Genomic DNA, 113,779 nt, shown 5'->3' on the forward strand with positions numbered 1-113,779 from the left:
CATCGACGTCGTCCTGAAGGACGTGTCGCTGGAGTCGGCCCTCAAGGGCAAGGACTACTCCGAGAAGCTGTGTGCCAAGGCCGTGGCCAAGGGCCGTACGTCGCAGGAGAAGGCGGACGCGCTGCTCGCCCGCATCACGCCGACCGCCGAGGCGGCCGACCTGGCGGGCTGTGACGCGGTCATCGAGGCGGTCTTCGAGGACACCTCCCTCAAGCACAAGGTGTTCCAGGAGATCCAGGACGTCGTCGCCCCGGACGCGCTGCTGTGCTCCAACACCTCCACGCTCCCCATCACCGCGCTGGCCGAGGGTGTCGAGCGGCAGGCCGACTTCATCGGGCTGCACTTCTTCTCGCCGGTCGACAAGATGCCGCTGGTGGAGATCATCAAGGGTGAGCGGACCGGCGACGAGGCGCTGGCCCGCGCCTTCGACCTGGTCCGGCAGATCAGCAAGACGCCGATCGTGGTCAACGACTCGCGGGGCTTCTTCACCTCCCGGGTCATCGGTCACTTCATCAACGAGGGCGTCGCGATGGTCGGCGAGGGCATCGAGCCCGCCTCCGTCGAGCAGGCCGCGGCCCAGGCCGGCTACCCGGCCAAGGTCCTGTCCCTGATGGACGAACTGACCCTCACCCTGCCCCGCAAGATCCGGGGCGAGACGAAGCGGGCCGTGGAGGAGTCCGGCGGCACCTGGACCGCGCACCCCGCCGAGGCCGTCATCGACCGCATGGTCGACGAGTTCGACCGCCCCGGCCGCAGCGGCGGCGCCGGCTTCTACGAGTACGGCGAGGACGGCAAGCGGGCCGGCCTGTGGCCCGGGCTGCGCGAGCACTTCACGAAGCCGGGCCACGAGATCCCCTTCGCGGACATGCAGGAGCGCATGCTCTTCTCGGAGGCGCTCGACACGGTCAAGCTCCTGGAGGAGGGTGTACTGACCTCCGTCGCCGACGCCAACATCGGCTCCATCTTCGGCATCGGCTTCCCGGGCTGGACCGGTGGCATCCTCCAGTACATCAACGGCTACGAGGGCGGCCTGCCCGGCTTCGTAGCCCGCGCCCGTGAGCTCGCCGACCGTTACGGCGAGCGCTTCACGCCGCCCGCGCTGCTGGTGGAGAAGGCGGAGAAGGGGGAGGTCTTCACCGACGGCCGCTGAGCCGCCTGTTCAGCTGAGGAGGCCGGATCATTCACCGGCCTCCTTGTCGAGCCACTCCCGCAGCTCTTCGCGCAGTGACCGCTGGAACGTGGTCAGCAGCGCCTGCACCACGAGCGGGTGCATGTGGGCGGACAGGGACCGCACGTCCCGCGCGTCGCGTTCGGCGACCGCGTCGCGCAGCAGCCGCGACAGGTCCCGCGCGGCGGCGCGGGAGTGCCCGAGGAGGGCGGTGCGGGCGGCGAGGACCGTCTCGGGGGAGAAGGGCACGTCGAGCAGCTCGACGCCGAGCCGGAGCAGCCCGGCGTCGACGCGGTAGCCGTCGCCGTCGGGCGCCACGACGTCCATCGCGCCGAGCCGGTCCACCTCCTCGTCGGTCAGCGGCCGGCCCGCTTGCCTGCCCAGCTCCTCGCGGGTGACCCGCTCCACCGTCTCCGGTGCCCAGGAGGCCACCACCGCGCGGTGCAGCGCCAGGTCGTGGGCGTTCAGGTCCGGCGGCAGCTGCTTCAGGTACCGCTCGATCGCGGCCAGCGTCATGCCCTGGTGCTGCAACTCCTCGATCAGCGCCAGCCGGGCCAGGTGCTCCCCGCCGTAACGCCCCACCCGGCGGGGGCCGATCACCGGCGGCGGCAGCAGCCCCTTGGTGCCGTAGAAACGGACCGTGCGCACCGTGACGCCGGCCCGCGCGGCCAGCTCGTCGATCGTGAGGGTCTGTTCCCCGGTGTCGGCCGCCTCGGTGTCGCTTGTCGTCATGTGCAGCAGTATCGCTGTCTCACCAATGCTGTGACACCACCTGTGCACCACATCTGCGCACCACTCGTGCGGCAGGTGGAGACCGTCGGTGGATCATGTGAGAAGTCACGCTGTGTGACATGAGACACCGCATGTCTACGCAGCGTTGTGGGAAGGTGCTGCGTTGGTCTGTGCCGCGAGGGTGGTGCGGGCCTTGGCACTGTACGGACGACCTGGGCAGATACCGCCCGGGCGCACCAGAGAGTGGAACCACCCGTGAGCAAGGACGCCGTCGCCACGGCACAGGCCGCCGCCCACCCACAGGCGGCCGAACGACCCGCGGACGCGGGCGACGCCGGCTACAGCAAGGACCTCAAGGCCCGCCACGTCAACATGATCGCCATCGGCGGCGCGATCGGCACCGGCCTCTTCCTCGGTGCCGGCGGGCGCCTGCGCGACGCCGGACCGGCGCTCGCGATCGCCTACCTCGTCGCCGGCGTCTTCGCCTTCTTCGTCGTCAAGGCGCTCGGCGAGCTGGTGCTCTACCGGCCCTCGTCCGGGTCCTTCGTGTCGTACGCGCGCGAGTTCCTCGGCGAGAAGGGCGCCTACGTCGCCGGCTGGATGTACTTCCTGAACTGGTCGACGACCGGCATCGCCGACATCACCGCGATCGCGCTCTACACGCACTACTGGAGCATGTTCACGAGCATCCCCCAATGGGTGCTCGCCCTGATCGCCCTCGCGGTGGTCCTGGCGGTGAACCTCATCTCGGTGAAGATCTTCGGCGAGATGGAGTTCTGGTTCGCGATCGTCAAGGTCGCCACCCTCGTCGCCTTCATGCTGATCGGCATCTTCCTGCTCGCCACCCAGCACGAGGTGGCCGGGCAGACCCCGGGTCTGGGCATGATCACCGACCACGGGGGCATCCTCCCGCACGGCGTGATGCCCGTGGTCCTCGTCATGCAGGGCGTGATCTTCTCCTACGCGGCCCTGGAGCTGGTCGGTGTCGCCGCGGGCGAGACCGCCGAGCCGCACAAGATCGTGCCCCGCGCGGTGAACTCGATCATGTGGCGGGTCGCCCTGTTCTACGTCGGCTCGGTCGTCCTCCTGGCCCTGCTGCTGCCCAGCTCGCTCTACTCGGGCGACGAGAGCCCCTTCGTCACGGTGCTGTCGGGGATCGGGGTGCCGGCCGCCGGTGACGTGATGAACCTCGTCGTCCTCACCGCCGCGATGTCGTCCCTGAACTCCGGCCTGTACTCCACCGGCCGCATCCTGCGCTCCATGGCGATGTCGGGCTCGGCGCCCAGGTTCACCGGCGTGATGAGCCGCAGCCAGGTCCCCTACGGCGGCATCCTGCTCACCTGCGCGGTCTGCGTCCTCGGTGTCGGGCTGAACTACCTCGTGCCGAACAAGGCCTTCGAGATCGTCCTGAACGTCGCCTCCCTGGGCATCATCAGCACCTGGGTGATCATCATGATCTGCCACCTGGTGTTCGTGCGCCGGGCGCGTGCGGGCCTGGTCGAACGGCCGCACTTCCGGCTGCCCGGCAGCCCCGTCACGGAGATCGTCACGATCGCCTTCCTGCTGGCGGTCATCGGCCTGATGTGGAACGACGAGGAGGTCGGCCGCAAGACCGTGCTGCTGGTGCCCGTGATCGCCGTGATGCTGGTGGCCGGCTGGTTCGGCGTCCGGCGCCGGGTGGCGCGCAACGCCGAGCAGGAGCTGTCGGCGCTGAAGAAGTAGCGGCCCAGGATCACTGTCAGTGGTGGCCCCTACGGTGGTGTCATGTCGGAGATCAGGTATGTCCGGGGTGACGCCACCGTCCCGTCGGTCAAGGGCGTCAAGGTGATCGCCCACGTCTGCAACGACCTCGGCGGCTGGGGCAAGGGCTTCGTCCTCGCCGTCTCGCGCCGCTGGCCGGAGCCCGAGGCGGCCTACCGAGCCTGGCACCGCGACCGCGCGTCCAACGACTTCGGGCTCGGCGCGGCCCAGTTCGTCCAGGTCGAGCCGTACGTCTGGGTGGCCAACATGATCGGCCAGCGCGGCATCCGGACCGGCAGCAAGGGCACCCCTGTGCGCTACGAGGCGATCGACACCGCACTCGGCCGCCTCGCCGACAAGGCGGCCGAGCTCGACGCGTCCGTGCACATGCCCCGCATAGGCTGCGGCCTGGCCGGCGGCAAGTGGTCCCGGATCGAACCACTGATCACCGACCGCCTCGCCCGGCGCGGCGTCCCCGTGACCGTCTACGACCACGGGGACACCGCCTGAGCCACACCCTGAACCCGCCCGTCAGTGCCGGTGCACGTCGTTCGTCGCGGCGATCTTCCGCCACGACCGGGGCTGCGCGGGCGTGTCCGCCGGCTTCGTGAGGGACGCCGCGCGTGCCGCCGGAGCGCCCGGCTTCGACGGCTGGAACAGCCAGGTGTCGAACAGCGCGGCCAGCGGCTCGCCGGACACCTCCTCGGCGTACCGCTGGAAGTCGGCGACCGACGCGTTGCCGTGGGCGTACTTCGCGGGCCAGCCCTTCAGGATCGCGAAGAAGTCCTCGTCCCCGACCTCGTTGCGCAGCGCGTGGACGGCCAGCGCGCCCCGGTCGTAGACCGCGATGTCGAACTGGTTCTCCGGCCCCGGATCACCGGGCCGTACCGTCCAGAACGGGTCGTCGGCCGGGTGCGAGGCGTATGTGTAGTCGGCCAGTTCCTGGGCCGTGCCCTCGCCCTCGTGCTCGGACCACAGCCACTGGGCGTACCGCGCGAAGCCCTCGTTGATCCAGATGTCCTTCCAGCCGTGCACCGACACCAGGTCGCCGTACCACTGGTGGGCCAGCTCGTGCACGACGACGGACACGTTGGAACCGTTCGCGAACTGCCGGGGGCTGTAGAACGGCCGGGTCTGCGTCTCCAGCGCGTACCCGGTGTCCGTGTTCGGCACGTACCCGCCGAGCGCGTTGAACGGGTAGGGCCCGAAGTACCCGCTCAGCCAGTCGGCGACCTCACCGGTCCGCTCCACGCTGGCCCGTGCCGCGCCGTCGTTCGCGCCCAGGTCCTCGCTGTAGGCGTTGACGACCGGGATGCCGCTCTCGGTGGTGCCGGTGGTGAGGTCGAACCGCCCGACCGCCAGTGTCGCCAGATAGGTGGCCTGCGGCTTGTCGGACCGCCAGTTCCAGCGGGTCCAGCCGAGCCGTGAGCGCTTCGACTGGAGCGTGCCGTTGGAGATGGCCTGGGTGCCGTCCGGCACCTGCACCGACACGTCGAAGGTGGCCTTGTCCAGCGGGTGGTCGTTGCTGGGGAACCACCACCAGGCCGCCTCGGGCTCGTTGGCTGCGACGCCGCCGTCCGGGGTGCGGTGCCAGCTGGTGAAGCCGTACGCCTCCTTCGAGGACGGCACCCCGCTGTAGCGGACGACGACGGTGACCCGGCTGCCCTTCGCCAGCGGGCGCTTCGGGGTGATCTCCAGCTCGTGCTCGCCCGAGGTCGTGAACGACGCCTTCGCGCCGTTCACCCGCACCTCGCCGACGTCCAGCAGGAAGTCCAGATTGAACCGCGACAGGTCCTCGGTGGTCCGGGCCAGGATCGTCGCCGTACCCTCCAGCCGGTCCGAGTCCGGCCGGTACTTCAGGCGCAGGTCGTAGTGCGAGACGTCGTATCCGCCGTTGCCGTAGGCCGGGTAGTAGGGGTCGCCGATGCCCGGCGCGCCGGGGGAGTGGGCCGCCGCCGACGCCGGGATCGCCAGCAGGACGGAGGCGGCGCCCAGTGCGCCCGGCACGATGATTCTGCGGTGCACGAAAGCTCCAAGTCGTAGGGTCACGAAGTCTGTTCGGAGCCTATTCAGCTCCCGTGTGCCCGGTCATGTCCACGGCCACCCCTGTCACACGATCGCCATCCGGCCGACATGCGCCCCCCTGCCGTCACGAGGCCCGCGACCGCCACACGCCCCCGAACGCCCTCTTCTGCACGGGAGTTGACCGATGTACCGTCCGCGCATGCCGATACGCACGCGCTTCACGATCTGGAGACCGCTCGCGACGGCGGCCACGGCCGCACTCATGGCAACCTTCCTCACGCCCGTCGCCACGGCACACCCCGCGACCCCGCGACAGAGCGAACCGGTCCACTCCTACGACGACGCCATCCGCGAGGCCGTCTGGGTGGACACCGGGTACGACGGGGACGGCGACGGCGAGGACGACCGCGTCGCCGTCGACGTCGTCCGCCCCCGCGAACCCGCCGCACAGGGCCGGAAGGTCCCCGTCATCATGGACGCCAGCCCGTACTACTCCTGCTGCGGGCGCGGCAACGAGAGCCAGAAGAAGACCTACGACGCCGACGGGAACGTCGTCGGGATGCCGCTGTACTACGACAACTACTTCGTACCGCGCGGCTACGCCTTCGTCGGCGTGGACCTGGCCGGAACCAACCGCTCCGACGGCTGCGTCGACGTCGGCGGACGCTCCGACATCCAGTCCGCCAAAGCCGTCGTCGACTGGCTCAACGGCCGCGCGAAGGCGTACACCAGCCGCACCGGCGGCGAGCGTGCCGAGGCCGGCTGGACCAACGGAAAAACCGGCATGATCGGCAAGAGCTGGGACGGCACCATCGCCAACGGCGTCGCCGCGACCGGCGTCGAGGGCCTGGAGACCATCGTCCCGATCGCCGCCATCTCCTCCTGGTACGACTACTACTTCAGCCAGGGCGCCCCGCTCTACGACTCCGGCCCCGACTGGCTCTCCGACTACGTCAACAGCCCCGACGCCCGCGCCCACTGCGACGCCGTGCAGCAGAGGCTCGTCGACGGCGCCCCGCGCACCGGCGACTGGACCCGGCTGTGGTCCGAGCGCGACTACGTGAAGGCCGCGAGCAAGGTGAGGGCGAGCGTCTTCCTTGTCCACGGCATGCAGGACCTCAACGTCCGCATGCAGCACGTCGGCCCGTGGTGGAACGCCCTCGCGAAGAACGGCGTCGACCGCAAGATCTGGCTCTCCCAGACCGGCCACGTCGACCCCTTCGACTTCCGCCGCGCCGAGTGGGTCGACACCCTGCACCGCTGGTTCGACCACGAACTCCTCGGCTACGACAACGGCATCGACCGCGAGCCCATGGCCGACATCGAACGCCGCCCCGACCAGTGGGAGACGTCCAGGAGCTGGCCGCCGCGCTCCACCGCCGCCACCACCCTGCGCCTCGCCGACGGTGAGCGGCCGGGCGTCGGCACCCTCGGCCTGCGCCGCGACCGCGGCACCGAGACCTTCACCGACGACCCGGCGCTGAGCGAGACCGACTGGGCCGCGCACATCGACGAGCCGACCCCGGGCAAGGCCGGCTTCGTCACCGGCCCGCTCGCCCGCGACCTGCGCCTGTCCGGCAGCTCCGAGGTCACCGTCACCGCGCGCTCCAGCGCCCCGACGGCCCACCTGTCCGCCGTACTCGTCGATCTCGGCCCCGACACCATCCGCGACTACGCCGACCGCGGCGAGGGCGTCACCACGCTCACCGACCGCACCTGCTGGGGCCCGAGCACCCCGGGCGACAGCTCGTGCTACCTGGAGACGGCGGCGAAGACCACCGACGTGGACTACACGGTCGTCAGCCGCGGCTGGGCCGATCTCGGCAACCACGCCTCCAAGTGGCACGGCCGCCCGCTGACCCCCGGCAAGGCGTACACCGTCACCCTGGACCTCGCGGCCACCGACCATGTCGTCCCCGCCGGCCACCGCCTCGCGCTGATCGTCGCCGGCACCGACAAGGACCTCATCGACCCGCCCGCCGACACGCCGACCCTCACGCTGGACCTCTCCCGCACGTCGGCACGCGTACCGTTCGTCGGCGGCACCGCCGCGTTCGCCCGCGCCACCGCCAAGGCGGCCACCGCGGCCCCGGCACCCGCGCCCCTCGACGGCGTGGACGCCCCGCACACCACGCACCGCGTCCCGAAGGGAGCCCGATGAACCGCCTGCGCACCCTCACCGTGACCGCCGCGGCCACCGCGGCCCTCGCCGCGTCCCTCCTCACCGCCCCGGCCCACGCCACCACCGGCCACGAGCCGCCCCGCACCGGCTTCGAGAAGACGCACGGCGCCCGCTGGACCACCCAGCCCGAGGAGCAGGCGCTGCTGGCCGCCGCCGACCGGGCGAGCGACCGCGTCAGCGTCGACCGCATCGGCACCACGAAACAGAACCGGCCGCTCCAGCTGGTGACGATCGGCAGGCCCACCGCCCCCAACAAGGTGCTCCTCGTGTGCAGCCAGCACGGCGACGAGCCCTCCGGCCGCGAGGCCTGCCTGTCCACCGTCCGCGACCTCGCCTGGGCCGAGGACCGGCGCACCCGGCACTTCCTCGACCGCACCACGGTGCTGGTCCTGCCCACCGCCAACCCCGACGGCCGCGCCGCGAACACCCGGGGCAACGGCGACGGCGTCGACATCAACCGCGACCACCTCGCCCTGAAGACCGCCGAGGCCCGCGCCCTGGCCGCCGTCGTCCGCGACCGGCGCCCCGACGTCCTCTACGACCTGCACGAGTACGGCGCCACACCCCCGTACTACGCCAAGGACCTCTTCGACCTGTGGCCCCGCAACCTCAACACCCACACCCGGGTCCACGACGAGGCGCGGACACTCTCCGGGAAGTACGTCCGTCCCGCCGCCGACCAGGCCGGATACTCGACCGGCACCTACGGCATCTGGACCGACCCCGAGACCGGCGACCCCGTCAAGCAGACCGCCGGCGACGGCCAGGAACGCATCCTGCGGAACATGTCCGGCGTGAAGCACTCGGTCGGCCTGCTCATCGAGAGCCGCGTCGACCCGCTCACCGACGCCGAACGCGAGGACGAGGCGCTGAACAACCGCCGCCGGGTGAACTCGCAGCTCGCGGCCCTGGACGGCCTGTTCCGCCACGCGGACCGGCGGCGCGGACACGTGGAGGCGGCCACCGCGACCGCCCGGTGGTCCGGGCTGACCGACACGGGCCCCGTGTACGTCGGCGGGGCGGACAACGACCCGGCCGAGGCCACCGAGGCCATCCAGGACCCGCCCTGCGGTTACCGGCTGACCGCTGCTCAATACACGGACATCCGGGACGAACTGGCCCTGCACGGTGTACATGCGCGCTCGGCCGGGGAGAAGGGCGCCTACGTACCGCTGCGCCAGCCACTGCGCGCCCTCGTGCCGCTGCTCCTCGACGAGCGGGCGACGTACCGCTTGACGGTGGGTGAACCCGACACCCGCTGCTGAAAGGGTGAGTTCCGCGTCGCAGGTGGTATGGGCATAGCGGAGGAGTATTTTCAGCCTCACCGACTTGAAAGGTGCCGCCTGTGACGCAGGACCGACCAAGCGACAAGGAACACCACGAAAGAGGCACGCTGCCGGGTTCGGAAGCGGGCCTGCCGGGCCAGGAGCACAAGCCGCGGACCGACCGCGTCGTCTTCGGCGTCACCGCGGCCCTGACCCTCGCCTTCGTCCTCTGGGGCGCCATCGGCACCGACTCGCTGGAGGACGCCTCCGGCACCATGCTCGGCGGGCTGATCCACAACGGCGGCTGGGCCTTCGTACTGGCGGCCTCCGGGTTCGTCGTCTTCGCCCTCTGGCTGGCGGCCAGCCGCTACGGCCGCATCCACCTCGGGGCCGAGGGCGAGGAACCCGAGTTCCGCACGGTGTCCTGGGTCGCCATGATGTTCAGCGCCGGCATGGGCATCGGTCTGATGTTCTGGGGCGTGAGCGAGCCGCTGGCGCACTACGACGCCGCCCCGCCCGGCACCTCTCCCGCCGACTCCGGCGACCGCATGGCGACAGCCATGGCCACCACCCTGTTCCACTGGACGCTCCACCCGTGGGCGATCTACGCGGTGGTCGGCCTCGGCATCGCCTACAGCACCTTCCGCAGGCGCCGCCGGCAGACCATCAGCGCCGTGTTCACCCCGCTCATCGGCACCAAGCACGCCAACGGCACCAGCGGCCGGGTCATCGACATCCTCGCCATCATCGCGACGGTCTTCGGTTCCGCGGCCTCACTCGGCCTCGGCGCCCTCCAGATCGGCTCCGGTGTGGAGAAGCTCGACTGGATGGACAAGGTCAGCACCGGGCTGCTGGTCGGCATCATCGCGGTGCTGACCGTGGCGTTCGTGGCCTCGGCGATCTCCGGCGTCGAGAAGGGCATCCAGTGGCTGTCCAACACCAACATGGTGCTGGCCCTGCTCCTGGCCGTCTTCGTGTTCGTCGCCGGTCCGACCATCCTGATCCTCGACCTGCTACCGACCTCGGTCTTCGCCTACCTCGGCGACCTGCCCGAGATGGCCGGCCGCACCGAGATCAGCGGCGGCGAGGGCGTCGCGGACTGGCTGAGCAGCTGGACCGTCTTCTACTGGGCGTGGTGGATCTCCTGGACGCCGTTCGTCGGCATGTTCATCGCCCGCATCAGCCGGGGCCGGACCATCCGCCAGTTCATCGGCGGCGTCATCCTCGTGCCCAGCACGGTCAGCCTGATCTGGTTCGCCGTCTTCGGCGGTTCGGCCATGCGGCTCCAGGAGCAGAACCGGCTCGGGGACGAGACGACCCCCGAGGGCCGGCTCTTCGCCGTCCTCCAGGAGTACCCCATCGCCACCGCCACCAGCCTGCTGGTGATGATCCTCGTCGGCATCTTCTTCGTCTCGGGCGCCGACGCGGCCTCCATCGTGATGGGCACCCTCTCGCAGAAGGGCGCGCTGGAGCCCAGCCGCTGGGTGGTCGTGTTCTGGGGCGTGGTGACCGGCGCGGTCGCCGCCATCATGCTCCTGGTCGGCAGCGGCGAGGGGGACGCCCTGGCCGGACTGCAGAACCTCACGATCCTCGCGGCGGCACCCTTCGTCATCGTGATGATCGGCATGTGCGTCGCCCTCATGCGCGACCTGCGCCGCGACCCGCTCATCGTGCGCGGCGAGATGGCCTCCGAGGCCGTCGAGATGGCCGTCATCGAGGGCCACAAGCAGTACGAGGGCGAATTCGAGATCCGCATCGGCCCGGGCACCGGCCCGGATGTGGAGGGAGACCCGATCGGCAAGCACCACTGACCCGGGGGACGGGGGAAGGGACAGGGGCCGGCACGCACCGCGTGCCGGCCCCTCCCCTTCGGGGCACCTTCCCGTGCCGTCAGCCGGACGCGAGCTCGGCCGCCTCCCGCGCACAGCCCCAGGCCACGGTGACGCCCCCGCCGCCGTGACCGTAGTTGTGCACCAGCACCCGCCCGTCCGGCAGCGACTCGCGCTCCAGCCGCACCGCGTCCCGCGCCGGCCTGAGCCCCACCAGATGACCGAGCACCCGGGCCTCCGCGATCTCCGGCCGCAGCGCCGCGCACCGCCGCACGATCGCCTCCGCGACCGCCGGGTCCGGCTCGTCCGCCCAGACGTCGTCCTCGGCCGTGCCGCCGAGCAGGAGCCGGCCCGGCTGCGGCAGGAAGTACGCCGTCTCCCCGGACACCGGGTCGGTGGAGACCAGCCAGGTGTCGACGCCGGGGTTCTCCACCACGACCAGTTGCCCGCGCACCGGCCGCACCGCCGGGTCCGGCACCAGCTCCCGGGCGCCCAGGCCCGTGCAGTTGACCACCACCGGCGCCTCGGCCTCGTCCAGCCGGTCCACCGCGCGGTTCTCCAGCACCCCGCCCGCCGCCGCGAACCGCTCCCGCAGCCAGGACAGGTGCGCCGGCATGTCGATGAGCGGCAACCGCGCCCACAGCCCCGTCCCGCCGTACTCCTCGGCGGTCGACGCGCGCAGCCCCGGCAGCCGGGCGGTGGCCCAGGCGTCCACCTCGTCCAGGCCGGTCTCGCCCAGCACCCCTTCGACCATGCGTACGCCGGTCACTTCGGGCCGAGCCGCCAGTTCCTCGTACACGTCCAGCGACTGAAGCGCCCACGCCCGCGCCAGCGCCACCGGTTCGACGCGGTACGGCCACCACAGGCCGCCCGCGACCGCCGAGGTGGTCCGCTCGGCCGCCTCCCTCGTCCACAGCCGTACCCGCCTGCCGCGCTCGGCGAGCACGACGGCCGTCGTCAGGCCGACCACCCCGCCACCGACCACGACGACTTCGTCACCCAGTTCGGTTTCCATCCGGGGACGTTAACGGAACATGCCATGCCGTGCGCAGACCGGCCCGCGGTGGGAATACTCACCGCATGGCAGCCGAGTACGCGACCTTCGGCCTGGCACCGGCAACGCGGGCCGGCGGGGTCCTCGCCGACGGTGACTACCAGGTCCACCGCGACTTCATGGACTTCATCGTCGACGGACGCCCCCTGCTGTTCCGCCTGTCCGACCTCGACGCCGTCTCCCCGCTCGCCTCCGACGTGCCACCCGCGATCTTCACCGAGCAGGTCCGCGGCCTGCTCCTGGAGACCGGGGCGCCCCTGCCCGGCGGCCGGTACGTCATCTACGGCTGCCCCGAGTGCGCGGACCTCGCCTGCGGCGCGGTGACCGCCGTGATCGTGCGGGACGGCGACGACTTCGTCTGGCGGGACTTCGCCTGGCAGACCGGCGACCACGCCGACCTCGAGTTCAACGGCTACCACGGCATCGGCCCTTACCGCTTCCCCGGCGCCGAGTACCGGGCCGCCCTCGCCGCCCTGCTCGACGGCGACCGCACCGCGCGTACCCGCCGCCGGGTCCTGCTCATCGGCGCCCGCGTCGCCCTGCTCGCCAGACTCGCCGCCGCGCTGCGCACCATCGGCGTCGGCGCCGACATCACCGAGGACGCCGGGGCCGTACCGGCCGAGGAGCTGCGGACCTACGGAGTGGTCGCCTTCGGCACCGGGGCCGACGAGGAGCAGCGGTCGGCCGTACGCCGTGCCTTCGCGGACGCCGGGATGGACGTGCCCCACGTCGTGGGCCTCGCCCCGATCGTCCCGCTCCTCGTCGCCCAGATCGAACACGCCCTGGACGACGGCCCGGCCGGGCGGCGCCGGCTGACCCGGCTGACGGCGACCGGCACGGCCGCGGACGTCGAGGTCACCTCGCCCTGCCGGGTACGGCTCACGGCGTACCGCGTCGACCGCCTCCACCGCACCCGCGTCCACGAGGTCTTCGACGGCGTCCTCGGACCGGGCACCCACCGCGTCGCCCTCGACGCCGGGACGGTGAAGGGGGAGTCCTACCTGGTGGCCCGCGCCCCGGGAAGCGTGCTGGTGACGGCGGTGACGCCCTCGGGACCCGACTGAGGACCCGGCTGAGCGGGCGGCGGGCCGCCGCTAGGATCGACGGTCTGATGACTGCCACCCTCGTCGCCAAGAACCTCGCCGCCGGCCACGGCGACCGCTCCCTGTTCACCGGACTCGACCTGGTCGTGGCCCCCGGCGACGTGATCGGTCTCGTCGGAGCCAACGGCGCGGGCAAGTCCACCCTGCTGCGGATGCTCGCCGGGCTGACCGCTCCGGAAGAGGGCGAGCTGCGTCTGTCGCCGCCCACCGCCACCGTCGGCCACCTCCCGCAGGAGCCGGAACGCCGGCCCGGCGAGACCGTCCGGGCCTTCCTCGCCCGCCGCACCGGCGTCACCGAGGCCCAGCGGGCCATGGACGAGGCCACGCAGGCCCTGGTCGACGCGGCCCCCGGCGCCGACGACGCGTACGCGACGAGCCTGGAGCGCTGGCTGGCCCTCGGCGGCGCAGACCTCGACGAACGCGCCGAGGAGACCGCCGGCGCGCTGGGCCTCACCGTCGGCCTCGACCAGCCGATGACGTCCCTGTCCGGTGGCCAGGCCGCCCGCGCCGGACTCGCCTCCCTCCTCCTGTCCCGCTACGACGTCTTCCTCCTCGACGAGCCGACCAACGACCTCGACCTGGACGGCCTGGAGCGACTCGAACGCTTCGTCACCGGCCTGCGCGCCGGCACCGTCGTCGTCAGCCACGACCGCGAGTTCCTCACCCGCACCGTCACCAAGGTCCTCGAACTCGACCTCGCCCAGCGCCGGATCAACCTCTACGGCGGCGGCTACCAGGGCTACCTGGAGGAACGCGAGGTCGCCCGCCGCCACGCCCGCGACGAGTACGAGGAGTACGCCGACAAGCGCGCCGCCCTCCAGGACCGGGCGCAGACGCAGCGCACCTGGATGGACAAGGGCGTCAAGAACGCCCGGCGCAAGGCGGGCAACGACAACGACAAGATCGGCCGCAAGTTCCGCAGCGAGGCCAGCGAGAAGCAGGCCGCCAAGGCCCGCCAGACCCAGCGCATGATCGAGCGCCTGGAGGTCGTCGAGGAGCCGCGCAAGGAGTGGGAACTGCGGATGGAGATCGCCTCGGCGCCCCGTTCCGGCGCCGTGGTCGCCACCCTGCGCGACGCCGAGGTCCGCCGGGGCGACTTCGTCCTCGGCCCCGTCTCCCTCCAGATCGACTGGGCGGACCGGGTCGCGGTGACCGGAGCCAACGGCGCGGGCAAGTCCACCCTCCTCGGCGCCCTTCTGGGCCGCGTCCCGCTGGACGCCGGACACGCCGCGCTCGGCTCCGGCGTCCTGCTCGGCGAGGTCGACCAGGCCCGGGAGCTGTTCCACGGGCCCGAGCCCCTGCTGGACGCTTTCCGCGCCGCCGTCCCGGGCACGGAACCGGCGGACGTCCGCACCCTCCTGGCCAAGTTCGGCCTGAAGGCGGACCACGTCATGCGCCCGGCGTCGACCCTGTCACCGGGCGAACGCACGAGGGCCGCCCTCGCGCTCCTCCAGGGCCGGGGCGTCAACCTGCTGGTCCTCGACGAGCCGACCAATCACCTCGACCTCCCGGCCATCGAACAACTGGAGTCGGCCCTGGACGCCTACGAGGGCACCCTCCTCCTGATCACCCACGACCGCCGCATGCTGAACGCGATCAGGGTGACCCGCCGCCTGGAGGTGACGGACGGCAAGGTGGTGGAGCGCTAGCACCAGCCGCGCCCACCCCCCTACCGGGCCCCTACGCCAACCCGGCCCGCCGCAACGCGTCCGCCATCGCCCCATTGGAAGGCGCCGGCGCCGCGGACGCCCTCCCCTTACCGCCGGCGGCCTTCCGCTGCCGAGGCGGCCTCCCTCCACGCTCCTTCTTCTGCTCCCCCTGCGGAGCGGCCTCGTCGTCCAGCCGCAGCGTCAACGAGATCCGCTTCCGCGGGATGTCGACGTCCAGCACCTTCACCTTCACGATGTCCCCGGGCTTCACCACGTCCCGCGGATCCTTCACGAACGTCTTCGACATCGCGGACACGTGCACCAGCCCGTCCTGGTGCACACCGACGTCCACGAACGCCCCGAAGGCCGCCACGTTCGTGACGACCCCCTCCAGCACCATCCCCGAGGACAGGTCGGAGATCTTCTCCACGCCCTCCTTGAAGGTGGCCGTCTTGAAGGCGGGCCGCGGGTCGCGCCCCGGCTTCTCCAGCTCCCGCAGGATGTCGGAGACCGTCGGCAGACCGAACGTCTCGTCCACGAACTGAGCCGGCTTCAGCGACCGCAGCACGGACGTGTTGCCGATCAGCCCGGCCACCTCCTGCCCGGCGGTCTTCACCATCCTGCGCACCACGGGATACGCCTCGGGGTGCACGCTGGAGGCGTCCAGCGGGTCGCTGCCGCCCCGGATCCGCAGGAAGCCCGCGCACTGCTCGTACGCCTTGGGGCCGAGCCGAGACACCTTCTTCAGCTCGGTCCGCGACGAGAACGGACCGTTCGCGTCCCGGTGGGAGACGATGTTCTCGGCGAGTGAGGAGGTGATGCCGGAGACCCGGGCGAGCAGCGGCGCCGACGCCGTGTTGACGTCCACGCCCACGCCGTTCACACAGTCCTCGACGACCGCGTCCAGCGAGCGGGACAGCTTCACCTCGGACAGGTCGTGCTGGTACTGGCCGACGCCGATCGACTTCGGGTCGATCTTCACCAGCTCGGCCAGCGGGTCCTGGAGCCGGCGGGCGATCGACACCGCGCCGCGCAGCGAGACGTCCATGTCCGGCAGCTCCTGCGAGGCGAAGGCGGAGGCCGAGTACACGGAGGCGCCGGCCTCGGACACCATCACCTTGGTGAGCTTCAGCTCCGGGTGCTTGGCGATGAGTTCACCGGCGAGCTTGTCGGTTTCGCGGGACGCCGTGCCGTTGCCGATCGCGACCAGCTCGACGGCGTGCTCCTTCGCGAGCCGCGCCAGCTTGGCGATCGCCTCGTCCCACCGGTTGGCCGGCACGTGCGGGTGGATCACGTCGGTGGCCACGACCTTGCCGGTGGCGTCGACCACGGCGACCTTCACACCCGTGCGGAAGCCCGGGTCCAGGCCGAGCGTCGCGCGGGTGCCCGCCGGGGCGGCCAGCAGCAGGTCACGGAGGTTGGCGGCGAAGACGTTCACCGCCTCGTCCTCGGCGGCCGTGCGCAGCCGCAGCCTGAGGTCGATGCCGAGGTGCACCAGGATGCGGGTGCGCCAGGCCCAGCGGACCGTGTCCGCCAGCCACTTGTCGCCGGGCCGACCGCGGTCGGCGATCCCGAACCGGCCCGCGACGATCCCCTCGTACGACGACGGGCCGTCGGTGGGCTCCTCGGGCTCCAGGACGAGGTCGAGCACGTCCTCCTTCTCGCCGCGCAGCATGGCGAGGATCCGGTGCGAGGGCAGCTCGGTGAACGGCTCGGCGAAGTCGAAGTAGTCGGCGAACTTGGCGCCGGCCTCCTCCTTGCCCTCCTTCACCTTGGCGGCGAGCCGCCCGCGCACCCACATCCGCTCCCGCACCTCGCCGATCAGGTCGGCGTCCTCGGAGAACTTCTCGGTGAGGATCGACCGGGCCCCGTCCAGGGCGGCCTGCGGATCCGCCACGCCCTTGTCGGCGTCCACGAACGCGGCGGCGGCGGCCAGGGGGTCCACCGACGGGTCGCCGAGCAGGCCCTCGGCCAGCGGCTCGAGGCCCGCCTCGCGCGCGATCTGCGCCTTCGTCCGCCGCTTCGGCTTGAACGGCAGGTAGATGTCCTCCAGCCGGGCCTTGGTCCCGGCCGCCCGGATGCGCGCCTCCAGTTCCTCGGTGAGCTTGCCCTGCTCGCGCACCGAGTCGAGGATCGCCGTACGCCGGTCCTCCAGCTCCCGCAGATAACGCAGCCGCTCCTCGAGCGTGCGCAGCTGCGCGTCGTCGAGCATCTCGGTCGCTTCCTTGCGGTAGCGGGCGATGAAGGGCACCGTCGAGCCGCCGTCGAGCAGCTCCACCGCGGCCTTCACCTGCCGCTCCCGTACGCCGAGTTCCTCGGCGATCCTGCCTTCGATGGACCTCACGTCGCTGGACGCGCTGGACCCGGGTGTCGTCACGATCCCGTACCGCCTTCTCACTGAGGTTGCGCGGCAATTGTGGCAGGTGGCACCGACAATCGGGGATCAGGGCGGCACCCGGGCCCGTCGCGACCGGGTCGTACCGCGGCCGGCATCAGACCCTGCGGCCGCGGGTGGCGGACGATGCGCCGCCGAAGAGCCGGGCCAGGGCCCGGAAGGGAAGCGTCACGACGGTGGCGATGGCGCCACCGATCTGGCGCAGTACGTCTGCGATGGCACGGAACACGAAAAGCCCCTCTCGTCTCCCGGCCCCTCCGGCCGGGAGAGTACGGGTACCTCCACATCGGCGCGGCATGCTCGCCCCCGGCCTGTGATCCGCGACTCGCGCCCCCGTCCAGGAGCTCCGGACGCGTGTCCGCGCCCTGGGGCGGGGGCCCGCGACGCGCGATGGGGCGCCCTCGCCCCGGACGCGACGCCGCGCGTCCCGACCCGGGGAGCGGATGGGCGTGCGGTCCGCGATGCGGGGGCCCTTGCCTTGCCGCGACCATGCGGCGCGGCCCCGAATGCGACACCGCGCACCCCGCGACGCGCGATGCGGGTGCCCTCGCCTCGCGGTGACTGCGCGGCGCGACCGCGACGCGTGTCTTCGGACCCGACCCCACGCCGCACGTCCCCGCGCCCGCGAAGCGAGTCCGCGACGCGCGACGTGTGCCGTACGAGTCCCCTCAGCGCTTGCCGAACAGGTCCGCCGGGAAGGCGCCCGCGCCGACCGCCGTGCGGGCGAAGGCCGACGCGAGGTCCGTCAGGCGCGCCACACCCTCCGCCCCCAGGTGGGTGTAGGGGGCCGAGTCGAGCCGGTCCGTCTCCTGCTCGATCCCGTCGCGCAGGGCCACCCCGCGCTCCGTGAGCTCTCCGGCGTCGTCGACGAGGCCGCGCCCGCGTAGCCGGTCCGCCGCCGCGTCCCACTCCTCCCGGGTCCAGCCACGGGTGCTGAGGACCCACTTCGGCGCCATGCCCCTGCCGGTCGCGGTGTGCGTCACCAGCGCCTCCAGACCGTCCAGCTCCGCCGCCGCCAGCGCGACGAGGTGCCCGTCGCCCCGGTGTTCGCGCAGCAGCGTCGCCGCGTGCCACAACGCCAGGTGCGGCGCGTCGGGCACGGGCAGGTCGGCGTGGGCCGAGTACAGCGGGCGCGCACCGCGCGCGCAGGCCTCGGCGGCGCGCAGCCCCAGAGCGGCCGCCTCCGACATCTCCGCCGACGACACGGCCTCCTCGCCGAGCAGCCGGCGCAGCGTCGCGTCGACGGCTCGCTCGCGTGCCGCCAGCGCCTGCTCGGGCGTGACCGTCTCCCACACGGCGGGCACGTGCCGGGCGACGAGGTCGTGCTTGTAGTTGTAGAACACCGCCGTCACCGCGCCGGCGCCGACCGGCCCGAGCGCGGCGGCGCGCACCGCGAAGTTGACCGCCCGTGGGTCGGTGACCCCGAGGGCGCTCAGCTCCCGGCCCGTGTCGGGCGAGAAGTAGTGCGTCGAGTGCAGCGAGTTGAGCGCGTTGTGGCAGCGGCGGCCGGCGCGTGCGTCGATGGCGGCAGTGGTCATGCCCGGCAGGTTACCAACCGCTCAGTACGTCACCCAGGGCTGTCTCGCGCACGCGTGCGGCATGGCAGGAAAGGTGGGGTACGCGTCATTGCGGACGCCCGAGGTGCGGGCGAAGAATCGACGCATGGCGCAGCGAACCGTCCTCGTCGTCCTCTTCGACGACGTCCAGAGCCTCGATGTCACCGGCCCCGTGGAGGTCTTCGCGGGCGCGGAGAAGCACACGCCGGGGACATACCGCATCCGTACGGCCTCGCTGGACGGCGCTGCCGTGCGCACGTCCAGCGGTCTGACCGTCGTACCGGACCAGGCCCTCACCACGGACTCGGAGGACCCGGACACCCTGGTCGTCCCGGGCGGCCAGGGCACCCGGCACCCCGACCGGCACCTGATCGAGTGGCTGCGCGGGCACGGCCCCCGCGCCCGGCGCCTGGTCTCCGTGTGCACGGGAGCGATCCTGCTCGCCCGAGCGGGGCTCCTGGACGGCCGCCGCGCGACCACCCACTGGGCGTACTCGGACCGGCTCGCCCACGACCACCCGGCCGTGGACGTCGACCCCGACCCGATCTACATCCGCGACGGCCACGTCGCCACCTCCGCCGGTGTCACCTCCGGCATCGACCTCGCCCTCGCCCTGGTCGAGGAGGACCTGGGCCGGGACGTCGCCCTGACCGTCGCCCGCCACCTGGTGGTGTTCCTGCGCCGGCCCGGCAACCAGGCCCAGTTCAGTGCCCAGCTGGCCGCCCAGACCGCCCGGCGCGAGCCCCTGCGCGAGGTCCAGCAGTGGATCACCGAGCACCCCGGGGCCGACCTGAGCGTCGAGTCGCTCGCCGCCCGGAGCGGCTTCTCGCCCCGCCACTTCGCCCGGGCCTTCCAGGCGGAGACGGGCACGACACCCGGCCGCTACGTCGACCGGGTCCGGCTGGAACACGCGCGCCGGCTGCTGGAGGACACGGCGGACGGCGTCGAGGAAATCTCCCGCGCCAGCGGGTACGGCACGCCGGAGGCCATGCGGCGGGCCTTCGTCAGGACCCTCGGAACCGCACCGGCCGAGTACCGCCGCCGCTTCCGCCCGGCACCCGTCCGGTGACCCACGTACCTCACATCCCGTATCCCGTATCCCGTACCACCACGACACCGACCGGAAGGAATCCCGTGCAGATCGCGATCGTCCTCTTCGACCGTTTCACCGCCCTCGACGCGGTGGGGCCGTACGAGACCCTCAGCCGCGTCCCGGACGCGGAGACCGTGTTCGTCGCCGAGCGGACCGGTCCCGTCCGCAACGAGACGGGAAGCCTGGCGCTGACCGCCGACCGGACCCTCTCCGACGTGCCGCACCCGGATGTCGTCGTCGTGCCCGGCGGCCCCGGACAGCACGCGCAGATGGACGACACGACCCTCTTGGAGTGGCTCCGCGCGGCCGATGCCACCAGCACCTGGACCACCTCGGTCTGCTCCGGCTCCCTGCTGCTCGCCGCCGCGGGCCTGCTGAAGGGCCGCCGCGCCACCTCGCACTGGCTGGCCCTGGACCTCCTGAAGCGGTTCGGCGTCGAGCCGACCGGGGAACGGGTGGTCACCGACGGCAAGTACGTCACGGCGGCCGGTGTCTCCTCCGGCATCGACATGGGCCTCACGCTGGTCGGCCGGATCGCCGGTGACGAGCACGCCCAGGCCGTTCAGCTGCTGACCGAGTACGACCCCCAGCCGCCGTACGACGCGGGGTCCCCCGAGAAGGCGCCCGCTCATCTCGTCGAGGAGTTCCACACCCGGAACCGGTTCATCCTGACGTAGGCGCGCTTCCGGGGACGCGCCAGCCGAACTCCGGCTGCCTGCGCTCCAGGAAGGCGGCGACCCCCTCCGCGAGGTCGCCGCTGCCGCGTGCCTGCGCCGTCCAGTACGCGTCCCGGTCGGTGCGCCCGTCCGCGAACTCCTTCGCCGCGGCCTGCGTCAGCTGCGAGCGGGACGTGAGGATCCGGGTGAACTCCGCCACCCGCTTGCCGAGTTCGCCCTCCGGCAGCACCTCGTCGACCAGGCCCGTGCGCAGCGCCCGCCCGGCGTCGATCAACTCCCCGGAGAACAGCAGGTACTTCGCGGTGGCCGGCCCGGTCAGCGCGGCCAGCCGCCGGGTCGAGGACGCCGGATAGACGACCCCCAGCTTGGCCGGAGTCACCCCGAACAGCGCCGACTCCTCGGCGAACCGCAGGTCGCAGGCGGCCGCCAGCTGCGTCCCGCCGCCCACGCAGTGACCGCGGACCGCCGCCAGCGTCGGCTTGGGGAAGGCCGCCAGGGCCTCCTCGGCGCGCACGGCGAGCCCCTGCGCCTCCTCCGCGGACTCCCGCAGGGTCGAGATGTCGGCCCCGGCGCAGAACGTGCCGCCCTCACCGGTGAGCACCAGCGCCCGCACCGCCGGGTCGCCGGCCAGGGCGTCGAGCAGCGGCGGCAGCGCCCGCCACATCCGCGCCGTCATGGCGTTGCGCTTGGCCGGGTGGTGGACGACGACGGTCGCGACCGAGTCGGCGACCCGGTACAGCAGCTGGGGCTCCATGCGCCGGATGCTATCCGCCGACCCGCCGGGTTCGTACGGACGGTGTGGGCGGAACAGGAACGGTCCCACAACTGACCGTGTCATACGCCAACGATCAGAACCGTTCGATACCAGCTGACTTGCGTTCAGTCATCCGGAGGGGAGCGACGCGTTCCCAACACTCAGGGGTGTGGTGACAATCGAGCCCAGGGGTGGCGACCGGACCATGGACGAGACCGGGCCCGCCGGGCCGCTGCCGTACGAAGGCGTCTGGCGGTTCACCGCCCCCGCCGTGGAGGCGTCGGTCCCGCAGGCGAGGCACGCCGTGCGGGACCTGCTGGTGCGCCAGGGCGTGCCGGTCTCCGACGACGTGACCCAGGGACTGCTGCTGATCGTCTCGGAGCTGGTCACCAACGCCGTCCGGCACGCCGCGGTGCTGTCGCCCGTGCTCGCCGTGGAGGTCGCCGTCGGGCCCGAGTGGGTGCGGGTGTCCGTGGAGGACAGCCACCCCTACCGCCCGACCGCCCTGGAGGCCGACCACGGGCAGACGGGCGGGCGGGGACTGCTCCTGGTCCGGGAGATCACCCGGGAGGCGGGCGGGGCGTGCGATGTGGCCCACACGGCGAGCGGCGGCAAGGTGATCTGGGCCGCCCTGCCGCTCAAGCACGCCCCGCGGTAGGCGGGGTCACCAGCCGGCGGAGGGGCCCGTCAGCTCCCGGACGGCGGGCCGGGCCGCGTCCAGCACGGTCATGAACCACGCCGAGAAGGTGTCCTTCGCGTGCCGCTCGGCCAGCTCGGCCGGGTCCACGAAGGCCGTCTCGGCCACCTCCTCCGGGTCGGGCCGCAGCGCGGCCTGCACCAGGCCGACGAAGAGGTGGTTGTACTCCTGCTCCACCAGCCCGGAGGCCGGGTCGGGGTGGTTGTAGCGCACGGTGCCCGCCTCGGCGAGCAGCGAGGGGGAGACGCCGAGCTCCTCGTACGTCCGCCGGGCCGCGGCCGCGAAGGGTGCCTCGCCGGGGTAGGGGTGACCGCAGCAGGTGTTGGACCACACACCGGGGGAGTGGTACTTGCCCAGCGCCCGCTGCTGGAGCAGCAGCCGGCCCCGCTCGTCGAAGAGGAACACGGAGAAGGCGCGGTGCAGCCGTCCCGGCGGCTGGTGCGCCGAGAGCTTCTCCGCGGTGCCGATCGTCGCACCGTTCTCGTCGACCAGTTCCAGCAAGATCGCGTCTGCGGTGCCGTTCGACGAACTGTGCGTCTCGGTGGCAGGAGTGATCGGCATACCCATCCTTCAACTCGGTCCTCGCGCCCCAAGTGTGCCGTACGAATCCGGCACTCTCGGCACTTCCCGGCACTCCGCATGTCCCGCGCGGCGGCGCGGACGGCGGTCTGACCGGTCGGACGCCGAGGAGGGGCCCGAAGGTTGATCATTCCCGCTGCGCGGTCCGGGAACCGTCGGGGGCGTGACCGGGAAGGGTGGAGCGGAGGACGGGAGCGCACGTGCGAGAGCGGGACGCGCTCGTGCGGCGGACGGCCGCACTCCACGGCGCGCCCACTCTGTGCGCGCGCCCCCTGGCCCGCTCGCCGGAGGCGGGTGCGTCTCAGTGGCAGAGCCTGGCCTCGTGCTCCGCGTGCCCGCCGGGCTCCAGCTGGAAGGTGCAGTGCTCCACGTCGAAGTGGTCGCCCAGGCAGCCCTGCAGCTCGTGCAGCATCTTCTCGTGGCCGATCGCGCTCAGCACCTCGCCGCTGACCACCACGTGCGCCGACAGCACCGGCATGCCCGAGGTGATCGTCCAGGCGTGCAGGTCGTGCACGTCCTCGACGCCGTCCAGCGCCAGTATGTGGGCGCGGACCTCGGCGATGTCGACGTCCTTGGGCGCGGCCTCCAGCAGCACGTCCAGCGTCTCGCGCAGCAGCCGTACGGTGCGCGGCACGATCATCACGCCGATGACCAGCGAGGCGATCGGGTCGGCCGCCTGCCAGCCGGTGGCGAGGATCACCAGCGCGGAGACGATCACGGTCAGCGAGCCCAGCGCGTCCGCCGCCACCTCCAGGAAGGCGCCCCGCACGTTGAGGCTCTCCTTCTGTCCCCGCATCAGCAGGGTGAGCGACACCATGTTGGCGACCAGGCCGATCACGCCGAAGACGACGGCCAGCCCGCCGTCGGTGCCGGCGGGCGTGATGAACCGCTCGACCGCCTCGAACAGGATGTAGCCCCCGACGCCGAGCAGCAGCAGGCAGTTGGCCAGGGCGGCCAGGATCTCCGCGCGGGCGTACCCGAAGGTCCGCCGGTCGCTCGGCGGCCGGTTCGCGAAGTGGATGGCCAGCAGCGCCATGCCGAGGCCCAGCGCGTCCGTGGCCATGTGCGCCGCGTCGGCGACCAGGGCGAGCGAGTCGGCGAGCAGACCGCCGACGATCTGGACGACCATGACGAAGACGGTGATCGCCAGCGCCACCCGGAGCCTGCCCCGGTACGCGGCGCTCGCCGTCCCGCCGCCGCGCGCCCCGTGCGCATGCCCGTGATCGTGCCCAGCCCCCATGAGAAGCCGCCTCCCTGTGCGTCCGTCGTCCGGCGTCCGGACCACAGTCAACTACGGGTAGGGGGTATCGGGCAACGCGGCACTGAACACCGTTGTCATCTGCCCTGACCTGCGGAAACGTTGTGCAGGTCAGGGCGTTCGAAGTGACTCGGGGAGTCTGTCCGGAGGCGGTCGGCGGACGGCGGCGGGGAGGTCGCCCTGACGCAGGGCGCATGCTCGTCGACCCTGTGCGATGTCCGCGATGTCCGGTCTGGGGGCGCGGTTTGTGGGGCGGGCCCCGCATCCACGATGATGATCGAGGCCAAGGCGGATGCAAGTGGCGTCGACCGACCGTGAAACGGGCGGTGAACACGGCGTTCCCGGCATCCGATAACCTCTGCCGACATGCCGCCCGGGTGCCGCAGGCGCGGGCGCCCCACCATGCACAGGCCCGGCGCCCAGGCGTCGGCACCCAGGGAGTGAGTTCGGTTGTCGACCGCCATCCTCACCGGTCAGCTGGTCCCCGGTTCGTCGATCGAGAGCGAGCTGCGGTCCCTGGGCTTCGACGTCGAGTTCGCCCCGGATGCCGCTGGCGCCGAGACGCTGCTGGCCCGGGTACCGGCCGGAGAGCGGGTCGCCGTGGTCGACGCCCGCTTCGTCGGCCACGTGCACGCCCTGCGCCTCGGTCTCACCGACCCCCGCTTCCCGCTCGCCGCCATCCCGGGCGCCGTGACCGCCCGGCCGGAGGCCCGCCAGACCCTGACCCGCGCCATGGCCCGGGAGCACTCGGCGTGCGGCGCCACCGCGCGCGCCGGCGCCGCGCCGACCAAGCCGGACGCGGGAGGCCTCGCCGACCGGATCACCGCCGCCCTCGACGCCGACGGCGCCGACGTGTACCGCCCCGAGCTCGGCAGCCTCGTCGCCGTCGTCCCCGCCGACCCGCAGGCCCGCAACGAGGCCCGGCAGGCGGTCTCGGTCGTCGACGACGAGGCGGTACGCCTGAAGTCTGCCGTGAAGGCCCGCGACGGCTTCGTCACCACCTTCCTCATCAGCCCCTACTCCCGCTACATCGCCCGCTGGTGCGCACGCCGCGGACTGACCCCCAACCAGGTCACCACCGCCTCGCTGATCACCGCGCTCATAGCGGCGGGCTGCGCGGCCACCGGCACCCGCGGCGGCTTCGTCGCCGCCGGCGTCCTGCTCATCGCCTCCTTCGTCCTCGACTGCACCGACGGTCAGCTCGCCCGCTACTCCCTGCAGTACTCCACGCTCGGCGCCTGGCTGGACGCCACCTTCGACCGGGCCAAGGAGTACGCCTACTACGCGGGCCTCGCCCTCGGCGCCGCCCGCGGCGGCGACGACGTGTGGGCGCTCGCCCTGGGCGCGATGGTCCTCCAGACCTGCCGGCACGTCGTCGACTTCTCCTTCAACGAGGCCAACCACGACGCCGCCGCCAACACCAGCCCCACCGCCGCGCTCTCCGACCGGCTCGACAGCGTCGGCTGGACCGTCTGGGTACGCCGGATGATCGTCCTGCCCATCGGCGAACGCTGGGCCATGATCGCCGTCCTGACCGCCGTCGCCACCCCCCGGATCACCTTCTACGCGCTGCTGATCGGCTGCGCGTTCGCCGCGACGTACACCACGGCCGGCCGGGTGCTGCGCTCGCTGACCCGGAAGGCGACACGGACCGACCGCGCTGCGACGGCCCTCGCCGACCTCGCCGACTCCGGCCCGCTCGCCGAGCCCGTCGCGAAGGGCTTCTCGAAGCCCGCCCGCCGCCTGCCCGGCTTCACCGCCCCCGCCGTCGCCCTCCTCGGCGGCCTCGCCGTCGTCGCCACGGCCGCCCTCACCGACTTCGGCACTCCCTGGCCGGCGGTCGCCGCGCTCGTCTACGTCCTGGCCTCCGCCCTCGCCGTCGCCCGCCCCCTCAAGGGCGCCCTCGACTGGCTGGTCCCGCCCTTCTTCCGCGCCGCCGAGTACGGCACCGTCCTGGTGCTCGCGGCCAACGCGGACGTGAACGGGGCGCTTCCGGCGGCTTTCGGGCTGGTGGCCGCGGTCGCCTACCATCACTACGACACGGTCTACCGCATCCGCGGCGGTGCGGGTGCGCCGCCGCAGTGGCTGGTGCGGACGATCGGGGGGCACGAGGGCCGCACGCTGGTGATCACCGCCTTGGCCGTGCTGCTCACCGCCACACAGTTCACGCTCGCGCTCACGGTGCTCGCCGTGGCCGTGGCACTCGTGGTGCTCGCCGAGAGCATCCGCTTCTGGGTCGCCGCCCACAAGGGCGGCGCACCCGCCGTACACGACGAAGGAGAACCCGCATGATCGGCCTCGTGCTGGCCGCCGGCGCCGGCCGGCGTCTGCGCCCCTACACCGACACCCTGCCCAAGGCACTGGTGCCGGTCGGCCCCGAGGGGGCGGAGGACAGCATCACGGTGCTGGACCTGACGCTGGCCAACTTCGCCGAGGTCGGCCTGACCGAGGTCGGGATCATCGTCGGCTACCGCAAGGAAGCCGTGTACGACCGCAAGGAGGAGCTGGAGCAGAAGTACGGCGTCAAGCTCACCCTCATCGACAACGACAAGGCCGAGGAGTGGAACAACGCCTACTCCCTGTGGTGCGGCCGTGACGCCCTCAAGGACGGCGTGATCCTCGCCAACGGCGACACCGTGCACCCGGTCTCCGTCGAGAAGACCCTGCTCGCCGCCCGCGGCGACGGCAAGAAGATCATCCTCGCGCTCGACACGGTGAAGAACCTCGCCGAGGAGGAGATGAAGGTCGTCGTCGACCCCGACAAGGGCGTCCAGCGCATCACCAAGCTCATGGACCCGGCCGAGGCGACCGGCGAGTACATCGGCGTCACCCTCATCGAGGGCGAGGCCGCCGCCGACCTGGCCGACGCCCTGAAGACCACCTTCGAGCGCGACCCGCAGCTCTACTACGAGGACGGCTACCAGGAGCTCGTCAACCGCGGCTTCAAGATCGACACGGCGTCGATCGGCGAGGTCAAGTGGGTCGAGATCGACAACCACGACGACCTCGCCAAGGGCAGGGAGATCGCGTGCCAGTACTGACGAGGCTCATCCCGTCACCGGTCGTCGTGGACATCCGCGCGGGTGCCCTCGACGACCTGGGATGTGTGCTCGCCGACGAGCGCATCTCCCACTCGGGCAAGCTCGCCGTCGCCGTCAGCGGCGGCTCGGGCGCCCGGCTGCGCGAGCGCGTCGCCCCGTCCCTGCCCGGCGCCGACTGGTTCGAGGTCGGCGGCGGCACCCTGGACGACGCGATCAAGCTGGCCGGCGCCATGAAGGGCGGCCACTACGACGCGGTCGTCGGCCTCGGCGGCGGCAAGATCATCGACTGCGCCAAGTTCGCCGCGGCGCGCGTCGGCCTCCCGCTGGTCGCCGTGCCCACGAACCTCGCGCACGACGGCCTGTGCTCGCCGGTCGCCACCCTCGACAACGACGCGGGCCGCGGCTCCTACGGCGTCCCGAACCCGATCGCCGTCGTGATCGATCTGGACGTCATCCGCGCGGCGCCGGCCCGCTTCGTGCGGGCCGGCATCGGCGACGCGGTCTCCAACGTCTCCGCGATCGCGGACTGGGAGCTGGCCAACCGGGTCAAGGGCGAGCGGATCGACGGCCTGGCCGCCGCGATGGCCCGCCAGGCCGGCGAGGCCGTGCTCCGGCACCCGGGCGGCATCGGGGACAACGAGTTCCTCCAGGTGCTCGCCGAGGCGCTGGTGCTCAGCGGGATCGCCATGTCGGTGTCCGGCGACTCGCGCCCGTCCTCCGGCGCCTGCCACGAGATCAACCACGCCTTCGACCTGCTCTTCCCCCAGCGCGCCGCCGCCCACGGCGAGCAGTGCGGCCTGGGCGCGGCCTTCGCGATGTACCTGCGCGGCGCCCACGAGGAGTCCGCCCACATGGCCGGGGTGCTGCGCCGGCACGGGCTGCCGGTGCTGCCCGAGGAGATCGGGTTCACGCCGGACGAATTCGTCCGGGCCGTGGAGTTCGCCCCGCAGACGCGGCCCGGCCGCTACACGATCCTCGAGCACCTCGACCTCGAAACCGACCAGATCAAGGACCTGTACGCCGACTATGTCAAGGCCATCGGTAGCTGAACTACGTCCGGTCGTCCACCCCGCCGGGGTCAAGGACCGGCGCAGCGGTGAGCACTGGGCGGGACGCCTCTACATGCGTGAGGTCTCGCTGCGGATCGACCGCTACCTGGTGAACACCAGGATCACGCCCAACCAGCTCACGTACCTGATGACCGTCTGCGGCGTGCTCGCCGCCCCGGCCCTCCTGGTGCCGGGGATCTGGGGCGCCGTGCTCGGCGTCGTGGCGGTCCAGCTCTACCTGCTGCTGGACTGCGTCGACGGCGAGGTCGCGCGCTGGAAGAAGCAGTACTCCCTCGGCGGCGTCTACCTCGACCGGGTCGGCGCCTACCTGACCGACGCCGCGGTCCTGGTCGGCCTCGGCCTGCGCGCCGCCGACATCTGGGGCACCGGCCGGATCGACTGGCTGTGGGCCTTCCTCGGCACCCTCGCCGCGCTCGGCGCCATCCTGATCAAGGCCGAGACCGACCTGGTGGGCGTCGCCCGGCACCAGGCCGGGATGGCCCCGGTCAAGGAGTCCGCCTCCGAGATCCGCTCCTCCGGCATGGCGCTGGCCCGCCGGGCCGCCGGGGCGCTCAAGTTCCACCGGCTGATCCTCGGCATCGAGGCGTCGCTGCTCATCCTGGTCCTCGCCATAGTCGACGCGAGCCGCGGTGACCTGTTCTTCACCCGGCTCGGCACGGCCGTACTCGCCGGCATCGCGCTGCTGCAGACCCTGCTGCACCTCGTGTCCGTCCTCGCCTCCAGCAGGCTGAAGTGAGCGCGGCCATGAAGGTCGGGGCGGTCGTCATCACGATGGGCAACCGCCCCGACGAGCTGCGGGCCCTCCTCGACTCGGTGGCCAAGCAGGACGGCGACCCCGTCGAGGTGGTCGTGGTCGGCAACGGCTCACCCGTTCCGGAGGTGCCGGCCGGTGTCCGCACCGTCGAGCTGCCCGAGAACCTGGGCATCCCCGGTGGCCGCAACGTCGGCATCGAGGCCTTCGGACCGGGCGGCCAGGACGTCGACATCCTGCTCTTCCTTGACGACGACGGCCTGCTCGCCCGCACCGACACCGCCGAGCTGTGCCGGCAGGCCTTCGCGGCCGACGACGACCTGGGCATCATCAGCTTCCGCATCGCCGACCCGGACACCGGCGAGACCCAGCGCCGGCACGTGCCGAGGCTGCGCGCCTCCGACCCGATGCGCTCCTCCCGGGTCACCACCTTCCTCGGCGGCGCCAACGCCGTGCGCACCCGCGTCCTCGCGCAGGTCGGCGGCCTGCCCGACGCGTTCTTCTACGCCCACGAGGAGACCGACCTCGCCTGGCGGGCCCTCGACGCCGGCTGGATGATCGACTACCGCTCCGACATGGTGCTGAACCACCCGACGACCGCGCCCTCCCGGCACGCCGTCTACCACCGCATGGTCGCCCGCAACCGCGTCTGGCTGGCCCGCCGCAACCTCCCCGCGCTCCTCGTCCCGGTCTACCTCGGGGTGTGGATGCTGCTCACCCTGCTCCGCCGCCCCTCGCGCCCGGCCCTGAAGGCCTGGTTCGGCGGCTTCCGCGAGGGCTGGGCCACCCCCTGTGGTCCCCGCCGGCCCATGCGGTGGCGTACGGTGTGGCGCCTGACCCGGCTGGGCCGGCCCCCGGTGATCTGACAAGCTCGTACCCGAGGGCTTGTGGCCCCACCCGGGTCCGACCGGACCCTCCGAGGCCGACAGGACCGTGCCGGACCCGTACCGGCCGCGCACGGACGAAGACGAAAGTTATCCACTAGTGAGTGAGACAACGCACGACGGCACGGTCGCCATGACCAAGCCCGTGTCGCCCGACGAGGGACTCACGGCGGCCCAGCTCGCCGCCAGGCACGGGCTGTCCGTGAGCGGTGCCCGGCCGTCCCTCGCGGAGTACGTCCGTCAGCTCTGGGGGCGGCGCCACTTCATCCTCGCCTTCTCCCAGGCGAAGCTGACCGCCCAGTACAGCCAGGCCAAGCTCGGCCAGTTGTGGCAGGTGGCCACACCGCTGCTGAACGCCCTCGTCTACTTCCTGATCTTCGGCCTCATCCTGAACGCGGGCCGGGGCATGGAGAAGGACGTGTACATCCCGTTCCTGGTGACGGGTGTGTTCGTCTTCACCTTCACCCAGTCCTCCGCGATGGCGGGCGTGCGCGCCATCTCCGGCAACCTCGGCCTGGTGCGGGCGCTGCACTTCCCCCGCGCCTCGCTGCCGATCTCGTTCGCGTTCCAGCAGCTCCAGCAGCTGCTGGCGTCGATGATCGTGATGTTCGCGGTGGTCATCGGCTTCGGCAGCTACCCCTCGTTGTCCTGGCTGCTGATTCTTCCGGCACTGGTCCTGCAGTTCCTCTTCAACATGGGGCTGGCGCTGATCGTGGCCCGGATGGGCGCCAAGACGCCGGACCTGGCCCAGCTGATGCCGTTCATCATGCGCACCTGGATGTACGGGTCCGGCGTGATGTTCTCCATTCCGATCATGCTGGAGGACAAGCCGGCCTGGCTGGCCGACGTGCTCCAGTGGAACCCGGCCGCCGTCTACATGGACCTGATCCGCTTCGCGCTGATCGACGGTTACGGCTCCGAGAACCTGCCGCCGCACGTGTGGGCGGTGGCGCTGGGCTGGGCCGTGGCCCTCGCCGTAGGCGGCTTCGTGTACTTCTGGAAGGCTGAGGAGAGGTACGGCCGTGGCTGAGCAGCAGCAGGGTGCGCGGGTCCCGACGGTCATCGCGGACGACCTGCACATCGTCTACCGCGTCAACGGCGCCAAGACCGGCAAGGGCAGCGCGACCGCCGCGCTCAGCCGGATGATCAAGCGCGGCGAGGAGCGGGGCGTGCGCAAGGTGCACGCCGTGCGCGGCGTCTCCTTCACCGCCTACCGGGGCGAGGCCATCGGCCTCATCGGCTCCAACGGGTCCGGCAAGTCGACCCTGCTGCGGGCCATCGCCGGCCTGCTGCCCGCCGAGCGCGGCAAGGTCTACACCGACGGCCAGCCCTCCCTGCTCGGTGTGAACGCGGCGCTGATGAACGACCTGACCGGTGAGCGGAACGTCATCCTCGGCGGCCTCGCCATGGGCATGTCCCGCGAGCAGATCAAGGAGCGCTACCAGGACATCGTCGACTTCTCCGGGATCAACGAGAAGGGCGACTTCATCACCCTCCCGATGCGCACCTACTCCTCCGGCATGGCCGCCCGCCTGCGGTTCTCCATCGCCGCCGCGAAGGACCACGACGTCCTGATGATCGACGAGGCGCTGGCCACCGGTGACCGCAAGTTCCAGACGCGCTCCGAGGAGCGCATCCGGGAGCTGCGCAAGGAGGCCGGCACCGTCTTCCTGGTCAGCCACAACAACAAGTCGATCCGGGACACCTGCAACCGCGTGCTGTGGCTGGAGCGCGGCGAGCTGCGCATGGACGGCCCGACCGACGAGGTGCTCAAGGAGTACGAGAAGTTCACGGGCAAGTAGTCCGACACGCCGGAGCCCCGCCGGAACCGCTCCGGCGGGGCCCGCGTCCGCAAAGGAAACGTCAACTCCTGGTGTTTTCAGGAATCTTGATGTGAATCGGTGTGTTGTCGTGATGCGCGGAGGACCCCGGCGGCCCTCCGTGCGTTGTACAACGTAAGCTGGACCGGTCCCGAAACGCGGCACATGGGGCGATAATGCCCGACACCCTTGAGCGGGCCCGCCGCACGGGCGGCCGGGCGGCGTGTCCGAAATAGTGTGAATTGGGTCGGCAGTGTAGAACGGGAGATGTGACGGCAATGGCGACGGAAACTCCCCACCTCCGCGAAGCGTGCGCCGTCTCCGCACAAGGCAGCCCGCGATGACGGCCACCGACCCGGCACAGGTCACCGACCCGGCACAGGCCACCGACGCGGCACGCGGCACCCTCGCCAAGGCCGCGGACGAGAACTTCCCCGTCGCCCCCTTCTTCCTGCCCCGCGACTGGCGCACCGACCTCATGGCCGTGTACGGCTTCGCCCGCCTCGTCGACGACATCGGCGACGGCGACCTGGCCCCCGGCGGCGCCGACGCCCGCCTCCTCGGCGTCCCCGAGGACCGGGCCGGCGACCGGCTGCTGATGCTGGACGCCTTCGAGGAGGACCTGCGCCGGGTCTTCGACGGCACCCCCCGCCACCCGCTGCTGCTCCGCCTGCTGCCGACCGTGCGCCGCCGCTCGCTCACCCCCGAGCCCTTCCTCGGCCTGATCGCCGCCAACCGCCAGGACCAGCTGGTCGGCCGGTACGAGACCTACGACGACCTCCTCGCCTACTGCGAACTGTCCGCCAACCCGGTGGGCCGGCTCGTCCTCGCCGTCACCGGCACCTCGACACCCGAACGGGTCCGCCGCTCCGACGCGGTCTGCACCGCCCTGCAGATCGTCGAGCACCTCCAGGACGTCGCCGAGGACCTGGCCCGGGACCGGATCTACCTGCCCGCCGAGGACATGAAGCGCTTCCACGTCCAGGAGGCGGACCTCGCCGCGCCCACCGCGAGCGCGTCGGTGCGCGCCCTGGTCGCCTTCGAGGCCCAGCGCGCCCGCGACCTGCTGAGCGAGGGCGCGCCGCTGGTGGGCAGCGTCCGCGGCCGGCTGCGTCTGCTGCTCGCGGGGTTCGTGGCGGGCGGCCGGGCGGCCCTCGGGGCGATCGCCGCCGCCGAGTACGACGTACTTCCCGGCCCGCCCAAGCCCGGCAAGGCCCGCTTGCTGCGCGAGGTGGGCCCGACCCTGCGAGGAGAGGGGTGATCGGGACCGTGGAGTCGTCAGCGAACGCGTCGGCACCGGTACTCGCCGCCTACAGCTACTGCGAGACCGTCACCGGACAGCAGGCCCGCAACTTCGCCTACGGCATCAGGCTGCTGCCGGCGCCCAAGCGCCGGGCGATGTCGGCGCTGTACGCGTTCTCGCGCCGCGTCGACGACATCGGCGACGGCGAGCTGGCCGGGGACGTCAAGGTCGCCCGGCTGGAGGAGACCCGGGCGACCCTCGCCCGGATCCACGCGGGCGAGGTCGACGAGGACGACACCGACCCGGTCGCCGTCGCCCTCGCGCACGCCGCCCGGCAGTTCCCGATCCCGCTCGGCGGGCTCGACGAACTCATCGACGGCGTCCAGATGGACCTGCGCGGCGAGACCTACGAGACCTGGGACGACCTGAAGGTCTACTGCCGCTGCGTGGCCGGCGCCATCGGCCGCCTCTCGCTCGGCGTCTTCGGCACCGAACCGGGGGCGCGCGGAGCCGAGCGCGCGCCCGAGTACGCCGACACGCTCGGCCTCGCGCTCCAGCTCACCAACATCCTGCGGGACGTCCGGGAGGACGCCGAGGGCGGGCGGACCTACCTGCCCGCCGACGACCTCGCCAAGTTCGGCTGCTCGGCCGGGTTCGACGGGCCGAAACCGCCCGAGGGCTCCGACTTCGCGGGTCTCGTGCACTTCGAAGTGCGTCGGGCCCGCGCCCTGTTCGCCGAGGGCTACCGGCTGCTGCCCATGCTCGACCGGCGCAGCGGCGCCTGCGTGGCCGCCATGGCCGGCATCTACCGCCGCCTCCTGGACCGCATCGAGCGCGACCCCGAGGCGGTGCTGCGCGGCCGGGTCTCGCTCCCCGGACGCGAGAAGGCGTACGTTGCGGTGCGCGGCCTGTCGGGTCTCGACACCCGGCACGTCACCCGGCGGGCCGTCAGGAGGCGCGCCTGATGGGCACACCCGGCACACTCGACACTCCGGACCGGCACGAGGCGGCCGGCGAAGAACGGCGGGCAACCCTCCGGTGGCGGGCGGCGTCCCAGACTGAGACGGTCTGCCGTACGCCGTTCAAGCACCACGGCGACCGGACAGGGAAGGGCGCACCATGACGCACGGCAACGGCACGCGCGAGGGCGGGCGGCTCGCGGACGTCTCCGCCGTCCGCCCCGGCGGACACGCCGTCGTGGTCGGCGGTGGACTCGCCGGCGTCACCGCCGCGCTCGCGCTCGCCGACGCCGGTGTGCGCGTCACCCTGCTCGAAGGCCGGCCGCGCCTGGGCGGGCTCGCCTTCTCCTTCCGGCGCGGCGGCCTCACCGTCGACAACGGCCAGCACGTCTACCTGCGCTGCTGCACCGCCTACCGCTGGTTCCTCGACCGCATCGGCGGGACGGCGCTCGCTCCCGTGCAGGAACGTCTCGACGTGCCCGTCGTCGACCTCGACCGGCCCGAGGGGCGGCGGCTCGGCAGGCTGCGCCGCGACGCGCTGCCCGTCCCCCTCCACCTGGGGCGCAGCCTCGCCGCGTACCCGCACCTCTCGCTCGCCGAACGCGCGAGCGTCGGGCGGGCCGCGCTCGCGCTCAAGGGGCTCGACCCCGCCGACCCGGCCCTGGACACCCAGGACTTCGGCAGCTGGCTGGCCGCACACGGCCAGTCGGCGCGCGCCGTCGAGGCCCTGTGGGACCTGGTCGGCGTCGCCACCCTCAACGCGGTCGCGGGCGACGCCTCGCTCGGACTCGCCGCGATGGTGTTCAAGACCGGTCTGCTGTCCGACCCGGGCGCGGCCGACATCGGCTGGGCCCGCGTCCCGCTGGGCGAACTGCACGACCGGCTGGCCCGCAAGGAGCTCGACTCCGCGGGCGTGCGCACCGAGGTCCGTACACGAGTCACCTCCGTCCGTGAGAACGACAACGGCGGCTGGAGCGTTCAGGTCCCCGGCGAGACGCTCCAGGCCGACGCGGTCGTCCTCGCCGTACCCCAGCGCGAGGCGCACGGCCTGCTGCCCGCGGGCGCGCTCGACGCCCCGGAGAACCTCCTGGAGATCGGCACCGCGCCGATCCTCAACGTGCATGTGATCTACGACCGGAAGGTGCTCGCCGCGCCGTTCCTCACGGCGCTCGGCACCCCGGTGCAATGGGTGTTCGACCGTACCGAGGCCTCCGGGCTGAGGGAGGGCCAGTACCTGGCGCTGTCCCAGTCGACGGCGCAGAGCGAGATCGACGAGCCCGTGGCCGCGCTGCGCGAGCGGTACCTGCCCGAGCTGGAGCGACTGCTGCCCCTGGCCCGGGGTGCCGAGGTGAAGGACTTCTTCGTGACCAGGGAGCGCACCGCGACCTTCGCTCCCGCCCCCGGCGTCGGCCGCCTCAGGCCCGGCGCCCGCACCAAGGCACCCGGCCTCTACCTGGCCGGAGCGTGGACCGCCACCGGGTGGCCCGCGACCATGGAGAGCGCGGTTCGCAGCGGTGTCGGGGCGGCGGGCGCCGCCCTCGGCGCCCTCGGCCGGTCCCGCGGCCTCCTCCCCGACTTCTTCGAGGAGGCGGCGTGAAAACCGATCCGCGTGGCACCGACGCCGGCGCTCCCGGCACCGCAACTGGAGGAAAGACTGTGCCCACTGTGCCCCCGGCCACGAAGGCCGACCCACGGACCACGGTGGACGTGACCGCGCTCCTGGAGCGCGGCCGGACCCTGTCCACGCCGGTCCTGCGGGCGGCAGTCGACCGCCTGGCGCCTCCCATGGACACCGTCGCCGCCTACCACTTCGGCTGGATCGACGCCCACGGCAGGCCCGCCGACGGCGACGGCGGCAAGGCCGTGCGTCCCGCCCTCGCGGTGCTCTCCGCCGAGGTCACCGGGGCCGCGCCCGAGGTCGGCGTCCCCGGCGCGGTGGCCGTGGAACTGGTGCACAACTTCTCCCTCCTGCACGACGACCTGATGGACGGCGACGAGCAGCGCCGCCACCGCGACACCGTCTGGAAGGTGCACGGCCCCGCCCAGGCCATCCTGGTCGGCGACGCCCTGTTCGCCCTTGCCAACGAGGTGCTGCTGGAACTCGGCACCGTCGAGGCCGGCCGCGCCACCCGCCGCCTGACCAAGGCCTCCCGCGCCCTGATCGACGGCCAGGCCCAGGACATCTCCTACGAGCACCGCGACCGCGTCAGCGTCGAGGAGTGCCTGGAGATGGAGGGCAACAAGACCGGCGCCCTGCTGGCCTCCGCCAGCTCCATCGGCGCGGTCCTCGGCGGCGCCGACGAGCACACCGCCGACACGCTGGAGAAGTACGGCTACCACCTGGGCCTCGCCTTCCAGGCCGTCGACGACCTCCTCGGCATCTGGGGCGACCCGGACGCCACCGGCAAGCAGACGTGGAGCGACCTGCGCCAGCGCAAGAAGTCCCTGCCGGTCGTCGCCGCCCTCGCCGCGGGCGGCCCCGCCTCCGAACGGCTCGGCGAGATCCTCGCCGCCGACGCCAAGACCAGTGACTTCGCGAACTTCTCCGAGGAGGAGTTCGCGGCCCGCGCCGCCCTCATCGAGGAAGCGGGCGGGCGGGAGTGGACCGCCGACGAGGCGCGTCGCCAGCACACCATCGCCATCGAAGCCCTCGACGCCGTCGACATGCCCGACCGGGTGCGGGACATGTTCACCGCGCTCGCGGACTTCGTCGTCGTACGAAAGAGATGATCACTATCGGTCGAATAGCCCTCGCGTAGTCGCCGGCCGGTGCCGCAGGTACACGAGCACCGGCCGACGGCGGACCCACAGCAGAAGCACCACTTGTTACTGCACGAAGGGGAAGCCATGACAGCGACGACCGACGGAAGCACCGGGGCGACCCTCAAGCCCCTGGCAGCCGCGGCCAGCGAAACCGACATCACGATCCCCGACCCGGCGGCCGGGGTACCTGAAGCCGCCGCCCGCGCCACCCGGCGCGCCACGGACTTCCTGCTCTCCCGGCAGGACGCCCAGGGCTGGTGGAAGGGCGACCTCGAGACGAACGTCACCATGGACGCCGAGGACCTGCTGCTGCGCCAGTTCCTGGGCATCCTGGAGGAGGACACCACCCGGGCCGCCGCCCTCTTCATCCGCGGCGAGCAGCGCGAGGACGGCACCTGGGCCACCTTCTACGACGGCCCCGGCGACCTGTCCGCCACCATCGAGGCCTACGTCGCCCTCCGCCTGGCCGGCGACGCGCCCGACGCCCCGCACATGGCGAGGGCCGCCGAGTGGATCCGCTCCCGGGGCGGCATCGCCGCCGCCCGCGTCTTCACCCGGATCTGGCTCGCCCTCTTCGGCTGGTGGAAGTGGGACGACCTGCCCGAACTCCCGCCCGAGCTGATCTACTTCCCCACCTGGGTACCGCTCAACATCTACGACTTCGGCTGCTGGGCCCGGCAGACGATCGTGCCGCTGACCGTCGTCTCGGCGAAGCGCCCGGTGCGTCCCGCGCCCTTCCCGCTGGACGAACTGCACACCGACCCGCACCGGCCCAACCCGCCGCGGCCCCTGGCCCCGGCAAGGAGCTGGGACGGCGCCTTCCAGCGCATCGACAAGGCCCTGCACGCCTACCGCAGAATCGCCCCGCGCCGACTGCGCCGGGCCGCCATGAACACCGCCGCCCGCTGGATCATCGAGCGCCAGGAGAACGACGGCTGCTGGGGCGGCATCCAGCCCCCGGCCGTGTACTCCGTCATCGCGCTCTACCTGCTCGGCTACGACCTCGAACACCCCGTGATGCGCGCCGGCCTGGAGTCGCTGGACCGCTTCGCCGTGTGGCGCGAGGACGGTGCCCGGATGATCGAGGCCTGCCAGTCCCCGGTGTGGGACACCTGCCTGGCGACCATCGCGCTGGCCGACGCGGGCGTGCCCGCCGACCACCCGCAGCTGGTGAAGGCCGCCGACTGGATGCTCGGCGAGCAGATCGTCCGCCCCGGCGACTGGTCGGTGAAGCGGCCCGGACTCCCGCCCGGCGGCTGGGCGTTCGAGTTCCACAACGACAACTACCCCGACATCGACGACACCGCCGAGGTCGTCCTCGCCCTGCGCCGCGTCAGGCACCACGACCCGGAGCGGGTGGAGCAGGCCATCGGCCGCGGGGTGCGCTGGAACCTCGGCATGCAGTCGAAGAACGGCGCCTGGGGCGCGTTCGACGTCGACAACACCAGCGCCTTCCCCAACCGGCTGCCCTTCTGCGACTTCGGCGAGGTCATCGACCCGCCCTCCGCGGACGTCACCGCGCACGTCGTCGAGATGCTCGCCGTCGAGGGCCTGACCCACGACCCGCGCACCCGGCGCGGCATCCAGTGGCTGCTGGCCGAGCAGGAGGCGGACGGCTCGTGGTTCGGCCGCTGGGGCGTCAACTACGTCTACGGCACCGGCTCCGTCGTGCCCGCCCTGACCGCCGCCGGACTCCCCGCCTCGCACCCGGCGATCCGCCGCGCGGTCTCGTGGCTCCAGTCCGTCCAGAACGACGACGGCGGCTGGGGCGAGGACCTGCGCTCCTACCGGTACGTGAGGGAGTGGAGCGGCCGGGGCGCCTCCACCGCCTCGCAGACCGCCTGGGCGCTGATGGCGCTGCTGGCGGCGGGGGAGCGGGAGTCCAGGACCGTCGAACGGGGCATCGCCTGGCTCGCCGACACCCAACGGGAGGACGGCTCCTGGGACGAGCCCTACTTCACCGGCACCGGCTTCCCCTGGGACTTCTCCATCAACTACCACCTGTACCGGCAGGTCTTCCCGCTCACCGCACTCGGCCGGTACGTGCACGGGGAACCCTTCGCCCAGAAGTCCGGTGCCGGGCAGCCCTCCGCCGACACGTCCGCCGCCGAGGTGAAGGGCAGCTGATGACCCCGCAGACCGGCCCGTCCCCGCTGCTGATCGCCTGCGCGCTCGGCATCGAGCACCTCGCCCTGCGCACCGGCGACCGCGCCGGCGCCGGCGGGCCGGTCACCGTCCTGCGGACGGGCATGGGCCCGAAGGCGGCCGAGCGCTCGGTCACCCGGGTCCTGGCCGACCCGGCGCTGGACGGCGCCGCCGTGCTGGCCACCGGCTTCTGCGCGGGACTCGCCCCCGGCATGCACCCCGGCGACCTGGTCGTCGCCGAGGAGGCCCGGGACCCGCGCGGGACGGTCGCCTGCGCCGGCACCGACCGGCTGGTGAAGGAACTCGCACGCGCCCTGCCCAGGCGCACCGTCCACCGGGGCCCGCTGACCGGCTCCGACCACGTCGTCCGCGGCCCCGAACGCGCCGACCTGCTCGCGACCGGCGCGATCGCCGTCGACATGGAGTCCGCGGCCACGCTCCTGAGCGCCGTCCGCACGGGCGCGCGCCCCGTTGCGGCCGTACGGGTGGTCGTGGACGCTCCGGAACACGAACTCGTCCGGATCGGCACCTTGCGCGGTGGAATATCGGCTTTCCGTGTTCTTCGATCAGTTCTTCCCGCATTCTTCGAATGGCACCGTTCTTTGCTGCTCCCCCGGAGGTGAGCCCAGATGGCCATGCCGCTGCGTCAGTCCGTCAAGGTCGCTACATACCTGGCCGAACAGAAGATCCGCCGACGGGACAAGTTTCCGCTCATCGTGGAGCTGGAGCCGCTCTTCGCCTGCAACCTGAAGTGCGAGGGATGCGGCAAGATCCAGCACCCGGCCGGAGTGCTCAAGCAGCGCATGCCGGTCGCCCAGGCCGTCGGAGCGGTGCTGGAATCGGGCGCGCCGATGGTCTCCATCGCCGGCGGCGAGCCGCTGATGCACCCTCAGATCGACGAGATCGTGCGCCAGTTGGTGGCGAAGAGGAAGTACGTCTTCCTCTGCACCAACGCCCTGCTCATGCGCAAGAAGATGGACAAGTTCAAGCCCTCGCCCTACTTCGCCTTCGCGGTGCACATCGACGGGCTGCGCGAGCGGCACGACGAGTCCGTGGCCAAGGAGGGCGTGTTCGACGAGGCGGTGGAGGCCATCAAGGAGGCCAAGCGGCGCGGCTTCCGCGTGACCACCAACTCGACCTTCTTCAACACCGACACCCCCCAGACCATCGTCGAGGTCCTCAACTTCCTCAACGACGACCTCAAGGTCGACGAGATGATGATCTCGCCCGCCTACGCCTACGAGAAGGCGCCCGACCAGGAGCACTTCCTGGGCGTGGAGCAGACCCGCGAGCTGTTCAAGAAGGCGTTCTCGGGCGGCAACCGGGCCCGCTGGCGGCTCAACCACTCCCCGCTCTTCCTCGACTTCCTCGAGGGCAAGGTCGACTTCCCCTGCACCGCCTGGGCCATCCCCAACTACTCCCTCTTCGGCTGGCAGCGCCCCTGCTACCTGATGAGCGACGGCTACGTCCCGACGTACCGGGAGCTGATCGAGGAGACCGACTGGGACAAGTACGGCCGGGGCAAGGACCCGCGCTGCGCCAACTGCATGGCGCACTGCGGCTACGAGCCCACCGCCGTCCTGGCCACCATGGGCTCCCTCAAGGAGTCCCTGCGGGCCATGCGCGAGACCGTCTCCTCGAACCGGGAATGACGTCGTGACCGCCATCCCCCTGGGCGTTCCCGAGGTCCCGGTCCGGCCGGTCGCCGAGCGGCGTGTGTCGCGGCGCATCCAGGTCGGGCCGGTGGCCGTCGGGGGCGGGGCCCCGGTGTCGGTGCAGTCCATGACCACGACCCGTACGTCCGACGTCGGCGCGACGCTCCAGCAGATCGCCGAGCTGACGGCGTCCGGCTGCGAGATCGTGCGCGTGGCCTGCCCCACGCAGGACGACGCGGACGCCCTCCCCGTGATCGCGCGGAAGTCGCAGATCCCGGTGATCGCCGACATCCACTTCCAGCCGAAGTACGTGTTCGCCGCGATCGAGGCGGGCTGCGCGGCGGTCCGGGTGAACCCGGGCAACATCAAGCAGTTCGACGACCAGGTGCGCGAGATCGCGAAGGCGGCCAAGGACCACGGCACGCCGATCCGCATCGGTGTGAACGCGGGCTCCCTGGACCGCCGCCTGCTCCAGAAGTACGGCAGGGCGACCCCACAGGCGCTGGTCGAGTCGGCGCTGTGGGAGGCGTCGCTCTTCGAGGAGCACGACTTCCGGGACATCAAGATCTCCGTCAAGCACAACGACCCGGTCGTCATGGTCGAGGCCTACCGCCAGCTCGCCGCCCGGTGCGACTACCCCCTCCACCTCGGAGTCACCGAGGCCGGCCCCGCCTTCCAGGGCACCATCAAGTCGGCCGTCGCCTTCGGCGCGCTGCTCTCGCAGGGCATCGGGGACACCATCCGGGTGTCGCTCAGCGCGCCGCCCGCCGAGGAGGTCAAGGTCGGGCTCCAGATCCTCCAGTCGCTGGGGCTCAGGCAGCGGCGGCTGGAGATCGTCTCGTGCCCGTCCTGCGGTCGCGCCCAGGTCGACGTGTACAAGCTCGCCGACGAGGTGACGGCGGGCCTGGAGGGCATGGAGGTGCCGTTGCGCGTCGCCGTCATGGGCTGTGTCGTCAACGGTCCCGGCGAGGCCCGGGAGGCCGACCTCGGCGTCGCCTCCGGCAACGGCAAGGGCCAGATCTTCGTCAAGGGCGAGGTCGTCAGGACCGTCCCCGAGTCGAAGATCGTCGAGACGCTGATCGACGAGGCGACGCGGATCGCCGAGCAGATGGAGAAGGACGGCGCGTCGGGGGAGCCGGCCGTCACCGTGAGCTGAACAGCACGGACCGAAGGGGGCCCGAGCGTGACGATTCTGGAGAACATCCGGGGACCACGCGACCTGAAGGCGCTGTCCGAGGCGGAACTCGGCGAACTGTCCGACGAAGTACGGAACTTCCTGGTGCACGCGGTCGCCCGCACCGGTGGACACCTCGGCCCGAACCTGGGCGTGGTGGAACTGACCCTCGCCCTGCACCGCGTCTTCGAGTCACCGGCCGACCGCATCCTGTGGGACACCGGCCACCAGAGCTATGTGCACAAGCTCCTGACCGGACGTCAGGGCTTCTCCAAACTGCGCGGCAAGGGCGGGCTGTCCGGCTACCCCTCGCGCGAGGAGTCCGAGCACGACGTCATCGAGAACAGCCACGCCTCCACCGTCCTCGGCTGGGCCGACGGCCTCGCCAAGGCCCGCCAGGTGCGCGGGGAGCGGGGTCACGTCGTCGCCGTCATCGGTGACGGCGCGCTCACCGGCGGCATGGCGTGGGAGGCGCTGAACAACATCGCGGCGGCCCGGGACCGGCCGCTGATCATCGTCGTCAACGACAACGAACGCTCCTACGCGCCGACCATCGGCGGTCTGGCCAACCACCTGGCGACGCTCCGTACGACGGACGGCTACGAGCGGATGCTGGCCTGGGGCAAGGACGTGCTCCAGCGCACACCCGTGATCGGCAACACCCTCTACGAGGCCCTGCACGGTGCGAAGAAGGGCTTCAAGGACGCCTTCGCCCCGCAGGGACTCTTCGAGGACCTGGGGCTGAAGTACGTCGGGCCCATCGACGGACACGACACCGGGGCGGTCGAGTCGGCGTTGCGGCGCGCGAAACGCTTCCACGGGCCCGTACTGGTCCACTGCCTCACGGAGAAGGGCCGTGGCTACGAGCCCGCCCTGCGCGACGAAGCGGACCACTTCCACACCGTCGGCGCCATGGACCCGCTGACCTGCGCGCCGCTGACGCCCTCCGACGCGCCCTCCTGGACCTCGGTGTTCGGCGACGAGATCGTGCGGATCGGCGAGGAGCGCGACGACGTCGTGGCGATCACCGCGGCGATGCTGCACCCGGTCGGCCTCGGCCGCTTCGCCGAGCGGTTCCCCGACCGGGTCTGGGACGTCGGCATCGCCGAGCAGCACGCCGCCGTGTCCGCCGCCGGGCTCGCCACCGGCGGCCTCCACCCGGTCGTCGCCGTCTACGCCACCTTCCTCAACCGCGCCTTCGACCAGCTCCTGATGGACGTGGCCCTGCACCGCTGCGGCGTCACCTTCGTCCTGGACCGGGCCGGCGTCACCGGCGCCGACGGGCCTTCGCACAACGGCATGTGGGACATGTCCGTCCTCCAGGTCGTCCCGGGACTGCGCATCGCCGCGCCGCGCGACGCCGACCAGCTGCGTGCCCAACTGCGCGAGGCGGTCGCCGTCGACGACGCGCCGACCCTCGTGCGCTTCCCGAAGGAGTCCGTCGGTCCCGCAGTACCGGCCGTGGACCGGATCGGCGGCCTGGACGTCCTGCACACCGCCGACCGCCCCGAGGTGCTGCTCGTGGCCGTCGGAGTGATGGCGCCCGTCTGCCTCCGGGCCGCCGAGCTGCTCGAGGCCCGCGGCATCGGCTGCACCGTCGTCGACCCGCGCTGGGTCAAACCCGTGGACCCCGCGCTGCCGCCCCTGGCCGCCCGGCACCGCCTGGTGGCCGTGGTCGAGGACAACAGCCGTGCCGCCGGGGTCGGTTCGGCGGTGGCGCTGGCGCTCGGGGACGGCGAGGTCGACGTGCCCGTGCGCCGCTTCGGCATCCCCGAGCAGTTCCTCGCGCACGCCAAGCGCGCCGAGGTGCTCGCCGACATCGGTCTCACCCCGGTCGAGATCGCCGGCCGGATCAGCGCGAGCCTGGCCGTCGCCGGACAGACAGGGGGCGACCCGATCGCCATGCCAGTGCAAGGAGAGAACTGAATGACCAAGGAGTTCGACCTCACCGCGCTCCTGGCCGAGCGCGGAGCCGAACGCTACGAGCTGCACGGCAGGTACCTCAACCACCAGCAGCCGCGCATGCTGCGCACCATCGGCTTCGACAAGGTCTACGAGCGGGCCGAGGGCGCGCACTTCTGGGACGCGGACGGCAACGACTACCTGGACATGCTCGCCGGGTTCGCGGTGATGGGCCTGGGCCGCCACCACCCCGTCGTCCGCAAGGCGCTGCACGACGTCCTCGACGCCTCGCTCGCCGACCTGACCCGCTTCGACTGCCCGCCGCTGCCCGGACTGCTGGCCGAGAAGCTGCTGTCGTACAGCCCCCACCTGGACCGGGTCTTCTTCGGCAACAGCGGCACGGAGGCGGTGGAGACCGCGCTGAAGTTCGCCCGGTACGCCACCGGCAGACCGAGGATCCTGTACTGCGCGCACGCCTTCCACGGACTGACCACGGGCTCGCTCTCCGTCAACGGCGAGGACAGCTTCCGCGACGGCTTCGCACCGCTGCTGCCCGACACCCCCGTCCCGCTCGGCGACGTGGACGCACTGGCGCGGGAGCTGAAGAAGGGCGACGTGGCCGCGCTGATCGTGGAGCCCGTCCAGGGCAAGGGCGTGCACGAGGCACCGCCCGGCTATCTGCGCGCCGCCCAGGAGCTGCTGCACCGGCACAAGGCCCTGCTGATCGCCGACGAGGTGCAGACGGGGCTGGGCCGGACCGGGAAGTTCTACGCCTTCCAGCACGAGGACGGCGTCGAGCCGGACCTGGTGTGCGTGGCCAAGGCGCTGTCCGGCGGATACGTGCCCGTGGGGGCCACCCTGGGCAAGGACTGGATCTTCCAGAAGGTGTACTCCTCCATGGACCGGGTCCAGGTCCACTCGGCGAGCTTCGGGTCCAACGCGCAGGCCATGGCCGCCGGACTCGCGGTCCTGTCGGTGATGGAGAACGAGGAGATCGTCGCGAACGCCGCCGCGGTCGGTGAGCGGCTGAAGTCCCGGCTCGCGGAGCTGGTGGACCGCTACGAGCTGCTCGCCGACGTCCGGGGCCGGGGGCTCATGATCGGCATCGAGTTCGGCCGGCCCCGGTCCCTGAAGCTGCGCAGCCGCTGGACGATGCTCCAGGCGGCCCGGAAGGGGCTCTTCGCGCAGATGGTCGTGGTGCCGTTGCTGCAGCGTCACCACATCCTGACCCAGGTGTCCGGCGACCACCTGGAGGTGATCAAACTGATCCCGCCCCTGATCATCGACACGGCGGACGCGGACCGGTTCGTGGACGCCTTCACCGAGGTGATGGAGGAGGCGCACAACGGCGGCGGCCTGATGTGGGACTTCGGGAAGACGCTGGTCAAGCAGGCGGTCGCCAACCGTTAGGGAGCAACGGCGGGAGCGTTCTTTGCCTCACAGGCAAGAAAATTGCCTCCCGGACAAAAGTGAGGCTGAATGGGAGGTATGACCTCCCACGAGACCGGTCCGCCGGCGGACGCGGTGTCCGTCGTGGCGCCGCAGCTGCGTGCCCTGCGGCGCCGGGCCGCCCTCACCCTGGAGGCGGCGGCCCGTGCCGCCGGGCTGTCGCCCGCGCACCTCTCCCGGCTGGAGACCGGGCAGCGCCAGCCCTCGCTGCCGATGCTCCTGTCCCTCGCCCGTGTCTACGGTACGACCGTCTCGGAGCTGCTCGGCGAGACGGCCGCGGACCGGGACGCGGTCGTGCGGGCCGACGCCATGGAGCCGACCTTCGCCGGCGGCTGGACGTACTGGCAGGCCGGCGGGGCCGGCCGCGGCATGCAGGCCCTGCGTGTGCACGTGCCGCACGGTTCCCAGGGCGACATCGTGCGCGTGCATCCCGGTGAGGAGTGGATCCACGTCCTGCGGGGCCGACTGCGGCTCCGGCTCGGGGACGCGGTGCACCGGCTCGGTCCGGGCGACAGCGCGCACTTCGACTCGCTGACCCCGCACCGCATCGCCGCCCGGGACGCCGACGGGGTCGAGCTCCTCTTCGTCCACACGCTGCTCCAGAGCCCGGCGGCGGCGCTGTGCCTGGGACCGGCCACCACGCCGGGCCACCCCTTCCCCGGAGAGACATCATGAACATGCAGGACAAGTGGCCGCGCGCGGTCTGGGTGCGGCTCTTCATCTACCTCGTCGTGGGGCACGTGCTGGCAGCCTTCATCTACCTGCTCTTCGAGGTGGGGGCCAACAGCGGGTGAGCGGCGGGCTCAGTCCAGCATCCGCTCGCGCAGCCGCTCCCGGGTCTGCGGAGTGATCCGCAGGCCCTTCTCCAGGTAGGCGTCGACGCCGCCCCAGGTCTGCTCGACGGTCTCGAAGGCGGCCGACAGGTACTCGGCGCGGGCGTCGAAGAGGGGGCTGAGCAGCTCCATGACCTCGGGGGAGTAGGCGGAGGCGGCGGTGCTGCTGCGGCGCACCTTGTAGCGGCGGTGCGTGGCGTTCGACTTCAGGTAGTCCTCGACGACGGCGTCGCGCTCGACGCCGAGGGCGAGCAGCGTGATCGCGATCGACAGGCCCGCGCGGTCCTTGCCGGCCGCGCAGTGCATCAGGGCGGGGACGCTCTCCTCGGCGAGCGCGTGCAGCACCCGGGAGTGCTCCGCCGTGCGCTCCTTGATGATCATGCGGTAAGAGTCGATCATCCGCTGGGCGCCCTTGTCGTCCGCGAGGATCTCGCGCAGCTGGTCGAGGTCGCCGTCGCGGACCATCTTCCAGAACTCGGCGCCGTCGGCCGGGTCGCTCAGCGGCAGGTTCACATTGCGCACGCCCGGCAGCTCGACGTCCGGGCCGTCGAGCTTCTGGTCGGCGGCGTTGCGGAAGTCGAAGATCGTGTGGAGGCCGAGCGAGGACAGGAACGCGGCGTCCTCCCCGGTGGCGTGCGCGAGGTGGCCGCTGCGGAACAGCACCCCCTGCCGCACCCTGCGTCCGTCCACGGTCGGCAGCCCGCCCACGTCGCGGAAGTTGCGCACCCCGGCCAGCTCGGGTTCGGTCGACGGCACCTGCTGCGTCACGGGGGCTCCTCCCACTCCGCCCCGCCGGCGCCGCTCGCCGGCGGGTGCCACTCGACGATACGGCACGGTGCCAAGGCGCAGGGGCGAAGTAAACCGACTGCACCACTTCTGGGCCTTCTGTCCGAAATAGCGCCTTACTCCCAACTCGCTCTGGAATAAAAGGGGCTAAGGGGGAGGCGCGTGAGCAGCGTCATATCCGTGACGGTGCGTTGCCCGTCATGTTCACGTAATTCACCCGTTTTTCATGGCCGTTCACGGCAAACGGCTCCTCGGGAATCGACGGAGTGTGACGGCCATTCCCGGTAATGGATCAACCGGAACACCCGTCGACGGAACCCCTCGCTTGTCCCTGTGCGTCTTGGTCCCTTACGTTCACCACCGATCCGGACGGACGCCTAATCCTGCCGCCGACCGGAGCCCGCATTCATCCACCACCCGTACACGGCAGGAGCGGGGGACCCACAGGTAACACCGCCTGTTCCGGTTCCCGGAACGGCTTGGGGTAAAGCCGCGTCTCGGCGCGGCCGGGCATCTCCAGCCCGCACCCGACAGCTCACCTCGCAGGCGCCGGAGAGGAATTCGCCATGCCCGCGAAGGGTAAGCACCGCCGTACCAAGGCCATGCGCCTGACCCGTGCCATCGCCGTCGCCGGAACCGGCGGCGCCGCGCTCGCGCTCCCGCTGATGGGTGCCGCCGGCGCCCAGGCCGCTCCCGCTCAGTCCGTTTCCGGGCAGGCCGTGCAGTCCGTTCCGACGTCGGCCGAGAAGGCCGCCGCCGAGAAGAACTCCGACTCGCGCACGTACACCGTGAAGAGCGGTGACTACCTCTCGAAGATCGCCGACGAGCAGGACGTCGACGGCGGCTGGAAGAAGCTCTACGCGGACAACCGCGAGGCCGTCGGGTCCGACCCGTCGCTGATCCACCCGGGCCTGGAGCTCGCGCTCGGCGGACAGGCCGCGAAGGCCGAGCAGCCGAAGGCCGAGCAGCCCGCGGCCGAGAAGCCCGCCCAGACCGAGAAGAAGTCGTCCGCCGAGAAGACCGAGTCGGCCGAGGCCGAGAAGTCCTCGGACGCCGAGAAGGCCTCCTCCTCGGACTCCGGCTCCTCCGGCACGAGCACCCAGTCCGCCGGCACCACCAGCGGCTTCACCTCGCCGGTCCCGAGCGGCACCCTCGGCACCCCGTACCACCAGTCGGGCAGCATGTGGTCCAGCGGCTACCACACCGGCACCGACTTCGTCGTCCCGACCGGCACCTCCCTCAAGGCCGTCGGCGCGGGCACCGTCGTCTCCGCCGGCTGGGGCGGCGCCTACGGCAACCAGGTCGTCATCCAGCTCGCCGACGGCCACTACGCCCAGTACGCCCACCTGTCCTCCCTCTCCGTCTCGGCCGGTCAGTCCGTGACGGCGGGTCAGCAGGTCGGCCTGTCGGGTGCCACCGGCAACGTGACCGGCCCGCACCTGCACTTCGAGATCCGCACCACCCCGGACTACGGCTCGGACGTGGACCCGGTCGCGTACCTGCGCTCGCACGGCGTCTCTCTCTGACAGCCGTTTGGGCGCGGCCCCGCGCCGCCGAAGGCCGGACCCCGATCCCCGGGTCCGGCCTTCGGCGTATTCCTGAATTGGTGAACACTTTAGGCGTGGTGTTTCTCACCGCCCGTCAACCCCTTCCTACGGTCGCGTAGGTCACATTCCGAGGTGAATGATGGGCCGATGTGGCAGACGATTCGAAGAGTGACAGCAGAACAGTGATCGGGTCGTACGTGGCGGTGGGGGACAGCTTCACCGAGGGCGTCGGCGATCCCGGCCCCGACGGGGCGTTCGTCGGCTGGGCCGACCGCTTCGCCGTACTGCTCGCGGACCGGCGCCCCGAGGGCGACTTCACGTACACGAACCTCGCCGTGCGCGGCAGGCTGCTCGACCAGGTCGTGGCCGAGCAGGTGCCGCGGGCCGTCGAACTCGCGCCGGACCTGGTCTCGTTCTGCGCCGGCGGCAACGACATCATCCGGCCCGGCACCGACCCCGACGAGGTGGCCGAGCGGTTCGAGCGGGCGGTGGCCGCACTGACCGCCGTCGCGGGCACCGTCCTGGTGACGACCGGATTCGACACCCGCGGGGTACCCGTCCTCAAGCACCTGCGCGGCAAGATCGCCACGTACAACGGACACGTGCGTGCCGTCGCCGACCGCTACGGCTGCCCCGTGCTCGACCTGTGGTCGCTGCGCACGGTCCAGGACCGCAGGGCGTGGGACGCCGACCGGCTGCACCTGTCGCCGGAGGGCCACACGCGGGTGGCACTGCGCGCCGGCCAGGTCCTCGGCCTGCCCGTCCCCGCCGACCCGGACCAGCCCTGGCCGCCGCTGCCGCCCCGCGGCACCCTGGACGTCCGGCGGGACGACGTGCACTGGGCCCGCGAGTACCTGGTGCCGTGGATCGGACGCCGGCTGCGCGGCGAGTCCTCGGGCGACCACGTGAGCGCCAAGGGGACGCTGTCGGCGGACGACATCAAGATGCGGATCGCGTCGGTGGCCTGACGGTCCCGTGCAACCCCTAGTCGCGGGGCGCCGTCAGCGTCTCCCGGTCCAGGCCCAGCTCCCGGGCGAGCGCATCGTCCGTCCACTCGCGGGCCCGGGCCCGGGGCACCGTGCCCGCGTACGACGTCAGCTGCACGGCCAGTCCGTCGAGGAAGGCGGTCAGGCGCAGGGCGGCGCCGTCGGGATCCGCGCACCGGAACTCCCCGGCGGCCACCCCCTCGGCGATGACCCCCGAGAGCGCCGCCTTCCACTGCCGGTCCAGGTCCCGGGTGACCTCCCGCAGCGCGGGTTCGCGCAGCGCCGCCGCCCAGCCCTCGATCCACAGCCGCCAGCCCTTGGCCTGCCCGGTCGGTGCGTACCACCGCACGGCCGCCCGCAGCCGGCGCAGCGCCGACGTGCGTCGGCCGAGCAGCTTGCCCAGGTGCGCGAGATCGTCCTGGGCGGCGTGCTCGAACGCGGCGGCGACGAGCTTCTCCTTCGTGGAGAAGTGGTAGAGCACCAGCGCGTTGCTGACCCCGAGCGCGGCGGCCACGTCGGCGATCCGCAGCGCCGCCACGCCCCGCGCCGATATCTGCTCCACGGCCGCACGCAGCAGCTCCTCGCGCCGCTGCGCCACACTCAACCGGACTCTCCCCACGCCCGTCACCCTATACAGGCGCCCGGACCTGCGGCGACAGCCGCCGCGAGGCTCAGTCCGCCGTCGCGGTGGCGGCCGCGTCCGTGGGCCTCGCGCCGGGCACCTCGCACGAGTCCCTGAAGCCCTGGCTGGTCAGATCGAGCGCCGCGTTGATGCGGGAGCGCAGGTTCTCGACGGCGACCATGGCCGTCAGCTCCACGAACGCCGGCTCGCCCAGCGCCGTCCGCAGCCGGGCGGCGAGTTCGTCGCCGACCGTCGGCGGCGTCGCCGTCATCGCCTCGGCGTACTCCATGACGTCCCGTTCCAGCGGCGTGTAGACGTCGCTGTCCCGCCACACCGGCACGTCGTGGAGCTTGCGCCGGTCCATGCCGCGCTCGGCGTTCTCCCAGTATCCGAAGTCCATGCACCACGAGCAGCCGATCGAGGCGGCCGAGGCCATCACGGAGAGCGCCTTCAGGTCGGAGTCCAGCCTGTTCCACTTGGCGACGGACTGCTCGAAGCGCAGGTAGCCCCAGAGCACCCGCGGATTGTGGGCGAGCGCCTTGCCGGGGTCCAGGACCTTGCCGTACGTCCGCCGGGAGTACCACTCCATCACGCGGAAGAAGATCGTGCGGGGCGGGGTGAGCGATACGCGGGCCATGGGGGCCACCTTCCTGTCCGTCGGTCGTGCCGTGCGCTTCCGGGCGCTCCTGCGGGGCGCCCACACCGGTACGACGGACGGAGGGAACACGGATGTGACATCGGTCGTTCGAGTGACGTCGGGCGAGAGCCGCACGGCACGACAATGAGAGCCCGACCCACTTCACCTGGAGGTACCGTGGCCGGTTTCCGTTCCCCGAACCAGGGGCTCCGCCTGCCGCTGCCCGCGGCCTTCGGCGCGGACCCCACCGGCGCGCGCATGGCGCGCATCCGCCGGTCGCCGAACTTCCGCGACGGCGTCTTCCAGAACCCCGGGGGCACCGCCCGGACCCGGCCCTCCGGCTCGGCCCGTGAGTTCGCCAAGATCTACTTCGACAAGGAGTCGCGGCTCGGCCGCACGCCGCGGGGCACCGTCCCCGTGCACGCCACCACACTCGCCGACCTCGCCCGGCCGCCCGCCACCGGACTGCGCCTGACCTGGATGGGCCACTCCAGCGTGCTCGCCGAGATCGACGGACAGCGGGTCCTCTTCGACCCCGTCTGGGGCGAGCGCTGCTCCCCGGTCCCCTTCGCCGGGCCGAAACGGCTGCACCCGGTCCCGGTCCCCCTCGCGGCCCTCGGCCCGGTCGACGTCGTCGTCATCTCCCACGACCACTACGACCACCTGGACCTGCCCACGATCAAGGCGCTGGCCGGCACCGACACCCTCTTCGCGGTACCGCTCGGCGTCGGCGCCCACCTCGAACACTGGGGCGTCTCCGCGGACCGGCTGCGCGAACTGGACTGGCACGAGTCGACCCGCGTCGGCGGCCTCACGCTCACCGCCACCCCGGCCCGGCACTTCTGCGGACGCGGCCTGCGCAACACCCAGCACACCCTCTGGGCGTCCTGGGCCGTGGCCGGTGAGGAGCACCGCGTCTTCCACAGCGGGGACACCGGCTACTTCGACGGCTTCAAGGACATCGGCGCCGCCCACGGCCCCTTCGACGCCACGATGATCCAGCTCGGGGCGTACGCCGAGTTCTGGCCCAAGAACCACACGGACCCTACGCCGCTGCCCGGCATGTGGCCAGACATTCACATGACGCCTGCGCAGGGGGTGCAGGCCCACCTTGACCTGCAGGGAGGTGCTTCGGGCGGGGTGCTGCTGCCGATCCACTGGGGGACGTTCAACCTGGCTCCGCATGCGTGGGCGGAGCCGGGGGAGTGGACCAAGGACGCGGCCGAGGAAGCTGGCCAGGCCGTGGCGTTCCCGCTGCCGGGCGAGCCGTTCGAGCCGGCGGTGGGACTGCCGGTGGAGCCCTGGTGGCGGGCGGTCTCCGGTCCGATCGCGCACCCGTGGCGGCGCCCGGGGAGCGCTGAGGGTGCGGCCGGGATGAGCAAGGAGGATCTCGATCTCGCTGGCGAGCGGTGATGTCGGTCGGGGACGAGCTGGAGGAGATCGTCCAGATGCTGCACCATCTCCCGGCTGAGGTGCGTGACGGGGTAGTCCGGGTCTTGGACGGGGCGCCTAGGGTGGAGCGTCAAGCTTCTGCTCAGCGATTCCGGCCATTGCCTTCCTTGGAACGACCGTCTCGTGCTTGTCGTCCGAACACACGTCGTGGAGCGCTGAGCTTCACCTGCGCGGTGCTCCCGACGGAGGTGTGTCTTTGCCTGCGGATGCGGCCGCGCGCAGAAATTGAAGAGGTGCTGTGCGGACGGAGACGGGACTGGCGGGCGCCTACTCGCGTAGCCGGGGGGACCGGCAGCCAGGGAGCCGCGTCCGGAGGTAGGCAGTCCGCTGTGTAGGCGTGGGGTTTCGTTGTCAGTGGTGCCGTTAATCGAGTCGCCCAGGCGAAGTAGCGGTGAAGGCCGTGCGTTTCAGGGGGACGTGGGCGAAGAAAGCCCGGAAGCGGGGCAGCAGTGGCACAGGCAGACAACAGTCGCCTGGAATAGGATGACCTGGTCCAGGACCGTGAGGTCGACAACGTCAAAGGCTAACGCCGGCCCACGTTACGCACCACCATGGCGGCCACCGAGGCGCTCCGACTGACCGAGGAAAGCTGCAGGACGATCGCACGCATTTCGAGAGCTGCCGGACGTGCACTCGCTAGCGCTAGCCGCCAGCATCCGGCCAGAACCTCGTCCGGCAGTTCGTACGAGGAGTGGGCCAGTATCGGGGTCCGGTCCCGGCCACCTGCTGGGCGAGGAGGAGGACATGGCGGACATGCTCGCCGAACTCCCCTCCGCGCCAGCGGCGACCCTCATGAGGCAGGTCGGCGCCCGTACGGCAGGAGAACTCAGAGCGCTGATCGAGAAACACGAGGAATGGACGAAAGCCCAGGCGCAGCAGGGGAAGCGTCGCGACGGAGCCCCTGCCGGGACCGCAGTCTCCCGCCGCTGTGCTACGGAGGACGGAGCCGAGCGTCCAAGCGTCAGCCAAGAGAGGTGAGCAGGTCGTTGCACGCCTCTTCGCAGCGTCGGCAAGCGTCCGCGCAGACCCGGCAGTGGTCGTGCATGCCGGCATGGCGCCCGCACTCGTCGCCGCAGGCTTTGCAGGCGACGGCGCACGCCTGGAGGATCGCGCGCGTGATGTTGGCGTCGTAGCCGGTATGGCGGGAAATCACTGCAGCGGTCGCAGTGCAGATGTCGGCGCAGTCGGCGTTGGTGCGGATGCACTTGGTCAGCTCATTGACCGTGTCTTCGGACAGGCAGGCGTCTGCACAGGCGGTACAAGCCTGGGCGCAGGCGATGCATTCCTCGATGCAGCGGGCGAGCTTGTCGCGATCCAGGTTGCCCAGATCGGCGGGGTAGGTGGCGAGCATGTCCTTGACCGCAGTGGTCATGAGGTCTCCAGGGTCTCGATGTCGGGTGCGCGGCGGTGACCGCGTTGTATGCGTAACACCGGGCGGCGAACTCAAACTCGTGAGCGACGCCCTCCGAAGCGAGGCTTGCGTCCACGCCTCCGAGAGACAGGCCCGAGTCTCCCCTCGGCGGCGTCGAGGCTGCCACCTGTTGCCGTAGAGCACAGGAGGAACCTGTCCACCACTTCGCAGGACGCAACCGCCGACGGTGGCGGGAGAGAAACCTCCACGGCATGTTCCAGGCGCTGTGAAGGTCGACACCTCGGTCGGTACTCCCTCGCTTACGTCCGGCGTGTGCCGGAGTCCTCGGCACCCTGGGCGTGGACTTGGACATCGGGTTGTGGCGGGCAGGAGAGCTCGTCACAAGTGCGTGAATACCCGTTGCCAACCAATGGGCTGCACCCCTCCGCGTAGTCGCCACCGGTGATGACGATGCTGGGCCGCCCCACCGAGGGCTGCTTTCACGCTGGAAGGCTGGCCCGTGTCGGCAGGCGCCGGTCGCCTCCTCGCGTGTCAGGGTGACGACGCGGTGAAGCGCCGCAGCAGCGGCACCGGGTACCCGGCGGCGAGCAGCGGTCCACGCACGTCGCGGTCGAGGTCGGGCAGGTAGCCGATCAGCACGTCGGCCGGCCCGGTGATCTCGACTTCGCCGCACGCCGCGGGCAGCAGCAGCGTCTCCGCGCGGCCGATTACCTCGCTCCACGTACCCGCGCGTACCCGTACCGGGGCGCCGACGTTCGACAGGATCTGCGCGGTGGCGAAGGCGTGCCGCAGTGGCTCCGTGGTCCCGGCACGCCAGCGTTCGAGCGCGAAGTACGGGCCCGCGCACAGGAACACCCGCTCCACGGCGTCCCCGACGGTGACGCTCAGTCCGGGGGTGAAGTCCGGGCGGGTCTCCAGGTCGACCTGGCGCATCAGCATGTCGAGGTTGGTGCGGAACTCCGCGTCGCCCACCGGGGAGCCGTCCTCCATCTTCCAGCGCATCGCGTGCTGCTGGATGTCGGACGTCTGCTCGATCTCGTAGACGAGCGTGTCGGGCCCGAAGCTGTGCAGTGTGCCGCCGGGCACGTACAGGGTCTCTCCCGCGCGCACCGGCAAGCGGCGCAGCACCGTGTCGAAGTCCTGTGCCTCCAGAGCGGTACGCAACCGGTCGGCCGTCACCCCTTCCTTGACCCCGCACAGTGCGGTCGCGCCGGGGGCCGCGTCCAGGATGTGCCAGGCTTCGGTCTTGCCGTTGGGCTCTCCCTCCAGGCGCCGGGCCGCCTCGTCGGCGGCGTGCAGGTGCACAGGGAGGGTGCCGGTGGCGTCGATGAACTTCGTCAGCAGGGGGAAGTACGTGCCGGACCAGCCGGCGCCCATGAGCGCTTCGGGATGGTCGCCGAGCACCCGGCGCAGTGACCGGCCGGCCATGGGGCCGTTCGTCACGACACTACGGTTGCCCGCGACGTCACTGCATTCCCAGGTCTCCGCGACGCTCCAGTCCGGTAGGCCCGTCTTGCCCAGGCGCCGGGCGATCGCCTGGCCACCGAAGACCAAAGGCTTCACCGTGACGGTCAGTCGCAGCGGATACAGGGGCTTCCCTTTGTCGCTCACAGGATCGGCTGCCCGCCGGTGACAGCGATGCGGGCCCCGGAGACGTAGCTGGCCTCGTCGGAGGCGAGCATGACGTACACCGGTGCCAGTTCGGCCGGCTGGCCCGGTCGGCCGAGCGGTACCTGGGAGCCGAAGTTCTCGACCTGCTCTGGCGGCATGGTCGCGGGGATGAGCGGTGTCCAGATGGGTCCCGGAGCTACGCTGTTGGCTCGGATGCCCTTGGAGGCCAGCATCTGGGCGAGGGAGCCGACCATGTTGGCGATGCCCGCCTTGGTGACGTCGTAGGCCAGCAGTTGCGGCGGCGGGCTGTCGGAGTTGACCGAAGTGCTGCCGATGATCGCAGATCCGGGCCGCATGTGGGGTACGGCGGCCTTGGTCAGGTGGAAGAAGGCGCTGAGGTTGATCGCCAGCGTACGGTCCCATTCCTCGTCGGGGATGTCCGTGATCCAGTCGCGCGTCATCTGGTGGGCAGCGTTGTTGACGAGCATGTCGATCCGGCCGAACTCCCGCACGGCAATGTCGATGACCGCCCGGCAGTGTGCCGGGGCGGCGACGTCTCCGGGCACCAGCACGCACGTACGGCCGGCGTCTCGAACCCAGCGCGCGGTCTCCTCGGCGTCCTCGTGCTCGTCGAGGTAGGAGAGCAGGAGGTCAGCGCCCTCACGGGCGTAAGCGATCGCCACCGCACGTCCGATCCCGCTGTCTCCGCCGGTGATCACGGCCGCTTTGCCGGTCAGCCGTCCGGACCCTCGGTAGCTGTCTTCACCGTGGTCGGGCTCGGGCACCATCTCAGTGGTCGCACCGGGCGGGACCTGCTGCTGAGGAGGCTGAGACATCACGGCTCCAAAGGTGACGCGTACTAGGGGGGCGGCACCGAGCGCCTCGGAACCTGGTGGGACGGTCGGAGCGCCGAGTACCCCGTCCCTCCTGATCCCATCCGTAGGGTGCGTCCTGCCGCTTCACCGCTCGCGGAACGCGGAGCCGCGTCAGGGAGCAGCGGGGACAGTTCCTGGTCCGGCTCGTTGAGAAGCGTGACGCATGAACCGCGCGTCGTCGGCAGCGTCCCGCACAACACGAGAGGAAACGGCGTTCCAGGATTCTGGCCCGGCAGCGGCCCCGCCGCTGCGGCTGGCCCTCGGTGCCGCGCAGGGGGCGGACCGAGCTTGGCACTCGCCCGCTCGGCGTCGGCGAAGCTCCCCTGAGTGTCCCTCGCCGTCCCGCGGGCACTCGGCCCGCGAACGGGGCCAAAGAGGAGGAAGTGTGCAGCTGTCATTCCTGACACCATTGTTCGATCGTGGTGGGCCGTGGGCCACCGTGTACTTCGATCCGGCTCAGAACGACGAGTCGGGGGCCAAGCGACGCGAGCTGTCCGTACGGGAGGCGTGCCGCGCGTTGGATGAGGAGGGTGCCGACGCGGCGACCGTCCAAGCCGTGCGGGAGGCGTTGACGGACATCGGGCCCGCGGAGGACCCGGCCGGTCGCGTGGTCTTCGCCGCTGGAGGGAACGTGGTTCTCAGCCACCGTCTCTCCCGGCCGCCGCAGGGTCAGATCGCCTGCTGGGCCCCTCTGCCCAGGCTGACGCCGTTGCTGGAGCTGTCCAGTCAGGACCCGGACTGCCTCGTGGCGTACATCGACCGGACCGGCGCCGACTTCGAGCTGCGCGGCGCGGCGGGCCCGCAGGACGCAGGCCGGACGGAGGGGCAGCAGTGGCCGGTCCACCGTACGGCCTCGGTGGACTGGTCGGAGCGGCACTTCCAGCTCAAGGTCGAGAACACCTGGGAGCACAACGCGGGCGAGATCGCCGAAGCGCTGGGGACCGCGTACGAGGAGAGCGGCGCCGACCTGGTCGTGCTGGTCGGTGACCCCCGTGAGCGGCCTGCCGTGCGTGACCGGCTCCCCGAAGCGCTCCGTACGGTGACGGTGGAAACCGAGCATGGCGGGCGCGCCGCCGGCTCCTCCTCTTCCGCGCTTGAGGGAGCCATCGAGCAGGCGCGGCAGCAGTACACCCGTCGGCGCGTCGATGCGGCGCTCGACCGTTTCAGCGCCGGGAAGGTGGGCACCGACAGGCAGACGGACGCGGTCGAGGGTGTCCCCGCCATGATCGAGGCTGCCCGGGAGCACCGCATGGACACGCTCCTGGTCCGTCCCGGCGGGCCCGACCTGGCGCGAGAGACGTGGATCGGCACGGAACCTGATCAGGTAGCGGTGCGCCGGACCGACGTGCAGACCCTCGGAGAGGGCGATCCGATCTCCGTGCGTGCCGACGACGCACTGCTGCGGTCGGCAGCCGTGACCGCGGCCGACGTGCTGATCGTTCCCTCTCCGGACGAGGACGGTTCCGAGGGTTCCGATATCCCTGTGGGTGGCCTCGGCGCCCTGCTGCGCTGGACTTACGAACCGTCCCAGACCTGACGAAGCGCACAAGAGAGTCGAGGTCAGCTCATGGAGCGGGGCAGCAATCCGGTCAGTCCGCGCAAGGACGATGAGATGAAGCACGAGTTGGAGGGCCACCTGCGCGGGTAGTCCGACCAGTGTCTTCAGGGCCGCTTTCAGATCGCTGCGGGACAGCTGACGAGGAACGAACGGCCCTTTACGGCGGGGTGCGGCACCACACAGGCGGCCGAGCTGGTGAACGGTGCGGGAGGTGGCCACGGCGGCGCGCGGACGCTCCCACTGGATGCGGGCGGCGAAGTCTCGCAGTTCGTGGCGCACCCGTCGTCGTACCTGCCTCACCAGCTCGGGCGCGGGAACGCTGTCCTGATCCAAGTAGTCCCGTGTCAGGCGCCCGGCGCCAAGCGGTAGCGAGGCAGCGAATTCCGGTGTTCCGTCGCGAGCCGACCGTCTGCCGGGACCCGCTCGGCGAGGTGCAGCCGCCGCTTGCTGGTGTGCACGGGCAGCGGAAGGCCCCCGTCCTGCTCGGTGATGACCAGCCTCACCGTGTTCGAACCGACGTCCGCTACCCCGAGTCGCATGGGCAGTGAGTACCCACGGGCCGACTCGTACGCCTGTGCATCACCAGGCTCCGCCATCGCAGGCGCGACGCCCCAGTTTCGAGGGTCCCCGGCAGGACACCCAAAAACGGCCATAAGGTGCACGCTTGTCGAGCCACCTGTGCAACCGTGAAACGCGAAGGGACGGAGAGGACACATGAAGGCTGTCGTGTGGCACGCACTGGGAGACATACGTCTGGACGACGTGCCGGAACCGGAGATCAAGGACCCGTACGACGCGATCGTGAGGATCACGACGTCAGCCGTCTGCGGCACCGACCTCCACTTCGTCCGCGGCACCATGCCCGGCATGCGGGAGGGACGCATCCTCGGCCACGAGGCCGTCGGCGTCGTGGAGGAAGTCGGATCCGGGGTGCGCAACCTCCGTCCCGGTGACCGAGTGGTGGTGCCGTCCACCGTGGCGTGCGGCACGTGCAGCTACTGCCGTGCTGGCTACTACGCGCAGTGCGACAATGCCAACCCGGGCGGCCGGAGGGCGGGCACCGTGTTCTTCGGCGGCCCGGAGGCCGCCGGGGGACTGGATGGTCTGCAGGCCGAGTACGCCCGTATCCCGTTCGCGCACGTCGGACTGGTCCCGCTGCCGGACACCGTCGATGACGCACAGGCCATCCTGCTCTCCGACATCTACCCCACTTCGTGGTTCGGGGCACGGCTGGCGGAGGTCGGAGACGGCGACACCGTGGCGATCGTGGGCGCCGGACCGGTCGGGCAGGCGGCCATCGCCTGCGCCCGTCTCCAGGGAGCCGGGCGCATCATCGTCGTCGACGGCCTGGCGGACCGGCTGGACCTGGCACGCGACCAGCATGCCGAAACGGTCGACTTCAACGCCGAGGATCCGGTCGAGGCTGTCCTGGAGTTGACCGGCGGCATCGGTGTGGACCGCGTGATCGAGGCCGTGGGTGTGGATGCTCAGCGGCCGTCCCATGGCCCGGCGGCCGACGCACTGCGTGATCAGGGCGAGCAGTTCGCGCACGAACGCCAGGAGGCGGCTCCCGAACGGAACCCGGACGCAGACACGTGGGTTCCCGGCGACGCCCCGACGCTGGCCGCCCGCTGGGCGGTGCAGATGTCGGCGAAGGCCGGCACCATCGGCACGGTCGGTGTCTATCCGCCGCAGGTGCAGCACTATCCGTTCGGCGAGGCGTTCATGAAGAACCTCACGCTGAAGATGGGCAACTGCAATCACCGCCGATACGTGCCCGAGCTCGTGTCCATGGTCGCCGCCGGCCGGCTCGACCCCACCCCGCTGATCACCCGCTGGGTCGGAACCGAGGACGCGATCGATGCCTACCGCACCTTCGACCGGCGGGAAGCGGGCTGGACCAAGGTGACTCTCGGCGTGGCGGGCGACGGCTCGGTCGCCCCTGGCCTGGGCGAAGCGGCCGGCACCGGAGCCGCCACCACCGCCGGCACGCAGGGACCCAGGACGACGGACCAAGGCAGCCGAGGTGACCGATCATGACCGCCAAGGCCGGTGAGAAAGCGCAGAAGACGGGCGACTTCTACTGCGCGCACTGCAGCGAGAAGGTGCATGTGACACAGGGAGACAAGATCCCGTCCTGCCCCAACGGGCACAAGGAGTTCGAGACCCGCAGGAACGAACCCGGCAACAAGTCCTGAACGGAAGCTTCGGCACCAAGGGACCTCGCGAGCACGGTCGCCTCAAACGCAGCGCTCCTGGCCACGCCGTTGTGCCGATGCCAGGCCCCGACGCTGGAGAAGGCGACCCAGCGCGGGAGGCCAGCAGTCGGCCGTCTCGCCGACCCCAGTGAACGCCCTGGGTCCGTTGGAAGCGGAGCTCAACGCACCGAGGTTCTGATCCTCGTCCGCTTCGAAGAGCAGGAAGCCACTCGTGCACCCGGTGCCGGTGGGGACTATCGATCCGGGGGCTTTCCCTCACCTCTGCGCCGACGGGTCACGCGCCGTTGTCGTCAGGGCACCGCGTGCCCGCCTCTGTCTGCCGCGGTCTCCGCCGAATGCCCCGCCTGCGTTTGTGCGTCCCGGCCCGGGGATACACGGTCGTGGCATTCCGGTCATCACAGTAGCAAGGGGCATCGCATGGGCCACGGCGGGGACGTTGTCGCGGAGCTGACCACCGATCACCGCGAGGTAGAAGAGCTGTTCGGGAAGATCGAAAGTTTGAGCCCGGGTGATGAGCAGCGCAAGAAGTACGCAGATCAGGCCGTGATCGAGCTGGTCCGGCACTCGGTGGCCGAAGAGGCGTACCTCTATCCGGCCGTCCGGGAGTTCCTGCCCGACGGCGACAGGGTCGCCGACAAGGAGATCGAGGATCACGCCGAGGCCGAGCGGACGATGGAGGAACTCGAGGGTCTCGAGGCCGACGACCCCGAGTTCGACCGGCTCATTGGCGAGCTGATGGCCGAGATCCGCTCACATGTCCGCTATGAGGAGGACAACCTCTTCCCCCAGCTGCGGTCGGCGACCACCGAGGACGAGCTGATGAAACTGGGCGACAAGGTCCGGCAGGCCAAGAAGACCGCCCCTACACGGCCGCACCCCTCGGCCCCGGACACCCCACCCGCCAACAAGCTGCTGGCTCCGGGCGCGGGCATGGTGGACCGCGTCAGGGACGCCCTCACGGGGCGCGGCAAGGACTGACGAGAGCGGCGGCTCCAGTGGAGTTCACGGCCGGTCGTGGCAGGCACCGCTCGGGACGGGGCATGCCACGACCGGCCGCGGTATGCCCCGCCCCGGCGCGTGGTTGTGTACGTCGGCGACTCAGCGGTTTCGCATTGGAAGGCTGTTCATGGACCCTGTCGACCTGCCCTCGCCCGTCGTCCGCTGCGCGCCGGTACGTACTGATGCGGGCGCACTGGAACGGGAGCTGCTCGCCCGTGTCGACGGTGAGGTCCGCTTCGATGCGGGTGAGGCGGCGGGGTTCCGGGTCAAGGTTCCGGAGGCGTCGGTGTGCTGTGGACTGGCCTGGATCTCCACCGGGCAACTGAACGTGGCGAAGAGAGTTCTCGGGCACACGATCGACGTCCTGCGCGAGGACCTGCGCCGGGGCACGCCCGTGGTGGGACTCGAACCCAGCTGCACCGCCGTCTTCCGAGCGGACGCGGCCGAACTGCTCCCCAAGGACCCTGACATCGAGCGGCTGCGGAAGCAGACCCGGACTCTGGCCGAGCTGCTCGTCGAACGCGCCGACGACTGGCAGCCGCCGGCCGTCGACGCGCGGGCAGTGATCCAGCGGCACTGCCACCAGTACGCCGTCATGGGCTTCGACGCGGAACGGAACCTGCTCGAACGGGCCGGCGTGGACGCCGATGTGCTGGACGCGGGCTGCTGCGGACTGGCCGGCGACTTCGGCTTCGAGAAGGGCCACTACGAGGTGTCCATGGCCTGCGCGGAGTCCGGTCTGCTCCCGGCCGTGCGAGCCGCCGACGACGCGACACTGGTCCTCGCGGACGGCTTCAGCTGCCGTACCCAGGTCGAGCAGGCCGGCACCGGGCGCACGCCGCTGCACCTTGCCGAAGTGCTGGCGGCGGCCCTTCGGGGGCAGGACACCGAACCGGAACGTCCATCGTCCCCGGGGCCCCGCGCCCTGCTGCCTCTGGGGGCCGTCGGCGCGGCGGCGGCAGCCCTGGCGGCGCTGGCGGCGGTGCGACGCTCCGCCCGTAACTGCTGACGCGCACACACCGCGCGACCTGTGCTCGTTGTCTCAGCGTGCGCGGACGAGGTCGCCGAAGGGGAGGGAGCCAAGACCATGGAGGGTGTCTGGTCGTTCGGACTGGCCGTGCTGATCGTGGCACTGGCCGGCATGGCCGCGCTGGGGTCCAACTGGGTGAGCGAACGTGCCCGCATCCCGGCCCCGGCGTTCTTCCTCGTCGGGACCGCCGTGGCGGTGGACGTCTTCCCGCAGCTGAGGAAGCTGTCGATGGCGACGGTGCAGGACGTCGTCACCATCGCCCTCGTGGTGCTGCTGTTCCAGGGCGGTATGGACATCGGCTGGCGCCGCTTCAAGCCGGAAGCCCGCGCCATCCTCTCGATCGGTGTGCTGGGCACTTTCGCCACCGCCGGTCTGCTCGCTGTGGCGGCCCACCTCTTGCTCGGCCTGGACTGGCGCATCGCCCTGCTGCTGGGCACCGCGCTCGCGCCCACCGACCCGGCCGTCGTCTTCTCCGTCCTCGGCCGTCGGAAGATCACCGGCAGGACCGGTGTCCTGTTGCCCGGCGAATCCGGTGCCAACGACCCCGTGGGCATCGCCTTGATGGCCGGCCTGCTGGGCACCTCCGCCGGATCGGCGCTCGGCACCGCGGGCCACACCGCGCTGCTCTTCGTCCAGGAGATGGCCATCGGCGCGGTGCTGGGAGCGGCGGGTGGCTGGGGGCTGAAGTTCCTGATGCGCAAGGTGCCGTTGCCGGCCGAAGGGCTGTACCCGCTGCGCACGCTGGCCGGGGCGTTCGCGGTCTACGGGCTGACGACGGTGGCGCACGGTTCCGGTTTCCTGGCCGTCTTCGTGGCCGGTGTTCTGCTCGGCGACGTCCGCGCCCCCTACAAGAAGGAGATCGAACGCTTCCACACGGCGCTCGGCAGCTTGGGGGAGATCGTAGCCTTCGCCGTGCTGGGACTGACCGTGCCGCTGTGGACGTTCACCAGGGAAGGGGCCTGGACGGACGGCCTGCTCCTGGCGGTGCTGCTGGCCTTCGTGGTGCGGCCGGTCGTGATGGCCGCGCTGTTGTGGCGGATGCGCCTGAGCATCGGCGAACGGGTGTTCCTCGCCTTCACCGGTCTCAAGGGCGCCGTTCCGGTGCTGCTCGGCAGTTATCTCGTCAGCTCCGGGGTTCCGGACGCCGACCGCCTGTATGACGTGGTGTTCGTCGTGGTCGTCTTCTCCGTCATCGTGCAGGGCTCGCTGGTGCCGACGGTGGCCCGGTTGTGCAAGGTGCCGATGCGCTCGGTGGAGCTGGAACCGTGGGCGCTGGGCGTGCGGCTGAAGGACCGCCCCGAGGGAGTCGTGCGCCATGTGGTCGAGGAAGGGTCCGCGGCCGATGGAAGCAGGGTGGATGGGCTGGACATCGGCGAGGACACCTGGATCAGCATGGTCGTCCGCGAGGGCGGCATCATTCCGGTGAGCGGGTCAACGCAGTTGCGGGTGGGCGACGAGGTACTACTCATCACCGGCGACAGCGACGAGGAGTGCGCGGGCCCGTTCACCGCCGGGCGGGAGTGACGAGTGGCGTTGGTGACGCTGAGCAAGCCGAGTCTTCGCCTACGGCGTTTCCCTGCGATGCCCAGGGTTACCCGTGGCACTGACGTCCGCCGCCGTGCGGGAACCACCGAAGCAGGAACGGAGCGCCGCCCATGGCGAGCATGAAGGTGTCGGACTACATTCTCCAGCGGTTGCGCGACTGGGACGTCGACCACGTCTTCTCCTACGCCGGCGACGGCATCAACGGGTTGCTGGCCGCCTGGGGACGGGCGGACAACGACCCGAAGTTCGTGCAGGCGCGCCATGAGGAGATGGCCGCCTTCCAGGCCGTCGGATACGCCAAGTTCTCCGGCAAGGTCGGGGTGTGCGCGGCCACCTCCGGGCCGGGCGCGATCCACCTCCTGAACGGCCTGTACGACGCCAAACTCGACCATGTACCGGTCGTGGCGCTGGTCGGGCAGACCAACCGCAGCGCCATGGGCGGCTCCTACCAGCAGGAAGTCGATCTGGCGAGCCTCTACAAGGACGTCGCCTCCGATTTCTGCGAGACGGCGACCGTGCCGGAGCAGCTGCCGAACCTGATCGACCGTGCCATGCGCACCGCCTACGCCAGGCGGACCGTCACCGCGATCATCCTGCCGGCCGACGTGCAGGAGCTGGACTACTCGCCGCCGGGCCACGCGTTCAAGATGGTGCCGTCCAGCCTGGGACTGGGCCGCTCCGCACCGGTGCCGTCCGATGAGGACCTCCAGCGGGCCGCGGACGTGCTGAACGCCGGCGAGAAGGTCGCCGTCCTCGTCGGACAGGGCGCCCGCGGAGCCCGTGAAGAGGTGGAGCGGCTGGCGGAGGTGCTCGGCGCCGGCGTGGCCAAGGCCCTCCTCGGCAAGGACGCGCTGCCGGACGACCTGCCGTACGTGACCGGCGCGATCGGCTTGCTGGGCACCCGCCCCTCCTACGAGCTGATGCAGGACTGCGACACCCTGCTGATGATCGGCTCCAGTTTCCCGTACACGCAGTTCATGCCGGAGCTCGACCAGGCCAGGGCGGTGCAGATCGACATCGACCCGCACATGATCGGCCTGCGCTACCCCTTCGAGGTGAACCTCGTCGGGGACGCGCGCGAGACACTGCGGCGGCTGCTGCCGCGCCTGCACCACAAGGAGGACCGCGCCTGGCGGGACAAGGTCGAGAAGAACGTCTCCCGCTGGTGGGAGGTCATGCAGCGCCGGGCAGCCGTGGACGCCGACCCCGTCAACCCGGAGTACGTCGTCCACGCCCTGGACGGCAGGCTGCCCGACGACGCCATCGTCACCGCCGACTCCGGCTCCGCCGCCAACTGGTACGCCCGTCACCTGCGTTTCCGCGGTCGGATGCGCGGCTCCCTGTCCGGCACGCTGGCGACGATGGGCCCCGGCGTGCCCTACGCGATCGGCGCCAAGTTCGCTCACCCCGACCGCCCGGCGATCGCCCTGGTCGGCGACGGCGCCATGCAGATGAACGGCATGATGGAGATGGTCACCGCGGCGAAATACCACCGTGAGTGGTCCGACCCGCGGCTCATCGTCGCGGTGCTGAACAACGGCGACCTCAACCAGGTCACCTGGGAGATGCGGGCCATGTCCGGCGCCCCGCAGTTCGAGGAGTCGCAGCACATCCCCGACCTGCCCTACGCCGACATCGCCCGCAGTATCGGCCTGGACGGCGTCCGGGTGGAGAAGCCCAAGCACGTCGAGGCCGCCTGGGAACAGGCGTTGGCAGCGGACCGCCCGTTCGTCATCGACTTCCGCACCGACCCGGCCGTGCCGCCGGTCCCGCCGCACGCCGAACTGGACCAGATCGAGGCCGCGGCCACCGCGATCCTCAAGGGTGACAGCGACCGCGGCTCCATGATCAAGCAGGGCTTCAAGGCCAAGGTGCAGGAGATGCTGCCCGGCAGTCGCCACCGCGGCGACCGACCCGGCGCCACAGACGACAGCGGCGACTGACGACGGCCGCCGACTGTGCGCGGCAAGGGGGCAGGCGCCTCTTCGCCTCACTTGAGTCGGCCTGCTCGGGAGGCGGGCACCCACGCGCGTGTGAGCCGCCTCGTTCGTGGTACTTCGCCCGGCATGGCTGGTATGGAGCTCAGCAGCGCCGCGTTCCGCGACTACGCCATGATTCCCGACCGCTATGCCAAGGGCGGCGAGAACTCGCACTGCCGTGCGAGGACCCGGACGCCCCGTCGGGAACCTTCGTGCACTGGCTGGTCACGGGCATCGACCCGCACTGCGGGGAACTGGACACCGAAGAGACGCAGCCGGGCAGCCAAGCGCACCGCAACGGCTACGGCGAACAGGGCTGGGGCGGCCCCAAGCCCCCGGAGGGAGACGAAGCGCCGCACGCGTGGGCGGAGCCGGGGGAGTGGACGAGGGACGCGGCCGAGGAGGTCGGGCAGCGCGGGCGAGCGGTGATGCCCCTCGTGGACCGGCAGCAGCGGGCGGTTCGGATGCCGCGGCGTCTTCCGCGCCCAGGAGGCGGCGGACGGGCTCGTGGGTGCTGGTGGCCCGCTCAGCAGTTCAGACCTTCACCGGCCCGTCGTACGGTGTGACGGGCCGGTGGCGTTGAGGCGCGGGTCGCTCAGTTGCCGACGGGGGTGAACGAGTAGCCGAAGGTGTCCATGACCACCGAGAAGTTCGTGGTGCGGTTGCCGGCCTCGTGCCACACCTGGCACTTGTAACCGGTGTCGGCGCCCTTCTCGACGGCCTTGACAGCCGGTATCTCGTCACACGTCAGCTTCTGCTCGTAACCGCCGCTGTCCTCGTGACGTTCCCAGAACTCCTGGTAGACGCGCTTGGCTACGAGGAGGTCCTTCTCCTGCTGTGCGTCGTACCGGATGAGGAAGTCGCCTGCTCCGTAGTCGTCGGCGATCTTCACCGTGAAGGGGATCTCGACGCCCTCGTAGGAGGCCGTGCACGTGCTGGCCGCGGAAGCCTTGAGGGTGACGCCCGCCGGGCAGTCGGCGGTGGTCTTCCCGTTCACCTTCGCGGCCCGCAGCAGGTCCTTGCGCAGCCTGTGCTCCACCTTCTCCGTGAACTCCGAGCTGCTGTCGGGCTCGGGCTGTGGCGTCTTGAGGTCGTCGTTGTCCTGGACGACTTCGGCCTGGGCCTGCGTGAGTTCGACGGCGAGCGGCTTGCTCTGCGGCTTCTGCTCCTGCTGCCGCGAGCCGCTCCCGGCCGAGTTCCGGCTGTTGTTGTCCCCGTTGTCGCCGTCTCCGTCGGACCCGCATCCCGCGGTGAGCAGAACCGCGGCCACGACGACTGGGGCGATCTTGCGTATGCGCATACCCCTTACTGTAAAGCCGGGGTAAAGCCCGGCCGGGACAGGGGGGGCACCCCTGGGGCCGGCGCAGGCGCGAATGCCAGGACTCAAGCGACCGCTACCGACAGTGACCATTTCTGATCTCTTCTGAGTGGCTCGCGATCGTTCTCCGGCCTCTTCGGAACGGAACCTTCCCCGGCTTATCGGTCTGTCGTACGAGGCCTCATACCAGAGCGGGACGTTGTCCGAGGGACTTTGGCAACTGCCCATCGCGCATGCCGCTCGGGCGACTACTGTCAGTGTCCGTCGGGCGGCGTAGGTCGCCTGTCCGCGTGGCGTCCGTCCGACGCGCGCACCCCAGGCCCGACGGACCAACGGACCAGTACGAGGACCCCGATGTCTCACCTCCGCGCCCCGGCCGCGCGAGCAGACCGCCGCGAGGGCGGGCGGCACGGCCGGCCGGCCTCCCGTACCGCCCCCGCACTGCCCGAGACCCACATACGGCCCCAGCTCCTGCGCCTCGCCGTACTGCCGCCCGTCGCGGTCGCCCTCAGCGCCTGCGCGGTCGTCCTGTTCACCATCCGGTCCACCGGCGTCCGGCCCGGCCCCGTCCTGTGGGGCGTGCTCGCCGGGGCGGTCTCGGTCACCGTCGTGGCCGTCGTCATCGCCGCCGTGGCCGCCGGCCGTACCGCCCGCTCCGTGCACGACCGCGTCGGCGCCCTGCGGCGCAGCACCGCGCGCGGCGAGGGCGATCTGCGCGCCGTGGTCGAGGCGTTGCGCCGCGGGGAGACCCCGCCCCAGCGCAAGCCGCGCGGTGGACCGCCGGACGACGCCGACGACTTCGAACTGCTCGCCGCCGACCTCTCCCGCGCCCACGACGGCGCCGTCACCGCCGTCGTCCGCGCCGCCCAGCTCTCCAGCCAGGCGGGCAGCGAGCAGAAGCTCGAGGTCTTCGTCAACCTCGCCCGGCGCCTGCAGTCCCTGGTGCACCGGGAGATCTCCATCCTGGACGAGCTGGAGAACGAGATCGAGGACCCCGACCTCCTCAAGGGCCTCTTCCACGTCGACCACCTCGCCACCCGCATCCGCCGCCACGCCGAGAACCTCGCCGTGCTCGGCGGCGCCGTCTCCCGGCGGCAGTGGAGCAACCCGGTCGACATGACCGAGGTGCTGCGCTCGGCCATCGCCGAGGTCGAGCAGTACTCACGGGTCCGGCTGGTCCCCCCGATCGACGGCACTCTGCGCGGCCACGCCGTCGCCGACGTCATCCACCTGCTGGCCGAACTCGTCGAGAACGCCACGCTGTTCTCCGCCCCGCAGACCCAGGTGCTGATGCGGGCCAACCTCGTCACCTCGGGCCTCGCCGTGGAGGTCGAGGACCGCGGGCTCGGCATGCCCGTCGCGGAGCAGAGCCGGATGAACGCCCTGCTCGCCGACCCCGACCAGGTCAATGTCGCCCGCCTTCTCGCGGACGGCCGCATCGGGCTGTTCGTCGTCTCCCAGCTCGCCAAGCGGCACGGCATCACCGTCCGTCTGCAGACCAACATCTACGGCGGTGTCCAGGCCGTCCTGGTCGTGCCGCAGGCCCTGTTGGGCGCGGAACCGGGCGTGCTGTCGGAGGGTGGGGTCCGGTCGGAGCAGGGCGCCGGTACGGAGGCGGTGCCGCAGCAGCCGCGGTCCGCGCCCCCCGCGGTGCGACCGGCTCCGGCCGACGGCCCCGGTCCAGTTGTTCCTTGGTCCGTCGTCGTGCCCGACTCGACAGGACCGGCTCCCACGGCGCCCGGTCTCTCCGCCCCCGTCGCACCGCCGGCTGCTCCTCGGGCGGGCAAGGGCGAGCCGGCGCCGCTGCCCGTGCGCGGTGCCCGCGAGGACCGGCCCACGCCGGCCGCCGCCGTGCCCGGGGTCCGGCCGGCCGACCGGGGCGTCATCGCCGAGCACGCGGCCACCCCGCCCGTCCCGCGCCACAGCGCGGTGCGCGGCACCATGGGCAAGCCTCAACTGCCCCGGCGCCGCGCCCAGGAGCACATCGCCCCGCAGTTGCGCGGCGGCCCCGCACCGCGCCAGGAACCCGAGCAGCACGCCGGTCACGACCCCGGCCTGATGGCGGCCTTCCAACGCGGCATCGGCCTCGCGGAGGCCCAGCAGCGCATGGAGCCGATCCCCGCCCAGCCGACCCTCCTCACGCCGCTCTCCGCCGAACCACCCCGCACGGAGCCACCCTCCATGGACCCTGCACCGATGGACCCGGCACCGATGGAGCCCACCCGCAGGGATCCCGCCGGATGACGGCGATCTCCCCCACGACCACCCCCAAGACCACCCCCACTTCCACTCCCACGACCAGCGCTCCCGCAGACCTTCGTACCCCAAGGAGTCGATCCACCATGGCGAGCGATGCGCCGACCGGCCAAGTGTCCGACCTCGACTGGCTGATGAGCGGCCTCGTCCAGCGCGTACCGCACACGAGCAGCGCGGTACTCCTGTCCGCCGACGGACTGGTCAAGTCCGTCCACGGTCTCGACGCGGACAGCGCCGACCACATGGCGGCCCTGGCCTCCGGCCTGTACTCCCTCGGCCGCAGCGCCGGCGTCCGCTTCGGCGACGGCGGCGACGTACGGCAGGTCGTCGTCGAACTCGACTCGACCCTGCTGTTCGTCACCACCGCCGGTTCCGGCACCTGCCTCGCCGTACTCGCCGACCGCGAGGCCGACGCGGCCGTCCTCGGCTACGAGATGGCGATGCTGGTCAAGAGCGTCCGCCCCTACCTCGTCACCGCCCCCCGGCAGTACGCCGTCGAACCACCGGCGATGAGGCCTTGAGGGTGGCCGCGGCCGGCGACGGGCCCTGGCTCGACGACGCGGCCGGACGGCTGGTGCGCCCCTTCACCGTGAGCAACGGCCGTACCCGGCCCACCGTCGCGCTCGACCTGATGTCCCAGGTGATGGCCACGGGGGCGACCCCCCTCGGCTACCTCGGTCCCGAGCACGCGCAGGCACTCGACCTGTGCCGGGCGCCCCTCCCGGTCGCCGAGCTCGCCGCTCACCTGAGGCTTCCGGTGGCAGTCACCAAGGTGCTGCTGTCGGACCTCGTGGACTGCGGCGCGCTGACCACCAAACCCCCCGCCGCGTTCCACCACGACCCAACGGACCGGGCCCTTCTGGAGGCAGTGCTCGATGGACTACGACGACAGCTCTGACTACGGCCACGGATCCGGACCAGGATCCGGCCACGACACCACCGACCCCTTCCCCACCGCGCTGAAGATCCTCGTGGCGGGCGGGTTCGGCGTGGGCAAGACGACCTTCGTCGGCGCGGTCAGCGAGATCGCGCCGCTGAGCACGGAGGAACTGCTCACCACGGTCAGCGCCGCCACCGACAACCTCGACGGAATCGAGAACAAACTCGAAACGACCGTGGCCATGGACTTCGGCCGCATCACCCTCGACCCGGAACACGTGCTGTACCTGTTCGGGACGCCCGGCCAGGAACGCTTCTGGTTCATGTGGGACGAACTGTGCGAGGGTGCGCTCGGCGCCGTGATCATCGCCGACACCCGGCGGCTCGACGAGTCCTTCGCCGCCGTCGACTTCTTCGAGGAGCGCGGCCTCGGCTTCATCGTCGCGATCAACGAGTTCGACGGAGCCTACCGCTACGACCCCGAGGAAGTGCGTGCCGCCATGGACCTCCATCCCGAGATCCCCATCGTGCGCTGCGACGCCCGGATCTCCAGTTCCGGCGTACAGACCCTGCTCACCCTCGTACGCCACCTCATCGACCACACCCCGGCCTCCACGACGGGGTACGGGGCCGGAGCCCGCCCATGAGCTATGACCCGCCGCGCCCGGTCGGACGCCTGCTGCTCACGCCCGAGGACCGGGAGGCCCCCGCCCGGGTGCGACGGCTGCGCCGGCTCGGCCTGGTGGAACGGCCGGACCCGGCCCTCGACACGTTCGCGGCCCACCTCGCGCACCTCGCCGAGGCGCCGTACGCGATGGTCAACTTCCTGGTCGAGGGCGGGCAGTTCTTCGCGGGTCTGCGGGTGCCCGAGACACCGCCGGTGACGCGCGACGACGGCAGCAGCGCCGAGTACGGCCGCGTCCAGCCCCGCGACCATGGCTTCTGCCCCCACGTGGTGGTCCGGCGCAAGGCGCTGGTCCTGGAGGACGTGCGCGACTACCCGCGCTTCGCTGGCAACCCGGTGGTCGACACGTTCGGCATCCGCTCCTACCTCGGCGCCCCCCTCATCGACAGCACGGGGACGGTGCTCGGCACCGTGTCCGCCTCCGACGTGCGGCCCCGCACCTGGGGGACGGCGGGCCTGGCCACCATCAAGTCGACCGCGGCCGACCTGGTGCGGCGCATCGAACGCAGCGCGGAGGACGGGCTGCCGCTGTGAATCGCAGGACAACCGGGCGCCCGGGCCGGGCAGCGTGAAGGAAAGCTGCGGCCGGGCTTAAGAAAGGCTCGATGGACCGGGGACGGTGTCGTACGGCAGATTGCTGTGCGATTCCCCTCCCCATCCCGGACGCGGGCAGCTTCGGCGTGCCCGGCGCCGGGACCTCACCCCGTCAGGAGCCGTAGCGTTGAAGGCGCTGGTCAAGGAGAAGGCGGAGCCCGGGCTGTGGCTCGCGGACGTGCCCGAGCCCGCCGTCGGACCCGGTGACGTACTCATCAAGGTGCTGCGCACCGGCATCTGCGGCACCGACCTGCACATCCGGGCCTGGGACGGCTGGGCGCAGCAGGCCATCCGCACCCCGCTCGTCGTCGGCCACGAGTTCGTCGGCGAGGTCGTCGAGACCGGCCGCGACGTCACCGACATCAAGACCGGCGACCGCGTCAGCGGCGAGGGCCACCTCGTCTGCGGCAAGTGCCGCAACTGCCAGGCCGGACGGCGCCACCTGTGCCGTGCCACCGTCGGCCTCGGTGTCGGCCGGGACGGGGCGTTCGCCGAGTACGTCGCCCTGCCCGCGTCCAACGTGTGGGTGCACCGCGTCCCCGTCGACCTCGACGTCGCCGCGATCTTCGACCCGTTCGGCAACGCCGTGCACACCGCGCTGTCCTTCCCGCTGGTCGGCGAGGACGTCCTCATCACCGGCGCCGGCCCCATCGGCCTGATGGCCGCCGCCGTCGCCCGGCACGCCGGCGCCCGCAACGTCATGATCACCGACGTGAGCCAGGAGCGCCTGGACCTCGCCCTGAAGGTCGGTGTGAGCCTCGCCCTCGACGTCTCCAGGATGACCATCGCCGACGGACAGCGCGAACTGGGCCTGCGCGAGGGCTTCGACATCGGCCTGGAGATGTCCGGCCGCCCCGAGGCGATGCGCGACATGATCGCCAACATGACGCACGGCGGACGGATCGCGATGCTCGGCCTGCCCGCCGAGGAGTTCCCCGTCGACTGGGCCCGGATCGTCACCTCGATGATCACCCTCAAGGGCATCTACGGCCGCGAGATGTTCGAGACCTGGTACGCCATGTCGGTGCTGCTCGAAGGCGGCCTGGACCTCGCCCCGGTGATCACCGGACGGTACTCCCACCGCGACTTCGAGGCGGCCTTCGCCGACGCCGCCAGCGGCAAGGGCGGCAAGGTCATCCTCGACTGGACCGCGTAAGACGACCGCGTAAGACGACCGCGTACGCCAACGCGTAAGCCAACTGCCTTCCTAGGAGCTTCCGAGATGTTCGACTCCGTGCGCGACGACCTGCGCGCCACCCTCGACGAGATCCGCGCCGCCGGTCTGCACAAGCCCGAACGCGTCATCGGCACCCCGCAGTCCGCGACCGTCGACGTCACCGCCGGCGGCCGCCCCGGCGAGGTCCTCAACTTCTGCGCCAACAACTACCTCGGCCTCGCCGACCACCCCGAGGTCGTCGCCGCCGCCCACGAGGCGCTGGACCGCTGGGGCTACGGCATGGCCTCCGTGCGCTTCATCTGCGGCACCCAGGAGGTCCACAAGGAACTGGAGGCCCGGCTCTCGGCGTTCCTCGGCCAGGAGGACACGATCCTCTACTCCTCCTGCTTCGACGCCAACGGCGGCGTCTTCGAGACCCTCCTCGGCCCCGAGGACGCGGTGATCTCCGACGCCCTCAACCACGCCTCGATCATCGACGGCATCCGCCTCTCCAAGGCCCAGCGCTTCCGCTACGCCAACCGCGACCTGGCCGACCTGGAGACCCAGCTCAAGGCCGCGGGTGACGCCCGCCGCAAGCTGATCGTCACCGACGGCGTCTTCTCCATGGACGGCTACGTCGCCCCCCTCGCCGAGATCTGCGACCTGGCCGACCGCTACGACGCCATGGTGATGGTCGACGACTCGCACGCCGTCGGCTTCGTCGGCCCCGGCGGCCGCGGCACCCCCGAGCTGCACGGCGTCATGGACCGCGTCGACATCATCACCGGCACCCTCGGCAAGGCCCTCGGCGGCGCCTCCGGCGGCTACGTCGCCGCCCGCGCGGAGATCGTCGCCCTGCTGCGCCAGCGCTCCCGGCCGTACCTCTTCTCCAACACCCTCGCCCCGGTGATCGCCGCCGCCTCCCTCAAGGTGCTCGACCTGCTGGAGTCGGCCGACGACCTGCGCGTACGGCTCGCCGAGAACACCGCCCTGTTCCGCCGCCGGATGACCGAGGAGGGCTTCGAGATCCTCCCCGGCGACCACGCGATCGCGCCGGTGATGATCGGCGACGCGTCGAGGGCGGGCCGACTGGCCGAGCTGCTGCTGGAGCGCGGCGTGTACGTGATCGGCTTCTCCTACCCGGTCGTGCCGCAGGGCCAGGCCCGCATCCGCGTGCAGCTGTCCGCCGCCCACTCCACCGAGGACGTCAACCGCGCGGTGGACGCCTTCGTGGCGGCGCGGGCGGAGCTGGACGCCTGACGCGTGCGTGACCCGCACGCACCGGTGAGAGAATCGATCCCGTGATCGAAGCGCGGCGGCTGCACATCCTCCGGGCGGTGGCGGACCACCGCACCGTGACGGCGGCCGCCGCCGCGCTCTACCTCACCCCCTCGGCGGTCTCCCAGCAGCTCGCCGCCCTGGAGCAGGAGACCGGTCACCGCCTGGTCGAGCGCGGCGCCAAAGGCGTACGGCTGACCCCGGCCGGCGAGATCCTGCTCAGCCACACCAACGCCGTACTGGCCCAGCTGGAGCGCGCCGAGGCCGAGCTCGCCGCGTACAGCTCGGGCGAGGCCGGCACGGTCACGGTCGCCTCCTTCGCGACCGGCATCGCCCTGGTCGTCGCGCCCGCGCTGGCCCGCCTCGCCGAGTCGGCGCCCGGCATCCGCATCCGCGTGCAGGACGCGGAGGGCGACGCCAGCCTGCCGATGGTCCTGGACCGGCAGGTCGACGTGGCGGTAGCCGTCGAGTACCGGGGGGCGCCGCCCGCCGACGACCCCCGCCTGACCCACGTCCCCCTCTACGCCGAGCCCTTCGACGCGGTCGTCCCGGTCGCCCACCGGCTCGCCGACGCCGCCGAGGTCCCGCTCGCCGAGCTGGCCAAGGACTCCTGGATCGGTCCCTACCCGGGCAACCCGTGCCACGACGTCGTGGTCCTGGCCTGCGAGAACGCCGGCTTCCAGCCCCGTATGGAGCACTCCTCGGACGACTTCCGCGCGGTGGTGTCCCTGGCGGCCGCCGACATCGGCGTGGCGCTCGTCCCGCGCTCGGCGCTGCACGGCACCGACCTCACCGGTGTCGTCGTCCGCCCCGTCGACGGTGTCGCGCCCACCCGCCGCGTCTTCGCCGCCGTACGCCGGGGCGCCGAGGAGCACCCGCTGATCCGCCCGGTGCTGGACGCACTCGGCGAGGCGGCGCGGGCGTGAGGCTTCCGTAACACGGACGTCTCATCCACGGGATAGCTTCCCGAATATGAGAGACGACGTCGATTCCGTGGACGCCCGCCTCGCCGCGAGGCTGACCGAACTGCGCACCGAACACGGCTGGTCCCTGGAGGAGCTGGCGGAGCGCACCGGGCTGAGCCGGTCCACGCTGTCGCGGACCGAACGGGCCGAGACCAGCCCCACCGCCTCCCTCCTCAACCGGCTGTGCGCGGTCTACGGACGGACCATGTCCCGGCTCCTCAGCGAGGTCGAGGCGGAACCCGCGCTGCTGGTACGGGCCGCCGAACAGCCGGTGTGGGAGGACCGGCCGGCCGGGTTCGTGCGCCGCTCGGTGTCCCCGCCGCACGCCGGACTGCGCGGCGAACTCGTCGAGGGCCGCCTCGCCGCGGGCGCCGACATCGCCTACGACCGGCCGCCCGTCCCCGGCCTCGAACAGCACGTCTGGGTCCTGGACGGTGCCCTGGAGATCACGGCGCAGGACGTCGCGCACCACCTCGCCACCGGGGACTGCCTGCGGATGCGGGTGTGGGGGCCGACGCGGTTCCGGTGCGCCGGACCCGCGGACGTGCGCTACGCGCTGGCGGTGGTGCTGCCGTGAGGGTGAGCCGGGTCGACGAGCACGGACTGACGGCGCGGCTGGACGGGTTGGCCGCTCTGCTGGCCGACACGGTCGCGGGCGGCGCCTCCGTCGGTTTCCTCGCCCCGCTGGGCCACGAGGAGGCCGCCGCGTGGTGGCGCGGGCGGGCCGCCGCCGTGGCCGCCGGCCGGCTCGCCGTGTGGGTGGCGCGGGAGGACGAGCGGGTGACCGGGACAGTGAGCCTCGCGCTGCCGGACATGCCCAACGGCCGCCACCGCGCGGAGCTGGTCAAACTCATGGTGTCCCGCGAGGCCCGCGGCAGGGGAGTGGGCCGCACGCTCCTGGCCACCGCCGAGGAGGCGGCCGCGGCGGCCGGCATCACCCTCCTCCACCTCGACACCGAGAGCGGCAGCCCCGCCGAACACCTCTACCGCTCGGCGGGCTGGACCCGGACCGGGACCATTCCCGACTACGCCGCCGGCCCGGGCGGCGAGCTGCGGCCGACGACGCTGTACTTCAAGCAGGTCGGCGTCTCCTCCGTCGCCGGGTGATTGTCAGTGGCGGCGGCTACGGTGCCTGACATGCCGGACGCAGAAGACGTACGCCGTATCGCCCTGTCCCTGCCGGACACGACGGAGAAGATCGCCTGGAGCATGCCCACGTTCCGGGTGGCGGGGAAGATGTTCGCCACGCTGCCCGAGGACGAGACCTCCATCGCGGTGCGCTGCCCCAAGGAGGAGCGCGACGAACTCGTGCTGGCCGAGCCGGAGAAGTTCTGGATCGCCGGTCACGAGGCGCAGTTCGCGTGGGTGCGGGCCCGCCTCGCGGCCCTGGAGGGCGAGGACGAGCTGCGCGACATCCTCGCCGACTCCTGGCGCCAGGCGGCACCGGCCCGGCTGCTGGAGGCGCATCCCCGGCTGGGGCTGCCGTCCGGGGCGTCCGGGGCGTCCGGGGGCTGAAAACCCCTCGGGCGTTGTCAGTGCCCCGTGGCATGATCCGGAGACATGCGTGGCAGCCGGGGCCGGAGGGGGGCTCCGGCTGCCGGGAGCACAAGGCGTGGGGGACGGGCAGAGGCCGCACGGGGCGGACGCCGGCGGAGCCGGCCGGGGAGGGGATGGCGCGGGATGGCCGGTACGTCGTCGCAGACCGGGCAGGAGCGGGCGGCAGGCGGAAAGGCGGCGCGGGCCGTCTGGTCGCGGGACTTCGCGCTGTTCTTCACCGCCCGGGCGATCGCCCGGCTCGGGGACACCATGCTCCCGGTCGCGCTCGCCGCGGGCCTGCTCCAGCACGGGTACGGGGCGGGTGCGGTAGGCCTCGCCATGGCCGCGACGGCCGCCGCCTTCGCCGGCCTGGTCGTCTTCGGCGGAGTCCTCGCCGACCGCTTCAGCACCCGCAAGCTGATGATCGGCGCCGACCTGGTGCGGCTCGGCACCCAGGCCCTGGCCGCCGCCCTCTTCTTCTCCGGCCACGTCGTGCTGTGGCAGATCTGCGCCATCGGATTCGTCAACGGCGTCGCGGGCGCCGTCTTCCAGCCCGGCGTCGCCAGCACCGTGCCCCGGCTCGCCTCCGACATCCAGGGTGCCAACGGCGCGATACGCGTCGCCGAGTCCGCCGCCCAGCTGGCCGGCCCCGCCGTCGCCGGCCTCCTGGTCGGCTTCGCCTCGCCCGGCGGTGTCTTCGCCGCCCACGCCACCACGTACGCGATCAGCGCCCTGTGTCTGCTGCTGCTCCGGCTGCCCCCGCTCGCGCCGGGACGCCGTGCCGTGGCCGGCCGCGGCTCCAAGGCGTTCCGTGCCGACCTGGTCGAGGGGTGGCGGGAGTTCCGGTCCAGACAGTGGCTGTGGGGCGTCATCGCCGTCTGGTGTGTCTACATGATCGCCGTCTGGGGCCCGACCGTGCCGCTGGTGGCGACCGAGGTGGTGCGGGAACACGGACCCCGCGCCTACGGCCTGGTCAACTCCGCCCTGGGCGCCGGCACCGTCGTCGGCGGGCTCCTCGCGCTGCGGCTGCGCCCCCGCCGGATGCTCCGCGCTGGCGCGATCGCCCTCGTCGGCTTCGCCGCGTTCCCCGCGAGCGTCGGCGCCGGCCTCGGCGTACCGGCCATGGCGACCGGCGCCGCCGTCGCCGGGGCCGGGATGTCCTTCTGGGGCGTGATGTGGGCGACCAGCGTGCAGACCCAGGTCCCGCCGGACGTCCTCAACCGCATCCACGCCTACGACGTCGCGGGCTCGCTGGCGATGATGCCCGTCGGCCAGGCCCTCGCCGGCCCTGCCGCCGCGGCCCTCGGCGCCGACCACGTGCTCCTCGTCGCCGGCGCGACGAGCTTCGGCGTCTGCGCCGCCCTGCTCCTGATACCGGCGGTCCGCGGACTGGTGCGGGTCGACGCCACCGCGGCCGTCTCGGAGCGGACGGCGGCGGCGCCCGAGCCGTCCCGTGCGGAGAAGTGCTGACCGGCCGGTTCCGGTCCCCGGAAAAGCGATGCGCGACCACCGGTCCGAGTGCGGTATGGTTTTCCTGCGCGTTCGGCCGGGGGAAACCCCAGGTCAGGCGGGCAACGGGACGTGGCGCAGCTTGGTAGCGCACTTGACTGGGGGTCAAGGGGTCGCAGGTTCAAATCCTGTCGTCCCGACTGGAGACAGTCGTTGACCGAGGGGCGGTTGCCGGAGAGATCCGGAACCGCCCCTCGATTGTTCTCTCTGCGGCGTGCCTGGGCGCCCAGGCGAGATGCCCGATATATCACTGTCGGGTGTCCGTGCTCATCCTCTGCCACTTCGCGCTCGCGCTCTTCGCCGCGCCGCTGGTGAGATGGTGCGGGACCCGTGCCTTCCTCCTGCTGGCCCTGCCGCCCGCCGCGACGGCCCTCTGGGCGGCCACCCGGTGGAGCACGACGGCCGCGGGCGGCGCCGACACCGCCGAGTGGGCCTGGCTGCCCGCCTACCAGGTGGACTGGGCACTGCGGCTGGACGCCCTGGCCGAACTCATGGTGCTGCTCGCCGCTGGAGTGGGCACCCTCGTCCTGGTCTACTGCGCCTCCTACTTCGACGACCGGTCGCGGCAGCTCGGCAGGTTCGCCGGGAACCTCCTCGCCTTCGCCGGGGCGATGCTCGGCCTGGTCCTCGCCGACGACCTGATCCTGCTCTACATCTTCTGGGAACTGACGACCGTCTTCTCCTACCTGCTGATCGGCCAGACCAGCGACCACAAGCGGAACCGGCGCAGCGCCCTGCAGGCCCTGACGGTCACCACCCTCGGCGGACTGACCATGCTCGTCGGCTTCCTGATCCTGGGTCACGAGGCCGGCACCTACCGGATCTCGGCGATCCTCGCCGACCCGCCGCCCGCGTCGGCGGCGCTGTCCACGGCGGTCGTGCTGATCCTCGTCGGCGCCCTCTCCAAGTCCGCGATCTGGCCGTTCAGCCTGTGGCTGCCCAACGCCATGGCGGCCCCCACCCCGGTCAGCGCCTATCTGCACGCCGCCGCCATGGTCAAGGCGGGCGTCTACCTCATCGCCCGGCTCGCCCCCGCCCTCGCGGAGGTCACCCCCTGGCGGCCGCTCCTGCTCGTCCTGGGCTCCGCGACGATGCTGCTGGGCGCCTGGCGGGCGCTGCGCCTCAACGACCTGAAACTCGTCCTCGCCTACGGCACGGTCAGCCAGCTCGGTTTCCTCACCGTCCTCGCCGGCGCGGGCCGCCACGACACCGCCGTCGCCGCCACCGCCATGATCCTCGCCCACGCCCTGTTCAAGGCCCCGCTCTTCCTCGTCACCGGGATCGTCGACCACGCCACCGGCACCCGTGACCTGCGCAGACTCTCCGGGCTGGGGCGTCGGCTGCCCGCCGTGTGCGCCGTCGCCGTCGTAGCCGGACTGTCCATGGCCGCCGTACCGCCGCTGCTCGGCTTCACCGCGAAGGAAGCCGCGTTCCAGACCCTCCTGGACGGCGACACCGCCGACCGCTGGGCGCTCGCCATGACCGTCGTCGGCTCGGCCCTCACCACTGCCTACACCCTGCGCTACCTGTGGGGCGCCTTCGCCCGCAAGCCCGGCGTCCCGGACACGGAAGCGCACACCGTGTCACCGGCCTTCCTCGCCCCGCCCGCCGTACTCGCCCTCGCCTGCCTCGTCCTCGGACCCGGCGTGCCCTGGCTCCAGGGGCTCCTCGGCACCTACGCCGAGCAGTTCCCGGCGCCGGCACACCCGTACCACCTGGCGCTGTGGCACGGGGCGGGCCTCGCCCTCGGCCTGTCCTGCGCTTCCTGGGCGGGCGGCGTGCTGCTCTTCCTCGCCGCGAGCCCCGTCCAGCGGGTCGGCCGGCTCCTGGCCTGGCGCTCCGCCGACCGGAACTTCGGACGGCTGCTGCTCGCACTGGAACGCACCGCCCTGCAGACCACCGGCTTCGTGCAGCGCGGCTCGCTGTCGGTGTACCTGGTGACGACGATGAGCGTGGTCCTCGCCGGGCAGCTCGCCGTCCTGATCGTGGACGAACCCTGGACCTCGGTGCCCGCGCCCCGGCTGTGGGACCACCCGGCCCAGGCCGGAGTCGCCCTGCTGACCTGCGCCGCCGCCCTGCTGTGCCTGGGCGTGCGGCGCCGGATGAAGGCCGTGGTGTTCGCCGGTCTCACCGGGTACGGCACCGCGCTGCTCTTCGTCGCGCAGGGCGCGCCCGACCTCGCGCTGACCCAGTTCTGCGTGGAGACCGTATCGATGATCGTCTTCGTGCTGGTGCTGCGCCGGATGCCGGTGCACTTCGAGGAGACCTACAGCCGGGCCCGGCGCGCCCTGCGCATGCCGGTGGCGCTCGCGGGCGGGGCCGCCGTCGCCTTCGTCGTCTGGATCATGGCGGGGCACCGCCGGTCCGACAGCGCCGGTGCGGCGATGGTCGAGGAGACCGCCGACCACGGCCTGAAGGACGTCGTCGCGACGATCCTCGTCGACCTGCGGGCCTGGGACACCATGGGGGAGTCCGCGGTGCTCGCCGCCGCCGCGATCGGCGTCACCAGCCTCATCTACCTGCACCGCCGCACCGACACCGCCGAGCAGCCCGTACTGCCGCTGCCCGGGGACCACCCGCACGCCGGCCTGCGCACCGCCTGGCGGGCCACCCCGTACGAGCTGGCGGGCCTGCCCAGCGGCGACGAGGGCGCGCCGGAGCGGACCTGGCTCGCGGCCAGCTCCACCCTCGCCCCGGAGCGCCGCTCCGTCGTCCTGGAAGCGGTCGCCCGCCTCATCTTCCACCCCATCCTCGTCCTCTCCGTCTACCTGCTGATGTGCGCGGAGAACCTGCCGGGCGGCGGCTTCGTCGGCGGCCTGACCGCCGGTGTCGCCTTCATCGCCCGCTACCTCGCGGGCGGCCGGCACGAACTCGCCGACGCCGTGCCCGCCAAACCGGGCCTGTTCACCGGCCTCGGCATGTTCCTGTCCACCGGGGTCGCGCTGGGCGGGCTCGCCGAGGGCACCGTGCTGCACGGCTGGACCTGGCACGGCCACCTGCCCGTGTGGGGCGACGCCCATCTGTCCACCGCCGTCCTCTTCGACTGCGGCGTCTACCTCCTCGTCCTCGGCGTGGTCCTCGACATCGTGCGGGCCCTCGGCGCCCGCATCGACCGCCAGATCGAACGGGCCGCCGCCGGACGCCACGCCCCACGTGGGGAGGCGGGCCCCGCATGACCGTAAGCCTTTCCCTCCTGGTGGCCGCCGCCGTCCTCAGCGCCGTCGGCGGCAGCCTGCTGCTGACCCGGTCCCTGACCCGGATCCTGCTCGGCGCGGTGGTCCTCGGCAACGGCGTCAACCTGCTGATCCTCGCCTCCACGGGCAGCGCGGGCGCCCCGCCACTGCTCTACCCGCAGGTCATCCGCAACCGGGTCACCGACCCCCTGCCCCAGGCCATCGCCCTCACCGCGATCGTCATCACCCTCGCCACCACCGCGTTCCTGCTCGCCATGGCCTACCGCAGCCACCAGGTCACCGGATCCGACGAGATCAGCGACGACACCGAGGACCGGCTGGTCGCCCTGCGCGCCGAGTTCCTCGACCGGCGCGGCGAACTGCGCGACCGCTACCGCGAGGCCCGCGCCGAACCCGGCACCGACCCCGAACTGGGCGCCCGATACCGCGCCGCCCGCCGACGGCTGCGCCGCCGGGTCCGCGAGGAACGCGCCTACCAGGCCCGCGCCAACGACGTCTCCGGAAACATCTGGAACGACATCCTCGGCGCCGACCCCGAGGACTACCGCGAGGGCCGGGAACTGGGCTCCACCGACGCGACGGGCCGCCCGGGACCCGCGCCGGCCCGCGTCGCCGGGCCCTCCAACGACCCCGAGGAGTCCGGCCGCGAGCCCGACTCCCACCCCGGCGAGGACTCCGGCCACCCGCCGCCCGACCAGCCCGACGACCCCGCGGGCGCCGGCACGGAAGGAACCAGGTGAACGCGCTCGTCCCCCTCCCCGTCCTGCTGCCCCTGTGCGTCACCGGCCTGAAGCTGGCCATCGGCCCCCGGCTCCAGCGGTTCCAGCGCTTCATCACCCTCGCCGTGCTCGCCGCGGTGCTCGTGCTCTCCGTGCTCCTCATGGTGGCCGCCGACCGCCACGGCCCGCTCAGCGTGCACCTCGGCGACTTCGCGCCGCCCATCGGCATCACCCTCGTCGCCGACCGGCTGGCGGGCCTGATGCTCACCGTGTCCAGCGCCGTCACCCTGCTCGTCAACCTGTACTCGCTCGGCCAGGGCATGGCCGACCGCGACGACCAGACGCCGGTCGGCGTCTTCCACCCCGCCTACCTCATCCTCGTGGCCGGCGTCTCCTGCACCTTCCTCGCCGGAGACCTCGTCAACCTCTACGTCGGCTTCGAGATCATGCTCGTCGCGAGCTTCGTGCTGCTCACCATCGGCGGTACCGCGACCCGCATCCGCGCCGGATCGACGTACGTGATCATCTCGCTGTTCTCCTCGGTGCTCTTCCTCGTCGCGATCGCCATGACGTACTCGGTCGCGGGGACGGTGAACTTCGCGCAGCTCGCGGTACGGCTGCAGGAGGTGCCGGCCGGGGTGCGCACCCTGCTGGAGGCCATGCTGCTGACGGTCTTCGCCATCAAGGCGGCGGTGTTCCCCCTCGCCGCATGGCTGCCCGACTCCTACCCGACCGCGCCCGCGCCGGTCACCGCGGTCTTCGCCGGCCTGCTGACCAAGGTCGGCGTGTACTCGATGCTGCGCACCCAGACCCTGCTCTTCCCCGGCCACCGCCTCGGCGACGTGCTGATGCTGGCCGCGCTCGCGTCCATGGTGGTCGGCATCCTCGGCGCGGTCGCCCAGACCGACCTGAAACGGGTGCTGTCCTTCACCCTCATCAGTCACATCGGCTACATGGTCTTCGGCATCGCGCTCGCCGGGCGCGGCTCGATCAGCGGCGCGATCGTGTACGTGGCCCACCACATCACCGTGCAGACCACCCTCTTTCTCGTCGCCGGGCTCATCGAACGGCGCGACGGCACCACGGAACTCACCCGGCTCGGCGGCCTGGCGAAATCCGCGCCGCTGCTCGCCGTGCTGTTCTTCGTGCCCGCCATGAACCTCGGGGGCATCCCGCCGCTCTCCGGGTTCATCGGCAAGCTCGGTCTGATGCGGGCGGGCGTCGACGAAGGCGGCGGCTGGGCCTGGGCGCTGGTCGCCGCGTCCGCCGCCACCAGCCTGCTCACCCTCTACGTCATGGCGAAGGTCTGGAACCTCGCCTTCTGGCGCGACGCGCCGCCGGGGGCCGAGGGCGAGGGCAGGGTGCTGGAGTCCGCCGAGGACGATCCGGGTGACGACGAGGAGGACGCGGACGCGAGGGAGCCCGGGGCCGGGCGCGGTCTGCCGGTACCGGCGGGCGCCGTGGTCTCCGCCGGGTTCCTGGGGCAGTCCATCACCACCACCAAGCGGCTGCCCTGGCCGATGCTGGTGGCGACCGGCGCCGCCGTCGCCCTCGGTCTGCTCTACACCGTTCTCGGCGGCCCCCTCACCACCTTCACCGACGCCGCAGCCGCCGAACTCCTCGCCCGCACCCCCTACATCGAGGCGGTGCTCGGCCGATGAGCAACCTCCTGCGTGACCGTTCCCCCTACAGCTGGTCGTTCCGCATCGGCGGCGGCAGACGCATCCTCGACCTGCCGCTCGTCGCCTGGCTGACGGTGATCTGGATCCTGCTGTGGGGCACCCCGTCCTGGGCCAACCTCGTCAACGGCGTCACCGTCGCGGTGTCCCTGTGCCTGGCCTTCCCGCTGCCCGCGGTCGACCTCGGCCTGCGGCTGCGCCCGCTGGGCATCCTGCGGCTCGCGGCGTACCTGCTGTACGACATGTTCGCCTCCAGCGTCGCGGTCACCCGGCAGATCTTCGCCAAGGGCCCCTACCGCGCCGCGGTCGTCGCCGTCCCGCTGCGGGTGCGCAGCGACCTCATGCTCACGGCCACCACCGTCGCCGTCTCCAACGTCCCCGGCGGCTCCGTGATCGAGGTGCGCCGGTCGACGGCCACCGTGTTCCTGCACGTCCTCGACGCCGACGATCCCGGCGAGATCGAGCGGGCCCGGCGGCAGGTGTGGCGCATGGAGGGACTCGTCGCCCGTGCCTTCGGCACCGCCGAGGACATCGCCCACGCCGCCCGTCCCGTACCGGAAGGGAACCCCTCGCCGTGACCACCCTGCACGACGTCGAGGAGGCCATGCTGGTCGCCTCGCTGGTGATGATCCTCGTCGCCGGCGCCCTGCTGCTGTACCGCATCTGGTACGGGCCCTCGATGCTGGACCGCGCGGTCGCCCTGGACGTGGCGGCGGCGCTCATCATCGCCGGCATCGCCGTCAAGGCCGCCCACGACGGCGACTCCTTCTACTTCCCGGTGATGCTGGTACTCGCTTTCCTCGGCTTCACGGGCTCGGTGGGCATCGCCCGGTTCATCGCCGTACGCGACCGGCCCTCGCGGCGGGCGGACGGCACGGAGGACCACCGGTGAACGCCTGGACCGAGGCCGCCGACCTGATCGGGGTCGTACTGCTGTTCCTCGGCTGCCTGCAGTGCCTGCTCGGAGTGATCGGGATGCTCCGCCTCCCCGACGTGCTCTCCCGCAGCCACGCCGCCACCAAACCGCAGACGCTCGGCATCCTCCTCGTCCTCGTCGGGGTGGCGCTGCGGCTGCGGCACGGCATCGACATGGGCACCCTCGCGCTCATCGTCTTCTTCCAGTTCCTCACCAGCCCGGTCGCCTCCCATCTGGTGGCCCGCTCCGCCTACCGCACCGGCCAGACGGGATCCCGGGGCCTGCTCCGGGACGACCTGGACCCGCAGTTGAGCGACGGGGAGCGGCAAGGGGAGTAGCGCCGCCGGGGCGTTCAGCCCACGCAGCCCACGTGTGCCAGCGCCTGCTTCAGCAGCACCCCGTGCCCGCCCGGCATCTCGCTCTGCACCGCCTCGGACAGCGCCTCACGCGGATCGAACCAGACCAGGTCCAGCGCGTCCTGCCGGGGCCGGCAGTCACCGGTGACGGGCACGACGTAGGCCAGGGACACTGCGTGCTGCCGGGGGTCGTGGTACGGCGTGACCCCGTGCGTGGGGAAGTATTCGGCCACCGTGAACGGCTGGAGCGAGGCGGGCACCCGGGGCAGCGCCACCGGGCCGAGGTCCTTCTCCAGGTGCCGCAGCAGGGCGTCCCGGACCCGCTCGTGGTGCAGGACCCGCCCGGAGACCAGCGTCCGGCTGACCGTCCCGTCGGGTCCGATGCGCAGGAGCAGGCCCACGCTGGTGACTTCGCCGCTGTCGTCGACGCGCACGGGCACCGCCTCGACGTACAGGATCGGCATGCGGGCGCGTGCCATTTCCAGTTCGTCGGTCGTCAGCCAGCCCGGCGTGGTCTCGGTCATGTCAGACATCGCTTGATCATACTTTCAGCCGTTCCTGCTTCCCGGGCGGCGCTCCGGGACTGTGATGGGTGCCACGCCGCTCAGCCGTCGTCCGGAGCCTCGCCCCGCGGGCCGCCCGGCAGCCGGTAGACCCGTCGCGCGTTGTCGCGCCCCGCCCAGCGCGCGATGCGCAGCGCGTCCGGCAGGGCCATCTCGTCGGCGGCCACCCGCTCCCGCAGCAGCCCGCCCAGCCCCTGCCGGAAGGCCAGCGCCCCCAGGTGATGGAACTCGGCCACCCCGTAGGCGTCGGAGCTGTACAGCAGCTTGCGGAACGGCGTGATCTCCAGCGCCTCCGCGAGGATCGCGCCCGCCCGGGCGGGACCCACGTGGTGCAGGGTGAGGCCCACGTCGACGTAGACCCGTTCGAAGACCGCCGACAGGTAGGCCGCCTGGCGCTGGTAGGGCCAGCAGTGCAGCAGCAGGACCGGGATCGTGCCGGCGGTCAGGTGCAGCCAGTCGGTCAGGTGGGTGGGGTCCACGCGGTGCATGCGGATGTCGCTGTCCCCGAACCCGGTGTGCAGTTGCAGCGGGCGCCCGAGGCCGACCGCGGTCCACAGCAGGTGCCGTACGAGCACCGGGTCGTCGAGCCGGCCGCCGCGGGCCAGCCAGTGGCGGGCGGCCTCGGTGACCTCCGCCGGCGAGGGCCGCGCCGGGTCCAGGTCGAAGCCGGTGCGGTAGGCCGCCACCGACTTGACGCCCACCACGCCCGGCCGCCGTACCGCCTCCCAGAACGCCGCCGCGTACGCGTCCGGTTCGACGCCCCGGGCCGCCACCGCCTCCGCGACGCACTCCAGCCGCACCACCTCGTACGCCACCGCGCCCGCGGCCCCGGCCAGTTCGCCCGGCGTCGTCACCCGGTGCGGGGCGAACCCGGTGTCCACGCAGAACACCCCGGTGCCCGCCGCGCGCAGGAACCGCCGGTTGACCTCCTCGGCGCCCAGTTCGGCCCGCCGGGCCACGTACACGTCGGCGGGCGCGTGGCGGGGCAGGTCCAGCAGGGGAGCGCAGTGGCGGCGGACGGCCAGGCCGACGGGGCTGTCGAAGGGGGAGACGCCGGGCCACGCCTCGCCCTCGGTGAGCAGCGACTCGAAGCCCGCCCGGTCCAGATCGTGGGTGACCGCGCCGTGGCAGTGGTGGTCGACCAGTTCCAGGGTGGCGAGCCGCTCCTCCACGGGGCCGGCCGCCACGTCAGTACTTCCAGCGGTAGGCCGCCGCCACCCGGTCGTCGTCGAGCCCGTCGACCGCCTCGATCTCCCCCTGCCGCACCGCGATCACGGCGTCGGCCAGAACGGGCCCCAGCGCGGCCCGGAGCACACCGTCCGCGCGGAACGCCCCGACCGACTCGGCGAGGGACACCGGCAGCCGGCGCACACCCCGGGCCGCGGCGTCGGCGGCGTCGAGCCGGGCCGGGTCGCCCGTGGTCTCCTCGGGCAGCGACGCGGACGACGCGAGCCCGTCCAGCCCGGCGGCGATCACCGAGGCGAGCGCGAGGTAGGGGTTGGCGGCCAGGTCGACCGGTTTGACCTCCAGGTTCGCCGTCCGGTCACGCACGCCGGTGGTGCCGGTGACGATCCGCAGGGCGGCCTCGCGGGTCTCCCGGCCCCAGGCGGTGAACACCCCCGCCCACTGCGAGGGACGCAGCCGCAGGTGACTGGCCGGGCTCGGCGCGGTCATCGCGGTGAGCGCCGGGAGGTGGTCCAGCACCCCGGCCACGAAGGACTCGGCCTCGGCCGTCATCCCGTACCGGCCCGGACCGCCCGCGTGCAGGTTCCGCCCGTCGCGCCAGGCGGAGAGGTGGAGGTGCCCGCCGTTGCCTACGCCCTGGCCGAGGACCGCCGGGGCGAAGGAGACCCGCAGTCCGTGCCGCCGGGACACGGCCCGGATCGTCTGCCGTACCAGCACGCTGCGGTCGGCCGCCGCCACCGGGTCGAGGGCACCGACCGAGACCTCGAACTGCCCCGCCGCGTACTCGGGATGCAGCTGCTCCACGTCCACGCCCTGCGCCGCGAGTGCCGCCAGCAGGTCGGCGGCGCAGTCGCTCAGCTCGACCTGCCGGACGGCGCCGTACGCCGGTCCGGACACCGCCGGGACGAAGTCGTCGCCGGCCGTGTCGCCCCGGCCCACGGTCCACTCGATCTCGACGGCGGCCTTGAAGGAGAGCCCGTACGACCGGGCGGCCTCGGCGACGATCCGGCGCAGCACGGTGCGTCCGCACGCCGGGTGCGGCTCGCCCTCCTGCGTGCTCCGGTCGACGGGCGCCCACGCCCAGCCGGGCTGCGCCGCCAGCACGGTCAGCCGGTCGAGGTCGGGGTAGAGGCGCAGGTCGCCGTCGGGGGAGCCGAGGACGTCCGTGGTGACGATCGCGTCGTTCGCCAGGAACGTGTCGAACACCGGGGACATGCCGACGCCCCAGGCCGCGGCCGCGGCGAGCTTCGCGGTCGGCACGGTCTTCACCCGGCCGATGCCCGCCGTGTCGACGTACGCCAGCACCACCCCGTGCACGTCCTGCCCGGTCAGCTCCGCGCTCAGCGCGGTGGCCCGCTCGACCTCACCCGGACGCCCGCCGGGAACGGGGCCGCCATCGATCACGTCTCGGCTCCTTCGCGCGTGCGCCGTCCGCCGCGCACCATTGTGCCGTCCGGTGATCACCCTGTCCGGGTTTCGCCGCAGATGCCGTAAGTCCCCAAGTTTTTGGTGGGCGGTTCAGTCCAGGTTGGTGGGCTGCGGGGACGGCGTCCCGCCGGCCAGTACGGTCTTCAGCCGCTCGGTGCCCTGGCGCGCGCCCTGCTCGACGTAGGAGAGCTCGCCGCCGTCCAGGCCGCCGCCCGTGACGGTGAGGGCTGAGCTGCCGACGCGTACGGCGGCGATGTCGAGGGTGAGCGTGGCCGGGTTGCCGGCGGCGGGACCCCGCACGGTCACGTGCAGCCCCTCGCGGGCGTCGCCCAGGCCGGGCACCGAGGCCTCGGTCACCTGGACGGTGCGCTTCTCGCCCGTCTCGCCGGTCGCCGTGAACTGGTCGCAGTCGACCGGCAGGGAGTCCATCCACTTCAGGGCGTCGTCCAGGGCCGCACGGTCGTAGGCGGCGACCTGCTCCAGCAGCCGGGAGCCGCCCTGTTCGAAGCCGGTGAGCGCCGACGCGCCCGACGGCTTGCCCAGCAGGTCCTGGCTGTAGAGGCGGTCGAGCAGCCGCTGGCACTCGGCGGCTTCGGTCTTGGCGGTGAGGAAGTCGGAGACGTCGACCTCGCCGACGAGCAGGGTCTCGCGCCACTTCTCGGCGTCGGCGACCTGGTTCCAGTCGCCCTCCAGGTCGGCCTCGGTGAGCAGGGCCGCCTCGGCACCGGACTCGGTGAGGGTGGAGGGGGAGGCGCTGGGGGAGGCAGTGCGGGAGTTGGTCGGGGGCTGCTTCGCCACGTCCTCCTCGGCGGCGCGGGCCTGCTCGGCGGCGGTGTCCGCGGCCGTCGTCGAGCCACCGCCGCCGTCCGAGCAGGCCGCGGTGGTGAGCAGCGCGCCCACCGCGAGGGCGGAGGCCACGAAACGGAGAGGGGGGACGGGACGACGGCTCATCGCGGATGCCTCCTGGGACGTTGCACGGTGTCCTCAGGGCACCACCGCCCCCGTCGTGTCACCAGCGCACGCGGGTGTTCGGGTGACCTCGGCGCCGGCCGGTCAGCCGACGCGGTCGAGGGTGTCCTCGGCGACGTCCTTGTCCACCGAGGCCCGCACCAGCGCCGCCGCGAGGACCGCGGGTTCCGTCTCGCCGGCCAGGTCCAGCAGCCGGTCGGGGTCCTTCGGCAGACCCAGGCGCTCCGCGCCCTGGAGGGCCTTGCGGTCCAGGTAGGGTGCCGCCTCGGGCCAGACCCGCTGGGCCTCGCGCAGGAAGATGTCCGCGCCGGTCGGGCCCACGCCGGGAAACTCCTGGAGCAGCCGTCGCACCTCGCCGACCTCGCCGTCCGCCTCCTTCCGCAGCCGGCGCAGATCCCCGCCCCACCGCTCGGTCAGCAGTTCCGCGGCCTCGCCGAGCTGCGTGGCGGTGCGCTCGTCGTAACGCCGGTAGCCGCCCCGGCCGAGCGCGTCCACCCGTTCCTGCCAGTCCGCGCCGGCCATGCGGCGGGGGCCGTTCAGCCCGGCTTCCTGCAGGGCGCGGGCGGTGGCCACGGCGACCGAGCCGCGGATGCGGGCGCTGAGCAGGTGGGCGAGGACCAGCAGCCGGTACAGCGGCTGCGGGGTGTCCTTCAGCGCGATGCCCGCCTCCTCCGCGTACGTCTGCCCGTGCGCGTCGACCAGTTCCCGTACGACGCGCTCCTCGTCCCGGCCCACGGCTACGGCTTCAGGGGGTCGTGCCCGACCGTCATGAGGCGGTGCCTGAGGCGGCTGTCCTCGGCCTGCGGTTCGTTCTCCAGGTCGGTCTGCGACGTCACGGTGTCCACCACCTTGCGCATCGCGCGGAGATCGTCCTCGGTCAGGTCCGTGCGCCGTTTCTGCAGGATCGCCAGCACGTGCTGCCCGAGCGGCGGCCCGGCGTCGTCCGGCAGCGGCTCGGTCAGCTCGCCGGAGTCGCGCACCCGGAGCCAGTCCGCGAGCTCCGCGGAGGTCATGTTCACCACGCGGTGGAAGTCCTCCCACAGCGCGTCGAGTTCGAGGGCGTCGGCCATGAGGTGCCCCTCCGTCGGTCGTGGTGCATGCGTACGCGGCGCGGGTGCCCATGGGGCAAGGCGGCAAACGCCCCGGTGGGCTGCGGTGCCCACCGGGGCCCGGCCGCTCAGCGGGCGAGCACGCCGTCCAGGAAGCGCGTGACGTCCGCGAAGACCTCCGCCCGGTTCGTCTCGTTGAACAGCTCGTGCCGGGCGCCCGGGTAGATCCGCTCGGTGAGGCCGCCGCCGCTGAGCGCCTCGACGCCGGGACGGCTGCCGGGCAGCGGCACCAGCCGGTCGTCGTCGCCGTGCACCCACAGCAGGGGCAGCGGGCCGACGTCGCCGCTCTTGGCCACGGTGTCCAGGGTCCGTACGAACGCCTCGGCGGTCGGCCGCTTCATCGGCCCGTGCCACACCAGGGGGTCCGCCGCGTACGCCGCGCCGACCGCAGGGTCCCGGGAGAGCGCGGCCGGACTGATCGGCTTGTCCGGGATCTCGTCCAGGGCGAGCAGGGTGCGCGGCAGCTCCCAGTCGCCGATGACCGGCCCGGACAGCACCAGCGCGGTCAGCTCGCCGGGGTGGCGCTGGGCGTAGCGGGAGGCGATCAGTCCGCCCATCGAGTGCCCGACCATGACCACCGGCAGCTCCGGGTGGTCGGCCCGGGCCCGCTCCGCCAGGGTGTGCACGTCGGTGACCACGTCCTCGAAGTCCTCGATCAGCACCCGTTCCCCGTTCGAGCGCCCGTGGCCGAGGTGGTCGACGCCGTACACGGCCGCCCCGTGCCGCGTCAGCACGTCGGCCACCTCCTCGTAGCGGCCGGTGTGCTCGCCGTAGCCGTGCACCAGCAGTGCCACGTACGCGGGTCGCCCGGCGGGCCACTCACGGGCGGTGAGCCGTCCCCGCGTTCCGGCCAGGTCGTGCTCGCGGGCCTCGGTCATGTCTCCTCCGGCTGCGTCGGTGACGGTCACGGGGGATCTTCCCAGGGAGGCGCCCGGCGGTCTATAGTCCAAAACTAGCAGTGCTAATTAAGTCAGTCGGTAACGTGTCGGTCCGCCCCGGCGGCCGAGCGACGGTCAGGAGAACCCGTGCGCCCCGTCCACTTCGCGGCCGCCCGCCGCACCCCGATCGGCAAGCTCCGCGGCGCCCTGTCCACCGTGCGCCCCGACGACCTCGCCGCCGCCGTCATCCGGGGTGTGGTCGCCGACGTCCCCGCCCTCGACCCGGCCCGCATCGACGACGTCTACTGGGGCGCCGCCAACCAGGCCGGCGAGGACAACCGCAACGTCGCCCGCATGGCCGCCCTGCTCGCCGGTCTGCCCGACTCCGTCCCCGGCGCCACGGTGAACCGCCTGTGCGCCTCCGGCCTCGAAGCGGTCACCACCGCGGCCCGCACCGTCGCCGCGGGCGAGGCCGACATCGTGCTCGCCGGCGGCTCGGAGTCGATGAGCCGCGCCCCCTTCGTGCTGCCCCGCCCCGACGAGGCCCTGCCGCACCGCATCGAGACCGCCGACACCCGGCTCGGCTGGCGCCTGGTCAACCCGGCGATGAAGGAACTGCACAGTCTGCTGGCCATGGGCGAGACCGCCGAGGAGGTCGCCGAGCGGTACGGCGTCGGGCGCGAGCGGCAGGACGAGTTCGCCCTGCGCAGCCACCGCCTGGCCGCCGAGGCCCTGAAGAACGGCCACTTCGACGACGAGATCCTGCCGGTCGAGCGCCCCGACGGCGTCATCGTCGACACCGACGAGTGCGTCCGCGAGGACACCTCCCTGGAGAAGCTGGGCCGCCTCAAGCCGGTCTTCCGCCCCGGCGGCACGGTCACCGCGGGCAACGCCTCCCCGATGAACGACGGCGCCGCGGGCCTCCTCCTGGTCAGCGAGGAGGCCCTGAACGACCTCGGCCTGGAGTCGCTGGGCCGCTACGTCGCCGGCGGCTCCGCCGGTGTGCACCCGGACGTCATGGGCATCGGCCCGGTCCCCGCCACCCGCAAGGTCCTGGCCCGGGCGGGCTGGAGCGTGGACGACCTCGCGGCGGCCGAGTTCAACGAGGCGTTCGCCGCCCAGGCCCTCGCCTGCGTCGACCAGCTCGGCATCGATCCCGGCCTGGTCAACCCCACCGGCGGCGCCATCGCGCTGGGCCACCCGCTCGGCTGCTCCGGCGCCCGCATCCTCACCACCCTGCTCCACCGCATGCGCCGCACCGGCGCGGGCCGCGGGCTCGCCACGATGTGCGTCGGCGTGGGGCAGGGCAGCGCGCTGCTGGTCGAGCGGCATTAGCCACCGCCACGACGCCACCCACCCCTCGCAGAGCCGCAGCAAGGAACGGAGCAACATCCCATGGCAACCCTCTCCGTCGCCGCCATCCTCGCCGAGAACGCCCGGCGCCGACCGGACAAGGAGGCCCTGGTCGAGGGCGACCTGCGGCTGACCTTCGCCGAGGTGTGGCGGCGGGCCCGGGCCCAGGCCGGCGCCCTCACCGGCCTGGGCGTGCGGCCGGGGGACCGGGTCGCCCTGATGGCGCCGAACACGGCCGACTTCCCGCAGGCGTACTACGCGATCGCCGCGGCCGGCGGCGTGGTCGTACCGGTCCATCTGCTGCTGTCGCCGTCCGAGGTCGAGCACGTGCTGCGCGACAGCGGCGCGACCCTGCTGCTGTGCCACCCGGCCCAGGCGGAGACCGGAGCCGCCGCCGCGCGGGAGACGGGCGTACGCGTGATCACCCTCGGCGACGAGCTGGGCAAGCTCGCGGCCGACGCCGAGCCGCTGCCCTCCTACGTCACCCGCGACGCCGACGACCCGGCCGTCGTCTTCTACACCAGCGGCACCACGGGCGTCCCCAAGGGCGCCGTGCTCAGCCACTTCAACCTGGTGATGAACGCGACCGTCAACGCCTTCGACGCCAACGACATCCGGCCCGACGACATCGCGCTCGGCGCCCTGCCGCTGTTCCACGCCTTCGGCCAGACCGTCTCCCTCAACTCCACCTGGCGCGCGGGCGCCACCCTCGTCCTGCTGCCCCGCTTCGACGCGGCGCGCGCGATCGAGCTGATGGTGCGGGAGAAGGTCAACACCTTCCACGGGGTGCCGACCATGTTCGTCGCCCTCGCCGCCGCGGCCTCCGCCGCCGGCTCCCTGCCCGGCCTGCGCGTGTGCGTCTCCGGCGGCGCCTCGCTGCCCGTCGCCGTGCTGGAGCGGTTCGAGGAGGCGTTCGGTGCCAGGATCTACGAGGGGTACGGGCTGTCGGAGACCTCCCCGGCGGCGGCCGTGAACCAGCCGGTGTTCGGCGCCAGGCCCGGCACGATCGGCCACCCGCTGTGGGGCGTGGACGTGGAGATCGCCCGCGCGGAGGTCGAGGGCGGCGTCGAGCTGCTGCCGCCGGGCGAGCTGGGCGAGGTCGTCGTGCGCGGCCACAACGTCTTCTCCGGCTACCTCGGCCGTCCCGAGGCCACCGCCGAGGCGCTGGTCGACGGCTGGTTCCGCACCGGTGACCTCGGCACCAAGGACGACGAGGGCTTCCTGCGGATCGTCGACCGGAAGAAAGACGTCGTCATCCGCGGCGGCTACAACGTCTATCCGCGCGAGGTCGAGGAGGTGCTCATGCGCCACCCCGGCATCGCGCAGGTCGCCGTCATCGGCCTTCCCGACGAGCTGCACGGCGAGGAGGTGTGCGCGGTCGTCGTCCCCGCCGACGGCGCGGCACCGGAGGCCGCAGAGATCGTCGAGTGGTCCAAGCAGCACCTCGGCAAGTACAAGTACCCGCGCCGCGTGGAGTTCGCGTCGGAGCTGCCGCTGGGTCCCAGCATGAAGGTGCTGAAGCGGGAACTGCGGGCACGGTACGCGGGGCGCTGACCAGCCGCTGACGGCCCGTTAAGGTCCGTACGGCGAGACGGTGCTTACGGCACCGGTGGGGTGCGCATAGCATCGGTGCCCGCAATGGACACCATGACGCTCTGGCACCTCACCGGCTGGGAATTCGCCGCCCTCGCCTTCGCCGCCTTCCTCGTGGGCTTCTCGAAGACCGCCGTGAGCGGCGCCAACACGGTCAGCCTCGCGATCTTCGCGGCGGTCCTGCCGGCGCGCGCCTCCACCGGCATCCTGCTGCCGGTGCTCATCGCCGGCGACATCCTCGCCGTCCTCACCTACCGGCGCCACGCGCACTGGCCCACGCTGTGGCGGCTGTTCCCGGCGGTGGGGGCCGGCGTGGTCGTGGGCACCGTGTTCCTGGTGTGGGCCGACGACGCGGCGGTCAGGACGTCGATCGGCGTGATCCTGCTGGTGATGGCCGGGGTGACGGTGTGGCGGCGGCGGCAGGCCGAAGCGGCCAGGCAGTCCGACCCGGGTGAGCCCGACGGGGGTGCCTCACCGGCCGGGCGCGTCAAGGCCCGTTCGTACGGCGTCCTGGGCGGCTTCACCACCATGGTCGCCAACGCGGGCGGCCCGGTGATGTCGATGTATCTCCTTTCGGCGGGCTTCCGCAAGCTCGGCTTCCTGGGCACGTCGGCCTTCTTCTTCCTGATCGTCAACGTGTCCAAGCTGCCCTTCAGCGCGGGACTCGGCCTGATCGACGGCCGCTCGCTGTTCCTCGACGCCGCGCTCGTGGTGTTCGTGGTGCCCGGCGCGTTCATCGGCAAATGGGCTGTCAACCACATCAATCAACGGTTGTTCGAGCGTCTGGTCATCGCGGCGACGGTGGTGGGCGGCCTGGAACTGCTGCTGCCCTGAGGACCCGCGGTCCCGGCCCGGTCCAGGGGCCGTACTCTCGGCCCATGTCCCGTCCTCCGTCCCCGCACGTGCTGATCCTCGGCGGCACCACCGAGGCCCGCCGCCTGGCCGCCGACCTGGCGGCCCGGCCGGGCGTCCGCGTCACCACCTCCCTCGCCGGACGGGTGACCCGCCCGGGCACCCTCGCCGGGGAGGTGCGGACCGGTGGCTTCGGCGGCCCCGAGGGACTGGCCGACTGGCTGCGGGAGCGGCGGGTGGACGCCCTCGTCGACGCGACCCACCCCTTCGCCGGCCGCATGACGTCGAACGCCGCACAGGCCGCGGCGGCCACCGGCACCCCCGCCGTCTTCCTGCGCCGCCCGGGCTGGCAGGCGGGCCCCGGCGACGACTGGCACCCGGCCGCCTCCCTCACCGAGGCCGCCGATCTGCTGCCGGACCTCGGCGACCGCGTCTTCCTCACCACCGGCCGCCTGGGCCTCGCCGCCTTCGCGCACCTGTCCGCCCTCCACTTCCTCGTCCGCTCGGTGGAGCCCCCCGAGCCGCCCCGGCCGCCGGACATCCGCGTCCTGACCGCCCGCGGCCCCTTCACGGTGGCCGACGAGACGGCCCTCCTGCGCGAGCACCGCATCGACGTACTGGTCACCAAGGACAGCGGGGGAGCGGCCACCGCGGCCAAGCTGACGGCGGCCCGGGACCTCGCCCTGCCGGTGGTCGTGGTCCGCAGACCCCCGCTGCCGGACGGCGTGTGCGCGGAGCCCGACGTCCGGGCGGTGCTGGAGCGGCTGGAAGGGCTGGGCCTCACCGGGCCGTGACCGGGCGGCGCGCTCCGCCCCCCTCAGCGGGCCGCCGCAGGCTGCCGCACCCGCTCCGGCAGGCCGCTGCTCAGGTCCTCGACCAGCAGCCGTTTGGCAATGGAGTCGACCGCGGCCCGCAGGTCCGCGTCGGTGGGCCGGCCGACGTCCTGCTCCAGCCGGTCCTCCAGCCAGGCGGCCCAGGCCCGGCCGATGACCAGGGCCTCGCGGGCGCCCGCCTCGGTGTGCGAGAGCAGGGAGCCGTGACGGGTCAGGAAACCCTCCTCCACCATCCGGTCGAAGACCGGCAGCAAAACCTCGGGCGGCACCCGGCGGCGAGCCGCGATCAGCCCCAGGCTGGCGTGCCCGACCAGCCGTGTGAACAGCTCGACCTGCATCACGGCCCACGCCCCGGCGACATCGAGCCGGGTGTCGCTGTCCGCGATGATCCGCCGGGCCGTGTCCAGCTCGGTACTGCCGATGATCTTGCCGACGGAGGCTTCCAGCGCCCGCCTGCTGTCGGCGTCGTGCGGCGAGGCGAACCCCTCGCCCATGTCGGTGGAGCCCAGCCGGGCGCTGTCGCGCAACTGCACCTGCTTGAGGAACAGCGCGACGACCAGGCCGAGCGCCGCCACTGGCACCGTCCACAGGAACACGGTCTGGATGGTGTCCGCGTACGCGCCCACGATCGGCGCCGACGCCTCGGGCGGCAGCCGGTGCACACCCTCGGGACTGGTCGCCGCCCTGCCGATCACGGCCGGATCGGCGGCGCCCGTGCCCGCGGCGGCCGCGACGCCGTCGCGCAGGTTGGGGGTGAGGGCGTTGGCGTAGATCGTGCCGAAGACGGCCGTGCCGAAGGAACTGCCCAGCGTGCGGAAGAAGGTGACGCCGGAGGTCGCGGTGCCGAGGTCGGCGTAGTCGACGGTGTTCTGCACGGCGATGGTCAGCACCTGCATGGACAGGCCGATGCCGGTGCCCAGCACGAACATGTACAGCGACTCCAGCCACGCGCCCGTGGACGGCCCCATCAGGGACATCAGGTACAGGCCGACGCCCATCACCAGCGTGCCCACGATCGGGAACACCCGGTAACGCCCGGTCCTGCTGACCACGCTGCCGCTGAAGACCGAGGCGATCAGCAGACCGGCCACCATCGGCAGCGTCCGCACGCCCGAGACGGTGGCCGAGTCGCCGTCGACGTACTGCAGATAGGTCGGCAGGTAGGTCAGCGCGCCGAGCATCGCGAAGCCGACGATGAAGCTGAGGATCGAGCAGACCGTGAACACCGGGTTGGAGAACAGCCGCATCGGCAGCATCGGCTCGGCCGCGCGGGTCTCCACCCAGCAGAACAGGCCCAGCGCGATCAGCCCGCCCGCGAACAGACCGACGATGACCGCCGAGCCCCACGCGTACTCGTTGCCGCCCCAGCTGGTCGCCAGGATCAGCGCGCTCGCGCCCACCGCCACCAGGGCGATGCCCAGGTAGTCGATGACGGGCCGGGCGGCCGACTTCACCACCGGGATGGTGCGGGCGGCCGCGATGACGACGACGATCGCGATGGGCACGTTGACGTAGAACGCCCAGCGCCAGGAGAGGTGGTCGGTGAACAGCCCGCCCAGCAGCGGCCCGATGACCGTCGCCACCCCGAACACCGCGCCGATGGCGCCCTGGTACTTGCCGCGCTCCCGCAGGGGGATGACGTCCGCGATCAGTGCCATCGACGTGACCATCAGACCGCCCGCGCCGACGCCCTGCATCGCCCGCCAGATGATCAGCAGCGGCATGCTCGTGGCCAGTCCGCACAGGAACGAACCCGTGATGAAGACGACCGCCGACACCTGGAAGACGACCTTGCGGCCGAACATGTCGCCGAACTTGCCGACCAGCACCGTCGCCACGGTCTCCGCCAGCAGGTACGAGGTCACCACCCACGACATGTGCTCGCCGCCGCCGAGGTCCGACACGATCGTCGGCAGGGCGGTGCCCACGATCGTCTGGTCCAGGGCCGCGAGCAGCATGCCCAGCATGATCGTGACGAAGACGACGTTGCGGCGGCGCTTGTCCAGCACGGGCGGCTGGGCGGCCGCGGTCCGGGGTGCTTCCTCGGCGACTGTCACACGGTCACGATCACACCGGTGCACGGGCCACGCATGCGGGGGCGGTCCGCCCGGGTACGGTCGCCGGCCGGGCCGCGCCCCGCCCGGTCAGCCGTCGCCGGGGTTGCGCCGCAGCAGATAGGTGTCCATGATCCAGCCCTTGCGCTCCCGGGCCTCGGCGCGCAGCCGCTCGATGCGGGGCGCGGCCTCGGCGATCGGGCCGGAGGCGAGGATCTCGTCCGGGGTGCCTATGTAGGCGCCCCAGTAGATGTGGATGTCCTGGTCCGCGTACTGCCGGAAGACCTGGTGGGCGTCGAGCATCACCACGACGTCGTCCACCCCCTCCGGGAAGCCCTCCGCGAGCCGCCGCCCGGTGGTGATCTGCACCGGCCGCGCCACCCGGTTCAGCCCGGTGCGGTGCCGGGCGACGAGCGAGGAGACGCTGCTGACGCCCGGCACGACGTCGTACTCGAACGCCACCGTGCCGCGCTCCAGGATCTCCTCCAGGATGCCCAGCGTGCTGTCGTACAGCGCGGGGTCGCCCCACACCAGGAAGGCTCCGCTCTCGTCCTCGCCCAGCTCCTCGGCGATCATGCGCTCGTAGATGCCGGCGCGGGCACTGCGCCAGTCACCGACGGCGGGGGAGTAGTCCGAGCCGCCGGCGCGCCGGTCCCGCTCGGGGTCGCGCGCCTCGACGATCCGGTACGTCCCCTCCGGTACGTGCGTCTCCAGCATGTCCCGGCGCAGCCGCACCAGGTCGGCCTTCACCTCGCCCTTGTCCAGGACGAAGAACACGTCCGTGCCGCGCAGCGCCCTGACCGCCTGCAGGGTGAGCTGGTCGGGGTCGCCCGCGCCGATACCGATCACATGAATTGTCCGCACGCCACGAGTCTGCCGCACGCCACTGACAACGCCCCCGCCGGGCCGCCCCTCGGCCGCACCGCCGTGGCTCCCTCAGCCCCGCAGCCGCGGCGCCCGCGCCCCCGCGTCCACGGACGCGCCGCCCTCCACCTCGCCCGCCAGCGCGCGGGCCCACGCGGCGACCCCGCGCAGATCCATCCCGTACGGCCGCTCCCGCCCGGCCCCCGACCCCGCCCAGTCCGTCACGGCCCCGGCGCCGCGCCGCAGCAGCCTGGCGCCGCCCGTCACATTGCCGCGGGCCGCGTGGGTGAGCCCGACGGCCAGCTGGGCCATCCCCCGCCACAGCTCCCGCTCCTCCTCGGGCCCCGACTTCCAGGCGTCCTCGAAGACCTCGTGCGCGTGGAACGGCTTCCCCTCGTCCAGCAGCCGCTGCGCCTCGGCCACCGTCTCCTGCGGCTCCCGCACGACCCCCTCCGGCTGGCGGGGGACACCGTCCGTGCCGTACGGCAGCGGGCGGCCGAGCCCGTCCCGGGGCCTGGCGTTGCGTGCCCGCCCCTCGTCGTCGCGGTCCCGCGCCTCCACCGGCCGGCCGGAGGCCGTACGGTCCGTCGTCGCGCTGTCCATGGGGGTGTCGGCAGGGCTGTCCATGGGCCCGATTGTCCCTCGCCGGTGCCCGCTTGGGCGTGGCCCGGCAGGTGAGGTAAAGTGCTGTCCGCGTGATCGCGCGGCGCACCGCGCGTGAGCACACCGGGACGTGGCGCAGCTTGGTAGCGCACTTGACTGGGGGTCAAGGGGTCGCAGGTTCAAATCCTGTCGTCCCGACGGTGACGTGACGAAGGGGCCTTCGCGGGCCGACCGCCCGCGAAGGCCCCTTCGCTGTGTCCTATGGCTGTGGCCGTGGTCGGCCCCCGGCGGCGACCAGGAGGCCGGCGGCCTCGCCGTGCGACCCGTGCCTCGCCCAGTCCAGCGGGGACCAGCCCGTGCCGTGGTCCTCCCTGAGGTTCGGGTCGGCGCCGGCTTCCAGGAGGGCGCGGACGGCCTCGGTATGTCCCCAGCAGGCCGCCCCGCACAACGGTGTGCCCTCGGAGCCGGTCCCGCTCTCCGTGTCGGGCGAGGCCCCGGCCGCCAGCAGCACGCGGACCATGTCGGCGGCCCCGTTCACGGACGCCTGGTACAGCGGCGTGGTGCCGGCGGAGTCGGCCGTCTCCGCGGGCGCCCCCGAACGCAGCAGCACGCGCACCTGGGCGGGGTCGCCGACCAGCACGGCCGTGACGAGCCGCTCCGACAACTTCTTCCTCCGTCGTCTGTTCACGGGCGTCGAGCCTAGGGCCTGTCCGGTAGTGAGCCCGCCGCACCACCGCCCCGCCGGCTCAGACCTGGTAGCGCTCCGCGGCGAACAGGTGCAGGTTCTCCTTCACCCAGTCCGACGTCCGGCGCAGTCCGTCCGCCAGGCCGACCCGCGGCTCCCAGCCCGCCCACTCACGGGCCCGGGAGTTGTCGGACAGGAGCCGCTGTACCTCGCTGCCGCCGGGCCGCAGCCGGGCCGGGTCCACGACGATCTCGGCGTCGCTCCCGGAGGCGACGGTGAGGGCCTGCGCCAGGTCGCCGATGGATATCTCCCGGCCCGAGCCGAGGTTGACCACCTGTCCGAGGGCCCGGTCGCAGTCGGCCATGGCCAGGAAGCCCCGCGCGGTGTCGGTGACGTAGGTGAAGTCGCGGGTCGGGGTGAGCGAGCCGAGTTTGATCGTGCGGGCGCCGGAGTGGAGCTGGGCGAGGATCGCCGGGATCACCGCGCGGGCGGACTGCCGGGGGCCGTAGGTGTTGAAGGGGCGCACCACCGTCACCGGCAGTTCGAAGGCGTGCCAGTGGGACAGCGCCATCATGTCGGCGCCGATCTTGGACGCGGAGTACGGCGACTGGGGCTGGAGCGGGTGGCTCTCGGCGATGGGCGCCGTGCGGGCCGTGCCGTACACCTCGCTGGTGGAGGTGTGCACCAGCCGCCGCACCCGGTGGCGCCGGCAGGCTTCGGCGACGTTCTCGGTGCCGACGACGTTCGTCTGCACGTAGGCGCCCGGGGAGTCGTAGCTGTACGGGATGCCGATGAGCGCGGCGAGGTGGAAGACCGTGTCGCAGCCCTCCACGGCGTCCGTCACCCGGCCCGCGTCGCGGACGTCGCCGGTGAACGCCTCGACCAGGGGGTGGTTCAGCAGGTGGGCGAGGTGGCCCTTCTCGGCGTACGGCTTGTAGTGGGTGAACGCCCTGACCCGGGCGCCCTGGGCGACGAGCAGTTCGACGAGTGCCGAGCCGATGAAACCCTCGGCTCCGGTGACCAGGACCCCGCGTCCGGCCCAGTCGGCGGTGCGGGCGGTGGTGGCGGCGTTGTTCACGGGGTGTGCTCCAGGAAGTGGGTGGGCAGGGGGTGGCCGGCGAGGTGCAGTACCTCGGCGGCGAGCAGGTCGGCGGCGTGCGCGTGCGGGCCGGGGGCGGCGGCCGACTCCATGGCGGCCAGCCGCGCGGGGTCGGCCAGCAGCGGGTCGATCAGCTCGGCGAGCCGCGCCGCGGAGGTCTCGGCGTCGGGGAGCAGGAGACCGGCCCCGACGTCGGTCAGCACGCGGGCGTTGTGGGTCTGGTGGTCGCCGGGGGCGTGCGGGTAGGGCACGAGCACCGCGGGCACGCCGGTGCTGGCGAGCTCGGCGACGGTCGCCGAGCCGGCGCGGCAGATCACCAGGTCGGCGGCGGCGTACACCTGGTCCATGCGGTCCAGGTAGGGCACCACGTGGGCCACCGGACTGCCCGCGAGCCGGAACCGCGCCTCCTCCAGGGCGTCCGGCCCGGTCTTGATCAGCAGGTGCACGTCGGTGCGCCGCCGCCAGTGCCGGGCCAGCTCCGTCGCCGCCTCGGTGAGCCGGGCGGCGCCGAGGCTGCCGCCGTTGACGACGATCAGCCGGGCACCGTCCGGTACGCCCAGCGCGTGCCGGGCCTCGTGTCGCCGGCCCGCCCGGTCCAGACCGGCGAGGGCAGCCGCGATGGGCATGCCGACGAGGCGGGCGCGCTCCCCGCCGGCGAGGCCCGCGCGGGACCGGTCGAAGGCGACCGTGACGTGCGGGGTGAGCCGGGCGGCGAAGCGGTTGGCGCGGCCGGGGACGGCGTTGGACTCGTGGATGAGGCTGGGCAGCCCCGCCCAGCGGGCCCCGAGGATCACCGGGGCGCTCGGGTAGCCGCCCATGCCGACCGCCACCTGGGCCCGCTGCTCGCGCAGGATCGACCGGCACTGCCCGGCGGACCGCACGAGCGCCGAGGGCAGCAGGTAGCGCCTGGCGCCCAGGGACGGGTCGAAGGGGATCATGTCGACGGTGTGCAGCCGGTACCCGGCCTGCGGGATCAGCCGGCTCTCCAGACCCCGCGTGGTGCCGACGAAGGAGATCTCCGCCGCCGGTACGGCGCGGCGCAGGGCGTCGGCGAGGGCGAGACCGGGGTAGATGTGCCCGCCGGTGCCGCCCGCGCCGATCACCACGGAGAGCCGGGACGGGGGAGCGGGAGGTCCGGCGAGCGGCACGGGGGCCGGCGGGCCGGAGGACGAGTGGGAAGGTCCGAACATGGCCGCCACGGTCACAAGCCGCCCTAAGAAGGTTTTAAGACGCTCCTTTGACAGGCTGGGCGCGTGCTGAAACGAATCCTGGTGGTCGACGACGAACCCGAGGTGCGGGCCGCGGTCGAGGACGGTCTCGCCGTCGAGGGCTACGCGGTGCGGGGCGCCGCCGACGGCCTGGCGGCCCTGTCCGAGCTGGCCGCCTGGCAGCCGGACGCCGTCGTCGTCGACGTGATGATGCCGGTGCTGGACGGGCTGGGGTTCTGCCGCCAGTTGCGCGCCGTCGGCGACCGTACGCCGGTGCTGGTGCTGACCGCGCTGGACTCGGTCAGCGAACGCGTCGACGGACTGGACGCCGGGGCCGACGACTACCTCGTCAAACCCTTCGCGCTGGACGAGCTGACCGCGCGGGTGCGGGCCCTGCTGCGCCGGGCGGACACCGGCGCGCCGGAGCCGGGCGGCCGGCTGTCCTACGCCGACCTGGTGGTGGACCCGGCGACGCGCACCGGGCGGCGCGGGGACCGGGCCATCGAGTTCAGCCGGACCGAGTTCACGCTGCTGGAGGAGCTGTTGCGCAACCCCGGGCAGGTGCTCACACGGGAGACGCTCTTCGAACGGGTCTGGGGACGCGACTTCGGGCCCGGCTCCAACTCGCTGGCGGTCTACGTGGGCTATCTGCGCCGCAAACTGGAGGCGGAGGGCGAACCGCGCCTGGTGCACACGGTGCACGGGGTGGGTTACCGCCTGGGCACGGCATGAACCGGCCGGACCCGGCCGCCACCGGCACCGCCCCGCCGTTGCGCCGGTGGTGGCACGGCATCATGCCGCGCCCTCGCCGGCTGCGCTCCCGGCTGGCGCTGGCGGCCTCGGCCGCCGTCGTCCTCGTCACCGTCGGCGTGTGCACGGCCGCGTTCTTCGTCCTCCGCTACAAGCTCTACCAGCAGGTCGACCAGAGCCTCGCCCAGTCGGCGACCCTCGTCGCACGGGAGGACCGGGACGGCGAACCGGTCGTCCTGCGCGGAGAATGCCGCTACCTGGGCGCCCCGGCCTGTGCCCAGACGGTCCCGCCCGACCGTGCCGACGACCCGCCGGAGCCGTACGTCCTGCCCGTGTCCCCGGCGGTCCGCGAGGTCGCGGCCGGGCGCCGGGCGCCGTACTACCGGGACATCACCGTCGACGGGCATCCCGCCCGCATGCTCACCACGACCTTCGGCCACGGCACCGCCGTCCAGGTCGCCCTGCGTTCCGACGTCGCCGAGCGCGGTGTGCGCCAGACCGCCTGGCTGCTGATCGGCGTCGGCGGGGCCGGCGTGGTCGTCGCCGGACTGCTCGGTCACGCGGTCGCCCGCACCGGACTGCGCCCCGTCACCCGGCTCACGGCCACGGCGGAACGGGTGGCCGCCACCCGCGATCCGCGCCACCGCATCGAGCTCCCACCGGGCGGCCGGCACCGGGGCGACGAGACCACGCGGCTGGCGACGACCTTCAACACCATGCTCGACGAGCTGGACCGCTCGGTGACCGCCCAGCGCCGCCTCATCGCCGACGCCTCGCACGAGCTGCGCACCCCGCTGACCGCCCTGCGCACCAACGCCGAACTCCTCGCGCGCGCCGACCGCCTGCCCCCGGACCGGCGCGAGCGGGCGGCCGGTGCTCTGGTCCGGCAGCTGGAGGACGTCACCGGCCTGGTCAACGACCTGATCGAGCTGGCCCGGGACGAGGAACCGCAGCCGCTCCTGGAGCAGATCGACCTGGCCGCCCTCACCCGGCGCGCGGTGGACACCGCCCGCGAGCGCTGGCCCCACCTCACCTTCACCCTGGAGGTCGCCGACCGCGCGGCGGGCGTGCTGCGCCCCGGCATCCCGGCGCGGCTGGCCCGGCTGCTCGGCAACCTGCTGGACAACGCGGCCAAGTTCAGTCCGCCGGGCGGCACGGTCGAGGTGGCGCTGACCGAGCGGGAGCTGACCGTGCGCGACCACGGTCCCGGCATCGCGGCCGAGGACCTGCCGCACATCTTCGACCGCTTCTACCGGGCGCCGTCCGCCCGCGCACTGCCCGGTTCGGGACTCGGGCTGGCGATGGCCCGTCAGATCGCCCGCACGCACGGCGCGGGACTCACCGCCGAACGGGCAACCGGTGGAGGGGCGCTGTTCCGGCTGACCCTGTGAGTCCGGGGGCCGACACGTGATCGGGGCGTCCTACGGCGCCCGGACCACCGGCGGCTCCCCGCGCGGCAGGGTCAGGGCGGTGCGCAGGGCGGTGGCCTGCGCGGCGCCGATGCGGTCGGCCAGGACGCCCTCGATGACGGCGAGGGTCTCCTGGGCCCGCCGGTGGACGCGGGCGCCCTCCGCGGTGATGCGGATCAGGCGGCTGCGGGCCGAGGCGGGGTCCGGGACCTGTTCCAGCAGCCCCAGGGTGAGCAGGCCGTGCACGGCCTGGTGGGCGGTCTGGCGGGTGACGCCGAGACGCCGGGCGAGCTCGGCGACCGTGGTGCCCTCCGCGTCCAGGAACGCGAACACCTGGCCCTGCGCGGGGCTCAGCGGCTGCTCTCCGGCCGCCCGCATGCTGGCCGTCAGGGCGTCGTCGAACCAGCGCTTGGCCGCGGCCAGTCGCAGCGGCATGTTCGGTACGGCTTCGGTCATGGCTCCTCGGATCTTCCGGCGCCCGAGCATACGGGCAGCCCGTACCGTCAGGTAGCCTGACACTCGTTGAACGTCAGGCACGCTGACAATCCTGCGGTCGGAGGCTCCCATGACCATCGAGTTCGCCAGGCGCACCCACTCCCTCATCCCCGCCGAACCGGGCAGGCCCTACTTCATCGAGAAGGGCCTGGGCGACCGCGCCCACCTCTTCGGCGACCTGATCACCGTCTACGCGGGCGGTCCGCAGACCGAGAACACCTTCAACTTCTTCACCTGCGAAGGCCCCAAGGGCGACATCATCCCGGCCCACTCCCACCCGGACACCTACGAGGTCTTCTTCGTCACCCAGGGTGCCGTCCGGCTCTTCGTGGAGGACCTGGAGGGCGAGCAGGAGGAGCGGCTCCTGACCGCCGGCGACTTCGGCTTCGTACCCAAGAACTGCCCGCACGCCTACCGCATCGAGCGCCACCACAGCCAGATCGTCGGCGTCGCGGCGGGTCCCGGCGGCACCTTCGAGCGGTTCTTCGAGACCCTCGGCACCGACACCGGAGAACTCGGCCTGCCGCAGCGCCCGTTCGTACCCGGGCCGCACAAGTTCGCCACCGTGCCCCAGGAGTACGACGTGACCTTCCTGCCCGGCCACCAGTGGCGCACGGCATCACAGTGAGAGCCCCGCACACCCGTGCCCGCCACGCCACGTGATAGAAGCGGACATGACCACTTCGCCCCACCCCGTGCCCCTGGACGGCCACCCGTGACCGCCGGCATCGACACCCCGGACCGCCGCGGCCGCACCGGACTCGACCGGGCCGGCCAGGATCTGACCGGCAACCCCCGGGTCAAGATCACGGACGTACGGCTGCTCTCCAGCCACTGGTACGTCGAACGCACCACGACCTTCGACTTCCAGCGCGCCGACGGCACCTGGAGCACCCAGGAACGCGAGACCCACGACCGCGGCAACGGCGCCACCGTGCTGCTGTACGACACCGAACGCGGAACCGTCCTCCTCACCCGGCAGTTCCGTCTCCCCGTCTACGTCAACGGCCACGCCGACGGCATGCTGATCGAGACCCCCGGCGGGCTCCTCGACGACGAGGACGAGCACCCCGAGGTCGCCGTACGCCGCGAGGTCGTGGAGGAGACCGGGCACACCGTCGGCGAGGTCCGGCACGTCTTCGACGTCTACATGAGCCCCGGCTCGGTCACCGAGCGCGTCAGCTTCTACGCCGCCGCCTACGGCCCCGCCACCCGCACCCACGAGGGCGGCGGCCTCGACGAGGAGGGCGAGGACATCGAAACCCTCGAACTGCCCTTCCGCCGGGCCCTGGAGATGATCCGATCCGGCGAGATCGCCGACGCGAAGACCATCATGCTGCTCCAGTGGGCGGCACTGGAGGGCCCGTTCGCCGGCCTCGGCCGGGACACCGGGGACAGCGGGGCCGGGAAAAGCGATGGCCCGCCCCGCCTGCGGTGACTACCGTCACCCGGCGTGGACACCACGGACCCGAAGGACATCGTGCGGCGCGGCTACGACGCCCTCGCGGCGCGCTACGACGAGGCATTCGGAGGTGACACCAAGTACCGGCCCTGGCTCGACGAACTCCGCCGGCTGCTCCCGGCCGGCGGCACCGTCCTCGACCTCGGCTGCGGCAGCGGTGTGCCGGTCGCCCGCACCCTGACCGACGCCGGGCACCCGGTCACCGGCGTCGACATCAGCGAGGTGCAGATCCGCAGGGCGCGCGAGCGGGTGCCCGGCGCCGAGTTCCACCGCGCCGACGTCACGGACGTCGCCTTCGAACCCGGCTCCTTCGACGCGGTGGTCTGCTTCTACGCGCTCATCCACCTCCCGCTGGTCGAACAGCCGCCGTTGCTGCGCCGGGTCGCCCGCTGGCTGCGCCCGGGCGGCCGGTTCGTCGCCACCACCGGGCACGGTGCCTGGACCGGCACCGACGAGGACTGGCTCGGCGGTGGCGCCCCGATGTGGTGGAGCCACACCGACGCCGCCGGCTACCGGGAGTGGATCACCCGGGCCGGACTGACCGTCGAGCGCGAGGAGTACGTGCCGGAGGGCGGCGACACCGGGCACACCCTCTTCTGGGCGCGCAGGTCAGTCAGCCCCTGACCAGCAGCTGGAAGTCGAAGGCGTACCGGGACGCCCGGTAGACGTGCGTCCCGTACTCGACCGGCCGGCCGGTGTCGTCGTACGCCGTGCGCCGCATGGTCAGCAGGGCGGCGCCCTCCTTCTCGTCGAGGCACACGGCCTCCTCGCGGGCGGCGGTACGGGCGCCGACGGTCTGGCGGGCGCTGTGCAGGGTGATGCCGGACGCGCGCATCATCCGGTACAGGCCCGTCGACTCCAGCCGGGCACCGTCCAGCTCCAGCAGCCCCGGCGGCAGGTAGTTGCACAGCAGCGCGACGGGCTGGCCGTGGGTGAGGCGCAGCCGTTCCAGGACGGTGACCTCGCCGCCCGCCGCGACACCGAGGGCCGCGGCCACGTCGGCGGGGGCCGGGACGGTCTCGTTGCGCACCACCCGCGTGGTGGGCCCCTGTCCGGCCGCCTCCAGGTCGTCGTAGAGACTGCTCAGCTCCAGCGGGCGCTTGACCTGACTGTGCACCACCTGCGTGCCCACCCCGCGCCGCCGGACCAGCAGCCCCTTGTCGACCAGGGACTGGATGGCCTGGCGGACGGTCGGCCGGGACAGGCCGAGGCGGACGGAGAGGTCGACCTCGTTGCCCAGGAGGTTGCCCGGGGCGAGGACGCCGTGCTCTATCGCCGCCTCCAGCTGCTGGGCGAGCTGGTAGTACAGCGGCACCGGACTGCTCCGGTCCAGGGCGAAGTCCAGACCGCTGAGCGCGGGGGCGGTCACGGCACGTGCCCGGTCGCCGGTTCTCGCCATGGACGTACCTCCCTTGCGTCGGTGACGGGCTCTCAGAGGTGGCGGCGGCGGTCGGCGACCGCGCGTTCGTACCGCGCGCGTGCGCCGGTGGCGGCCTCGCGGGCGGACACCTCGGCCACCGGCACGTCCCACCAGGCCTCGGCGGCGGGAGCGGTCGGCGTCGGGTCGGTCTCGACGTAGACGCACGTCGGCCGGTCCGACGCGCGTGCCGTCCGCAGGGCCTCGCGCAGCTCCCGTACGGTCTTGGCGCGCAGCACCTCCATGCCGAGGCTGGCCGCGTTGGCGGCGAGGTCGACGGGCAGGGGAGCGCCGGTGAAGGAGCCGTCGGCCACCCGGTGGCGGTACGCCGTGCCGAACCGCTCGGCACCCACCGACTCGGACAGACCGCCGATCGAGGCGTAGCCGTGGTTCTGCACGAGGACCATCTTCACCGGCAGGTTCTCCTGCACGGCGGTGACGATCTCCGTCGGGTTCATCAGGTAGGTGCCGTCGCCGACCAGCGCCCACACCGGCGTTCCCGGCGCGGCCTGCTGGACGCCGAGCGCGGCCGGGATCTCGTAGCCCATGCAGGAGTAGCCGTACTCCAGGTGGTACTGGCGCGGAGAGCGGGCCCGCCACAGCTTGTGCAGGTCGCCGGGGAGCGAACCGGCCGCGTTGATCACCACGTCCTCGTCGCCGACGACCGCGTCCAGCGCGCCCAGCACCTGCGTCTGGGTGGGGACGGCGCTGTCGTCGTCGGCGCGGTAGGCGGCCCGTACGACCTCCTCCCAGCGGGACCTGCCCTCGCGGTACCCGGACTCGTACGCCGCGTCCACGCGGTGGCCGGTCAGTCCCTCCGTCAGTGCGGTGAGCCCGGTCCGGGCGTCGCAGACCAGGGTGCGGGCGGCGAGCTTGTGGGCGTCGAAGGCGGTGATGTTGAGGTTGAGGAAGCGGACGCCGGGGTGCTGGAAGAGGGTGCCGGAGGCGGTGGTGAAGTCGGAGTAGCGGGTTCCGACGCCGATCACCAGGTCGGCGGTGCGGGCGAGGTCGTCGGCGACGGTGGTGCCGGTGTGGCCGATGCCGCCGAGGTCGGCCGGATGGTCGTGGCGCAGGGCGCCCTTGCCGGCCTGGGTGGAGGCGACCGGGATGCCGGTGGCGTCCACCAGCGCCCGCAGCGCCTCCTCGGCCTCGCTGTGGTGGACGCCGCCGCCCGCGACGATCAGCGGGCGTTCGGCGGCGCGGACCGCCCGGACCGCCTCGGCCAGTTCCACCGCGTCGGGCGCCGGCCGCCGCACCCGCCAGACGCGGTCGGCGAAGAACTCCTCGGGCCAGTCGTACGCCTCCGCCTGCACGTCCTGGGGGAGCGCGAGGGTGACGGCGCCGGTCTCGGCCGGGTCGGTGAGCACGCGCACCGCCTGGAGCGCGGAGGCGACGAGGGCCTCGGGGCGGGTGATCCGGTCGAAGTAGCGGGAGACGGGGCGCAGGGTGTCGTTGACCGACAGGTCGGCCTCGACCGGGTGCTCCAGCTGCTGGAGCAGCGGGTCGGCGGCGTGCGAGGCGAAGTAGTCGCCGGGGAGCAGGAGGACCGGGAGGCGGTTGATCGTGGCGAGCGCGGCGCCGGTGACCAGGTTGGTGGCGCCGGGTCCGATGGACGTCGTCACCGCCTGCGCGGACAGGCGGTTCAGGTGCCGGGCGTGGCCCACGGCCGCGTGCACCATGGCCTGTTCGTTGCGGCCCTGGTGGTACGGCATGACGTCGGCGTACTCGACGAGGGCCTGGCCGATTCCGGCCACGTTGCCGTGGCCGAAGATCCCCCAGGTACCGGCGATCAGGCGGCGCCGCACGCCGTCGCGTTCGGTGTACTGGGCGGCCAGGAAGCGCACCAGGGCCTGAGCGGTGGTCAGTCGGCGGGTGGCGGCGGCGCTCATGCGGACCTCTCCGGTGCGGTGTAGAGGGGGAGTCGGGGGTCGACGGGCTGGTCCGGCCAGGTGTCGCGGATCCAGGCGTGGTCGGGGTGGTCGCAGATCAGCCAGGCGCGTTCGGCCTCCGGGCCGGCCATGACGTTGAGGTAGTACATGTGGTGGCCGGGGACCGCCATCGACGGTCCGTGCCAGCCGTCGGGGATCAGCACGACGTCTCCGTCGCGCACCTCGGCCAGCACGTCCGTGCCCTGCCCGTGCCCGGAGGAGGAGACGCGCTGGTAGCCGAGGCCGGGGGTGCCGTCGTGGGCCGCGAACTCGAAGTAGTAGATCTCCTCCAGCACGGACTCCTCGCCGGGACGGTGCTCGTCGTGCTTGTGCGGCGGGAAGGACGACCAGTTGCCGCCGGGGGTGACGACCTCGACCGCGATGAGCTTGTCACACTCGAACACCCCGGCCGCACCGAAGTTGTTGACCTGCCGCGAGCAGTTCCCGGTGCCCCGCAGCTCCACCGGCACCGACGACGCCGGTCCGTAGCGGGCGGGCAGGCGGCGGGTGCAGCGGGCGCCGGTGAGGGCGAACCGGCCCCCTCCGGCGGTCGTCACGGTCGTACGGGCGTCACGCGGTACGTACGCGAAGTCGCTGACGCCGCTGAACACGCTGTCCCGGCCGGTGAGTTCGAAGGTCTCCCGGCCGAAGTCGTCGGCCGTGGCGACCGTGCAGGCGCCGCTGAGCGGGAGGACGATCCACTCGCTGTCCCCGCTGTCGAAGGAGTGGCTGCCGCCGGGCGGCAGGTCGAGCACGCGCAGGGCCGAGTGGCCCCAGCCGGCCTTCTCGGGCGTCACGTCGACGGTCAGCCCACCGTCCGCCGCCTTGCCCGCCGGGAGGTGGTTGCCCGCCGGGAGGTGGTACGTCATCTCCTCTTCCCCTCTCGTCGTGTCTCGTCGTGTCCGCTTCGGTCACAGCAGTCCGACCGCCGTGTCCACCGCCTGTTCCACACTGCCCTCGGCCGGGTAGAGCAGCGAGCGGCCGACGACCATGCCCTGCACGGTGGGCAGCCGCAGCGCCTTGCGCCAGCGTTCGTAGGCGGCGGCCTGATCCGCCGGGGAGCCGCCTATGTCGCCGCCGAGCAGGACGGCGGGCAGCGTGGAGGTCTCCAGGACCTCGCCCATGTCGTCCGGGTCGTGGGTGACGGGCAGTTTCAGCCAGGTGTAGGCCGACGTGCCGCCCAGCCCCGAGGCGATGGCGATGGACCGGGTGACGGCCTGGGCGGACAGGTCGTTGCGGACCCGGCCCCCGACGCGGCGGGAGATGAACGGCTCGACGAAGACGGGCAGTTCCCGCGCGGCCATCGCGTCCACCGCGCGGGCGGTCGCCTCCATGGTGGCCAGCGAGCCGGGGTCGTCGTAGTCGATGCGCAGCAGCAGCTTGCCCGCGTCGAAGCGGAGCCGGGCGATGTCCTCCGCGCGGTGGCCGGTGAAGCGGTCGTCCATCTCGAAGGCGGCCCCCGCGAGGCCGCCGCGGTTCATGGAACCCATGACGACCTTGTCGTCCAGCACCCCGAGCAGCAGCAGGTCCTCCAGCACGTCGGCGGTGGCGAGCACCCCGTCGACGCCGGGCCGGGACAACGCCGTGCACAGGCGTTCCAGCAGGTCGGCCCGGTTGGCCATGGCGAGCCCGCGGTCGCCGACACCGAGCGCGCCGCGCGCCGGGTGGTCGGCGGCCACGATCATCAGGCGTCCGGAGCCGCCGATCAGCGGACGGCGTACCCGGCGGGCCGCCGCCTCGGCGATCGCCTCCGGGTGGCGGGCTCTGACCGTGGTGAGGTCGGGGATGCTGAGGGACAAGGCGTTGCTCCGTTCAGGGAGTGGCTCGCGCGAGGAGGTCGTCGACCTCCGCCCCGGTGGGCATCGCGGAGGAACAGGCGAGACGGGAGGCGACGAGGGCGCCGGCCGCGTTGGCGTACCGCATGGTCCGCTCCAGGTCCCAGCCGGAGAGCAGACCGTGGCAGAGCGAGCCGCCGAACGCGTCGCCCGCGCCGAGGCCATTGACCACCTCGACGGGCACCGGGGGCACCTCGGCGCTGCGGCCGTCGCGGTGCACGGCGAGGACGCCCTCCGGGCCCTGCTTGACCACGGCCAGCTCGACGCCGGCGGCCAGCAGCGCCTCGGCGCAGGCGCGCGGTTCGCGTACGCCCGTGGCGATCTCGCACTCGTCGACGTTGCCGACCGCGACGGTCGCGTGCCGCAGCGCCTCGGCGTAGTACGGGCGGGCCTGGTCGGGGTCGGTCCAGAACATCGGGCGCCAGTCCAGGTCGAAGACCGTGGTGCCGGACTTCGCGCGGTGGGCGAGGGCGGCGAGGGTCGCCGTGCGGCTCGGCTCCTCGCTCAGCCCGGTGCCGGTGATCCAGAAGACGGAGGCGGCGCGGACGGCGTCGAGGTCCAGCTCCTCGGGGTGGATCTCCAGGTCGGGGGCCTTCGGGCGGCGGTAGAAGTACAGCGGGAAGTCGTCCGGGGGGAAGATCTCGCAGAACGTGACGGGGGTCGGGTACGCGGCGACCGGGGTGACCCAGCGGTCGTCCACGCCGAACTCCTTCAACGCCCGGTGCAGGAAGCCGCCGAACGGGTCCTCGCCCGTGCGGGTGATGACGGCCGTGGCACGGCCGAGCCGGGCGGCGGCGACCGCCACGTTGGCGGCCGAACCGCCGAGAAACTTCCCGAAGGTCTCAACCTCCGCCAGGGGTACGCCCGTCTGCAAGGGATAGAGATCGACCCCGATGCGGCCCATCGTGATCAGATCGAAACGCGGGACTGACTCGGCCATGTGCGACGCTCCTCGGGCTGGGCGGGGGGCCTGCCGCCTCCCAGGTGTATGGCTCCCGGACGACCATGTCAATACTTTGTACTTACATTCGGACCTGTGAGTGAAATGATGTCTTGACAAAGTATTGACAGCGGGCGTCTCAAGGACTTGTATCCGGACCCAGCGCAGCAACAGCCGTTCTTCTCTGGTCTGGCACACGGCTTCCCCGTCGCACAGTCGCACAGTGAGGTGCAGGAAAGATGGACCGCTCTTCGCACGCCCGCTCCCGCAGATTCGCCCCCGCCGTGGCCCTCGCCGCCGCCGCGGCCCTGACCCTCGCCGGCTGCTCCAGCGGCTCCGGAGGGAAGAAGGCCGACGAGGAGGGGGACTCGGGCGCCTCCGCGGGCAAGGCGAACACCCCGCGCATGACCGTCGCCCTGGTCACCCACCAGGCGCCCGGCGACACGTTCTGGGACATCGTCCGCAAGGGCGCGGAGGCCGCAGCCGCCAAGGACAACATCAAGCTCGTCTACTCCGCCGACCCGAACGCGGGCAACCAGGCCAACCTGGTGCAGAACGCGATCGACCAGAAGGTCGACGGCATCGCCGTCACCCTCGCCAAGCCGGACGCCCTGCGCGGCGTCCTCGGCAAGGCGGAGAAGGCGGGGATACCCGTCGTCGGGCTCAACTCCGGTCTGGCGGACTGGAAGGAGCTCGGCCTGATGTCGTTCTTCGGCCAGGACGAGAGCGTGGCGGGCGAGGCGTTCGGCAAGAAGCTGAACGAGGTGGGTTCCGAGAAGGCCCTCTGCGTCATCCACGAACAGGGCAACGTCGGCCTGACCCAGCGCTGCGACGGCCTGAAGAAGACCTTCGAGGGCTCGGTGGAGAACCTCTACGTCAACGGCGCCGACAAGCCCTCGGTCAAGGCGACGGTCACCGCCAAACTGCAGGAGGACGGCGACATCGACCACGTCGTCACCCTCGGCGCCCCGTTCGCCATGGTCGCCGTGCAGTCGGTGGACGAGACCGGCAGCAAGGCGAAGGTCGCCACCTTCGACCTCAACAAGGAGCTGACCGGCGCCATCGAGAAGGGCGACATCGAGTTCGCCGTCGACCAGCAGCCCTACCTCCAGGGCTACCTCGCCGTCGACGGCCTGTGGCTGTACAAGAACAACGGCAACTACAGCGGCGGCGGTGAGCAGCCGGTGCTGACCGGCCCGGCCTTCGTCGACAAGTCCAACGTCAAGGCCGTCGCCGAGTTCGCCGCGAAGGGCACCCGGTGATGAGCATGACCCAACAGGCTGAGCCGGCGGTGGACACACCGCCGGCCCCCGGCCCGAAGGAGACCGACGGGCGGACCAGGCAGCGTTCCATGACGCTGCGCCTGCTCGCCCGGCCCGAGGTCGGGGTCTTCCTCGGCGCCGTCGCCGTGTTCGTCTTCTTCCTGATCGCCGCGCCCACGGTCCGCGAGGGCGGCTCCATGGCGACGGTGCTGTACCAGTCGTCCACCATCGGCATCATGGCGCTGCCGGTGGCGCTGCTGATGATCGGCGGCGAGTTCGACCTGTCCGCCGGTGTCGCCGTCGTCACCTCCGCGCTCACCGCGAGCATGCTCAGCTACCAGCTGACCATGAACGTCTGGATGGGCGTGATCGTCGCCCTCGTGGTCTCCCTCGCGGTCGGCGCCTTCAACGGCTGGGTGCTGGTGAAGACCGGCCTGCCGAGCTTCCTGGTGACGCTCGGCACCTTCCTGATCCTCCAGGGCGTGAACCTCGCGGTCACCAAGCTGGTCACCGGCAACGTCGCCACCGACGACATCAGCGACATGGACGGCTTCGACCAGGCCAAGGCCCTTTTCGCCTCCTCCTTCGACGTCGGCGGCGTCCAGGTGAAGATCACCGTCGTGTGGTGGCTGGCCTTCGCGGCGCTCGCGACCTGGGTGCTGCTGCGCACCAAGTACGGCAACTGGATCTTCGCCGTCGGCGGCAGCAAGGAGTCCGCCCGCGCGGTCGGCGTCCCCGTCACCTTCACCAAGATCACCCTGTTCATGCTGGTCGGCTTCGGCGCCTGGTTCGTCGGCATGCACCAGCTCTTCTCCTTCAACACCGTGCAGTCCGGCGAGGGCGTCGGCCAGGAGCTCATCTACATCGCCGCGGCCGTCATCGGCGGCTGCCTGCTCACCGGCGGCTACGGCTCCGCCATCGGCCCCGTCTTCGGCGCCTTCATGTTCGGCATGGTGAACCAGGGCATCGTCTACGCCGGCTGGAACCCCGACTGGTTCAAGGCCTTCCTCGGCGTGATGCTGCTCGGAGCCGTCCTCATCAACCTGTACGTCCGCCGCGCGGCGACCCGGAGGTGACCGCGATGACCAGCAAGACCCCCGGCACCCACGGCGCCGTCCTCGCCGACCCCGCACCCGAGCGGGACGGCCGGCCGATCGTCGAACTGCGCGGCGCCGGCAAGGCCTACGGCAACATCCGCGCCCTGCACGGCGTCGGCCTCGCCGTCCACCCCGGACGGGTGACCTGCGTCCTCGGCGACAACGGCGCCGGCAAGTCCACCCTCATCAAGATCATCTCCGGGCT

106 protein-coding genes, 2 tRNA genes, 2 pseudogenes and 1 riboswitch (2 of these 111 only partly in view) are annotated in these 113,779 nt (G+C 72.2%); of the genes and pseudogenes, 74 read left to right on the plus strand and 36 right to left on the minus strand.

What is annotated here, in order from left to right:
• Positions 1–1,150 carry the 3' portion of a 3-hydroxyacyl-CoA dehydrogenase NAD-binding domain-containing protein gene (locus AMK11_RS17315; protein WP_073728112.1) on the plus strand. It extends 1,034 nt beyond the left edge of the window, so only the last 1,150 of its 2,184 coding nucleotides appear in the window; its start codon lies off the left edge, out of view; the stop codon is at positions 1,148–1,150.
• Between the two features lie 27 nt (positions 1,151–1,177).
• On the opposite strand, the gene AMK11_RS17320 is transcribed toward AMK11_RS17315, so the two are convergent.
• Positions 1,178–1,900, minus strand: coding sequence for a MerR family transcriptional regulator (locus tag AMK11_RS17320; RefSeq protein ID WP_073728114.1), 723 nt, complete (start codon positions 1,898–1,900; stop codon positions 1,178–1,180).
• Between the two features lie 255 nt (positions 1,901–2,155).
• On the opposite strand from AMK11_RS17320, the gene AMK11_RS17325 reads away from it, so the two are divergent.
• Together AMK11_RS17325 and AMK11_RS17330 are read left to right on the plus strand one after the other, a co-directional pair.
• The gene (locus tag AMK11_RS17325; RefSeq protein WP_073728115.1) at positions 2,156–3,622 is read left to right on the plus strand and encodes an amino acid permease; all 1,467 of its coding nucleotides are present in this window, start codon (positions 2,156–2,158) and stop codon (positions 3,620–3,622) included.
• Positions 3,623–3,664: 42 nt separating this feature from the next.
• Positions 3,665–4,150, plus strand: a complete 486-nt coding sequence (locus tag AMK11_RS17330) for a macro domain-containing protein (RefSeq protein ID WP_073728117.1) — start codon at positions 3,665–3,667, stop codon at positions 4,148–4,150.
• A 21-nt stretch (positions 4,151–4,171) separates the two neighbouring features.
• Here AMK11_RS17330 and AMK11_RS17335 read toward each other — a convergent pair whose 3' ends face one another.
• Positions 4,172–5,665, minus strand: a complete 1,494-nt coding sequence (locus AMK11_RS17335) for a M1 family metallopeptidase (RefSeq protein WP_198941390.1) — start codon at positions 5,663–5,665, stop codon at positions 4,172–4,174.
• A 199-nt stretch (positions 5,666–5,864) separates the two neighbouring features.
• Between AMK11_RS17335 and AMK11_RS17340 the strand changes: the two genes are divergently transcribed.
• From AMK11_RS17340 to AMK11_RS17350, 3 genes are all read left to right on the plus strand, one after another.
• Positions 5,865–7,826 (plus strand): Xaa-Pro dipeptidyl-peptidase, encoded by a 1,962-nt coding sequence (locus AMK11_RS17340; RefSeq protein ID WP_073729000.1) that lies wholly within the window; start codon positions 5,865–5,867, stop codon positions 7,824–7,826.
• Positions 7,823–9,112: a M14 family metallopeptidase gene (locus tag AMK11_RS17345; protein ID WP_073728121.1), complete on the plus strand. Its 1,290-nt coding sequence runs from the start codon at positions 7,823–7,825 to the stop codon at positions 9,110–9,112. The genes AMK11_RS17340 and AMK11_RS17345 overlap by 4 nt, the downstream gene beginning before the upstream one ends.
• A gap of 80 nt (positions 9,113–9,192) precedes the next feature.
• Complete coding sequence (locus tag AMK11_RS17350) at positions 9,193–10,923, plus strand: BCCT family transporter (RefSeq protein WP_073728123.1); 1,731 nt, start codon at positions 9,193–9,195, stop codon at positions 10,921–10,923.
• A gap of 79 nt (positions 10,924–11,002) precedes the next feature.
• On the opposite strand, the gene AMK11_RS17355 is transcribed toward AMK11_RS17350, so the two are convergent.
• Entirely contained in the window at positions 11,003–11,956 is a 954-nt protein-coding gene (locus tag AMK11_RS17355) for an FAD-dependent oxidoreductase (RefSeq protein WP_073728125.1), read from the minus strand.
• Positions 11,957–12,021: 65 nt separating this feature from the next.
• Between AMK11_RS17355 and AMK11_RS17360 the strand changes: the two genes are divergently transcribed.
• Positions 12,022–13,059, plus strand: coding sequence for an oxidoreductase (locus AMK11_RS17360; RefSeq protein ID WP_073728127.1), 1,038 nt, complete (start codon positions 12,022–12,024; stop codon positions 13,057–13,059).
• 47 nt (positions 13,060–13,106) lie between these two features.
• Entirely contained in the window at positions 13,107–14,747 is a 1,641-nt protein-coding gene (locus AMK11_RS17365; protein ID WP_073728129.1) for an ABC-F family ATP-binding cassette domain-containing protein, read from the plus strand.
• Positions 14,748–14,778: 31 nt separating this feature from the next.
• Here AMK11_RS17365 and AMK11_RS17370 read toward each other — a convergent pair whose 3' ends face one another.
• The 3 genes from AMK11_RS17370 to AMK11_RS17375 form a co-directional block, all read right to left on the minus strand.
• A complete protein-coding gene (locus AMK11_RS17370; protein WP_073728131.1) occupies positions 14,779–17,124 on the minus strand; it encodes a Tex family protein in 2,346 nt (781 codons plus the stop codon).
• Between the two features lie 115 nt (positions 17,125–17,239).
• A complete protein-coding gene (locus tag AMK11_RS38985) occupies positions 17,240–17,371 on the minus strand; it encodes an LPFR motif small protein (RefSeq protein WP_257003040.1) in 132 nt (43 codons plus the stop codon).
• 439 nt (positions 17,372–17,810) lie between these two features.
• Positions 17,811–18,680 carry an SCO6745 family protein gene (locus AMK11_RS17375; RefSeq protein WP_073728133.1) on the minus strand — a complete coding sequence of 290 codons (870 nt, stop codon included), beginning with the start codon at positions 18,678–18,680 and terminating at the stop codon, positions 17,811–17,813.
• A gap of 124 nt (positions 18,681–18,804) precedes the next feature.
• Here AMK11_RS17375 and AMK11_RS17380 point away from each other — a divergent pair, with 124 nt between their 5' ends.
• Complete coding sequence (locus tag AMK11_RS17380) at positions 18,805–19,767, plus strand: GlxA family transcriptional regulator (RefSeq protein ID WP_073728135.1); 963 nt, start codon at positions 18,805–18,807, stop codon at positions 19,765–19,767.
• Positions 19,768–19,832: 65 nt separating this feature from the next.
• A complete protein-coding gene (locus AMK11_RS17385; RefSeq protein WP_073728136.1) occupies positions 19,833–20,468 on the plus strand; it encodes a DJ-1/PfpI family protein in 636 nt (211 codons plus the stop codon).
• On the opposite strand, the gene AMK11_RS17390 is transcribed toward AMK11_RS17385, so the two are convergent.
• Positions 20,455–21,222 (minus strand): enoyl-CoA hydratase/isomerase family protein, encoded by a 768-nt coding sequence (locus tag AMK11_RS17390; protein ID WP_073728137.1) that lies wholly within the window; start codon positions 21,220–21,222, stop codon positions 20,455–20,457. The genes AMK11_RS17385 and AMK11_RS17390 overlap by 14 nt on opposite strands.
• A gap of 205 nt (positions 21,223–21,427) precedes the next feature.
• On the opposite strand from AMK11_RS17390, the gene AMK11_RS17395 reads away from it, so the two are divergent.
• A complete protein-coding gene (locus AMK11_RS17395; protein ID WP_073728138.1) occupies positions 21,428–21,880 on the plus strand; it encodes an ATP-binding protein in 453 nt (150 codons plus the stop codon).
• A gap of 6 nt (positions 21,881–21,886) precedes the next feature.
• On the opposite strand, the gene idi is transcribed toward AMK11_RS17395, so the two are convergent.
• On the minus strand, positions 21,887–22,480 hold the full coding sequence (gene idi, locus AMK11_RS17400; RefSeq protein WP_073728139.1) for an isopentenyl-diphosphate Delta-isomerase: 594 nt from the start codon (positions 22,478–22,480) through the stop codon (positions 21,887–21,889).
• 319 nt (positions 22,481–22,799) lie between these two features.
• Positions 22,800–23,738, minus strand: coding sequence for a cation diffusion facilitator family transporter (locus AMK11_RS17405; RefSeq protein WP_073728140.1), 939 nt, complete (start codon positions 23,736–23,738; stop codon positions 22,800–22,802).
• A 468-nt stretch (positions 23,739–24,206) separates the two neighbouring features.
• Between AMK11_RS17405 and AMK11_RS17415 the strand changes: the two genes are divergently transcribed.
• The 20 genes from AMK11_RS17415 (at position 24,207) to AMK11_RS17505 (ending at position 45,406) form a co-directional block, all read left to right on the plus strand.
• Entirely contained in the window at positions 24,207–26,048 is a 1,842-nt protein-coding gene (locus AMK11_RS17415) for a DUF5941 domain-containing protein (RefSeq protein WP_073728141.1), read from the plus strand.
• A complete protein-coding gene (locus AMK11_RS17420; RefSeq protein ID WP_073728142.1) occupies positions 26,045–26,797 on the plus strand; it encodes a phosphocholine cytidylyltransferase family protein in 753 nt (250 codons plus the stop codon). Before AMK11_RS17415 ends, AMK11_RS17420 begins: the two co-directional genes overlap by 4 nt.
• Positions 26,785–27,846, plus strand: a complete 1,062-nt coding sequence (locus AMK11_RS17425) for an iron-containing alcohol dehydrogenase family protein (RefSeq protein ID WP_073728143.1) — start codon at positions 26,785–26,787, stop codon at positions 27,844–27,846. The genes AMK11_RS17420 and AMK11_RS17425 overlap by 13 nt, the downstream gene beginning before the upstream one ends.
• Positions 27,824–28,603 (plus strand): CDP-alcohol phosphatidyltransferase family protein, encoded by a 780-nt coding sequence (locus AMK11_RS17430; protein WP_073729004.1) that lies wholly within the window; start codon positions 27,824–27,826, stop codon positions 28,601–28,603. The genes AMK11_RS17425 and AMK11_RS17430 overlap by 23 nt, the downstream gene beginning before the upstream one ends.
• Positions 28,604–28,611: 8 nt before the next feature.
• Entirely contained in the window at positions 28,612–29,484 is an 873-nt protein-coding gene (locus AMK11_RS17435) for a glycosyltransferase family 2 protein (RefSeq protein WP_073728144.1), read from the plus strand.
• Between the two features lie 118 nt (positions 29,485–29,602).
• Positions 29,603–30,532 (plus strand): ABC transporter permease, encoded by a 930-nt coding sequence (locus tag AMK11_RS17440; protein ID WP_073728145.1) that lies wholly within the window; start codon positions 29,603–29,605, stop codon positions 30,530–30,532.
• Positions 30,525–31,304 (plus strand): ABC transporter ATP-binding protein, encoded by a 780-nt coding sequence (locus AMK11_RS17445; RefSeq protein ID WP_073728146.1) that lies wholly within the window; start codon positions 30,525–30,527, stop codon positions 31,302–31,304. Before AMK11_RS17440 ends, AMK11_RS17445 begins: the two co-directional genes overlap by 8 nt.
• A gap of 358 nt (positions 31,305–31,662) precedes the next feature.
• Complete coding sequence (hpnC, locus tag AMK11_RS17450; RefSeq protein WP_073728147.1) at positions 31,663–32,583, plus strand: squalene synthase HpnC; 921 nt, start codon at positions 31,663–31,665, stop codon at positions 32,581–32,583.
• Positions 32,580–33,530, plus strand: a complete 951-nt coding sequence (gene hpnD, locus AMK11_RS17455; protein ID WP_073728148.1) for a presqualene diphosphate synthase HpnD — start codon at positions 32,580–32,582, stop codon at positions 33,528–33,530. The genes hpnC and hpnD overlap by 4 nt, the downstream gene beginning before the upstream one ends.
• Positions 33,530–33,688, plus strand: a complete 159-nt coding sequence (locus tag AMK11_RS38575; RefSeq protein ID WP_079187511.1) for a DUF6380 family protein — start codon at positions 33,530–33,532, stop codon at positions 33,686–33,688. The genes hpnD and AMK11_RS38575 overlap by 1 nt, the downstream gene beginning before the upstream one ends.
• Positions 33,685–35,121 (plus strand): hydroxysqualene dehydroxylase HpnE, encoded by a 1,437-nt coding sequence (gene hpnE / locus AMK11_RS17460; RefSeq protein WP_073728149.1) that lies wholly within the window; start codon positions 33,685–33,687, stop codon positions 35,119–35,121. Before AMK11_RS38575 ends, hpnE begins: the two co-directional genes overlap by 4 nt.
• 68 nt (positions 35,122–35,189) lie before the next feature.
• Positions 35,190–36,254 carry a polyprenyl synthetase family protein gene (locus AMK11_RS17465; RefSeq protein ID WP_073728150.1) on the plus strand — a complete coding sequence of 355 codons (1,065 nt, stop codon included), beginning with the start codon at positions 35,190–35,192 and terminating at the stop codon, positions 36,252–36,254.
• 117 nt (positions 36,255–36,371) lie between these two features.
• The gene (shc, locus tag AMK11_RS17470; RefSeq protein ID WP_073728151.1) at positions 36,372–38,414 is read left to right on the plus strand and encodes a squalene--hopene cyclase; all 2,043 of its coding nucleotides are present in this window, start codon (positions 36,372–36,374) and stop codon (positions 38,412–38,414) included.
• Positions 38,414–39,055, plus strand: coding sequence for a phosphorylase family protein (locus AMK11_RS17475; RefSeq protein ID WP_073728152.1), 642 nt, complete (start codon positions 38,414–38,416; stop codon positions 39,053–39,055). Before shc ends, AMK11_RS17475 begins: the two co-directional genes overlap by 1 nt.
• A gap of 6 nt (positions 39,056–39,061) precedes the next feature.
• The gene (gene hpnH / locus AMK11_RS17480; protein ID WP_073728153.1) at positions 39,062–40,084 is read left to right on the plus strand and encodes an adenosyl-hopene transferase HpnH; all 1,023 of its coding nucleotides are present in this window, start codon (positions 39,062–39,064) and stop codon (positions 40,082–40,084) included.
• 4 nt (positions 40,085–40,088) lie between these two features.
• Positions 40,089–41,243 (plus strand): flavodoxin-dependent (E)-4-hydroxy-3-methylbut-2-enyl-diphosphate synthase, encoded by a 1,155-nt coding sequence (ispG, locus tag AMK11_RS17485; protein WP_073728154.1) that lies wholly within the window; start codon positions 40,089–40,091, stop codon positions 41,241–41,243.
• 27 nt (positions 41,244–41,270) lie between these two features.
• Complete coding sequence (dxs, locus tag AMK11_RS17490; RefSeq protein ID WP_073728155.1) at positions 41,271–43,187, plus strand: 1-deoxy-D-xylulose-5-phosphate synthase; 1,917 nt, start codon at positions 41,271–41,273, stop codon at positions 43,185–43,187.
• Positions 43,188–44,573, plus strand: coding sequence for an aspartate aminotransferase family protein (locus tag AMK11_RS17495; RefSeq protein ID WP_073728156.1), 1,386 nt, complete (start codon positions 43,188–43,190; stop codon positions 44,571–44,573).
• A 78-nt stretch (positions 44,574–44,651) separates the two neighbouring features.
• Positions 44,652–45,287, plus strand: a complete 636-nt coding sequence (locus tag AMK11_RS17500; RefSeq protein ID WP_073728157.1) for a helix-turn-helix domain-containing protein — start codon at positions 44,652–44,654, stop codon at positions 45,285–45,287.
• A 2-nt stretch (positions 45,288–45,289) separates the two neighbouring features.
• Positions 45,290–45,406, plus strand: coding sequence for a DUF6126 family protein (locus tag AMK11_RS17505; RefSeq protein ID WP_079187547.1), 117 nt, complete (start codon positions 45,290–45,292; stop codon positions 45,404–45,406).
• Positions 45,407–45,415: 9 nt separating this feature from the next.
• On the opposite strand, the gene AMK11_RS17510 is transcribed toward AMK11_RS17505, so the two are convergent.
• Positions 45,416–46,213: a tyrosine-protein phosphatase gene (locus AMK11_RS17510; protein WP_073728159.1), complete on the minus strand. Its 798-nt coding sequence runs from the start codon at positions 46,211–46,213 to the stop codon at positions 45,416–45,418.
• A gap of 422 nt (positions 46,214–46,635) precedes the next feature.
• A riboswitch (cyclic di-AMP (ydaO/yuaA leader) is annotated at positions 46,636–46,793 on the plus strand.
• A gap of 4 nt (positions 46,794–46,797) precedes the next feature.
• Here AMK11_RS17510 and AMK11_RS17515 point away from each other — a divergent pair.
• Both AMK11_RS17515 and AMK11_RS17520 read left to right on the plus strand, forming a co-directional pair.
• On the plus strand, positions 46,798–47,757 hold the full coding sequence (locus tag AMK11_RS17515; protein WP_073728161.1) for a M23 family metallopeptidase: 960 nt from the start codon (positions 46,798–46,800) through the stop codon (positions 47,755–47,757).
• 203 nt (positions 47,758–47,960) lie between these two features.
• Complete coding sequence (locus tag AMK11_RS17520; RefSeq protein WP_073728163.1) at positions 47,961–48,746, plus strand: SGNH/GDSL hydrolase family protein; 786 nt, start codon at positions 47,961–47,963, stop codon at positions 48,744–48,746.
• A 16-nt stretch (positions 48,747–48,762) separates the two neighbouring features.
• On the opposite strand, the gene AMK11_RS17525 is transcribed toward AMK11_RS17520, so the two are convergent.
• Both AMK11_RS17525 and AMK11_RS17530 read right to left on the minus strand, forming a co-directional pair.
• On the minus strand, positions 48,763–49,383 hold the full coding sequence (locus AMK11_RS17525; protein ID WP_073728165.1) for a TetR/AcrR family transcriptional regulator: 621 nt from the start codon (positions 49,381–49,383) through the stop codon (positions 48,763–48,765).
• Between the two features lie 52 nt (positions 49,384–49,435).
• Positions 49,436–50,023, minus strand: a complete 588-nt coding sequence (locus AMK11_RS17530; protein ID WP_073728167.1) for a carboxymuconolactone decarboxylase family protein — start codon at positions 50,021–50,023, stop codon at positions 49,436–49,438.
• Between the two features lie 177 nt (positions 50,024–50,200).
• Between AMK11_RS17530 and AMK11_RS17535 the strand changes: the two genes are divergently transcribed.
• A complete protein-coding gene (locus tag AMK11_RS17535; RefSeq protein WP_073728169.1) occupies positions 50,201–51,436 on the plus strand; it encodes an MBL fold metallo-hydrolase in 1,236 nt (411 codons plus the stop codon).
• Positions 51,437–52,436: 1,000 nt separating this feature from the next.
• Here the strand turns inward: AMK11_RS17535 and AMK11_RS17540 are convergent.
• The 3 genes from AMK11_RS17540 to AMK11_RS17550 form a co-directional block, all read right to left on the minus strand.
• Positions 52,437–52,847: a four-helix bundle copper-binding protein gene (locus AMK11_RS17540; RefSeq protein WP_073728171.1), complete on the minus strand. Its 411-nt coding sequence runs from the start codon at positions 52,845–52,847 to the stop codon at positions 52,437–52,439.
• Between the two features lie 531 nt (positions 52,848–53,378).
• The gene (locus tag AMK11_RS17545) at positions 53,379–54,290 is read right to left on the minus strand and encodes a class I mannose-6-phosphate isomerase (RefSeq protein ID WP_241847013.1); all 912 of its coding nucleotides are present in this window, start codon (positions 54,288–54,290) and stop codon (positions 53,379–53,381) included.
• 164 nt (positions 54,291–54,454) lie between these two features.
• Positions 54,455–55,294, minus strand: a complete 840-nt coding sequence (locus tag AMK11_RS17550) for an SDR family oxidoreductase (RefSeq protein ID WP_198941392.1) — start codon at positions 55,292–55,294, stop codon at positions 54,455–54,457.
• Positions 55,295–55,718: 424 nt separating this feature from the next.
• Here AMK11_RS17550 and AMK11_RS17555 point away from each other — a divergent pair, with 424 nt between their 5' ends.
• Positions 55,719–56,870, plus strand: a complete 1,152-nt coding sequence (locus AMK11_RS17555) for a baeRF2 domain-containing protein (protein ID WP_073728175.1) — start codon at positions 55,719–55,721, stop codon at positions 56,868–56,870.
• A 102-nt stretch (positions 56,871–56,972) separates the two neighbouring features.
• Here AMK11_RS17555 and AMK11_RS36910 read toward each other — a convergent pair.
• Positions 56,973–57,430 (minus strand): annotated as a pseudogene (locus tag AMK11_RS36910) (Ppx/GppA phosphatase family protein); the annotation flags it as partial.
• Between the two features lie 175 nt (positions 57,431–57,605).
• Between AMK11_RS36910 and AMK11_RS17575 the strand changes: the two are divergent.
• The 7 genes and pseudogenes from AMK11_RS17575 to AMK11_RS39125 all read left to right on the plus strand — a co-directional run bounded on the left by AMK11_RS17575 (position 57,606) and on the right by AMK11_RS39125 (position 65,229).
• Complete coding sequence (locus AMK11_RS17575; RefSeq protein ID WP_073728179.1) at positions 57,606–58,931, plus strand: zinc-dependent alcohol dehydrogenase; 1,326 nt, start codon at positions 57,606–57,608, stop codon at positions 58,929–58,931.
• Positions 58,928–59,089 (plus strand): zinc ribbon-containing protein, encoded by a 162-nt coding sequence (locus tag AMK11_RS17580; protein WP_073728181.1) that lies wholly within the window; start codon positions 58,928–58,930, stop codon positions 59,087–59,089. The genes AMK11_RS17575 and AMK11_RS17580 overlap by 4 nt, the downstream gene beginning before the upstream one ends.
• A 438-nt stretch (positions 59,090–59,527) precedes the next feature.
• Entirely contained in the window at positions 59,528–60,088 is a 561-nt protein-coding gene (locus AMK11_RS17585) for a hemerythrin domain-containing protein (RefSeq protein WP_073728183.1), read from the plus strand.
• Positions 60,089–60,356: 268 nt separating this feature from the next.
• Positions 60,357–61,118, plus strand: a pseudogene (locus AMK11_RS17590) ((Fe-S)-binding protein); the annotation flags it as partial.
• A gap of 21 nt (positions 61,119–61,139) precedes the next feature.
• Entirely contained in the window at positions 61,140–62,663 is a 1,524-nt protein-coding gene (locus AMK11_RS17595) for a cation:proton antiporter domain-containing protein (RefSeq protein WP_198941393.1), read from the plus strand.
• Between the two features lie 140 nt (positions 62,664–62,803).
• On the plus strand, positions 62,804–64,627 hold the full coding sequence (locus tag AMK11_RS17600; RefSeq protein WP_073729010.1) for a thiamine pyrophosphate-requiring protein: 1,824 nt from the start codon (positions 62,804–62,806) through the stop codon (positions 64,625–64,627).
• A 209-nt stretch (positions 64,628–64,836) separates the two neighbouring features.
• Positions 64,837–65,229: a hypothetical protein gene (locus AMK11_RS39125; RefSeq protein WP_338012650.1), complete on the plus strand. Its 393-nt coding sequence runs from the start codon at positions 64,837–64,839 to the stop codon at positions 65,227–65,229.
• 29 nt (positions 65,230–65,258) lie between these two features.
• Here AMK11_RS39125 and AMK11_RS17610 read toward each other — a convergent pair whose 3' ends face one another.
• Positions 65,259–65,963 carry a hypothetical protein gene (locus tag AMK11_RS17610; RefSeq protein WP_073728189.1) on the minus strand — a complete coding sequence of 235 codons (705 nt, stop codon included), beginning with the start codon at positions 65,961–65,963 and terminating at the stop codon, positions 65,259–65,261.
• Positions 65,964–66,335: 372 nt separating this feature from the next.
• On the opposite strand from AMK11_RS17610, the gene AMK11_RS17615 reads away from it, so the two are divergent.
• From AMK11_RS17615 to mnhG, 19 genes are all read left to right on the plus strand, one after another.
• The gene (locus AMK11_RS17615) at positions 66,336–68,225 is read left to right on the plus strand and encodes an ATP-binding protein (protein ID WP_073728191.1); all 1,890 of its coding nucleotides are present in this window, start codon (positions 66,336–66,338) and stop codon (positions 68,223–68,225) included.
• Positions 68,226–68,323: 98 nt separating this feature from the next.
• A complete protein-coding gene (locus tag AMK11_RS17620; RefSeq protein ID WP_073728193.1) occupies positions 68,324–68,758 on the plus strand; it encodes a roadblock/LC7 domain-containing protein in 435 nt (144 codons plus the stop codon).
• A 2-nt stretch (positions 68,759–68,760) separates the two neighbouring features.
• Positions 68,761–69,135, plus strand: a complete 375-nt coding sequence (locus AMK11_RS17625; protein WP_019330485.1) for a DUF742 domain-containing protein — start codon at positions 68,761–68,763, stop codon at positions 69,133–69,135.
• A complete protein-coding gene (locus AMK11_RS17630; protein ID WP_073728195.1) occupies positions 69,113–69,763 on the plus strand; it encodes a GTP-binding protein in 651 nt (216 codons plus the stop codon). The genes AMK11_RS17625 and AMK11_RS17630 overlap by 23 nt, the downstream gene beginning before the upstream one ends.
• Positions 69,760–70,335, plus strand: a complete 576-nt coding sequence (locus AMK11_RS17635) for a GAF domain-containing protein (RefSeq protein WP_073728197.1) — start codon at positions 69,760–69,762, stop codon at positions 70,333–70,335. The genes AMK11_RS17630 and AMK11_RS17635 overlap by 4 nt, the downstream gene beginning before the upstream one ends.
• A 187-nt stretch (positions 70,336–70,522) precedes the next feature.
• Positions 70,523–71,551, plus strand: a complete 1,029-nt coding sequence (gene tdh, locus AMK11_RS17640) for an L-threonine 3-dehydrogenase (RefSeq protein ID WP_073728199.1) — start codon at positions 70,523–70,525, stop codon at positions 71,549–71,551.
• A gap of 66 nt (positions 71,552–71,617) precedes the next feature.
• Entirely contained in the window at positions 71,618–72,811 is a 1,194-nt protein-coding gene (locus AMK11_RS17645) for a glycine C-acetyltransferase (RefSeq protein ID WP_073728201.1), read from the plus strand.
• Between the two features lie 41 nt (positions 72,812–72,852).
• Positions 72,853–73,755 carry a LysR family transcriptional regulator gene (locus AMK11_RS17650; protein WP_073728203.1) on the plus strand — a complete coding sequence of 301 codons (903 nt, stop codon included), beginning with the start codon at positions 72,853–72,855 and terminating at the stop codon, positions 73,753–73,755.
• Positions 73,756–73,801: 46 nt separating this feature from the next.
• Positions 73,802–74,371 (plus strand): helix-turn-helix domain-containing protein, encoded by a 570-nt coding sequence (locus AMK11_RS17655; RefSeq protein WP_073728205.1) that lies wholly within the window; start codon positions 73,802–73,804, stop codon positions 74,369–74,371.
• Entirely contained in the window at positions 74,368–74,901 is a 534-nt protein-coding gene (locus AMK11_RS17660; RefSeq protein WP_073728207.1) for a GNAT family N-acetyltransferase, read from the plus strand. The genes AMK11_RS17655 and AMK11_RS17660 overlap by 4 nt, the downstream gene beginning before the upstream one ends.
• A 30-nt stretch (positions 74,902–74,931) precedes the next feature.
• Positions 74,932–75,309 (plus strand): MmcQ/YjbR family DNA-binding protein, encoded by a 378-nt coding sequence (locus tag AMK11_RS17665; RefSeq protein ID WP_073728208.1) that lies wholly within the window; start codon positions 74,932–74,934, stop codon positions 75,307–75,309.
• Positions 75,310–75,474: 165 nt separating this feature from the next.
• Positions 75,475–76,800 carry an MFS transporter gene (locus tag AMK11_RS17670; RefSeq protein ID WP_073728210.1) on the plus strand — a complete coding sequence of 442 codons (1,326 nt, stop codon included), beginning with the start codon at positions 75,475–75,477 and terminating at the stop codon, positions 76,798–76,800.
• 105 nt (positions 76,801–76,905) lie between these two features.
• Positions 76,906–76,979: transfer RNA gene (locus tag AMK11_RS17675), tRNA-Pro, on the plus strand.
• A 117-nt stretch (positions 76,980–77,096) separates the two neighbouring features.
• The gene (locus AMK11_RS17680; RefSeq protein ID WP_073728212.1) at positions 77,097–80,015 is read left to right on the plus strand and encodes a Na+/H+ antiporter subunit A; all 2,919 of its coding nucleotides are present in this window, start codon (positions 77,097–77,099) and stop codon (positions 80,013–80,015) included.
• Positions 80,012–80,773, plus strand: coding sequence for a Na(+)/H(+) antiporter subunit C (locus AMK11_RS17685; protein ID WP_073728214.1), 762 nt, complete (start codon positions 80,012–80,014; stop codon positions 80,771–80,773). The genes AMK11_RS17680 and AMK11_RS17685 overlap by 4 nt, the downstream gene beginning before the upstream one ends.
• Positions 80,770–82,413 (plus strand): Na+/H+ antiporter subunit D, encoded by a 1,644-nt coding sequence (locus AMK11_RS17690; protein ID WP_073728216.1) that lies wholly within the window; start codon positions 80,770–80,772, stop codon positions 82,411–82,413. The genes AMK11_RS17685 and AMK11_RS17690 overlap by 4 nt, the downstream gene beginning before the upstream one ends.
• On the plus strand, positions 82,410–83,009 hold the full coding sequence (locus tag AMK11_RS17695) for a Na+/H+ antiporter subunit E (RefSeq protein WP_073728218.1): 600 nt from the start codon (positions 82,410–82,412) through the stop codon (positions 83,007–83,009). Before AMK11_RS17690 ends, AMK11_RS17695 begins: the two co-directional genes overlap by 4 nt.
• A 26-nt stretch (positions 83,010–83,035) precedes the next feature.
• On the plus strand, positions 83,036–83,323 hold the full coding sequence (locus tag AMK11_RS17700) for a monovalent cation/H+ antiporter complex subunit F (protein ID WP_073729012.1): 288 nt from the start codon (positions 83,036–83,038) through the stop codon (positions 83,321–83,323).
• Positions 83,320–83,685 carry a monovalent cation/H(+) antiporter subunit G gene (mnhG, locus tag AMK11_RS17705; RefSeq protein WP_073728220.1) on the plus strand — a complete coding sequence of 122 codons (366 nt, stop codon included), beginning with the start codon at positions 83,320–83,322 and terminating at the stop codon, positions 83,683–83,685. The genes AMK11_RS17700 and mnhG overlap by 4 nt, the downstream gene beginning before the upstream one ends.
• Before the next feature lie 14 nt (positions 83,686–83,699).
• Here mnhG and AMK11_RS17710 read toward each other — a convergent pair whose 3' ends face one another.
• The 7 genes from AMK11_RS17710 to AMK11_RS17740 all read right to left on the minus strand — a co-directional run bounded on the left by AMK11_RS17710 (position 83,700) and on the right by AMK11_RS17740 (position 89,835).
• Positions 83,700–84,227: an NUDIX hydrolase family protein gene (locus AMK11_RS17710; protein WP_019330502.1), complete on the minus strand. Its 528-nt coding sequence runs from the start codon at positions 84,225–84,227 to the stop codon at positions 83,700–83,702.
• A gap of 80 nt (positions 84,228–84,307) precedes the next feature.
• Positions 84,308–85,453 (minus strand): amidohydrolase family protein, encoded by a 1,146-nt coding sequence (locus AMK11_RS17715; protein ID WP_073728222.1) that lies wholly within the window; start codon positions 85,451–85,453, stop codon positions 84,308–84,310.
• Position 85,454: 1 nt separating this feature from the next.
• Positions 85,455–86,855 carry a glutamine synthetase family protein gene (locus AMK11_RS17720; protein WP_073728224.1) on the minus strand — a complete coding sequence of 467 codons (1,401 nt, stop codon included), beginning with the start codon at positions 86,853–86,855 and terminating at the stop codon, positions 85,455–85,457.
• 114 nt (positions 86,856–86,969) lie between these two features.
• Entirely contained in the window at positions 86,970–87,830 is an 861-nt protein-coding gene (locus AMK11_RS17725) for a hypothetical protein (RefSeq protein ID WP_073728226.1), read from the minus strand.
• Positions 87,831–87,932: 102 nt separating this feature from the next.
• Complete coding sequence (locus AMK11_RS17730) at positions 87,933–88,583, minus strand: endonuclease (RefSeq protein WP_073728228.1); 651 nt, start codon at positions 88,581–88,583, stop codon at positions 87,933–87,935.
• A 2-nt stretch (positions 88,584–88,585) separates the two neighbouring features.
• The gene (locus AMK11_RS17735) at positions 88,586–88,918 is read right to left on the minus strand and encodes a DUF3140 domain-containing protein (RefSeq protein ID WP_073728230.1); all 333 of its coding nucleotides are present in this window, start codon (positions 88,916–88,918) and stop codon (positions 88,586–88,588) included.
• Between the two features lie 107 nt (positions 88,919–89,025).
• Positions 89,026–89,835: an alpha/beta hydrolase gene (locus AMK11_RS17740; protein WP_073728232.1), complete on the minus strand. Its 810-nt coding sequence runs from the start codon at positions 89,833–89,835 to the stop codon at positions 89,026–89,028.
• Positions 89,836–89,982: 147 nt separating this feature from the next.
• On the opposite strand from AMK11_RS17740, the gene AMK11_RS17745 reads away from it, so the two are divergent.
• The 4 genes from AMK11_RS17745 (at position 89,983) to AMK11_RS17760 (ending at position 94,427) form a co-directional block, all read left to right on the plus strand.
• The gene (locus tag AMK11_RS17745) at positions 89,983–91,170 is read left to right on the plus strand and encodes a thiolase family protein (RefSeq protein WP_073728234.1); all 1,188 of its coding nucleotides are present in this window, start codon (positions 89,983–89,985) and stop codon (positions 91,168–91,170) included.
• Between the two features lie 60 nt (positions 91,171–91,230).
• The gene (locus tag AMK11_RS17750; RefSeq protein WP_073728236.1) at positions 91,231–92,742 is read left to right on the plus strand and encodes a long-chain-fatty-acid--CoA ligase; all 1,512 of its coding nucleotides are present in this window, start codon (positions 91,231–91,233) and stop codon (positions 92,740–92,742) included.
• An 84-nt stretch (positions 92,743–92,826) separates the two neighbouring features.
• Positions 92,827–93,615: a sulfite exporter TauE/SafE family protein gene (locus AMK11_RS17755; RefSeq protein WP_073728238.1), complete on the plus strand. Its 789-nt coding sequence runs from the start codon at positions 92,827–92,829 to the stop codon at positions 93,613–93,615.
• Positions 93,616–93,659: 44 nt separating this feature from the next.
• On the plus strand, positions 93,660–94,427 hold the full coding sequence (locus tag AMK11_RS17760) for a cobalt-precorrin-6A reductase (RefSeq protein WP_073728240.1): 768 nt from the start codon (positions 93,660–93,662) through the stop codon (positions 94,425–94,427).
• Positions 94,428–94,450: 23 nt separating this feature from the next.
• Here AMK11_RS17760 and AMK11_RS17765 read toward each other — a convergent pair whose 3' ends face one another.
• From AMK11_RS17765 to AMK11_RS17775, 3 genes are all read right to left on the minus strand, one after another.
• The gene (locus tag AMK11_RS17765; protein WP_073728242.1) at positions 94,451–96,523 is read right to left on the minus strand and encodes an MDR family MFS transporter; all 2,073 of its coding nucleotides are present in this window, start codon (positions 96,521–96,523) and stop codon (positions 94,451–94,453) included.
• Positions 96,524–96,610: 87 nt separating this feature from the next.
• Positions 96,611–97,384 (minus strand): precorrin-6A synthase (deacetylating), encoded by a 774-nt coding sequence (gene cobF, locus AMK11_RS17770; RefSeq protein WP_073728244.1) that lies wholly within the window; start codon positions 97,382–97,384, stop codon positions 96,611–96,613.
• A gap of 72 nt (positions 97,385–97,456) precedes the next feature.
• A complete protein-coding gene (locus AMK11_RS17775; protein ID WP_073728246.1) occupies positions 97,457–98,011 on the minus strand; it encodes a DUF309 domain-containing protein in 555 nt (184 codons plus the stop codon).
• A gap of 100 nt (positions 98,012–98,111) precedes the next feature.
• On the opposite strand from AMK11_RS17775, the gene AMK11_RS17780 reads away from it, so the two are divergent.
• Positions 98,112–98,185 (plus strand) — tRNA-Pro (locus AMK11_RS17780).
• A gap of 61 nt (positions 98,186–98,246) precedes the next feature.
• Here AMK11_RS17780 and AMK11_RS17785 read toward each other — a convergent pair.
• The 3 genes from AMK11_RS17785 to AMK11_RS17795 are packed head-to-tail and all read right to left on the minus strand — an operon-like array spanning position 98,247 to position 100,874.
• Positions 98,247–98,675, minus strand: coding sequence for an ankyrin repeat domain-containing protein (locus AMK11_RS17785; protein ID WP_073728248.1), 429 nt, complete (start codon positions 98,673–98,675; stop codon positions 98,247–98,249).
• 58 nt (positions 98,676–98,733) lie between these two features.
• A complete protein-coding gene (locus AMK11_RS17790; protein WP_073728250.1) occupies positions 98,734–99,750 on the minus strand; it encodes an SDR family NAD(P)-dependent oxidoreductase in 1,017 nt (338 codons plus the stop codon).
• Positions 99,747–100,874 (minus strand): UDP-N-acetylglucosamine--N-acetylmuramyl-(pentapeptide) pyrophosphoryl-undecaprenol N-acetylglucosamine transferase, encoded by a 1,128-nt coding sequence (locus AMK11_RS17795; RefSeq protein ID WP_073729014.1) that lies wholly within the window; start codon positions 100,872–100,874, stop codon positions 99,747–99,749. The genes AMK11_RS17790 and AMK11_RS17795 overlap by 4 nt, the downstream gene beginning before the upstream one ends.
• A 150-nt stretch (positions 100,875–101,024) precedes the next feature.
• Between AMK11_RS17795 and AMK11_RS17800 the strand changes: the two genes are divergently transcribed.
• Both AMK11_RS17800 and AMK11_RS17805 read left to right on the plus strand, forming a co-directional pair.
• Positions 101,025–101,711, plus strand: a complete 687-nt coding sequence (locus AMK11_RS17800; RefSeq protein ID WP_073728252.1) for a response regulator transcription factor — start codon at positions 101,025–101,027, stop codon at positions 101,709–101,711.
• Positions 101,712–101,773: 62 nt separating this feature from the next.
• Complete coding sequence (locus AMK11_RS17805; protein WP_073729016.1) at positions 101,774–103,120, plus strand: sensor histidine kinase; 1,347 nt, start codon at positions 101,774–101,776, stop codon at positions 103,118–103,120.
• Between the two features lie 30 nt (positions 103,121–103,150).
• Here AMK11_RS17805 and AMK11_RS17810 read toward each other — a convergent pair whose 3' ends face one another.
• Positions 103,151–103,594 carry a MarR family winged helix-turn-helix transcriptional regulator gene (locus tag AMK11_RS17810; RefSeq protein WP_073728254.1) on the minus strand — a complete coding sequence of 148 codons (444 nt, stop codon included), beginning with the start codon at positions 103,592–103,594 and terminating at the stop codon, positions 103,151–103,153.
• A 109-nt stretch (positions 103,595–103,703) separates the two neighbouring features.
• Here AMK11_RS17810 and AMK11_RS17815 point away from each other — a divergent pair, with 109 nt between their 5' ends.
• The 3 genes from AMK11_RS17815 (at position 103,704) to AMK11_RS17825 (ending at position 105,719) form a co-directional block, all read left to right on the plus strand.
• The gene (locus AMK11_RS17815) at positions 103,704–104,261 is read left to right on the plus strand and encodes a quercetin 2,3-dioxygenase (RefSeq protein WP_073728256.1); all 558 of its coding nucleotides are present in this window, start codon (positions 103,704–103,706) and stop codon (positions 104,259–104,261) included.
• An 87-nt stretch (positions 104,262–104,348) separates the two neighbouring features.
• Positions 104,349–105,071 carry an NUDIX domain-containing protein gene (locus tag AMK11_RS17820; RefSeq protein ID WP_073728258.1) on the plus strand — a complete coding sequence of 241 codons (723 nt, stop codon included), beginning with the start codon at positions 104,349–104,351 and terminating at the stop codon, positions 105,069–105,071.
• A gap of 15 nt (positions 105,072–105,086) precedes the next feature.
• Positions 105,087–105,719 carry a class I SAM-dependent methyltransferase gene (locus AMK11_RS17825; protein WP_073728260.1) on the plus strand — a complete coding sequence of 211 codons (633 nt, stop codon included), beginning with the start codon at positions 105,087–105,089 and terminating at the stop codon, positions 105,717–105,719.
• Here AMK11_RS17825 and AMK11_RS17830 read toward each other — a convergent pair.
• The 5 genes from AMK11_RS17830 to iolC are packed head-to-tail and all read right to left on the minus strand — an operon-like array spanning position 105,709 to position 111,215.
• Entirely contained in the window at positions 105,709–106,494 is a 786-nt protein-coding gene (locus tag AMK11_RS17830) for a GntR family transcriptional regulator (RefSeq protein WP_073728262.1), read from the minus strand. The two genes, AMK11_RS17825 and AMK11_RS17830, sit on opposite strands and share 11 nt — an antisense overlap.
• Positions 106,495–106,526: 32 nt before the next feature.
• On the minus strand, positions 106,527–108,401 hold the full coding sequence (iolD, locus tag AMK11_RS17835) for a 3D-(3,5/4)-trihydroxycyclohexane-1,2-dione acylhydrolase (decyclizing) (protein ID WP_073728264.1): 1,875 nt from the start codon (positions 108,399–108,401) through the stop codon (positions 106,527–106,529).
• On the minus strand, positions 108,398–109,309 hold the full coding sequence (iolB, locus tag AMK11_RS17840) for a 5-deoxy-glucuronate isomerase (protein ID WP_073728266.1): 912 nt from the start codon (positions 109,307–109,309) through the stop codon (positions 108,398–108,400). The genes iolD and iolB overlap by 4 nt, the downstream gene beginning before the upstream one ends.
• Positions 109,310–109,351: 42 nt before the next feature.
• Complete coding sequence (locus tag AMK11_RS17845; protein WP_073728268.1) at positions 109,352–110,239, minus strand: Cgl0159 family (beta/alpha)8-fold protein; 888 nt, start codon at positions 110,237–110,239, stop codon at positions 109,352–109,354.
• Positions 110,240–110,252: 13 nt separating this feature from the next.
• Complete coding sequence (iolC, locus tag AMK11_RS17850) at positions 110,253–111,215, minus strand: 5-dehydro-2-deoxygluconokinase (RefSeq protein ID WP_073728270.1); 963 nt, start codon at positions 111,213–111,215, stop codon at positions 110,253–110,255.
• A gap of 239 nt (positions 111,216–111,454) precedes the next feature.
• On the opposite strand from iolC, the gene AMK11_RS17855 reads away from it, so the two are divergent.
• The 3 genes in view from AMK11_RS17855 to AMK11_RS17865 are tightly spaced (at most 5 nt apart) and all read left to right on the plus strand, a layout consistent with a single transcriptional unit that may run on beyond the window.
• Positions 111,455–112,477, plus strand: coding sequence for a sugar ABC transporter substrate-binding protein (locus AMK11_RS17855; protein ID WP_073728272.1), 1,023 nt, complete (start codon positions 111,455–111,457; stop codon positions 112,475–112,477).
• Positions 112,477–113,553, plus strand: a complete 1,077-nt coding sequence (locus tag AMK11_RS17860; RefSeq protein WP_073728274.1) for an ABC transporter permease — start codon at positions 112,477–112,479, stop codon at positions 113,551–113,553. Before AMK11_RS17855 ends, AMK11_RS17860 begins: the two co-directional genes overlap by 1 nt.
• Before the next feature lie 5 nt (positions 113,554–113,558).
• On the plus strand, positions 113,559–113,779 hold the beginning of the coding sequence (locus AMK11_RS17865) for an ATP-binding cassette domain-containing protein (protein ID WP_073728276.1). The gene runs 739 nt beyond the window's last position; 221 of the gene's 960 nt are visible here — the first part of the coding sequence; its start codon is at positions 113,559–113,561; the stop codon falls past the right edge of the window.

This window comes from Streptomyces sp. CB02414 (assembly GCF_001905385.1).
Classification (GTDB): Bacteria; Actinomycetota; Actinomycetes; order Streptomycetales; family Streptomycetaceae; genus Streptomyces.

Excerpts from the sequence above, each read along its gene's own strand:
- AMK11_RS17320 (WP_073728114.1), bottom strand. The coding sequence starts at position 1,900 with ATGACGACAAGCGACACCGAGGCGGCCGACACCGGGGAACAGACCCTC.
- AMK11_RS17330 (WP_073728117.1), top strand. The coding sequence starts at position 3,665 with ATGTCGGAGATCAGGTATGTCCGGGGTGACGCCACCGTCCCGTCGGTC.
- AMK11_RS17340 (WP_073729000.1), top strand. The coding sequence starts at position 5,865 with ATGCCGATACGCACGCGCTTCACGATCTGGAGACCGCTCGCGACGGCG.
- AMK11_RS17345 (WP_073728121.1), top strand. The coding sequence starts at position 7,823 with ATGAACCGCCTGCGCACCCTCACCGTGACCGCCGCGGCCACCGCGGCC.
- AMK11_RS17355 (WP_073728125.1), bottom strand. The coding sequence starts at position 11,956 with ATGGAAACCGAACTGGGTGACGAAGTCGTCGTGGTCGGTGGCGGGGTG.
- AMK11_RS17360 (WP_073728127.1), top strand. The coding sequence starts at position 12,022 with ATGGCAGCCGAGTACGCGACCTTCGGCCTGGCACCGGCAACGCGGGCC.
- AMK11_RS17365 (WP_073728129.1), top strand. The coding sequence starts at position 13,107 with ATGACTGCCACCCTCGTCGCCAAGAACCTCGCCGCCGGCCACGGCGAC.
- AMK11_RS17375 (WP_073728133.1), bottom strand. The coding sequence starts at position 18,680 with ATGACCACTGCCGCCATCGACGCACGCGCCGGCCGCCGCTGCCACAAC.
- AMK11_RS17380 (WP_073728135.1), top strand. The coding sequence starts at position 18,805 with ATGGCGCAGCGAACCGTCCTCGTCGTCCTCTTCGACGACGTCCAGAGC.
- AMK11_RS17390 (WP_073728137.1), bottom strand. The coding sequence starts at position 21,222 with ATGGAGCCCCAGCTGCTGTACCGGGTCGCCGACTCGGTCGCGACCGTC.
- AMK11_RS17395 (WP_073728138.1), top strand. The coding sequence starts at position 21,428 with ATGGACGAGACCGGGCCCGCCGGGCCGCTGCCGTACGAAGGCGTCTGG.
- idi (WP_073728139.1), bottom strand. The coding sequence starts at position 22,480 with ATGCCGATCACTCCTGCCACCGAGACGCACAGTTCGTCGAACGGCACC.
- AMK11_RS17405 (WP_073728140.1), bottom strand. The coding sequence starts at position 23,738 with ATGGGGGCTGGGCACGATCACGGGCATGCGCACGGGGCGCGCGGCGGC.
- AMK11_RS17420 (WP_073728142.1), top strand. The coding sequence starts at position 26,045 with ATGATCGGCCTCGTGCTGGCCGCCGGCGCCGGCCGGCGTCTGCGCCCC.
- AMK11_RS17430 (WP_073729004.1), top strand. The coding sequence starts at position 27,824 with ATGTCAAGGCCATCGGTAGCTGAACTACGTCCGGTCGTCCACCCCGCC.
- AMK11_RS17435 (WP_073728144.1), top strand. The coding sequence starts at position 28,612 with ATGAAGGTCGGGGCGGTCGTCATCACGATGGGCAACCGCCCCGACGAG.
- hpnC (WP_073728147.1), top strand. The coding sequence starts at position 31,663 with ATGACGGCCACCGACCCGGCACAGGTCACCGACCCGGCACAGGCCACC.
- AMK11_RS38575 (WP_079187511.1), top strand. The coding sequence starts at position 33,530 with ATGGGCACACCCGGCACACTCGACACTCCGGACCGGCACGAGGCGGCC.
- hpnE (WP_073728149.1), top strand. The coding sequence starts at position 33,685 with ATGACGCACGGCAACGGCACGCGCGAGGGCGGGCGGCTCGCGGACGTC.
- shc (WP_073728151.1), top strand. The coding sequence starts at position 36,372 with ATGACAGCGACGACCGACGGAAGCACCGGGGCGACCCTCAAGCCCCTG.
- AMK11_RS17475 (WP_073728152.1), top strand. The coding sequence starts at position 38,414 with ATGACCCCGCAGACCGGCCCGTCCCCGCTGCTGATCGCCTGCGCGCTC.
- hpnH (WP_073728153.1), top strand. The coding sequence starts at position 39,062 with ATGGCCATGCCGCTGCGTCAGTCCGTCAAGGTCGCTACATACCTGGCC.
- AMK11_RS17495 (WP_073728156.1), top strand. The coding sequence starts at position 43,188 with ATGACCAAGGAGTTCGACCTCACCGCGCTCCTGGCCGAGCGCGGAGCC.
- AMK11_RS17500 (WP_073728157.1), top strand. The coding sequence starts at position 44,652 with ATGACCTCCCACGAGACCGGTCCGCCGGCGGACGCGGTGTCCGTCGTG.
- AMK11_RS17505 (WP_079187547.1), top strand. The coding sequence starts at position 45,290 with ATGCAGGACAAGTGGCCGCGCGCGGTCTGGGTGCGGCTCTTCATCTAC.
- AMK11_RS17515 (WP_073728161.1), top strand. The coding sequence starts at position 46,798 with ATGCCCGCGAAGGGTAAGCACCGCCGTACCAAGGCCATGCGCCTGACC.
- AMK11_RS17530 (WP_073728167.1), bottom strand. The coding sequence starts at position 50,023 with ATGGCCCGCGTATCGCTCACCCCGCCCCGCACGATCTTCTTCCGCGTG.
- AMK11_RS17540 (WP_073728171.1), bottom strand. The coding sequence starts at position 52,847 with ATGACCACTGCGGTCAAGGACATGCTCGCCACCTACCCCGCCGATCTG.
- AMK11_RS17550 (WP_198941392.1), bottom strand. The coding sequence starts at position 55,294 with ATGTCTCAGCCTCCTCAGCAGCAGGTCCCGCCCGGTGCGACCACTGAG.
- AMK11_RS17575 (WP_073728179.1), top strand. The coding sequence starts at position 57,606 with ATGAAGGCTGTCGTGTGGCACGCACTGGGAGACATACGTCTGGACGAC.
- AMK11_RS17580 (WP_073728181.1), top strand. The coding sequence starts at position 58,928 with ATGACCGCCAAGGCCGGTGAGAAAGCGCAGAAGACGGGCGACTTCTAC.
- AMK11_RS17585 (WP_073728183.1), top strand. The coding sequence starts at position 59,528 with ATGGGCCACGGCGGGGACGTTGTCGCGGAGCTGACCACCGATCACCGC.
- AMK11_RS17600 (WP_073729010.1), top strand. The coding sequence starts at position 62,804 with ATGAAGGTGTCGGACTACATTCTCCAGCGGTTGCGCGACTGGGACGTC.
- AMK11_RS17610 (WP_073728189.1), bottom strand. The coding sequence starts at position 65,963 with ATGCGCATACGCAAGATCGCCCCAGTCGTCGTGGCCGCGGTTCTGCTC.
- AMK11_RS17615 (WP_073728191.1), top strand. The coding sequence starts at position 66,336 with ATGTCTCACCTCCGCGCCCCGGCCGCGCGAGCAGACCGCCGCGAGGGC.
- AMK11_RS17620 (WP_073728193.1), top strand. The coding sequence starts at position 68,324 with ATGGCGAGCGATGCGCCGACCGGCCAAGTGTCCGACCTCGACTGGCTG.
- AMK11_RS17630 (WP_073728195.1), top strand. The coding sequence starts at position 69,113 with ATGGACTACGACGACAGCTCTGACTACGGCCACGGATCCGGACCAGGA.
- AMK11_RS17635 (WP_073728197.1), top strand. The coding sequence starts at position 69,760 with ATGAGCTATGACCCGCCGCGCCCGGTCGGACGCCTGCTGCTCACGCCC.
- AMK11_RS17645 (WP_073728201.1), top strand. The coding sequence starts at position 71,618 with ATGTTCGACTCCGTGCGCGACGACCTGCGCGCCACCCTCGACGAGATC.
- AMK11_RS17655 (WP_073728205.1), top strand. The coding sequence starts at position 73,802 with ATGAGAGACGACGTCGATTCCGTGGACGCCCGCCTCGCCGCGAGGCTG.
- AMK11_RS17665 (WP_073728208.1), top strand. The coding sequence starts at position 74,932 with ATGCCGGACGCAGAAGACGTACGCCGTATCGCCCTGTCCCTGCCGGAC.
- AMK11_RS17670 (WP_073728210.1), top strand. The coding sequence starts at position 75,475 with ATGGCCGGTACGTCGTCGCAGACCGGGCAGGAGCGGGCGGCAGGCGGA.
- AMK11_RS17685 (WP_073728214.1), top strand. The coding sequence starts at position 80,012 with ATGACCGTAAGCCTTTCCCTCCTGGTGGCCGCCGCCGTCCTCAGCGCC.
- AMK11_RS17695 (WP_073728218.1), top strand. The coding sequence starts at position 82,410 with ATGAGCAACCTCCTGCGTGACCGTTCCCCCTACAGCTGGTCGTTCCGC.
- AMK11_RS17700 (WP_073729012.1), top strand. The coding sequence starts at position 83,036 with ATGCTGGTCGCCTCGCTGGTGATGATCCTCGTCGCCGGCGCCCTGCTG.
- AMK11_RS17710 (WP_019330502.1), bottom strand. The coding sequence starts at position 84,227 with ATGACCGAGACCACGCCGGGCTGGCTGACGACCGACGAACTGGAAATG.
- AMK11_RS17725 (WP_073728226.1), bottom strand. The coding sequence starts at position 87,830 with ATGAGCCGTCGTCCCGTCCCCCCTCTCCGTTTCGTGGCCTCCGCCCTC.
- AMK11_RS17735 (WP_073728230.1), bottom strand. The coding sequence starts at position 88,918 with ATGGCCGACGCCCTCGAACTCGACGCGCTGTGGGAGGACTTCCACCGC.
- AMK11_RS17740 (WP_073728232.1), bottom strand. The coding sequence starts at position 89,835 with ATGACCGAGGCCCGCGAGCACGACCTGGCCGGAACGCGGGGACGGCTC.
- AMK11_RS17750 (WP_073728236.1), top strand. The coding sequence starts at position 91,231 with ATGGCAACCCTCTCCGTCGCCGCCATCCTCGCCGAGAACGCCCGGCGC.
- AMK11_RS17755 (WP_073728238.1), top strand. The coding sequence starts at position 92,827 with ATGGACACCATGACGCTCTGGCACCTCACCGGCTGGGAATTCGCCGCC.
- AMK11_RS17760 (WP_073728240.1), top strand. The coding sequence starts at position 93,660 with ATGTCCCGTCCTCCGTCCCCGCACGTGCTGATCCTCGGCGGCACCACC.
- AMK11_RS17775 (WP_073728246.1), bottom strand. The coding sequence starts at position 98,011 with ATGGACAGCCCTGCCGACACCCCCATGGACAGCGCGACGACGGACCGT.
- AMK11_RS17805 (WP_073729016.1), top strand. The coding sequence starts at position 101,774 with ATGCCGCGCCCTCGCCGGCTGCGCTCCCGGCTGGCGCTGGCGGCCTCG.
- AMK11_RS17810 (WP_073728254.1), bottom strand. The coding sequence starts at position 103,594 with ATGACCGAAGCCGTACCGAACATGCCGCTGCGACTGGCCGCGGCCAAG.
- AMK11_RS17815 (WP_073728256.1), top strand. The coding sequence starts at position 103,704 with ATGACCATCGAGTTCGCCAGGCGCACCCACTCCCTCATCCCCGCCGAA.
- AMK11_RS17830 (WP_073728262.1), bottom strand. The coding sequence starts at position 106,494 with ATGGCGAGAACCGGCGACCGGGCACGTGCCGTGACCGCCCCCGCGCTC.
- iolD (WP_073728264.1), bottom strand. The coding sequence starts at position 108,401 with ATGAGCGCCGCCGCCACCCGCCGACTGACCACCGCTCAGGCCCTGGTG.
- iolB (WP_073728266.1), bottom strand. The coding sequence starts at position 109,309 with ATGACGTACCACCTCCCGGCGGGCAACCACCTCCCGGCGGGCAAGGCG.
- iolC (WP_073728270.1), bottom strand. The coding sequence starts at position 111,215 with ATGGCCGAGTCAGTCCCGCGTTTCGATCTGATCACGATGGGCCGCATC.
- AMK11_RS17855 (WP_073728272.1), top strand. The coding sequence starts at position 111,455 with ATGGACCGCTCTTCGCACGCCCGCTCCCGCAGATTCGCCCCCGCCGTG.
- AMK11_RS17860 (WP_073728274.1), top strand. The coding sequence starts at position 112,477 with ATGAGCATGACCCAACAGGCTGAGCCGGCGGTGGACACACCGCCGGCC.